The organism is Halomonas sp. AOP25-F1-15 (assembly GCF_052378675.1).
GTDB classification, from domain to species: domain Bacteria; phylum Pseudomonadota; class Gammaproteobacteria; order Pseudomonadales; family Halomonadaceae; genus Vreelandella; species Vreelandella casei.
Genome location: NZ_JBQSXV010000002.1, coordinates 168,712 through 284,054 on the forward strand (window position 1 = coordinate 168,712; position 115,343 = coordinate 284,054).

General features: G+C 53.9%; 100 protein-coding genes and 7 tRNA genes (2 of these 107 only partly in view). 65 read left to right on the top strand and 42 right to left on the bottom strand.

Going from position 1 to position 115,343, the window contains the following annotated elements:
- The 3 genes from mnmA to ACT3TF_RS04160 all read right to left on the bottom strand — a co-directional run.
- Window positions 1-991: the 5' portion of a tRNA 2-thiouridine(34) synthase MnmA gene (mnmA, locus tag ACT3TF_RS04150; RefSeq protein ID WP_441685606.1), read on the bottom strand. 182 nt of this gene lie to the left of the window's left edge; only the first 991 of its 1,173 coding nucleotides appear in the window; it begins with the start codon at window positions 989-991; its stop codon lies off the left edge, out of view.
- Between the two features lie 104 nt (window positions 992-1,095).
- On the bottom strand, window positions 1,096-1,536 hold the full coding sequence (locus tag ACT3TF_RS04155) for an NUDIX hydrolase (RefSeq protein ID WP_096281386.1): 441 nt from the start codon (window positions 1,534-1,536) through the stop codon (window positions 1,096-1,098).
- Window positions 1,533-2,144 (bottom strand): pseudouridine synthase, encoded by a 612-nt coding sequence (locus ACT3TF_RS04160; RefSeq protein ID WP_444671635.1) that lies wholly within the window; start codon window positions 2,142-2,144, stop codon window positions 1,533-1,535. Before ACT3TF_RS04160 ends, ACT3TF_RS04155 begins: the two co-directional genes overlap by 4 nt.
- Window positions 2,145-2,316: 172 nt before the next feature.
- Here ACT3TF_RS04160 and ACT3TF_RS04165 point away from each other — a divergent pair, with 172 nt between their 5' ends.
- The 3 genes from ACT3TF_RS04165 to clpA all read left to right on the top strand — a co-directional run bounded on the left by ACT3TF_RS04165 (window position 2,317) and on the right by clpA (window position 7,532).
- Complete coding sequence (locus tag ACT3TF_RS04165; RefSeq protein WP_444671636.1) at window positions 2,317-4,551, top strand: NADP-dependent isocitrate dehydrogenase; 2,235 nt, start codon at window positions 2,317-2,319, stop codon at window positions 4,549-4,551.
- A 259-nt stretch (window positions 4,552-4,810) separates the two neighbouring features.
- Complete coding sequence (gene clpS / locus ACT3TF_RS04170) at window positions 4,811-5,119, top strand: ATP-dependent Clp protease adapter ClpS (protein WP_096281381.1); 309 nt, start codon at window positions 4,811-4,813, stop codon at window positions 5,117-5,119.
- A 139-nt stretch (window positions 5,120-5,258) separates the two neighbouring features.
- Window positions 5,259-7,532 carry an ATP-dependent Clp protease ATP-binding subunit ClpA gene (clpA, locus tag ACT3TF_RS04175; RefSeq protein WP_444671637.1) on the top strand — a complete coding sequence of 758 codons (2,274 nt, stop codon included), beginning with the start codon at window positions 5,259-5,261 and terminating at the stop codon, window positions 7,530-7,532.
- Window positions 7,533-7,682: 150 nt separating this feature from the next.
- On the opposite strand, the gene infA is transcribed toward clpA, so the two are convergent.
- The 3 genes from infA to aat all read right to left on the bottom strand — a co-directional run bounded on the left by infA (window position 7,683) and on the right by aat (window position 9,594).
- Window positions 7,683-7,901 (bottom strand): translation initiation factor IF-1, encoded by a 219-nt coding sequence (gene infA / locus ACT3TF_RS04180; protein ID WP_007111068.1) that lies wholly within the window; start codon window positions 7,899-7,901, stop codon window positions 7,683-7,685.
- 161 nt (window positions 7,902-8,062) lie between these two features.
- On the bottom strand, window positions 8,063-8,797 hold the full coding sequence (locus ACT3TF_RS04185) for an arginyltransferase (RefSeq protein ID WP_441686182.1): 735 nt from the start codon (window positions 8,795-8,797) through the stop codon (window positions 8,063-8,065).
- Between the two features lie 47 nt (window positions 8,798-8,844).
- The gene (aat, locus tag ACT3TF_RS04190) at window positions 8,845-9,594 is read right to left on the bottom strand and encodes a leucyl/phenylalanyl-tRNA--protein transferase (protein WP_096281375.1); all 750 of its coding nucleotides are present in this window, start codon (window positions 9,592-9,594) and stop codon (window positions 8,845-8,847) included.
- A gap of 179 nt (window positions 9,595-9,773) precedes the next feature.
- Here aat and ACT3TF_RS04195 point away from each other — a divergent pair, with 179 nt between their 5' ends.
- The gene (locus tag ACT3TF_RS04195; RefSeq protein ID WP_444671638.1) at window positions 9,774-13,022 is read left to right on the top strand and encodes a DNA translocase FtsK 4TM domain-containing protein; all 3,249 of its coding nucleotides are present in this window, start codon (window positions 9,774-9,776) and stop codon (window positions 13,020-13,022) included.
- Between the two features lie 162 nt (window positions 13,023-13,184).
- Entirely contained in the window at window positions 13,185-13,835 is a 651-nt protein-coding gene (gene lolA, locus ACT3TF_RS04200; protein ID WP_096281371.1) for an outer membrane lipoprotein chaperone LolA, read from the top strand.
- Between the two features lie 65 nt (window positions 13,836-13,900).
- Here the strand turns inward: lolA and ACT3TF_RS04205 are convergent, their stop codons facing one another.
- Window positions 13,901-15,235 carry a replication-associated recombination protein A gene (locus ACT3TF_RS04205; protein ID WP_096281369.1) on the bottom strand — a complete coding sequence of 445 codons (1,335 nt, stop codon included), beginning with the start codon at window positions 15,233-15,235 and terminating at the stop codon, window positions 13,901-13,903.
- Between the two features lie 340 nt (window positions 15,236-15,575).
- On the opposite strand from ACT3TF_RS04205, the gene ACT3TF_RS04210 reads away from it, so the two are divergent.
- The 5 genes from ACT3TF_RS04210 to ACT3TF_RS04230 all read left to right on the top strand — a co-directional run bounded on the left by ACT3TF_RS04210 (window position 15,576) and on the right by ACT3TF_RS04230 (window position 24,453).
- Window positions 15,576-16,121, top strand: coding sequence for a hemerythrin domain-containing protein (locus tag ACT3TF_RS04210; protein ID WP_096281367.1), 546 nt, complete (start codon window positions 15,576-15,578; stop codon window positions 16,119-16,121).
- A 185-nt stretch (window positions 16,122-16,306) separates the two neighbouring features.
- The gene (murI, locus tag ACT3TF_RS04215) at window positions 16,307-17,113 is read left to right on the top strand and encodes a glutamate racemase (protein ID WP_444671639.1); all 807 of its coding nucleotides are present in this window, start codon (window positions 16,307-16,309) and stop codon (window positions 17,111-17,113) included.
- Window positions 17,114-17,180: 67 nt separating this feature from the next.
- Window positions 17,181-18,299 (top strand): tRNA (uridine(54)-C5)-methyltransferase TrmA, encoded by a 1,119-nt coding sequence (gene trmA, locus ACT3TF_RS04220; protein ID WP_444671640.1) that lies wholly within the window; start codon window positions 17,181-17,183, stop codon window positions 18,297-18,299.
- Window positions 18,300-18,461: 162 nt separating this feature from the next.
- Entirely contained in the window at window positions 18,462-23,297 is a 4,836-nt protein-coding gene (locus tag ACT3TF_RS04225) for an NAD-glutamate dehydrogenase (RefSeq protein WP_444671641.1), read from the top strand.
- 124 nt (window positions 23,298-23,421) lie between these two features.
- Entirely contained in the window at window positions 23,422-24,453 is a 1,032-nt protein-coding gene (locus ACT3TF_RS04230; protein WP_444671642.1) for a quinone-dependent dihydroorotate dehydrogenase, read from the top strand.
- 53 nt (window positions 24,454-24,506) lie between these two features.
- On the opposite strand, the gene rmf is transcribed toward ACT3TF_RS04230, so the two are convergent.
- Window positions 24,507-24,716, bottom strand: a complete 210-nt coding sequence (rmf, locus tag ACT3TF_RS04235; protein WP_096281358.1) for a ribosome modulation factor — start codon at window positions 24,714-24,716, stop codon at window positions 24,507-24,509.
- Between the two features lie 370 nt (window positions 24,717-25,086).
- Between rmf and rlmKL the strand changes: the two genes are divergently transcribed.
- Both rlmKL and ACT3TF_RS04245 read left to right on the top strand, forming a co-directional pair.
- Window positions 25,087-27,372: a bifunctional 23S rRNA (guanine(2069)-N(7))-methyltransferase RlmK/23S rRNA (guanine(2445)-N(2))-methyltransferase RlmL gene (gene rlmKL, locus ACT3TF_RS04240; protein WP_444671643.1), complete on the top strand. Its 2,286-nt coding sequence runs from the start codon at window positions 25,087-25,089 to the stop codon at window positions 27,370-27,372.
- A gap of 23 nt (window positions 27,373-27,395) precedes the next feature.
- On the top strand, window positions 27,396-27,731 hold the full coding sequence (locus tag ACT3TF_RS04245) for a glutaredoxin family protein (protein WP_096281356.1): 336 nt from the start codon (window positions 27,396-27,398) through the stop codon (window positions 27,729-27,731).
- Between the two features lie 12 nt (window positions 27,732-27,743).
- On the opposite strand, the gene ACT3TF_RS04250 is transcribed toward ACT3TF_RS04245, so the two are convergent.
- Window positions 27,744-28,025, bottom strand: coding sequence for a hypothetical protein (locus tag ACT3TF_RS04250; protein WP_096281354.1), 282 nt, complete (start codon window positions 28,023-28,025; stop codon window positions 27,744-27,746).
- Window positions 28,026-28,109: 84 nt separating this feature from the next.
- Between ACT3TF_RS04250 and pdxB the strand changes: the two genes are divergently transcribed.
- Entirely contained in the window at window positions 28,110-29,258 is a 1,149-nt protein-coding gene (gene pdxB, locus ACT3TF_RS04255) for a 4-phosphoerythronate dehydrogenase PdxB (RefSeq protein ID WP_444671644.1), read from the top strand.
- A 109-nt stretch (window positions 29,259-29,367) separates the two neighbouring features.
- Here pdxB and htpX read toward each other — a convergent pair whose 3' ends face one another.
- The 4 genes from htpX to msrB all read right to left on the bottom strand — a co-directional run bounded on the left by htpX (window position 29,368) and on the right by msrB (window position 33,250).
- Window positions 29,368-30,273 (bottom strand): protease HtpX, encoded by a 906-nt coding sequence (gene htpX / locus ACT3TF_RS04260; protein WP_096281350.1) that lies wholly within the window; start codon window positions 30,271-30,273, stop codon window positions 29,368-29,370.
- A 175-nt stretch (window positions 30,274-30,448) separates the two neighbouring features.
- Window positions 30,449-31,696 carry a pyridoxal phosphate-dependent aminotransferase gene (locus ACT3TF_RS04265; RefSeq protein WP_096281348.1) on the bottom strand — a complete coding sequence of 416 codons (1,248 nt, stop codon included), beginning with the start codon at window positions 31,694-31,696 and terminating at the stop codon, window positions 30,449-30,451.
- A gap of 116 nt (window positions 31,697-31,812) precedes the next feature.
- The gene (gene ylqF, locus ACT3TF_RS04270) at window positions 31,813-32,769 is read right to left on the bottom strand and encodes a ribosome biogenesis GTPase YlqF (protein WP_096281346.1); all 957 of its coding nucleotides are present in this window, start codon (window positions 32,767-32,769) and stop codon (window positions 31,813-31,815) included.
- An 82-nt stretch (window positions 32,770-32,851) separates the two neighbouring features.
- Window positions 32,852-33,250, bottom strand: a complete 399-nt coding sequence (gene msrB, locus ACT3TF_RS04275) for a peptide-methionine (R)-S-oxide reductase MsrB (protein ID WP_096281344.1) — start codon at window positions 33,248-33,250, stop codon at window positions 32,852-32,854.
- Between the two features lie 271 nt (window positions 33,251-33,521).
- On the opposite strand from msrB, the gene ACT3TF_RS04280 reads away from it, so the two are divergent.
- From ACT3TF_RS04280 to ACT3TF_RS04335, 12 genes are all read left to right on the top strand, one after another.
- A tRNA-Glu gene (locus ACT3TF_RS04280) sits at window positions 33,522-33,597 on the top strand.
- A 25-nt stretch (window positions 33,598-33,622) separates the two neighbouring features.
- Window positions 33,623-33,697, top strand: a tRNA-Gly gene (locus tag ACT3TF_RS04285).
- Between the two features lie 21 nt (window positions 33,698-33,718).
- A tRNA-Glu gene (locus ACT3TF_RS04290) sits at window positions 33,719-33,794 on the top strand.
- A gap of 25 nt (window positions 33,795-33,819) precedes the next feature.
- Window positions 33,820-33,894, top strand: a tRNA-Gly gene (locus ACT3TF_RS04295).
- Window positions 33,895-33,915: 21 nt separating this feature from the next.
- A tRNA-Glu gene (locus ACT3TF_RS04300) sits at window positions 33,916-33,991 on the top strand.
- Window positions 33,992-34,020: 29 nt separating this feature from the next.
- Window positions 34,021-34,095: transfer RNA gene (locus tag ACT3TF_RS04305), tRNA-Gly, on the top strand.
- Between the two features lie 165 nt (window positions 34,096-34,260).
- Window positions 34,261-35,259, top strand: coding sequence for an ABC transporter ATP-binding protein (locus ACT3TF_RS04310; protein ID WP_096281342.1), 999 nt, complete (start codon window positions 34,261-34,263; stop codon window positions 35,257-35,259).
- On the top strand, window positions 35,256-36,029 hold the full coding sequence (locus ACT3TF_RS04315; RefSeq protein ID WP_096281340.1) for an ABC transporter permease: 774 nt from the start codon (window positions 35,256-35,258) through the stop codon (window positions 36,027-36,029). Before ACT3TF_RS04310 ends, ACT3TF_RS04315 begins: the two co-directional genes overlap by 4 nt.
- Window positions 36,030-36,063: 34 nt before the next feature.
- On the top strand, window positions 36,064-36,897 hold the full coding sequence (gene queF, locus ACT3TF_RS04320; protein WP_096281338.1) for an NADPH-dependent 7-cyano-7-deazaguanine reductase QueF: 834 nt from the start codon (window positions 36,064-36,066) through the stop codon (window positions 36,895-36,897).
- A 66-nt stretch (window positions 36,898-36,963) separates the two neighbouring features.
- Window positions 36,964-37,524: a nitroreductase family protein gene (locus tag ACT3TF_RS04325; RefSeq protein WP_096281336.1), complete on the top strand. Its 561-nt coding sequence runs from the start codon at window positions 36,964-36,966 to the stop codon at window positions 37,522-37,524.
- Between the two features lie 12 nt (window positions 37,525-37,536).
- Window positions 37,537-38,046 carry a YiiD C-terminal domain-containing protein gene (locus ACT3TF_RS04330; RefSeq protein WP_096281334.1) on the top strand — a complete coding sequence of 170 codons (510 nt, stop codon included), beginning with the start codon at window positions 37,537-37,539 and terminating at the stop codon, window positions 38,044-38,046.
- Between the two features lie 108 nt (window positions 38,047-38,154).
- Window positions 38,155-38,242 (top strand) — tRNA-Ser (locus tag ACT3TF_RS04335).
- 311 nt (window positions 38,243-38,553) lie between these two features.
- Here the strand turns inward: ACT3TF_RS04335 and ACT3TF_RS04340 are convergent.
- Together ACT3TF_RS04340 and ACT3TF_RS04345 are read right to left on the bottom strand one after the other, a co-directional pair.
- Window positions 38,554-38,709, bottom strand: coding sequence for a metallothionein (locus ACT3TF_RS04340; protein ID WP_096281332.1), 156 nt, complete (start codon window positions 38,707-38,709; stop codon window positions 38,554-38,556).
- 84 nt (window positions 38,710-38,793) lie between these two features.
- Window positions 38,794-39,567, bottom strand: a complete 774-nt coding sequence (locus ACT3TF_RS04345; RefSeq protein WP_096281330.1) for a CLCA_X family protein — start codon at window positions 39,565-39,567, stop codon at window positions 38,794-38,796.
- Window positions 39,568-39,744: 177 nt separating this feature from the next.
- Here ACT3TF_RS04345 and ACT3TF_RS04350 point away from each other — a divergent pair, with 177 nt between their 5' ends.
- A complete protein-coding gene (locus ACT3TF_RS04350) occupies window positions 39,745-40,437 on the top strand; it encodes a type 1 glutamine amidotransferase domain-containing protein (RefSeq protein ID WP_096281328.1) in 693 nt (230 codons plus the stop codon).
- A 222-nt stretch (window positions 40,438-40,659) separates the two neighbouring features.
- On the opposite strand, the gene ACT3TF_RS04355 is transcribed toward ACT3TF_RS04350, so the two are convergent.
- From ACT3TF_RS04355 to ACT3TF_RS04365, 3 genes are all read right to left on the bottom strand, one after another.
- Window positions 40,660-41,415, bottom strand: a complete 756-nt coding sequence (locus ACT3TF_RS04355; RefSeq protein ID WP_412767931.1) for a MipA/OmpV family protein — start codon at window positions 41,413-41,415, stop codon at window positions 40,660-40,662.
- Between the two features lie 330 nt (window positions 41,416-41,745).
- Window positions 41,746-43,203, bottom strand: coding sequence for an SLC13 family permease (locus tag ACT3TF_RS04360; protein WP_192536154.1), 1,458 nt, complete (start codon window positions 43,201-43,203; stop codon window positions 41,746-41,748).
- A 240-nt stretch (window positions 43,204-43,443) separates the two neighbouring features.
- Window positions 43,444-44,718 (bottom strand): M20/M25/M40 family metallo-hydrolase, encoded by a 1,275-nt coding sequence (locus ACT3TF_RS04365; RefSeq protein WP_444671645.1) that lies wholly within the window; start codon window positions 44,716-44,718, stop codon window positions 43,444-43,446.
- Between the two features lie 270 nt (window positions 44,719-44,988).
- Here ACT3TF_RS04365 and ACT3TF_RS04370 point away from each other — a divergent pair, with 270 nt between their 5' ends.
- Both ACT3TF_RS04370 and ACT3TF_RS04375 read left to right on the top strand, forming a co-directional pair.
- Window positions 44,989-46,212: a YbfB/YjiJ family MFS transporter gene (locus ACT3TF_RS04370; RefSeq protein ID WP_096281320.1), complete on the top strand. Its 1,224-nt coding sequence runs from the start codon at window positions 44,989-44,991 to the stop codon at window positions 46,210-46,212.
- Window positions 46,213-46,326: 114 nt separating this feature from the next.
- Complete coding sequence (locus tag ACT3TF_RS04375) at window positions 46,327-47,790, top strand: sodium-dependent transporter (protein ID WP_096281318.1); 1,464 nt, start codon at window positions 46,327-46,329, stop codon at window positions 47,788-47,790.
- Between the two features lie 4 nt (window positions 47,791-47,794).
- On the opposite strand, the gene ACT3TF_RS04380 is transcribed toward ACT3TF_RS04375, so the two are convergent.
- Genes ACT3TF_RS04380 through ACT3TF_RS04390 form a run of 3 tightly spaced genes read right to left on the bottom strand, consistent with a single transcriptional unit; the run spans window position 47,795 to window position 50,706 of the window.
- Window positions 47,795-48,904: an LBF_2804 family protein gene (locus ACT3TF_RS04380; protein ID WP_444671646.1), complete on the bottom strand. Its 1,110-nt coding sequence runs from the start codon at window positions 48,902-48,904 to the stop codon at window positions 47,795-47,797.
- Window positions 48,905-48,946: 42 nt separating this feature from the next.
- Window positions 48,947-50,248, bottom strand: coding sequence for a Y-family DNA polymerase (locus ACT3TF_RS04385; protein ID WP_096281313.1), 1,302 nt, complete (start codon window positions 50,246-50,248; stop codon window positions 48,947-48,949).
- A 14-nt stretch (window positions 50,249-50,262) separates the two neighbouring features.
- Window positions 50,263-50,706, bottom strand: a complete 444-nt coding sequence (locus tag ACT3TF_RS04390) for a LexA family protein (RefSeq protein WP_096281311.1) — start codon at window positions 50,704-50,706, stop codon at window positions 50,263-50,265.
- A 269-nt stretch (window positions 50,707-50,975) separates the two neighbouring features.
- Here ACT3TF_RS04390 and glyA point away from each other — a divergent pair, with 269 nt between their 5' ends.
- The gene (gene glyA, locus ACT3TF_RS04395; RefSeq protein ID WP_444671647.1) at window positions 50,976-52,241 is read left to right on the top strand and encodes a serine hydroxymethyltransferase; all 1,266 of its coding nucleotides are present in this window, start codon (window positions 50,976-50,978) and stop codon (window positions 52,239-52,241) included.
- Between the two features lie 62 nt (window positions 52,242-52,303).
- Here glyA and ACT3TF_RS04400 read toward each other — a convergent pair whose 3' ends face one another.
- Window positions 52,304-53,116, bottom strand: a complete 813-nt coding sequence (locus ACT3TF_RS04400; protein WP_441685093.1) for a glycosyltransferase family 32 protein — start codon at window positions 53,114-53,116, stop codon at window positions 52,304-52,306.
- Between the two features lie 500 nt (window positions 53,117-53,616).
- On the opposite strand from ACT3TF_RS04400, the gene ACT3TF_RS04405 reads away from it, so the two are divergent.
- Entirely contained in the window at window positions 53,617-54,531 is a 915-nt protein-coding gene (locus ACT3TF_RS04405; protein ID WP_441685091.1) for an HAD-IIB family hydrolase, read from the top strand.
- 21 nt (window positions 54,532-54,552) lie between these two features.
- Window positions 54,553-55,773, top strand: coding sequence for a glycosyl transferase (locus ACT3TF_RS04410; protein ID WP_444671648.1), 1,221 nt, complete (start codon window positions 54,553-54,555; stop codon window positions 55,771-55,773).
- Between the two features lie 38 nt (window positions 55,774-55,811).
- Here the strand turns inward: ACT3TF_RS04410 and dsbG are convergent, their stop codons facing one another.
- Both dsbG and ACT3TF_RS04420 read right to left on the bottom strand, forming a co-directional pair.
- Complete coding sequence (gene dsbG, locus ACT3TF_RS04415; RefSeq protein WP_193062687.1) at window positions 55,812-56,561, bottom strand: thiol:disulfide interchange protein DsbG; 750 nt, start codon at window positions 56,559-56,561, stop codon at window positions 55,812-55,814.
- 47 nt (window positions 56,562-56,608) lie between these two features.
- Entirely contained in the window at window positions 56,609-58,375 is a 1,767-nt protein-coding gene (locus ACT3TF_RS04420; protein ID WP_441685088.1) for a sugar phosphorylase, read from the bottom strand.
- Window positions 58,376-58,508: 133 nt separating this feature from the next.
- Here ACT3TF_RS04420 and nrdR point away from each other — a divergent pair, with 133 nt between their 5' ends.
- The 10 genes from nrdR (at window position 58,509) to ACT3TF_RS04470 (ending at window position 69,163) form a co-directional block, all read left to right on the top strand.
- A complete protein-coding gene (gene nrdR / locus ACT3TF_RS04425; protein ID WP_193062251.1) occupies window positions 58,509-59,012 on the top strand; it encodes a transcriptional regulator NrdR in 504 nt (167 codons plus the stop codon).
- Window positions 59,009-60,175 carry a bifunctional diaminohydroxyphosphoribosylaminopyrimidine deaminase/5-amino-6-(5-phosphoribosylamino)uracil reductase RibD gene (ribD, locus tag ACT3TF_RS04430; protein WP_444624684.1) on the top strand — a complete coding sequence of 389 codons (1,167 nt, stop codon included), beginning with the start codon at window positions 59,009-59,011 and terminating at the stop codon, window positions 60,173-60,175. The genes nrdR and ribD overlap by 4 nt, the downstream gene beginning before the upstream one ends.
- Before the next feature lie 57 nt (window positions 60,176-60,232).
- Window positions 60,233-61,399, top strand: coding sequence for a bifunctional 3,4-dihydroxy-2-butanone-4-phosphate synthase/GTP cyclohydrolase II (ribBA, locus tag ACT3TF_RS04435; protein WP_193062255.1), 1,167 nt, complete (start codon window positions 60,233-60,235; stop codon window positions 61,397-61,399).
- Between the two features lie 4 nt (window positions 61,400-61,403).
- A complete protein-coding gene (ribH, locus tag ACT3TF_RS04440; RefSeq protein ID WP_096281292.1) occupies window positions 61,404-61,892 on the top strand; it encodes a 6,7-dimethyl-8-ribityllumazine synthase in 489 nt (162 codons plus the stop codon).
- Window positions 61,889-62,383 (top strand): transcription antitermination factor NusB, encoded by a 495-nt coding sequence (gene nusB / locus ACT3TF_RS04445; protein ID WP_193062257.1) that lies wholly within the window; start codon window positions 61,889-61,891, stop codon window positions 62,381-62,383. Before ribH ends, nusB begins: the two co-directional genes overlap by 4 nt.
- Before the next feature lie 36 nt (window positions 62,384-62,419).
- Entirely contained in the window at window positions 62,420-63,406 is a 987-nt protein-coding gene (thiL, locus tag ACT3TF_RS04450) for a thiamine-phosphate kinase (protein WP_444671649.1), read from the top strand.
- Window positions 63,403-63,876, top strand: a complete 474-nt coding sequence (locus ACT3TF_RS04455) for a phosphatidylglycerophosphatase A family protein (RefSeq protein ID WP_096281286.1) — start codon at window positions 63,403-63,405, stop codon at window positions 63,874-63,876. Before thiL ends, ACT3TF_RS04455 begins: the two co-directional genes overlap by 4 nt.
- 145 nt (window positions 63,877-64,021) lie before the next feature.
- On the top strand, window positions 64,022-65,275 hold the full coding sequence (locus ACT3TF_RS04460; protein WP_193062261.1) for a DUF945 family protein: 1,254 nt from the start codon (window positions 64,022-64,024) through the stop codon (window positions 65,273-65,275).
- Window positions 65,276-65,415: 140 nt separating this feature from the next.
- Window positions 65,416-67,926: an endopeptidase La gene (gene lon / locus ACT3TF_RS04465; RefSeq protein ID WP_444671650.1), complete on the top strand. Its 2,511-nt coding sequence runs from the start codon at window positions 65,416-65,418 to the stop codon at window positions 67,924-67,926.
- Between the two features lie 178 nt (window positions 67,927-68,104).
- Window positions 68,105-69,163 (top strand): oxidoreductase, encoded by a 1,059-nt coding sequence (locus ACT3TF_RS04470; protein WP_444671651.1) that lies wholly within the window; start codon window positions 68,105-68,107, stop codon window positions 69,161-69,163.
- Between the two features lie 64 nt (window positions 69,164-69,227).
- Here ACT3TF_RS04470 and nudE read toward each other — a convergent pair whose 3' ends face one another.
- Entirely contained in the window at window positions 69,228-69,854 is a 627-nt protein-coding gene (gene nudE / locus ACT3TF_RS04475) for an ADP compounds hydrolase NudE (RefSeq protein ID WP_444671769.1), read from the bottom strand.
- Window positions 69,855-69,946: 92 nt separating this feature from the next.
- Between nudE and yrfG the strand changes: the two genes are divergently transcribed.
- From yrfG to ACT3TF_RS04515, 8 genes are all read left to right on the top strand, one after another.
- Window positions 69,947-70,615: a GMP/IMP nucleotidase gene (gene yrfG, locus ACT3TF_RS04480; protein WP_193062267.1), complete on the top strand. Its 669-nt coding sequence runs from the start codon at window positions 69,947-69,949 to the stop codon at window positions 70,613-70,615.
- A 17-nt stretch (window positions 70,616-70,632) separates the two neighbouring features.
- Window positions 70,633-71,022 (top strand): RNA-binding S4 domain-containing protein, encoded by a 390-nt coding sequence (locus ACT3TF_RS04485; RefSeq protein WP_193062269.1) that lies wholly within the window; start codon window positions 70,633-70,635, stop codon window positions 71,020-71,022.
- Window positions 71,023-71,086: 64 nt separating this feature from the next.
- Entirely contained in the window at window positions 71,087-71,962 is an 876-nt protein-coding gene (gene hslO / locus ACT3TF_RS04490; RefSeq protein ID WP_193062271.1) for an Hsp33 family molecular chaperone HslO, read from the top strand.
- 361 nt (window positions 71,963-72,323) lie between these two features.
- A complete protein-coding gene (locus tag ACT3TF_RS04495; RefSeq protein WP_444671652.1) occupies window positions 72,324-73,880 on the top strand; it encodes a phosphoenolpyruvate carboxykinase in 1,557 nt (518 codons plus the stop codon).
- A 232-nt stretch (window positions 73,881-74,112) separates the two neighbouring features.
- Window positions 74,113-76,458 (top strand): Tex family protein, encoded by a 2,346-nt coding sequence (locus ACT3TF_RS04500; protein WP_444671653.1) that lies wholly within the window; start codon window positions 74,113-74,115, stop codon window positions 76,456-76,458.
- A 184-nt stretch (window positions 76,459-76,642) separates the two neighbouring features.
- On the top strand, window positions 76,643-78,283 hold the full coding sequence (gshA, locus tag ACT3TF_RS04505) for a glutamate--cysteine ligase (protein WP_192536151.1): 1,641 nt from the start codon (window positions 76,643-76,645) through the stop codon (window positions 78,281-78,283).
- Entirely contained in the window at window positions 78,280-78,783 is a 504-nt protein-coding gene (locus ACT3TF_RS04510; protein ID WP_192536150.1) for a disulfide bond formation protein B, read from the top strand. The genes gshA and ACT3TF_RS04510 overlap by 4 nt, the downstream gene beginning before the upstream one ends.
- Window positions 78,784-78,806: 23 nt before the next feature.
- Window positions 78,807-79,661 carry an alpha/beta hydrolase gene (locus tag ACT3TF_RS04515; RefSeq protein ID WP_444671654.1) on the top strand — a complete coding sequence of 285 codons (855 nt, stop codon included), beginning with the start codon at window positions 78,807-78,809 and terminating at the stop codon, window positions 79,659-79,661.
- Window positions 79,662-79,701: 40 nt separating this feature from the next.
- On the opposite strand, the gene ACT3TF_RS04520 is transcribed toward ACT3TF_RS04515, so the two are convergent.
- The 13 genes from ACT3TF_RS04520 to ACT3TF_RS04580 all read right to left on the bottom strand — a co-directional run bounded on the left by ACT3TF_RS04520 (window position 79,702) and on the right by ACT3TF_RS04580 (window position 92,528).
- A complete protein-coding gene (locus ACT3TF_RS04520) occupies window positions 79,702-80,115 on the bottom strand; it encodes a RidA family protein (protein ID WP_193062281.1) in 414 nt (137 codons plus the stop codon).
- An 11-nt stretch (window positions 80,116-80,126) separates the two neighbouring features.
- A complete protein-coding gene (locus tag ACT3TF_RS04525) occupies window positions 80,127-80,534 on the bottom strand; it encodes an acyl-CoA thioesterase (protein WP_192536148.1) in 408 nt (135 codons plus the stop codon).
- A 67-nt stretch (window positions 80,535-80,601) separates the two neighbouring features.
- Window positions 80,602-81,282 carry an ABC transporter ATP-binding protein gene (locus ACT3TF_RS04530; RefSeq protein ID WP_192536147.1) on the bottom strand — a complete coding sequence of 227 codons (681 nt, stop codon included), beginning with the start codon at window positions 81,280-81,282 and terminating at the stop codon, window positions 80,602-80,604.
- Window positions 81,275-82,027, bottom strand: coding sequence for an ABC transporter ATP-binding protein (locus tag ACT3TF_RS04535; protein WP_444671655.1), 753 nt, complete (start codon window positions 82,025-82,027; stop codon window positions 81,275-81,277). The genes ACT3TF_RS04530 and ACT3TF_RS04535 overlap by 8 nt, the downstream gene beginning before the upstream one ends.
- Window positions 82,020-83,120, bottom strand: a complete 1,101-nt coding sequence (locus ACT3TF_RS04540) for a branched-chain amino acid ABC transporter permease (RefSeq protein WP_225734476.1) — start codon at window positions 83,118-83,120, stop codon at window positions 82,020-82,022. Before ACT3TF_RS04540 ends, ACT3TF_RS04535 begins: the two co-directional genes overlap by 8 nt.
- The gene (locus tag ACT3TF_RS04545) at window positions 83,113-84,033 is read right to left on the bottom strand and encodes a branched-chain amino acid ABC transporter permease (RefSeq protein WP_096281254.1); all 921 of its coding nucleotides are present in this window, start codon (window positions 84,031-84,033) and stop codon (window positions 83,113-83,115) included. The genes ACT3TF_RS04540 and ACT3TF_RS04545 overlap by 8 nt, the downstream gene beginning before the upstream one ends.
- Before the next feature lie 63 nt (window positions 84,034-84,096).
- Window positions 84,097-85,239 (bottom strand): ABC transporter substrate-binding protein, encoded by a 1,143-nt coding sequence (locus tag ACT3TF_RS04550; protein ID WP_096281252.1) that lies wholly within the window; start codon window positions 85,237-85,239, stop codon window positions 84,097-84,099.
- A 16-nt stretch (window positions 85,240-85,255) separates the two neighbouring features.
- The gene (locus ACT3TF_RS04555) at window positions 85,256-86,923 is read right to left on the bottom strand and encodes a benzoate-CoA ligase family protein (RefSeq protein WP_444671656.1); all 1,668 of its coding nucleotides are present in this window, start codon (window positions 86,921-86,923) and stop codon (window positions 85,256-85,258) included.
- A 191-nt stretch (window positions 86,924-87,114) separates the two neighbouring features.
- Window positions 87,115-88,248, bottom strand: a complete 1,134-nt coding sequence (locus ACT3TF_RS04560) for an acyl-CoA dehydrogenase family protein (protein ID WP_444671657.1) — start codon at window positions 88,246-88,248, stop codon at window positions 87,115-87,117.
- A complete protein-coding gene (locus ACT3TF_RS04565) occupies window positions 88,248-89,060 on the bottom strand; it encodes an enoyl-CoA hydratase family protein (protein WP_192536143.1) in 813 nt (270 codons plus the stop codon). The genes ACT3TF_RS04560 and ACT3TF_RS04565 overlap by 1 nt, the downstream gene beginning before the upstream one ends.
- The gene (locus ACT3TF_RS04570; RefSeq protein WP_193062295.1) at window positions 89,057-89,509 is read right to left on the bottom strand and encodes a MarR family winged helix-turn-helix transcriptional regulator; all 453 of its coding nucleotides are present in this window, start codon (window positions 89,507-89,509) and stop codon (window positions 89,057-89,059) included. The genes ACT3TF_RS04565 and ACT3TF_RS04570 overlap by 4 nt, the downstream gene beginning before the upstream one ends.
- Entirely contained in the window at window positions 89,506-90,246 is a 741-nt protein-coding gene (locus ACT3TF_RS04575; protein ID WP_444671658.1) for an SDR family NAD(P)-dependent oxidoreductase, read from the bottom strand. Before ACT3TF_RS04575 ends, ACT3TF_RS04570 begins: the two co-directional genes overlap by 4 nt.
- Window positions 90,243-92,528, bottom strand: a complete 2,286-nt coding sequence (locus ACT3TF_RS04580; protein ID WP_444671659.1) for a bifunctional salicylyl-CoA 5-hydroxylase/oxidoreductase — start codon at window positions 92,526-92,528, stop codon at window positions 90,243-90,245. Before ACT3TF_RS04580 ends, ACT3TF_RS04575 begins: the two co-directional genes overlap by 4 nt.
- A 411-nt stretch (window positions 92,529-92,939) precedes the next feature.
- Between ACT3TF_RS04580 and rsd the strand changes: the two genes are divergently transcribed.
- The gene (gene rsd, locus ACT3TF_RS04585) at window positions 92,940-93,428 is read left to right on the top strand and encodes a sigma D regulator (protein ID WP_193062299.1); all 489 of its coding nucleotides are present in this window, start codon (window positions 92,940-92,942) and stop codon (window positions 93,426-93,428) included.
- 86 nt (window positions 93,429-93,514) lie between these two features.
- On the opposite strand, the gene ACT3TF_RS04590 is transcribed toward rsd, so the two are convergent.
- Together ACT3TF_RS04590 and ACT3TF_RS04595 are read right to left on the bottom strand one after the other, a co-directional pair.
- Window positions 93,515-96,607 carry an efflux RND transporter permease subunit gene (locus ACT3TF_RS04590; protein ID WP_444671660.1) on the bottom strand — a complete coding sequence of 1,031 codons (3,093 nt, stop codon included), beginning with the start codon at window positions 96,605-96,607 and terminating at the stop codon, window positions 93,515-93,517.
- Window positions 96,591-97,712, bottom strand: coding sequence for an efflux RND transporter periplasmic adaptor subunit (locus tag ACT3TF_RS04595; RefSeq protein WP_444671661.1), 1,122 nt, complete (start codon window positions 97,710-97,712; stop codon window positions 96,591-96,593). Before ACT3TF_RS04595 ends, ACT3TF_RS04590 begins: the two co-directional genes overlap by 17 nt.
- A 278-nt stretch (window positions 97,713-97,990) precedes the next feature.
- On the opposite strand from ACT3TF_RS04595, the gene ACT3TF_RS04600 reads away from it, so the two are divergent.
- Complete coding sequence (locus ACT3TF_RS04600) at window positions 97,991-98,965, top strand: malate dehydrogenase (protein WP_226938522.1); 975 nt, start codon at window positions 97,991-97,993, stop codon at window positions 98,963-98,965.
- Between the two features lie 132 nt (window positions 98,966-99,097).
- Here the strand turns inward: ACT3TF_RS04600 and ACT3TF_RS04605 are convergent, their stop codons facing one another.
- The gene (locus tag ACT3TF_RS04605) at window positions 99,098-99,754 is read right to left on the bottom strand and encodes an HAD family hydrolase (protein WP_444671662.1); all 657 of its coding nucleotides are present in this window, start codon (window positions 99,752-99,754) and stop codon (window positions 99,098-99,100) included.
- 192 nt (window positions 99,755-99,946) lie between these two features.
- Here ACT3TF_RS04605 and rppH point away from each other — a divergent pair, with 192 nt between their 5' ends.
- Together rppH and ptsP are read left to right on the top strand one after the other, a co-directional pair.
- The gene (gene rppH / locus ACT3TF_RS04610; protein WP_096281226.1) at window positions 99,947-100,462 is read left to right on the top strand and encodes an RNA pyrophosphohydrolase; all 516 of its coding nucleotides are present in this window, start codon (window positions 99,947-99,949) and stop codon (window positions 100,460-100,462) included.
- A 63-nt stretch (window positions 100,463-100,525) separates the two neighbouring features.
- Complete coding sequence (ptsP, locus tag ACT3TF_RS04615) at window positions 100,526-102,787, top strand: phosphoenolpyruvate--protein phosphotransferase (protein WP_193062305.1); 2,262 nt, start codon at window positions 100,526-100,528, stop codon at window positions 102,785-102,787.
- An 11-nt stretch (window positions 102,788-102,798) separates the two neighbouring features.
- Here ptsP and ACT3TF_RS04620 read toward each other — a convergent pair whose 3' ends face one another.
- Window positions 102,799-103,605 (bottom strand): NRDE family protein, encoded by an 807-nt coding sequence (locus ACT3TF_RS04620; RefSeq protein WP_444671663.1) that lies wholly within the window; start codon window positions 103,603-103,605, stop codon window positions 102,799-102,801.
- Between the two features lie 126 nt (window positions 103,606-103,731).
- Here ACT3TF_RS04620 and ACT3TF_RS04625 point away from each other — a divergent pair, with 126 nt between their 5' ends.
- The 12 genes from ACT3TF_RS04625 to ACT3TF_RS04680 form a co-directional block, all read left to right on the top strand.
- Complete coding sequence (locus ACT3TF_RS04625; protein ID WP_444671664.1) at window positions 103,732-104,937, top strand: response regulator; 1,206 nt, start codon at window positions 103,732-103,734, stop codon at window positions 104,935-104,937.
- 98 nt (window positions 104,938-105,035) lie between these two features.
- Window positions 105,036-105,839, top strand: a complete 804-nt coding sequence (lgt, locus tag ACT3TF_RS04630; RefSeq protein WP_444671665.1) for a prolipoprotein diacylglyceryl transferase — start codon at window positions 105,036-105,038, stop codon at window positions 105,837-105,839.
- A 103-nt stretch (window positions 105,840-105,942) separates the two neighbouring features.
- Window positions 105,943-106,761 carry a thymidylate synthase gene (locus ACT3TF_RS04635; RefSeq protein ID WP_444671666.1) on the top strand — a complete coding sequence of 273 codons (819 nt, stop codon included), beginning with the start codon at window positions 105,943-105,945 and terminating at the stop codon, window positions 106,759-106,761.
- A complete protein-coding gene (locus tag ACT3TF_RS04640; protein WP_444671667.1) occupies window positions 106,758-107,288 on the top strand; it encodes a dihydrofolate reductase in 531 nt (176 codons plus the stop codon). Before ACT3TF_RS04635 ends, ACT3TF_RS04640 begins: the two co-directional genes overlap by 4 nt.
- Window positions 107,289-107,308: 20 nt before the next feature.
- Window positions 107,309-108,172, top strand: a complete 864-nt coding sequence (locus ACT3TF_RS04645) for a ProQ/FINO family protein (protein ID WP_444671668.1) — start codon at window positions 107,309-107,311, stop codon at window positions 108,170-108,172.
- A 264-nt stretch (window positions 108,173-108,436) separates the two neighbouring features.
- Complete coding sequence (locus tag ACT3TF_RS04650; RefSeq protein ID WP_444671669.1) at window positions 108,437-109,549, top strand: porin; 1,113 nt, start codon at window positions 108,437-108,439, stop codon at window positions 109,547-109,549.
- A 226-nt stretch (window positions 109,550-109,775) separates the two neighbouring features.
- Window positions 109,776-110,795, top strand: coding sequence for a porin (locus tag ACT3TF_RS04655; RefSeq protein ID WP_192536127.1), 1,020 nt, complete (start codon window positions 109,776-109,778; stop codon window positions 110,793-110,795).
- A gap of 268 nt (window positions 110,796-111,063) precedes the next feature.
- The gene (locus ACT3TF_RS04660; protein WP_444671670.1) at window positions 111,064-112,380 is read left to right on the top strand and encodes an oligosaccharide flippase family protein; all 1,317 of its coding nucleotides are present in this window, start codon (window positions 111,064-111,066) and stop codon (window positions 112,378-112,380) included.
- 33 nt (window positions 112,381-112,413) lie between these two features.
- The gene (locus ACT3TF_RS04665; protein ID WP_193062324.1) at window positions 112,414-113,091 is read left to right on the top strand and encodes a WecB/TagA/CpsF family glycosyltransferase; all 678 of its coding nucleotides are present in this window, start codon (window positions 112,414-112,416) and stop codon (window positions 113,089-113,091) included.
- Window positions 113,092-113,094: 3 nt separating this feature from the next.
- Window positions 113,095-113,736, top strand: coding sequence for a glycosyltransferase family 32 protein (locus ACT3TF_RS04670; protein WP_193062326.1), 642 nt, complete (start codon window positions 113,095-113,097; stop codon window positions 113,734-113,736).
- Window positions 113,737-113,817: 81 nt separating this feature from the next.
- Complete coding sequence (locus ACT3TF_RS04675; RefSeq protein WP_193062328.1) at window positions 113,818-115,113, top strand: O-antigen ligase family protein; 1,296 nt, start codon at window positions 113,818-113,820, stop codon at window positions 115,111-115,113.
- On the top strand, window positions 115,110-115,343 hold the start of the coding sequence (locus ACT3TF_RS04680; protein ID WP_444671671.1) for an undecaprenyl-phosphate glucose phosphotransferase. It continues 1,167 nt past the right edge of the window; only the first 234 of its 1,401 coding nucleotides appear in the window; its start codon is at window positions 115,110-115,112; its stop codon lies off the right edge, out of view. The genes ACT3TF_RS04675 and ACT3TF_RS04680 overlap by 4 nt, the downstream gene beginning before the upstream one ends.

The following is a 115,343-nucleotide window of genomic DNA, read 5'->3' on the forward strand; positions in this document are numbered from 1 at the left end:
GATAGCGCGTTTTGGCGGTAAAACGGCCTTGTTGAACCGGCGGCTCGCCCGCCACCCAGTCCATGGCCTCGGTAGCTAGAGAATCAGATGAGAGCAAAGAATGATGCTTGCCCTGCACCGCGATCAGTACGTTGCGCTCCAAATCTTTAGCCGCCACGTACCAGGGTTCTTCCGAGTAGTTGGCAAGCCCGCCAATACCTAGCCCCTGGCGCTGACCAAGGGTGTAGTACATCAGCCCCATGTGCTCGCCAATCACATCACCTTCCGGCGTTTCTATGCGACCGGGCTGCGCGGGAAGATACTGCTGCAGAAAATCGCGAAAGCGACGCTCGCCGATAAAGCAGATGCCGGTGGAGTCTTTTTTCTTGGCGGTAATCAGGCCGTGCTGTTCAGCGATAGCGCGCACTGCGGGCTTTTCAAGTTCCCCAACGGGAAACAGCGTGCGCGCAATGGCGGCTTCTGGCACCGCATGTAGAAAGTAGCTTTGATCTTTGTTGCCATCCAGGCCTTTTAGCAAGCGAGGACGGCCGTTGCGCTGCGCTTCGCGCACATAGTGGCCGGTGGCGATTTTGTCGGCCCCCAGCATTTCGGCGTACTCAAGAAACACCTTAAACTTGATTTCTCGGTTGCACAGAATGTCAGGATTGGGCGTGCGGCCTGCTTTGTACTCGGCTAAAAAGTGCTCAAATACGTTATCCCAGTACTCGGCCGCAAAATTCGCGGTATGCAGCTTAATACCCAGCTTTTCGCACACCGCCTCAGCGTCAGCAAGATCCTCTTTAGCCGTGCAGTAATCGGTGCCGTCGTCCTCATCCCAGTTTTTCATAAACAAGCCTTCCACCTCATAGCCTTGCTGCATGAGGAGAACGGCCGAAACAGAAGAGTCGACGCCGCCGGACATGCCAACAATGACTTTGCCGCGAGTGGCTGGCTCAGACTCGGGCAGCGCCGACGCTGTGGAATCAGTGGATGACCCGGTTTTAAATGACATAGGTATCCTTCAGGAGCGGTGGTGTGCAACAAAAATAGGCGTAGGTAAATAATGAGCTGCAATTGGGCGGCGATTATACACGATGGGGAAGGGCTTTGAGTGCTTCACTCACGAATCACTGCCAGCGGATAACAGCACCCGCTTAAAGCGTCCTCAATACGCTGCAGCACTAGCGGGCTACGCAGCCGTTGCTGCTGGTCTAGCGCACGTATTTGCTCAAGCGTCAGCCAGTGAGCGGCGATAATGTCAGGGTCTAGGGCGAGGTCGAGCTTATCAAGTGGCTCGGCCGTAAAGCCGTGGCTGTGAAACGTTTGCCCGCCATCGGCATGAAAAACGTAGAGCCCCAGGTAGCCGGTGAGCGATACCTGCCAGGCCGTCTCTTCCTGCACTTCTCGCAAAATAGCCGCGATGGGGCCTTCGCCGGCTTCGATATGCCCAGCAGGCTGATTAAAAACGCTGGCGGGGCCGCCACGCTGTTCTTCCACCATCAAGAAATGCTCGCCGCGCTGAATCACGCAGGCCGCTGTACTGTGAATTGCACTCACGTTGGTTTTCGACGCTTTGCAGCGGGCTGTACGCGTTTTCGCTGAGGCGAATTGGCTGGGCGGGGCGCGTGTAGCGTTTCTTTACGCCACTCGCCGGGGGCAAGGTCGCCTAGCCGCCAGGGGCCAATCGCCGAGCGAATTAGGCGCAGCGTCGGAAAGCCGACGTGAGCGGTCATGCGCCGCACTTGGCGGTTACGGCCTTCGCTAATGATGAGTTCCAGCCAACTGGTCGACGGATGGCGTTTGGGGTCAATGGCCGGCTGGCGAGGCGCGGTCGTTGGGGGCTCAATACGGCGTGCCTTGGCAGGCTGAGTAGGGCCATCTTTAAGCGTGATGCCCTGACGTAGCGCTTTAAGAGCAGCATCGTCTATTTGCCCCTCAACCTGAGCCCAGTAAGTTTTAGGCTGTTTGTGGCGCGGGTGCGAGATGCGGTGGATAAGTTCGCCATCGCTGCTGAGTAGTAGCAATCCTTCGGAGTCGTAATCCAGCCGCCCAGCCGGGTAAATGTCTTTCACATCAATATATTGTGCCAATGTTTGGCGTCCTTCGCGGTCGCTAAACTGGCTCAATACTTGAAAAGGCTTGTGCAATAAATAGAGGTTGCTCATGACATCTCTTTATCCATTTCTTGATTCGCTGCCCTGGCGTCTTGGTGTATCACTCATGCGTAAAAAGTGCAGCGCTGGTATACTCCGGCTACTTGCTGGGGCGCCCATCATTAAGCGCGCGCTCCGCTCAAGATTTCTTGCAATCGTAGTGACAAGAGAGGTTAACGCAAAAATGACCAAAACGCCGAAGATCATCTACACGCTCACCGACGAAGCCCCAGCGCTTGCGACTCACTCCCTGCTGCCGATTATCGACGCTTTTACCGATTCTGCGGGCATCAAAGTAGAGACGCGCGATATCTCCCTGGCCGCGCGGATTATCTCTCAGTTTCCTGATTACCTGAGTGACGAGCAGCAGATCGACGATCATCTGGCGGAACTTGGCGAGCTGACCAAGACCCCTGAAGCTAACATTATTAAACTGCCTAACATCAGCGCGTCTTTGCCGCAGTTGAAGGCCGTTATCAAAGAGCTACAGCAGCAGGGCTATAAGCTTCCTGATTACCCGGAAGCGCCGCAGAGTGATGAAGACAAAGATATTCAAACGCGTTACGACAAAACCAAAGGTAGCGCCGTTAACCCCGTGCTGCGTGAAGGTAACTCTGATCGCCGTGCGCCGCTGTCAGTTAAAAACTATGCCCGTAAATACCCGCACCGCATGGGTGAGTGGAGCAGCGACTCTAAGTCCCACGTTTCTCACATGCGTGATGGCGACTTTTATGGCAGCGAAAAATCAGCGCTAATTGAGCAAGCCAGCGATCTTAAGATCGAGCTAGTGGCAAAAGATGGCACCACGACGGTGCTCAAGCAGAAAACAGCCGTGCTTGCCGGTGAAGTTGTTGACGGTGCCGTCATGAGCCGCAACGCGCTGCGTCGCTTTGTGGCCGAAGAAGTCGCGGACGCAAAAGCGAAAGATGTGCTGTTCTCGCTACACCTTAAAGCGACCATGATGAAGGTCTCTGATCCCATCATGTTCGGCATGGTGGTAACTGAGTTCTATCAGGACGTGCTGAGCAAGCACGCGGACGTTCTCAAACAGGCCGGTTTTGATCCCAATAACGGTATCGGCGACCTGTATTCAGCAATTAAAACGCTGCCTGGAGAGCGTCAGACGCAAATTCAGGATGAGATCCAGGCGCTTTATGCCGAGCGTCCACGCTTGGCCATGGTGAACTCGCATAAAGGTATCACCAACCTGCACGTGCCTAGCGATGTGATTATCGATGCGTCGATGCCTGCGATGATTCGCGACTCCGGTAAAATGTGGGGCGCCGATGACCAGCTTCACGACGTGAAAGCGGTGATTCCTGATCGCTGCTATGCCGGTATCTATCAGAGCGTGATTGAAGACTGCAAGCAGCATGGCGCGTTTGACCCGACCACTATGGGTAGCGTGCCTAACGTAGGTCTGATGGCGCAAAAAGCCGAAGAGTACGGTTCTCACGATAAAACGTTCCAAATCGCCGTAGACGGCACGGTGCGTGTCACCGATTCCAGCGGCAACGTAGTGCTTGAGCACAGCGTTGAGCAGGGCGATATCTGGCGTATGTGCCAAACCAAAGATGCGCCTGTGCGCGATTGGGTCAAACTGGCCGTTAACCGCGCCCGCGAAAGCGGCACGCCCGCTATTTTCTGGCTGGATGCCCAGCGTGCCCACGATGCTCAGTTGATCAAGAAAGTAGAAAGCTACTTGAAAGATCATGATACCGATGGCCTGGACATTCGTATCATGACGCCGGAAGAGGCGATGAGTTTCTCTCTGGCGCGCATCCGTAAAGGCGAAGACACTATCTCCGTCACCGGTAACGTATTGCGTGACTACCTGACCGACCTGTTCCCGATTATGGAGCTGGGCACCAGCGCGAAGATGCTCTCGATCGTACCGCTAATGAACGGCGGCGGCTTGTTTGAGACAGGCGCGGGTGGTTCTGCACCTAAGCATGTGCAGCAGCTTCTCGAAGAAAACCATTTGCGCTGGGATTCACTGGGCGAGTTCTTGGCCTTGGCCGCGTCTTTGGAACATCTGGGCAGCACCTTCGATAACGCTCGTGCAACCGTATTGGCGAAAGCGCTTGATCAAGCTAACGGTCAATTCCTGGACAGCAATAAATCGCCTTCACGTAAGGTGGGTGAGCTCGACAACCGTGGCAGTCACTTCTACCTGGCGCTTTACTGGGCACAGGCGCTGGCTGAGCAGAATGACGACGCTGAGCTAAAAGAGCTGTTTGGCCGTTTGGCAGAAGCACTGACGTCTAAAGAAACTGCTATTTTGGATGAGCTGAACAGTGTTCAGGGCCAGCCTGCCGATATCCGTGGCTACTACCACCCTGACCACGCATTGACTGAGCAAGTGATGCGCCCCAGCAAAACGCTAAATGAAGCGTTAGCCATGGTCGCTAAGGGCTAATTTTACGCTTTAATTTAGCCTGTGAACCCCCGTCCGCTTGGCGGACGGGGGTTTTTGCATTGCACCCTCTGTTACACCCTGTGATATTTTAATTTTTCATGAACCCTTGCTGGTCGGCAGCGTCTGAGAAGTATTATTAATATTCCTCAGGTTCTTCCATCGGTCAGCGTCGAGACAACTCATTGTGCTGCTTATGTCCAACTTAGAAAGCCCATGCTTGGCCTCTTTCTCCGTGAAAGCGGGCGCATCGCGGCCAAATATGCCTGATGAAGACGGTGATATAGCGGTTCAGTCAGCGGAACCCGCGCTGGCGCAGCCGCCGCTTTATAAAGTGGTGCTTCATAACGACGACTACACACCGATGGAGTTCGTTATTGAAGTGCTGCAAGATTTTTTCAACATGGATAGCGAGAAGGCCGTTCAAGTCATGCTCGCGGTACATACCCAAGGAAAGGGCACCTGTGGCGTGTTTACTCGTGATATAGCTGAAACCAAAAGCTATCAGGTAAACGAGTACGCCCGGGAGTGTGAGCACCCGTTGATAAGTGATATTGAGGCCGCCAGTTAAAAAGCGTGAGAAAAAATTGGCGGTGAGGCTTGCAACCGTGCCATTTGTACCCGATGTTGAGAGTACTGGTCGATTACACTGATCCGACGCAAGCCCTAGGTGGCGACATACCCTAGGAAGTAGCGAAAAGGGGACTGCCATGCTGAGCAAAGAACTTGAAATGACCCTGAACACGGCCTTTACCGTGGCGCGCTCTAAACGCCATGAGTTTATGACCGTTGAGCACCTGCTGCTCGCGTTGCTGGATAATGCCTCCGCGGTTGACGTACTGAAGGCTTGCGGAGCTAATCTCGACAAGCTGCGCTCCGATCTGCAGGATTTTATCAACTCGACCACGCCGCTTATTCCTGAAGGGCAGGGTGATCGCGAAACCCAGCCTACGCTCGGTTTCCAACGTGTTTTACAGCGCTCCGTTTTTCATGTTCAGTCATCTGGTAAAAGCGAAGTGACTGGCGCTAATGTGCTGGTAGCGATCTTCTCTGAGCAAGAAAGTCAGGCGGTATACTTCCTTAAGCAGCAAAGCGTTGCTCGTGTCGATGCGGTGAATTACATCGCGCACGGAATTTCAAAAGTTGCTGGCCACGGCCCTTCGCCTTCTCCTTCTTCGGAAAACGATGATGTGGAAGAGGGCGGTAGCGAAGGTGCGTCACACCCACTCCATGGCTATGCCACCAACCTTAACGAACAGGCGCGGCTAGGCAAAATTGACCCGCTGATTGGTCGTGACCATGAGCTTGAGCGCGTCGTGCAGATTTTGGCGCGCCGGCGTAAGAATAACCCGCTGCTGGTAGGCGAGGCGGGCGTGGGGAAAACGGCGATCGCAGAAGGCTTGGCGAAGCGTATCGTTGAAGAAGACGTGCCCGATGTTATTGCCGATGCGGTTGTTTACTCATTGGACATGGGCGCTCTGCTCGCGGGCACCAAATACCGCGGCGATTTTGAGAAACGTCTCAAAAGTCTGCTGAGCGAGCTTCGCAAGCAACCCAACGCCGTGCTGTTCATTGATGAGATTCACACGGTTATCGGTGCTGGCGCTGCCTCCGGTGGTGTGATGGATGCATCGAACCTGCTCAAGCCGCTGCTTTCTTCCGGCGAGCTGCGCTGCATTGGCTCGACGACGTTCCAAGAGTTCCGCGGCATCTTTGAGAAAGATCGTGCTCTGGCGCGGCGCTTCCAAAAAGTGGATGTAATGGCGCCATCGGTAGATGACACTATCAAAATCCTTAAAGGGCTACGGTCGCGCTTTGAAGAACACCATGAATTGAAGTACACCGACGCGGCGCTGGAAAGTGCGGCGCGCCTGGCAGACCGCTATATCAACGATCGCTACCTGCCTGATAAAGCGATTGATGTTATTGATGAGGCGGGTGCTCATCAGCGGCTGCTGCCGCCAGAAGTGCGTGCTAAAACGATCGACGTTGAGCAAGTGGAAGCCGTGGTTGCTTCAATTGCGCGCATTCCGCCGAAGAGTGTTTCAAGCTCAGACCGCAAGCAGCTTGAAAAGCTGGATCGTGATTTGAAAATGTTGGTTTTCGGCCAGGATGAGGCGATTGATAGCCTTTCTGCGGCCATTAAGCTCTCGCGAGCCGGTTTAAAATCACCTGACAAGCCCGTGGGTAGCTTCCTGTTTGCAGGGCCGACAGGCGTTGGTAAAACCGAAGTGGCCAAACAGCTTGCACATATTATGGGCATTGAGCTGGTGCGCTTTGATATGTCCGAGTACATGGAGCGCCATACCGTATCGCGGTTGATTGGTGCGCCTCCTGGTTATGTGGGCTATGACCAAGGCGGTTTGTTAACCGAAGCCGTGACCAAGCAGCCGCACTGCGTACTGCTGTTAGATGAGATTGAGAAAGCGCACCCGGAAGTCTTTAATCTGTTGCTGCAGGTTATGGATCATGGCCGCTTGACCGATAACAACGGACGCCAGGCTGACTTCCGCCACGTTATTCTGATCATGACGTCTAACGCAGGGGCCGAGCAGGCCTCACGTCGTTCGATTGGTTTCCAGCATCAGGATCACTCGACCGATGCCATGGAAGTTATTCGGCGCACGTTCTCTCCCGAGTTCCGCAATCGTTTAGATGGCATTATCCAGTTCCATGCGCTGCCCGTTTCCGTGGTGCGTAACGTGGTCGATAAGTTCTTGATCGAACTGCAGGCACAGTTGGATGAGAAGCGCGTGCAGATGGATGTGGACGACACGGCGAGGGATTGGTTGGCGGATAAAGGCTACGATCCTGATATGGGCGCACGCCCGATGGCGCGTCTCATTCAAGAGAAGCTGAAGAAACCATTAGCCGAGATGATTCTGTTTGGCGAGTTGGCAGAGAGCGGCGGAATTGTTCACGTCAGCTTGGAAGAGGGCGAATTGCATATTTCCACCGAGATTGAAATGGCTGATGCGCCCTGAAAAGGGCGCTAAGTCCGCCTAGCCAATCATCAATGTGTATGCGTAAAAGCACAGCGCCCTGTCACTGACGGGGCGTTGTCGTTTACAGTGAACGGCGCAGGAATCGTTACCGCCGAACGCGGTCAGCTATCAAACGCTAGCGACAGCGACTTAGCGCGAACGGTAAACGATACGGCCTTTGGAGAGATCGTAAGGCGTTAGCTCTACTTTTACTTTATCGCCGGTCAAAATGCGGATGTAGTTTTTGCGCATTTTTCCAGAGATGTGAGCAGTAACAACGTGACCGTTTTCCAGCTCAACACGAAACATGGTGTTCGGAAGGGTATCGACGATAACGCCTTCCATTTCAATATGATCTTCGCGTGCCATATAGGCATTTCCCCACTTATGAGTTAGTAATGTACAGGTTCTTCATGTACGAATTAATCAGGTAACAATACATCAGCACTTGAGTGCTTCTGTGTGAGCACTCAAGAATCAGCGCTATATTGTGCCGCAAGCCCGCCGCCAAGGCAAAAAAGCTGACGTGTTTAACGAATTAACTGTCGCCAATGGCGCCCGTCGAGCATTTCTAGCGGTGCAAAAGCCTGCTTGTAGCGCATCTTACGGCACTCTTCGATCCAATACCCTAAATACAGGTGCGGCAGCGCTTTTTCTCGGCTGAGTTCAATTAGCTGAAGAATAGCGAATGTTCCCAGCGAGCGCTTGTCTAGCGTATCGCTAACGGCAAAGAAGGTATAAATCGCTGAGAGGCCGTGCTCTAACTGATCAAATGCCGCCACGCCGACCAGCTCTTTGCCCAGATACATCTCCATAAGATGGGCGTAGGGCTCCTCAAGCGTTAAAAAGGTGCGGTACTGCTCACGACTGGGCGGATACATATCGCCGTCAGCGTGGCGCTGACGAATGTAGTCAGCGTAAAGCGTGTAATGTTGAGCCGAATAGCGGGCCGGTGCCACGCGCACGCTAATGTCGGCATTGCGATGCCAGATCTTGCGCTGAGTGCGATTGGCGGCAAACTGCTCAATGGGAATGCGCACCGAGCGACATGCGTTACATCCTTCGCAGTGGGGGCGGTAGAGGTGGCGCCCGCTGCGCCGAAAACCTAGCAGCGCCAGCGAGTCATATACACCCGGTACCGGTGACTCCTGCGGGTCGAGAAATAGCGTGGTCGCTTCTTTGCCCGGTAGGTAGCTACAGGCATGAGGCACGGTAAGGAAGAAGCGCAAATCCCGCACCGGGCGGGGCGGAGTGTTACTGCTCACGGTTTGCCTCCTTTTCGAAAATAAATCGTTGAAACAGTATGAGTTCGTCAATATGCGTTATTCTCGGCGCCAAGTGCGTGAAGCCAAGGTGACGATGGAACTATCGGTGCTTCAGCGGAGGATGATGCTTGCGTAAACGCGTCATCGGGCAGCCAGTTTTTAAGATAGTTGATGAATGACGCGCGAGCGACTGTAATAGCTCCCAGGCTTGCCAAGTGGGGTGTGTGCATTTGGCAATCGATTAGGCGTCCGCCGTGGTCGCGCATCGCTTTAGCCAAATGTGCCAGAGCCACTTTTGAGGCATCGGGGGCGCGGGAAAACATCGACTCGCCAAAAAAGACGGGGCCCATAGCAATGCCGTATAGGCCACCGACGAGTTTTTCGTCTTGATGGACTTCAATGCTATGTGCAATGCCTTGAAAATGAAGCAAGTTATAGGCGTCGCGCATTTCGTCCGTGATCCAAGTGCCGGCCTCTTCATCGCGTGGGGCCGCGCAGGCTTGAATAACTTGCTCAAAGTGTTGATCCACGGTGACATGAAAGCCACCATGGCGTAATCGTTTAGTAAGACTTCGGCGCTGCTTAAATTGCTCCGGTAGGAGTATCATGCGCGGGTCTGGGCTCCACCATAGAATAGGATCGTCGTCGCTGAACCACGGAAAAATGCCGCGTCGATAGGCTTCTATGAGCCAAGCAGGGGAGAGTTCACCCCCGGCCGCCAGCAGGCCGTTGGGGGAGTCCAACGCTGTATCAGTAGATGGAAATGTAGGAAGTGGCGAGGAAAGCCAGGGTAGCATTACTTGCTCCTGTTACAACGCGCTTGAGCGGCGTATTTGTACTGGGCGCTTAGTTTGACTGATCGCTTAGTTTTTACTGGTCGCATAGCTAGCGCCTCTGTGACGGGGGAAGGATGCTCGGTATGATGCAAACTCGCAAGTGGATTAAAGACGCCATTGAGGTGTAAAGGGAGAGTCGCTTGAAAGTGAATAAAGCAGCAAGCAAGCGAACGCAGCGTAACGCGCGTCAAACGCCATCGTCAGCTTCTTCTGCGCGTGTTAATGCCGCGAAAGATAAAGCTCGACGTTTTGGGCTGCGCCTACAGGGCTCAGTGCGCGAATGCGTGGTGGTAGTACTGCTTGCGCTATGTGTTTTCTTATTATTAGCACTGTTTAGTTATCAGCCGTCTGACCCTGGCTGGTCGTATCAGGGGCCAGAAACGGATATTCGTAACTGGATGGGACAAGTCGGTGCGTGGTTAGCCGATGTGCTCTACTCGCTGCTGGGCGCTAGTGCGCTGTGGTGGCCGGGTATGTTTGGTTTTGCCGCCTGGTGGTTGATTCGCTCACGTCAGGTACGCTTTGAACTCGACCCGGTGGCTATTGCGGTGCATGCGGGCGGCTTGGTCCTGCTGATGTTTGGCACCACCATGCTGGGAGCGCTGCATTTTTATCATCCTAATAGCATGTTGCCCTACGCCTCAGGCGGTATTTTAGGTGAAGGCTTTGTGGCTTCACTGAAACCGCTGGTGGGCAGTGGTGGCGTTGGTTTAATTGCCGCAGCGCTGATTTTAAGCGGTTTTCCGCTGTTTAGTGGCATGTCATGGCTGCAGGTTGCCGATGAGCTTGGTAAGCGAATCTGCCGCTTGGGCGGCTGGTTCTCGGCCCGTCGACAGGCGCGGCGTATGCGCGCAGCTCAGCGCGCGGCGGCTAAACCGGCCCCCGCGCCCAAGCCTCAAGCGCGTACAGAGACACCACCGCCTGCCGAGGTAGAAGCAGTGGCTACCAAGCCCGCGGTAAAAGCACCTGCTGGCCGTGAGCGGCGCGAGCCGGGCTTCTCGACCGCCTTCTCGGCGTATGAGCCAACGGCTGATGAGACACCTGGTGCCAGCCCCACCATCGGGAATACCACCGATACCTCGATTCCTTGGGAAGCAGCTTCTTTATCGAGCAATAAACATGTGCCTGTTCAATCAAGTGCTCCAGCGCCTGCAGAACCCATGGCTGACGCCACGACGCCGAGTGCGCCGCGCGAAAATGCTTTCGCACCTGTGAAACCTCGTGCTGCAGAACCTACGTTCCAGATATCTGATAGTGATGAGCCTTCAGCCGCTGAACCTGTGGTCGATGAGCCAGCAGTAGAAGAGCCAGAGATAGATAAACCAGCAGTAGACGAGCCTTCGAACACAGCCGCCGCCTTCCCGCTGCGGGCGTCGCGTCAAGACGCGTCATCGATGCCTGCGACGACCAGCTACTTTGTGAATGATGAAGCGCCCGCCGAAAAGCAGCCAATCGAGACTCCGCGTGTTGAGCCGAGCCGCGCTTCGGTGGAACCGCCTGTCAGCGAGCCTGAACAGCGTGTGTCAGTATCAGAACCCACGCCCGCCCCTGAGCGTGCTGCTGCCATCGTGCCCGAGCGGACGCCTGCTTTTGAGCGTGTTGCTGAGGTCGTGCCTGAGCCTGTTTGGGACGATGAAGATATGGATGATGAGCTGGAAGAGGCGCCAATGCCGCTCACACCGCCCGCTGCCTCTATGCAGCCTGCATCATCTACGTCAGCAGTGCCGCCGGTACAGTCTGTACAACCCCAGCCCCCCACTATGCGTCGGGAGCCCACCTTTGCTCCTGAAGAAAGTGCGCCGGAGACGGATGAAGGCCCCACGCTATGGACTGTGGAGCATTTGCAAAGCCAGCGTCCGGCGTTTGAAACCATGGACGAGCCAGAGGGCGATGTGCCCAGTTTCCAGCTGCTCACGCCGGCAGAGCCTCACCAGCCCAACTATACCGAAGAGCAATTAACCGATATGGCGGAGCTGCTTGAAGTACGGCTGCGTGAGTATGGGGTTAAGGCTGAAGTCGTTGATACGTGGCCGGGGCCGGTCATCACACGCTTTGAAATTAAGCCTGCGGCCGGCGTGAAAGTGTCGAAAATCAGTAACCTTGCCAAAGATTTGGCGCGCTCGCTGATGGTGAAAAGCGTACGCGTTGTCGAGGTTATACCGGGGCGCCCGACGGTGGGTATTGAAATACCCAACCCCAATCGCGCCATGATTCGGCTGCGAGAAGTTATTGACTCAGACCGTTACCAGCAAGAGACCTCGCCGCTGACAATGGCATTAGGCCAAGATATTGGCGGCAGCCCGGTGGTCGCTAACCTTGGCAAGATGCCGCACTTACTGGTTGCCGGTACCACAGGCTCGGGTAAGTCAGTGGGTGTCAATGCCATGCTGATCTCGATGCTGCTGAAAGCTAAACCCAGCGAGCTAAAGCTGATCATGGTTGACCCCAAAATGCTCGAACTGTCGGTATATGACGGCATTCCTCATTTGCTGGCGCCGGTCGTTACGGACATGAAAGAAGCTGCCAACAGCCTGCGCTGGTGTGTCGCTGAAATGGAACGCCGCTATAAGCTTATGGCGGCCATGGGCGTGCGTAATATCGCCGGCTTTAACGGTCGTTTAGATGAAGCTGAACGTGCCGGAGCCCAGGTTGCAGACCCGCTGTGGGAACCGCAGCCGTGGGAGATTCATCAGCCGCATCCTGTGTTAGAGAAACTGCCCTACATCGTCGTGGTGATCGACGAATTTGCCGATATGTTTATGATCGTCGGTAAAAAGGTCGAAGAGCTGATTGCACGGCTTGCGCAAAAAGCGCGTGCCGCCGGTATCCATTTGATTTTGGCGACTCAGCGCCCCTCGGTTGACGTGGTCACCGGCCTGATTAAAGCCAACATTCCCTCACGGATGGCTTTTCAGGTTTCATCAAGAATTGATTCGCGCACCATTCTTGACCAGGGCGGTGCTGAAAGCCTGCTGGGTCACGGCGATATGCTTTATTTACCCGCCGGGTCAGGGCCGCCTAATCGCATTCATGGTGCCTTCGTTGATGATGATGAAGTGCACCGTGTCGTGGATGACTGGAAGCGCCGTGGCGCGCCTCAATATATCGAGGAAATTCTCTCGGGCGGCGTCACGGCGGATGCGTTAACTGGCCTTGAAGCCGATGGCGTAGACGGTGACGATGCGGAGCAGGATGCGCTTTATGATGAGGCCGTGCAGTTTGTTACCGAAACGCGCAAGGCATCTATTTCTGCCGTTCAGCGTCGCTTTAAAATTGGCTATAACCGGGCTGCTCGTTTGGTTGATGCGATGGAAAGCGCAGGTGTGGTAACGGCGATGGGGTCTAACGGTGCACGCGATGTTCTCGCACCGCCGCCGGTAGGTCACTAATCGTTTGGTGTTATTCATCATTATGCAATAAGCGTGAAAATTGCGTCGCTGGTGAAACCCGGCGGCGTTTTTCACGTCTTAATCACACACGGGCAATTAAGTCAGCCTTACGAACTATTATTTGGCAACGAAGATCCGGCAACGGTTGCCTAGGGAGATCATATGCGCGATACCCAAACACGACGACATTCATCGCTGGCATTTGCGGCTAGCGCCTTGGGTTTAACGTTCGCTGCGCCAGTATTGGCGGACGATGCAGCAGAGCGCCTGACCGAGCGCCTAGAGCCGCTAGAAAGCTATCAAGCCTCTTTTGAACAGCAGATTTTAGATGGTAGCGGTGACCGCCTGCAGAGCGCGCGCGGTGAGATGTGGCTTTCTCGTCCAGGTTTGCTGCGTTGGGAAGTGGATGCGCCATACTCTCAGATCGTTGTTTCAGACGGTGATGATGTGTATTTGTATGATCCTGACCTTGAGCAGGTGACGATTCAGGCGATGGATGATCGCGTCACGCACACACCTGCTTTACTGTTATCGGGCAGCGTCAGCGACCTAACTGAAAGCTATGAAGTATTTTACGAGCAGGACGACGGCGACGATGTGTTTACCCTCGTGCCGATTTCTGCCGATACGCTGTTTGAAGAACTAAGCATGGTGTTCGATGCCGATACGTTAACCGAGCTGTGGATGATGGATAGCACCGGGCAGCGCACCTCGATTACCTTTAGCGATATCACCAATAATGGCAATATCGATCGGAGCCAGTTCGACTTTGATATTCCTGAAGGCACCGACGTCATTCGTGAGGAGCTATAAGTTAGTAGCAGACCAGTTAGCAGTAGATGAGTTAGCAGTAGAATAGATCCCACCGACAAGGCGCCCTAGGGCGCCTTGTCGGCTTCTTGGTCAAGGCTTTCACGCCATGCCATTATCTCGCCAAAACGTTTCTCCTGACCCAGTAAGCTAGGTTTAAAGAAGGTTGCTTTAGGCAGCTCTGCGGGCCAGCAGCTGTGCGCGGTGCCCGCCGGGTAGCCGTCGGGCTCATTGTGCGCGTAACGGTATCCTTCACCATGGCCCAGCTGCTCCATCAGCTTGGTCGGGGCGTTGCGCAAATACGTGGGTACCTCAACCTGCGGCTGTTGGCGCACATACTGCTTGGCCTCATTCCAGGCGCGGTCGATGCGGTTACTTTTAGGGGCGACTGCCAGGTGAATCGCCGCATGGGCAATCGCCCGCTGGCCCTCATAATCACCCAGGCGCAGGTAAGCATCCCAGGCGGCAATCACGAGCGGCAGGGCGCGTGGGTCGGCATTGCCGACATCCTCGGACGCAATGGCAGTCAGCCGGCGTACCACGTCGAGCGGGTCGCCGCCGCCCTGCATGAAGCGCGCCATATACAGCAGTGCGGCATCGGGGCGTGAAGAGCGGATCGATTTATGAATCGCTGACAGCAGATCATAATAGGCGTCGCCCTGCTTATCGAACGCGCTTGCCTGATGGCCAATGACATCGGCGAGTACGTCTTTGTGCAGTACCTCTGCCCCCGCTTCTAGACGGGTGAAATCGCAGGCCGTTTCTAATAGTCCCAATGCTCTGCGTGCATCACCGGCGCTTGCGTGTGCGAGGGCGATGAGAACATCGTCATTGACCTGAATAGTGCGCTTGCCAAGGCCGCGCTCAGCGTCGTTAAGCGCCTGGTGCATCACCGTGATCAGCTCTTCTTGAGTCAGTGATTTGAGCACATAAACCCGCGCGCGCGAGAGCAGCGCAGAATTGACTTCAAACGATGGGTTTTCGGTAGTTGCACCAATCAGTGTCAACAGGCCCGACTCGACGTGAGGCAGCAGGGCGTCTTGTTGGCTCTTGTTGAGACGATGAATCTCATCTAAAAAAAGAATCACCGTCGAAGACATTTGCTGGGCGCGATCAACGACCGCACGAATCTCTTTGACTCCCGCCATTACCGCGCTGAGATGCTCAAGATGGGCTTGGGAGGCTCTGGCCAACAGTTCAGCAAGCGTCGTTTTGCCAACGCCTGGCGGGCCCCAGAGAATCATCGAGCGCACTATGCCTGACTCCGCCATGCGGCGTAAGGGTTTGCCTGGCCCTACCAGCGCTGGCTGGCCAACGTAATCATCCAAATGACGTGGACGCATACGAAAGGCCAGCGGAGCATCCTCGGCAGGCGCGGCGTGGGCGCTATTAAACAGATCCATGTCAATGTCCGTTGTTTATGTAGGCAGAGAATCGAGGCGTTGAACAACAAAGTGCCAGCGAATGTCGATGGTAAACCACGGCTTAGCAGGCTACCTTTGGCATATTCTACTCGCAATATACACTTGCTAGGATAGCGCCTGAAGGGCATTGTGGTTGATAGTCGTTATTGATAATAATTGGTGATAGCCCTCGCAAGTTGTTATGTGTCCGCATTAGGGGCTATGTGTTTTAGTAGCTTTACGTTTAATAATGGCGCGCTGGTGAAGGCGCGCTCATGATCGCATGTCGTCACCCCGCAAGGTGCGATGGCAGGCATGACTCAATAAAGGAGACAGTTCGATGTTAAACCAACTGCGTCTAGATCATGCCAACATGGCGAGATTGCTCCACGTGCTGCAGCTCAAGCAAAAAACGCTAGCACTGGGTGAGCGCCCCAACTTCAAGTTAATGCGCGAAGTCGTTGATTATATTTTATCTTACATGGATGGCTTTGCCGCCCCGCTTGAGCGCGTCTGCGTTGAACGGCTTCAGACGCAAGCCCCTGAGCATCTTGCGCTTACCGAACAAATGGCGATTGATTATCGAGAGTTAAAGCCACGTTTACAGCGTCTATCCAACGATATCGATATGATTCTGATGGACAATGTGCTCCCCATGGATCGCTTTGCCGAGGATCTAAAGGACTATTTAGAAGCGCATCGTGCCTACCTGCGCCATGAGCGCGAGGGGTTATTCCCGTTGATTGACGAACACTTCAGCCCAGAAGATATGGAAGAGCTGCGACAAGCATTGCCCGAAGGCGCTGAGCAGGAGCTTGAGCGGTTGCAGGAAGCCTATCCTGAACTTTACGCAGAGTTGCGCGGTGCCGACGTGCCCGAAGTATAGCCCAGCGATTACTCTTTTCTTCTTAACGCCAGCCGATAATCTCACTCGCGGGGCATGCTAAACTAGCGGCCCCGTTTTTATGCTGCGCAAGACTCAGCGATAACTTTTCTCGGCGCTGAAAAAAAATCAGCGTCAGCAGAGCTATCCAAAGAGCGCCATGAGTAAAACGTCATGCAGAGAGAGTCATGCAAGCCCCTGTATTAATTTTTGATTCCGGCGTCGGCGGCCTGTCAGTGGCGCAGTCGCTACGCCAACACTATCCTGATGTCGCTATGTGCTATGCCTGTGACAATGCGTGGCTACCCTATGGCTTGCGCGATGACGTTGCGCTGGCTGAGCGCATTGTGGCGGTGTGCCAGGCCGCCGTTGGTGCCTGCCAGCCCAGCGTGCTGGTGGTCGCTTGCAATACTGCAAGCACCTTAGCGTTGGAGACTTTGCGGGAACAGCTGACCATCCCCGTGGTGGGAACGGTGCCCGCCATTAAGCCTGCCGCCGCGATGAGTCAGACACGCCATATTGGGCTGCTAGCCACTAAAGCAACGGTGGGGCGCCCCTACACCCAGCGCTTGATTGATAGTTTTGCCAGCGATTGTGTTATTACGCGGGTTGCTGCCGATGCGCTGGTGATCGAGGCAGAGGCGTACTTGGCCGGTGGGGCGCCCAGCGTTGCCCGTATGCAGGCGGCGCTGGCCCCGCTGTGGCAGGCCGTGTTGCCTACGCCTTCAACGCAGCCGGCGCTAGACACCGTGGTGCTGGGGTGCACCCATTTTCCGCTACTGAAGCCGTGGCTGACGCAGCTTGCCCCGATGCCGCTGTATTGGATTGACTCCGGCGATGCTATTGCTCGGCGGGTCGCGCAAGTCGTTGATCCGCTCACGAGCAGGCATCACGATGGTCGCTGCTTTACCACCGCGCCCGCCACTAACCTGACCGTGGGTTTTGCGCGCTATGGGTTTAAAGCGCCCCAGCTGCTAAAAGGCATGGCTGCTTAAGACTAATGCCGAACGACGCTAACCCCCATCACTGTTATCGAACTGATTAAATCCATGAGGAGCAGCCTTGGCTATCCCCGTTGTAGAACCTGAACGTTATGCTGAGCAGCTAGCCGCTAAACGTGATTATCTGGAAACTACGTTTGCCGCTTTTCAGCCGCCAGCGTTAGAGGTCTTTGAGTCACCGCCTGGCTACTATCGCCAGCGCTGTGAGTTTCGTATCTGGCATGAAGGTGACGATCTTTTTTACGCCATGTTTGAGGTGGATGCTGCAAATCCAAAAAATAAGCGTGTCGTTCGGCTTGACCAATATGCCGTTGCCAGTACGCGCATCAACCAGCTCATGCCACAGCTGCGTGAAGCATGCCTTCAATCAGATGAGCTGCGTCGTCGCCTTTTTCAGGTCGAGTTTTTAACCACCTTGTCGGGCGAGGCGCTGGTAACGCTGGTTTACCATCGGCCGCTAGGGGACGAGTGGGAGCAAGAGGCGCGCGCCTTAGAAGCAGCGCTGGGCATCATGATTATTGGCCGCTCACGTAAGCAGCGTATTGTCTTAACGCGCGACCATGTCTGGGAGCGTCTGGAGGTAGATGGCCGCACGTTGCACTATCAGCAGGTCGAAAATAGCTTCACCCAACCCAATGCACATATTTGCCAGAAAATGCTCAGCTGGGCGCGAGAAGTGACAGGCAAACAGCAGGAAGGCGCCCAGAACGATTTAGTGGAGCTTTACTGCGGTAACGGCAATTTCACTATTGCCTTAGCGGATAACTTTCGGCGGGTGCTGGCCACCGAAATTTCCCGCACGTCGGTGGCTAGTGCCAACGTCAATTTAGATGCCAACGGCGTGACCAACGCCCATATTGCGCGGATGTCAGCGGAGGAGTTTTCACTAGCGCTTAAAGGCGAGAAAGCCGGACGGCGCGTGGCGGAAATGGCCCTGGAGGACTACGATTTTTCCACCGTTCTGGTCGACCCACCGCGTGCAGGCTTAGATGAGCAAAGCTGTGAACAGCTCAGTGAATATGCTCAGATCGTCTATATTTCATGTAACCCCGCTACGTTGGCGGAAAACTTGACCATACTGACCAAAACCCATCGGATTGAGCGCTTTGCGCTGTTTGATCAATTCCCTTTTACAGATCACTGTGAATGCGGGGTATTGCTGCAGCGGCGCGATGGCTAGGTTGTACCCATGCCTAATGCATAAGTGGCATGTGCCATGATTAACCTGTCAGGTGATTAGTGAGGTGGCCACAGGTAGCGTAAGCTAGACGATATGTTGGCCTAAAGGCCTATTGTCCTTCGTTTTTTGGCCGAAAAAAGGCCTAAGCAGTCGAGGTGATGGATGCACTACGTTGCGATTGAAGAGAGCCGGCAAGATCTTTTGAAACAGCTGCAGGAACGACTAAGTGCGCGGTTAGAGCCTGCCCGTGCGGCAACTGTGGATGCCTTCGCTCGACACTTTTATGCCACCGTGCCGGTGGAAGACCTAGTGGATCGTCGCCTAGACGACCTGTATGGCGCCACGCTATCGATCTGGCAGTTCTTGCAGCACCACGACCCGCAAAGCCCCAAGGTGCGAGTGTTTAATCCCGACTTTGAAGAGCACGGCTGGCAGTCAACACATACCTTTGTGGCCGTTCTGCATGAGGATATGCCGTTCCTGGTTGACTCGGTGCGTATCGAGCTCAACCGTCGTGGTTTGACGGTGCATGCTATTCAAAACGCCGTGCTGGCAGTGGCGCGTGATGAGCGCCATCAGCTGCAGTCGCTGACGTCGCCACGCGATGAGAACGCGCCTGAAGCGCGTGAATCGCTGATCGTGATTGAGGTCGATCGCCACACCGACATGGCGCTGCTGGAAAAAATTGAACGTAATTTGCACGAAGTGCTACGCGATGTACGTACCGCCGTGGGCGATTACGACGCTATGTGCTCGCAAATTACCGAGTCGATTCAAGAGCTAGAAAAAAACTGTCCGCCGCAAATTGATCCCGATGACCACGAAGAGGCGATCGCCTTTTTAGAGTGGCTGCTCAAGGATAACTTTACCTTCCTGGGCTACGATGAATATCGCTTGGAAGACGGCGAGCTAGGTGATCAATTACAGCGCGATAACGAGAGCGTGCTGGGCGTTTTCCGCCTAGATCAGCCGCGCTACTGTGAGCGTATTCGCACCGAAGAGGGTGTGGATGAGCACAATGGCTACGTGCTGGTGCCCCAGCTGCTTTCTTTCGCGAAAAGCGCGCACCATTCGCGGATACATCGTCCTACTTATCCCGATTACATCACCGTTGACCGCTATGACGATGACGGTAACGTTATTGGCGAGCGGCGTTTCTTCGGTTTATTCACCTCGACGGTTTATAACGAATCACCGCGAAATATTCCGCTGCTGCGCCGTCGGTTGAAAGCAGTGATGGATATCGCCGGCTTCAATCCCCAGGGGCATAACGGTAAGCAGCTGCTGCAGGTATTGGAAGTCTATCCCCGTGATGACCTGTTCCAGATTGACACCGAGTCGCTTGCCAGCACCTCGCTTGGCATTCTGAACATTCGTGAGCGCCGTCAGGTACGGCTGTTTATCCGCGCCGATATCAGTGGCAAGTTCTACTCCTGCCTGGTTTTTGTGCCCCGAGATGTGTTCACGACGGACCTGCGTCAGCGAATTCAAACCGTGCTGTGCGATGAGTTAGACGCCCACTTTGGCGATTTCAACACCTATCTCTCCGAGTCGGTACTGGCGCGTATTCAGCTGATTCTACGCTTTAACGGCGATGCGCCGAGCGACTACGATCTTAAGCGTCTTGAAAGCAAAGTGGCGCGGCTGGCGCGCAGCTGGCGGGATGAGCTGCAAAGCGCGATGATTGAAGGGTTTGGTGAAGAGCACGCGAACCATCTGATGGATCAGTTCCGCGAGGCGTTTTCAGCCAGCTATCGCGAAGACTTCTCGGCCCGTACGGCCGTGTTTGATGTTCAGCATCTGTTAACGCTGGACAACGGCGATGACCTATCGCTGTCGCTTTATCGCCCTCTGGAAGAGCAGGGCGGCGGTGTGAACCTGAAGTTGTTCCACCGCGAATCGCAAATTCCGCTCTCAGACGTACTGCCGATGATGGAAAATCTCGGCCTGCGGGTAATCGGTGAGCGCCCCTACGACATTAACGCCCCCGACCAGCGCTACTGGATTCACGATTTCGAACTTGAACACAGCGGTACGGATGTCAATCTAAGCGATATGCGCGATGTGTTTAGTGAAGCCTTCAAGCGCATATGGGCCGGCGAAGCTGATAACGATGCCTTCAACCGCCTGATTATTGGCGCGGGGCTCGACTGGCGTGAAGTAGCGATGCTGCGAGGCTACGCGCGCTATCTCAAGCAAATCCGTTTTGGTATGTCTCAGGATTACATTGCCGCTACGTTGGCGAATTATCCGGCTATCACCAAAGAGTTGGTGGCGTTATTTGGCCTACGCTTTGATCCTGAGCAGCAGAGCCATGCAACCGATGAGTCCATTGCGCGTTTGAACGAGCACTTGGAGAGCGTTGCTAGCCTTAACGATGACCAACTGTTACGCCGCTTTATGGAGCTGATTCTCGCCACGCTGCGGACTAACTATTATCAGCTGACCGAAGATGGCCGCTTTAAAGACTATATCGCCTATAAGCTTGAGCCCTCTAAAGTTACCGGCATGCCTAAGCCGCGGCCGATGTTTGAGATTTTTGTCTGCTCGCCCCGGGTTGAGGGCGTGCATCTGCGCGGCGGTAAAGTGGCGCGCGGCGGTCTGCGCTGGTCTGATCGTTTTGAAGACTACCGCACCGAAGTATTAGGGCTAGTGAAAGCGCAGCAGGTGAAGAATGCGGTGATCGTACCGGTAGGCGCCAAGGGCGGCTTCGTTTGCAAGCGCATGCCCGAGAATGCCAGCCGTGAAGTGGTGCAAAAAGAAGGTATTGCCTGCTATCAGATCTTTATCCGCGCGCTGTTGGACATCACTGATAACTTAGTTGGCAGCGACGTTGTGCCGCCTTTAAATGTTGTCCGCCATGATGAAGACGATGCGTACTTGGTCGTCGCTGCAGATAAAGGCACCGCGACGTTCTCTGATATCGCTAACGCCATTTCTATTGAGTACGGCCATTGGCTGGGCGATGCGTTTGCATCGGGCGGCGAAAATGGTTACGACCATAAGAAAATGGCGATTACCGCACGCGGTGCTTGGGAATCCGTGAAGCGGCACTTCAAAAACCTGGATTTGGATACCCAGCGCGAGCTGTTCAGCGTGGTCGGGATCGGCGACATGGCCGGTGATGTGTTCGGCAACGGCATGCTGCTTTCCGACAAAATTCAGCTGGTGGGTGCGTTTAACCATCTGCATATCTTTGTTGATCCCAATCCGGATGCCGACGCCGCTTTTGCTGAGCGCAAACGGTTGTTTACATTGCCGCGATCCAGTTGGGAAGACTACAGCCAGGAGCTGATATCTGCCGGTGGCGGTATCTTTAGCCGCAGCGCTAAGTCGATCAGCATCACGCCTGAAATGCAGCAGGTATTTGGCATTGAAGAGGAGCGCCTGTCGCCTAATGAACTGATTCGCGCCATGCTCAAATCCCAGGTGGATTTGATCTGGAACGGCGGTATCGGCACCTATGTGAAAAGCTCCGACGAAACCGATGCCGATGTGGGTGACAAAGCCAACGACACCCTAAGGATCAACGGCGTTGAGCTGAACTGCCGTGTGGTCGGTGAAGGCGGTAACCTCGGGTTGACCCAGCGCGGGCGTATGGAAGCCGCCGCCAAAGGAATCCGTGTTTACACTGACTTCATTGATAACGCAGGCGGTGTGAACTGTTCCGACCACGAGGTCAATATCAAAATCTTGATTGATGAAGTGGTCAAGCGTGGCGATATGACTGAAAAACAGCGCAATCAGCTGTTAGCGGAAATGACAGGCGAAGTGGCGGACCTAGTCATCCTGGATAACTACCGCCAAAGTCAGGCGCTAGACCTATCGGCGATTCTTTCCAATCAATCACTGGGGCCCTATCGCCGCTTTATCAGCGAGCTGGAGGCCGCAGGGCAGATTGACCGCGAGCTTGAGTTCCTACCCACCGATGAAGCGTTAAAAGAGCGCGCCAGCAATGCGCAAGGTATGCGCTTACCGGAACTCTCGGTGCTGATTTCTTATGCCAAGAGCACGCTGAAGGGCGATTTGATCACGTCCGATGTGCCTGACGACAGCTATATTCATCGCCATCTTGAGCGGCTGTTCCCAGCGGTGCTGGTTGAGCGCTTTAAAGACGAAATGTATGAGCACCGTCTTAAGCGTGAAATCGTGGCGACCCAAGTTGCCAACGACTTGGTGGATCACATGGGCATCGTGTTTGTGCGCCGCCTTATTGATTCAACCGGGGCGGGCCGTGCCGATGTTGCGCGCGCCTACGTGGTAGCGCGCGATAGCTTCAACTTGGCCGGGCTGTGGGCGCAAATTGAGGCCTTGGATAATCAGGTGCCTAACCGCATCCAGTATTCAATGATGCTCGATTTAATGCGTTTAATCCGCCGCGCTACGCGCTGGTTCGTGCGCCAGCACTTGGGGCTTTCCACTCAAGATACTATTGAGTATTTCGCTCCGCGCCTGGCGCAGTTGCAAGAAGGCATCGGCGAGCTGCTGAGTGGTGAAGAGCTCAGCGGCTGGAGTGCGCGCCGTGACGAGCTTTTAGACGCTGGTGTGCCTGAAGCCTTGGCTTCTACCGTTGCGGCGTCATCGAGCTTGTACGCCGGGCTAGGCATTATCCAAGCCGCTCGGATAACCAATGAAAAACCCCAGCGAGTGGCCGAGGTGCTTTACGAGGTCGGTAGCCGGTTAGAACTACCTTGGATGATTCAGCAGGTGAACCAACTGGAAGTGCGCGATGCCTGGCAGGCGCAGGCACGGGAAACCTTCCGTGATGACATAGAGCGTCAACAGCTTGCGCTTACCACCAGCGTGCTGAAGCTGGATGCGGGTAGTCGCGATATCGAAGAGCGAGTGGCACAGTGGTTGGATCAGCACGCTGATCTGCATCGTCGCTGGTGTCGTCTTATCGAAGAAGTGCGCAGCGGGAATGAAGGTGGCTTTGCGCTCTTTGCCGTGGCGGTGCGCGAACTGGTGGATTTGGCCGAGAGCGATAACGAAGCCTAAAATCGTAGCTTTTATTTTTGGTAATGTGTTCTTGGTAGGTTAAAGCGCGCCCTGGTTCTCCACCAGGGCGCGCTTTATTGCGTTATACTGGCGCCCGTTTTCGATTCGCTTCAAGAGACTCGCCATGTACGCGCTTGCCCGCTCGCTGTTCTTTCGCATCGATCCAGAAACCTCCCACGGGATGGCGCTAAGTGCGCTCGAGTCACTGCATCGTATCGGTGGCGTAGCACGATTGTTTGGTCAGCCGGTCAATGATCCTATCGAGTTGATGGGGCTAAGGTTTGCTAATCGGGTTGGCTTGGCCGCCGGGCTGGACAAAAACGCAGACCATCTTGATGCACTGGGGTCGCTGGGGTTTGGATTTGTCGAGGTCGGGACGGTCACTCCACAGCCACAGCCAGGCAACCCCAAGCCACGGCTATTTCGCTTGGCGCAGCATGACGCGATCATCAACCGCTTTGGTTTTAATAACAAAGGGGTTGAGCATCTGATTCAGCAGGTTAAAAAACGCCGCTATGGCGGCATTGTGGGCATAAATATTGGTAAAAACCTAACCACCGCGGTAGAGCACGCACTGGACGATTACCTGTTGTGCCTAGATGCCGTGCATTCTTGTGCGGATTACATTGCCGTTAATGTCTCCTCGCCGAATACGCCTGGCCTGCGCAGCCTACAGTTTGGTGAACAGCTAGATGCACTGTTGGGGCCCATTCGCGCACGCGCCACAGCGTTAAATACGCAAGCGGGTCGCCACGTACCTCTGCTGATCAAAATAGCTCCGGACATGAGCGAAGAAGAAGTCGCGCTAATGGCGGGAAGCATTGAGCGCAATGCGTTGGATGGCGTCATCGCTACCAACACCACTGTTTCCCGCGAGGTAGTGCAGGGCGACCCTCAGGCCGAGGAGGCCGGCGGGCTGTCAGGACGGCCGGTCTTTGAGGCGTCTAATCGTGTGATTCGACAGCTGCGTGAGCACTTGCCAACGCTGCCCATTATAGGCGTCGGGGGGATCGACAGTGCTGCCGCCGCTGAGGCAAAAATGGCCGCTGGTGCGGATTTAGTGCAGCTTTATTCAGGCTTGATTTATCAAGGCCCCAGGCTCGTGGGCGAGTGTGCCAAGGCATTGAAGACGTCAGGCACTAAAAAAGCCCACTGAGTAGGGTGGGCTTATTAAAAACATTTCGTTTAAACGTTAGAAAATATAAAACGCTAGGTCATGACCAGAGGGTTTTTGTGGATGCCGGAAACGCCGGTCATCCCGTCCCACTGGTCGCCGCGACCTTCACGCCAACCGCTCATCCAGTATTCGCGTAAATTGATATCTTGACTGGGACAATCATCGCGAGAGCGACCCGATACACCTGCTTTATAGCCGTGGACATATGCCCGCTGGAAGCGATCACGCTTTTGTCGTTTCATTGGCTAACCTCTTTTCACGAAAGCCTTTAAGAAGAAATAGGATGTTATCGAAGCTATCCATAAAATATGCCCGACAGCATCTGCTATTCCGAGAGCTTGCTTCAAGAGCGAGCTGCCGCATCAACTCAACTGTCTAGCCCTCACGAGCTGAACGGGTCGAGCGGCGAACTCTTATCCATCATAGGCCTCTTTCAAACTACCTTCTTAAGAGATCCTGACAGGTAACGCATGCGTTTTTCAGTAGCTACTCTCTTATTGTTAGACCATGATGGGGTCATCTGTCGACTATAAATTGTCACAAAACGTAAACTCATTTGCTATATATAGGAATATCGCGCCTTTCCGCGCAGCTATTATCATGACCAATATCATGACTGAGCCGAGTCAAAACGCCCCCTTAAGTCTGCTAGCCACCTGCCCGAAAGGCATTGAAGGCCTGCTGCACGATGAACTCATGACGCTAGGCGCCACGCCGGGTAAAACAACGGTGGCAGGTGTTTATTTTACTGCCAGCCAAGCGATTGCCTATCGCGTATGCCTATGGTCGAGATTAGCCAACCGCGTCATTTTAACGCTGGTGCGCGAGCCGATGATCGATACCGCCGAACAGGTGCGCGATGTGGTTGCACGCATTGCCTGGACAAACCACTTGGCGCCTGGAAACACGCTGGCGGTGGATTTTCATGGCCGCAGTGAACATATACGGCATACCCGCTTTGGCGCACAAACGGTTAAAGACGGCGTGGTCGATGCGCTACAGCTGGCAGGGCAGGAGCGCCCTAACGTCGATATCAAAACGCCGCATCTGCGTATTTATGCTCACCTGCACCGGATGAACTTGACTATTGGCCTCGATCTTTCAGGTGAAAGTTTGCACCGCCGTGGCTATCGACGCGACGTTGGGCATGCACCGCTGAAAGAAAATTTAGCCGCCGCATTGTTGGTGCGTGCAGGGTGGCCTGAGCGCCTTAAAGCCGGTGAGCCGCTGATTGACCCACTATGTGGCGCGGGAACGCTGCTTATCGAAGCCGCTATGATGGCCGCCGATCAAGCGCCTAACCTCAATCGCGAGCGGTTTGGTTTTCACGGCTGGGCGGGTCACGATGATTCCGTATGGCGTGAGCAAAAGCGTGAAGCCGAAGCGCGTGCATCGATTGGCCGTAAACGTTGCAAAGCCCAGCTGATAGGTTTTGATCAGAGCCCAGCGGCCCTAACGGCTGCGAAAGCCAACGCTATGCGGGCCGGTATCCCCGCGTTAATGACGCTGCATGGGCAGGGTCTTGCCCAGCTTACCAGGCCCGATACGCTGACCGCGCAAAGCGGCCTGTTGATTACTAATCCGCCTTATGGCGAGCGTCTGGGTGAGCTGCCCGAGCTTGTGCGCCTATACGCGCAGCTGGGCGAGAAAGCCAAAGCACTGTTCCCTGGCTGGACGCTGGCAGTCTTTACCGGCAACCCTGATTTGGGCCATCGGCTAGGAATGCGGGCGCACAAACAGTACGCGCTTAAAAACGGTGCCCTGGATGCCAAGCTGCTGCTGATGGATGTGGGTGGGGCGGCGCATGGCACTGATGCCGAGAGCGCGGCTCCCGCGGGTAATGGCGAGGTAGTGTCAGCGGCTAGCGCAGAGCGTCGTGAGGCCACGAGTGAAGCCTCGGCTGGCTTTGATACGCAAGCGGTTCCAAACGATTCACCTGCGCCAAAAGCTCAAGACAATGCGCAGATGTTTGCCAACCGCCTAATCAAAAATCAAAAGCGCCTGAAGAAGTGGCTGAAACAGAGCGGCGAAACGAGCTACCGCGTATACGACGCCGATATGCCCGAGTATGCCCTTGCGGTGGATCGTTACGGTGATCGAGTGCATGTGCAGGAATATGCAGCGCCCAGCTCAATCAATCCTTCTCAGGCGCAAAAGCGCTTGTACGACGCCTTGGAAGTAATGCCAGAGGCGCTGAACGTTGACGCCAGTAAGATCTATATTAAACGCCGCGAGCGGCAGGCTGGCAGCGCCCAGTATCAAAAGCGTGGCGCGAGCGGGGAGCGTTTTGAAGTGCAGGAAGGTAGCGCGCGGCTATGGGTGAACCTGCGTGACTATCTCGACACCGGGTTATTTCTGGATCATCGTCCGGTGCGTCGCATGCTAGGTGAGATGGCCAGCGGTAAGCGCTTCTTAAACTTGTTCTGTTATACCGCTACGGCAACGGTGCAAGCGGCATTAGGCGGTGCTAGTGACAGCGTCAGTGTGGATATGTCTAACACCTATCTTGAATGGGCTAAAGACAACTTCGCGCTGAATAAGCTTGATACGCGCCTACACCGGGTCGTACGCGATGACTGTTTCCGCTGGTTAGAAACCGCGAGTACCGAGTTTGATCTGATCTTCATGGATCCGCCGACGTTTTCTAACTCGAAGAAGATGCGCGACACGCTAGATGTGCAGCGTGACCATCCTCGTCTTGTGGATCTCGCTATGGCGCGATTAGCACCCGGCGGCACGCTAGTGTTTTCTAATAATCAGCGGCGATTTAAGTTGGATGAAACCCTCAGCGAACGTTACGCGGTAGAAGACATCACCGGGCGTAGCTTTGACCCCGACTTTCAACGGCGTACTAATTTGCACCATGTGTTTCTACTCCGTCATCCAGCGGCTCACTAAGCCTGCCAGAGGAGAGCATTGGAATGATCCGGCTATCGCTTTATACAACCCAGGGCTGCCATCTATGCACTCAGCTAGAGACATTGGTAGCCACGCTGGCGAATCAAAGAGTGTGGCTGCATCATATTGAGATTATTGATGATGCTGAGCTGGTTGAGCGCTACGGTACGCGCATACCGGTGCTGGTGGATAGCCAAGGGGAGGAGCTGGAGCGTGGCTTCGAATTAGCGCGCTTGAGCGCTTGGCTACGCGAACACGGCTGGTTGAATGAAACGGCGCTGGCGGCGCTTGCAACGCCTCCAGATGCCGCGGCACCTACCGGTGTTCATGAGCGTAGCGGGCGGCGCTTTTTAGGCTAGCGAATGAGCTGCTTAAATCAAATCCAGTAGTGAGAGCTGACGCATGGCCTCCTGGCCTTCAGGCGTATGGTCGGCCACTTCCAGTATCTTACGAAAACCCCGTGAGGACTGAATCGTGGCCTCGTCCTCAAGCCACATCTGGGCTTGGTCCAAGGTGTCGGCTAGCTGATGTTTCAGGCCACCAAACTGAGTGCCGATTTGGCCCCAGGCGCGACTGAAAATCCAATCACCAAACATATCCTGGTGAATATGAACCAACACATAGTCATGGTTGGTTTCCCAGCGTACGATCACAACACTCTCCTTAAATGCCCTTTAAACACGCCTGCACATCAAACTTTCGCGGGCGTATTGTAAAGCCCGGATACCCAAACGCCTATGAAACTTATAATCGACGCCAATATCCCCGCTGCTGATGCCTGCTTTGGCTCGTTTGGTGCCATCAACCGCGTGCCCGGCCGTGAAATAACGGCCGCTCACCTGCACGATGCCGATGCGCTGATTGTGCGCTCTATTACGCAGGTTAACGGTAAGTTGCTTACTGACAGCCCCGTGCGCTTTATTGGCACCTGCACGATCGGCACCGATCATATCGATCATGCTGCGCTAGCGCAGCGCAATATCACTTTTGCTAGCGCTCCGGGCTGCAATGCTGAGGCGGTGGTCGATTACGTGTTGAGCAGTTTATTGACGCTAGCCGAGCGCGATGGCTGGCTGCTTAGCGAACGCAGTGTCGGCATTGTGGGGGTGGGGAATGTGGGCCGGCGGCTGGAAGCACGGTTAACGGCCATGGGCATGGCTACGCTTGCCTGTGACCCGCCCAGAGCAGAGGTTGAGGGTGCGCAAGGGTTTCACTCGCTAGATGCTGTTATCAAGCACTGTGACGTGATTTGCCTGCATACGCCGCTGACTCGTGACGGCCCGCATGCCAGCTATCACCTGCTCAATGCTCAGCGTGTCGATGAAATCGCGCCGGGTAGCGTGTTGCTTAATGCCGGGCGGGGTGACTGTGTGGATGGCTTGGCACTGCGTAGTCGTTTAGCCAGTCAGGGTGATATCCGCGCGGTGCTAGATGTATGGGAAGACGAGCCGGCAATCGACGCTGGCTTGCGTGATTTGGTCTCACTAGCGACACCGCATATTGCCGGGCATAGCCTGGATGGCAAACTGCGGGGTACCTGGATGATTCAGCAGGCGCTAGCTCGTCACTGCGAAAAGCCTAGTGGACCCTCGTTTGTCGATATCTGCCCGCCGCCTGCGCTTGCATCGCTGCATATACAGCATCCGCTGGCGCCAGAAGACGCCCTGCGTCTATGCATGCGAGCCGTTTATGACGTGCGCCGCGATCACGATACGTTTCAGCGCCAAGCGCTGCTCCAGGGAGGGGCAAAAGGTTTTGATGATTGTCGTGCTAACTACCCATTGCGGCGTGAGTTCGCCACGCTCAATGTGCAGCTGTCAGGGGATGCGGTGGCGCTAGAGGGCATGCTGCGCGGGGCGGGATTCGGTGTAACGCTGACGGTGTAGCGGAGGATGGAAGCAGCGGTAGTTGAAACAACAAAAGCTGAAACAACAAAAGTTGAAACAATGAGGCCCGCATCTGCGGGCCTGAAGTGTGTAGGACTAGTGCCCATACTTACTGACGATAGGCGGCTTCTTTCAGTGCGCGAATGCGTTCATCTAACGGCGGGTGGCTGGCAAACATCTTCTCAAGTAATGAGCGTGTTTGGCCTTTGGTGATCGCCATGGCGCGCAGCGTATCGGGCATTTGGTCGGGCATTTCGGTTTCGGTCTTCAAGCGCGCGAGGGCGCTGACCATTGCATTAGTGCCTGCCAAGCGCGCACCGGCTTCATCGGCGCGATATTCACGATAACGCGAGAACCAGGCAACGATGGCGGAGGCCAAAATACCAAACACGATCTCTGCCACAATCACTACGGCAAAGTAGCCCATAAAGCCTAAACCGCCTTCACCACCGCTGCGGCTTTTCAGGAAGTTATCGACTAAGTGCGCTACCACGCGGGCAAAAAACATGACGAAGGTATTCACTACCCCTTGGATCAGCGCCAGCGTGACCATGTCGCCGTTGGCCACGTGGCCAATTTCGTGGGCCAAAACCGCGCGGACTTCTTCAGGGCGCATGCGATTCATTAAGCCCGCCGATACCGCGACGAGCGCATCGTTTTTATTCCAGCCAGTTGCAAAGGCGTTGGACTGTTGGGCCGGGAATATGCCCACTTCGGGCGTTTTGATGCCGGCCTCGCGGGAAAGCTCCGCGACGGTGTCCAGCAACCACTGTTCGGTGGCATTGGAGGGCGTTTCAATAATCACCGTGCCCGTGCTGCGCTTAGCCATCCATTTGGAAATGAATAGCGAGATGATGGAGCCTGCCATGCCGAATATGAAGCAGAAAATTAGCAGGCTGGTAAAGTTGATGCCTTGACCACGTAAATAGCCTTCAACGCCTAGTAGGCGCAAGGTAATGCTGGCGACCAGCAACACCGCTATGTTGGTGCCTAGAAACAGCAGAATTCGCATCATTATGCAGGTCCTCCCTTAGCGTTTATGGAAACGGTTTATACACACAGCCAATAAAATGAGTCGTGATCTAGAGACTTAACTACGTGCTCTTCATGGCAATTTCAAGTCAAAGCAACGTCAGCGTATGCCGGTGCCCGATGACGGTGCTATGCCATCGCTAGCGACTCGCCCGGCTTCACTGCCGATAGCGGGATAAGAAGTTGGCAAAACGATCCAAAGCATCGCCTAGCTGGTCTGCCCAAGGCAGCGTCACAATGCGGACATGGTCAGGCTCGGGCCAGTTAAAGGCTGTGCCTTGCACCAGCAATATTTTTTCCTGCAGCAGCAGATCCAGTACCAACTGCTGGTCATCTTTGATATTGAATACCTTAGGATCGAGCCGCGGAAACGCGTAGAGCGCACCTTTTGGCATCACGCAGGAGACGCCGGGGATGGCATTTAGCTTCTCAATAGTAATGTCACGCTGCGCCAGCAGCCGCCCGCCAGGCAGGATTAAATCATTAATTGATTGATAGCCCCCTAACGCGGTTTGAATCGCATGTTGTGCTGGCACGTTGGCACATAGCCGCATGGAGGCCAGCATATTGAGCCCCTGGATATAATCTTTGGCGTTTAATTTAGCCAGGGTGCCGGAGAGAATCATCCATCCCGATCGAAAGCCTGCACAGCGGTAGCTTTTAGATAGCCCATTCATGGTAATGACCAGCTGATCATCGTCGGCCAGCGCACCGGTGGCGGTATGCTCTACGCCGTCATACAGAATTTTGTCGTAGATCTCGTCGGAGAACACCACCAGGTTGTGCTGTTTAGCAATCGCCAACACGTCTTTAACCACCTCCGGCGGATATACCGCGCCGGTAGGGTTGTTGGGGTTAATCAGAACAATGGCGCGGGTTTGGCTGGTGATCTTGGCGCGAATGTCTGCCATGTCGGGCGTCCAGTCGGCCTGTTCATCGCATAGGTAATGCACTGCGTGGCCGCCTGAAAGGTGTGCGGCGGCTGTCCAAAGCGGGTAGTCAGGCGCGGGAATCAATACTTCATCGCCGTCATTAAGCAGCGCCTGCATCGCCATCACAATCAGCTCAGAGACGCCGTTGCCGATGAATATGTCCTCAATGCCCACTCCGGGAATCTGATTGCGCTGGCACTCCTGCATAATCGCTTTGCGTGCGGAGTAAAGTCCTTTGGAGTCGCAGTAGCCCTGTGCCGTAGGCAAGTTGCTCATCACATCCTGAAGAATCTCTTCCGGTGCTTCAAAGCCAAAAGGCGCAGGGTTTCCGATGTTCAGCTTAAGTATTCGATGGCCTTCTTCCTCCAGGCGTTTGGCGTGGTCGAGTACCGGGCCGCGAATGTCATAGCAGACATTATGCAGCTTATGAGATTTTTTCAGCGGTTGTGTTTCATGCGACTGCGGAGTAGTCATGAGATGTCTGTCCAAAAGTGGCTAGAGGCCCAAAAGTGTCCAAAAGCATGTGTATCTAAAAACATGAGTTTAAAACAGTGCCCGCAAGCTGCCGTTAGCTATGGGGCTATTGGCCATTATGCGTCGGAAAGCACTTGATTGTCTTCGTCGTTTTGCACCGGTGGCGGTGGAATATCCGCAGGTGTCTCCAGCGTCATTCGCCCTAACTTACCGTCGCGCAGTTCGTGGAGCAGAACTTCCGCGCCACGGTGCAGATCGACTGCGCCACCGGCACGCAGCCCGCCGCGCCGGGCGGCGATGTCTTTTAAAATGGCATGACCATCGAAGCCTGCAATAGCAAGGAAATCGGGTTTTTTCGGGCCGTCGGCATCAATGTCGTGGGGAATGTCTGGCGCGGCGTAAGGCGGCAGCTCTTTGAGCTTATAGCGCGCAGTCAGCGCCTCAGGATAGCGTTTGGCAAGCTCTGCACTAGCGACAATTCCTACATCGATGTACTCAATGGCCGTATCGCGGATAGCGCCGGTGGCCGCGAGGCGATAGGCGCTGGCCTGATCTTCTATTTTGGGCCACAGCACTCCCGGCGTGTCGGTAAGCGCTACACGCCCATCAATGCGCACCTTTTGCTGGCGCTTAGTCACGGCAGGTTCGTTGCCCGTTTTAGCAATTTTACGCCCGGCCAGGCCGTTAATCAGCGTGGATTTGCCCACGTTGGGAATGCCCATCACCATCACGCGAACATCTCGGTCGGCGCGTACCGCACCGGCCAACTCATGGCAAAGTTTGGGGATTTGCTTTAGCTCACGGGTGTTGGTGGTGGTGACCGCGAAGGCGCGCATGTTCTCTTGGGCATCGAAAAAAGCGACCCATTCGGCGGTCTTCTCTGGGTCGGCAAGGTCGGCGCGGGAAAGAATTTTTAGCACCGGCTTATGGCGCGTCAGCTCGGCCAGCATTGGGTTGGCGCTGGAGTAGGGCAGACGTGCATCAAGTACTTCAATGACGACGTCGATTTCAGGCAGCACCTCTTTGATCTGGCGGCGGGCCTTGTTCATATGTCCGGGGAACCAGCCGAGCATGAGTCTCTCCTACAAGCACAAAAAAGCGGGCTGCCATTCTAGCAGATGGCGCCCGCCTTGCTGGGTTTCCTTTTAGCCGCGATTACTCGTCGGGGTGAAATTCCAGCGACACTGAGTTAATGCAGTAGCGTAAACCGGTCGTTTCTGGCGGTCCGTCTGGAAAAACGTGGCCTAGGTGGGCATCGCAGTGTGAACAAACGACCTCCGTGCGCTGCATGCCATGGGTGCCATCTTGATGCTCTTCCACACAGCGGGTACCTAACGGCCGATCAAAGCTAGGCCAACCGCACCCGGCATCAAATTTATGCTCGTTCTCAAACAGCGGTGCATTGCAGCACACACAGTGATAAATGCCCTGGGCATCCACCACCTGATAATCGCCGCTGAACGGGCGTTCTGTGCCTTTTTCACGCGCTACGCGGTACTGTTCTGGCGTCAGCTGTTTTTGCCACTCTTCGGGCTTTTTTTCAATTTTAGCCATGCTGTTTACTCTCCCTTATGTAGTGCTTGGACTAAAAACCGTCAAAGCTTTCTAACCTAGTGACAGCGCTTAGTCACCTTGAGTTTCAGCATGGGCGATTATGCCGCGCTCTGCCAGCGGCAGGCTGAATATCAATGTGACAGGCTTGCGGCGCCGTCAAGTGCACTATCCCCCAGTAAGTGCGTTATACACGGGTGCTGCTACGGTAGAATGCTTGACAGCTAAGTAAGGTCTGAGTAATATACGCGCCACCTCAACGAGGTAATGAAACGTCCCATTCGTCTAGTGGTCTAGGACACCGCCCTTTCACGGCGGTAACAGGGGTTCGAACCCCCTATGGGACGCCATTTACGTCGTAAGGTTTATCGGAATGCGGGAATAGCTCAGTGGTAGAGCATCGCCTTGCCAAGGCGAGGGTCGGGAGTTCGAATCTCCTTTCCCGCTCCAAGCATTTGTAGTGCTTACAGTGTCCCATTCGTCTAGTGGTCTAGGACACCGCCCTTTCACGGCGGTAACAGGGGTTCGAACCCCCTATGGGACGCCATCTCCGATAGCAAGAATTCTATTAAGCGGGAATAGCTCAGTGGTAGAGCATCGCCTTGCCAAGGCGAGGGTCGGGAGTTCGAATCTCCTTTCCCGCTCCAAGTTTTTGAAGTGCATACAGTGTCCCATTCGTCTAGTGGCCTAGGACACCGCCCTTTCACGGCGGTAACAGGGGTTCGAACCCCCTATGGGACGCCATCTTGCGCTTATGTGCAGTTTTTTGCGTTGCGGGAATAGCTCAGTGGTAGAGCATCGCCTTGCCAAGGCGAGGGTCGGGAGTTCGAATCTCCTTTCCCGCTCCAAGCGCATTTAGTGTTATTTTCCCCTATTTCTATGATGCATCAGCTATCTGCTGAGCGTCATTTTTTGTGTGTCTGGCGCTTGGTGAGTGGTCTCTCGCCTTGAAAAATTAGTTTGCGCCCTAATCATTTACTTTATCTTCTTATATTTGCTGACAGGACATTTTCATGGCCGAACCGGCATTGTCGATCCGTGGCCTTACCAAAGTGTACGCCAACGGCTTTCAAGCGCTTAAAGGTATTGATCTCGACGTCCAGCAGGGCGATTTTTTTGCGCTTTTGGGTCCCAATGGGGCCGGAAAATCCACTACTCTTGGTGTGGTTTGCTCACTGGTGCAAAAAACGGCGGGCAGCGTTTCTATCTTTGGCATCGATATTGATAAAGATTTTGCCAAAGCCAAGTATCAGCTAGGCGTTGTGCCCCAAGAGTTCAACTTTAATCAGTTTGAGAAGGTGCTCGATATCGTACTGGCTCAGGCAGGCTATTACGGTATGAGCACTCGCGAGGCATTGCCACGTGCCCAGCAGCTTCTTACTGACCTGGGCCTTTGGGAGAAGCGCGACGGCAACGCACGTATGCTCTCAGGTGGGATGAAGCGACGGCTAATGATTGCCCGGGCGTTAATGCACCGCCCTCGACTGCTGATCCTGGATGAGCCCACTGCCGGTGTCGATATTGAGCTTCGGCGCAGTATGTGGGAATACATGCGGCGCATTAACCAAGATGAAGGCACGACGATCATCCTGACAACGCACTACCTGGAAGAAGCTGAGAGCCTGTGTCGCAATGTCGCTATTATTAATGATGGCGACATTGTGCGTAATACCAGCGTGCGTCAGCTGCTGGCTGAGCTTGATACAGAGACCTTCCTCATTGATTTAGCTGAGCCGGTCGCAGAGACACCGCATGTTGAGGGCTTTGAGCTTCATCAGCTAGAGCCCACCCAGCTTTCACTGTTGGTGCATCGCGGCCAGCGTTTGAATGATGTGTTCAATGCGCTAAGTGAGCAGGGTGTGCAGGTGGTGTCTATGCGTAACCGGGCCAATCGCTTAGAGGAGATGTTCGTGTCGATGGTAAAAGGCAGTAACCAGGGGGCGATAGATCAGCGTGCTGACGCTTCTAGCGGTGAGAGTTCTGATGCCGAAAACAGGGAGTCTCGCTCATGAATGCAGGCCAAACATTGATTGCTCTATGGACCTTAGTGCTGAAAGAAATTAAGCGCTTTACGCGCATTTGGCCGCAAACGCTGCTGCCGCCCTCTATCACGATGGCGATGTATTTCATTATTTTTGGCAATCTAATCGGCTCGCGAATTGGCGACATGGATGGCTTCAGCTACATGGACTTTATTGTTCCAGGGTTGATCATGATGTCCGTGATTACCAACAGCTATTCCAACGTGGCATCGAGCTTCTTTTCGAACAAATTTCAGCGTTCAATTGAAGAGATGATGGTATCGCCGATGCCTAACTGGGTAATTTTATCCGGCTTTATTTTAGGCGGCATGGCCCGAGGCCTGGGTGTGGGGATCATTGTGACCATGGTTTCGCTGTTCTTTACCCGCTTAACCATGGAGCATCCCTTGCTTACGATATTAGTGGTGGTGCTTACGTCTGCGCTGTTTTCCATTGGCGGTTTTATCAACGCCTTGCTGGCCAACAAGTTTGACGACATTTCCATTGTACCGACCTTCATACTGACACCGCTGACTTACTTGGGCGGTGTCTTTTATTCTATTTCGATGCTGCCAGACTTCTGGCAGGGCGTTTCCATGCTCAATCCTATCTTGTACATGGTTAACGTGTTTCGTTATGGATTCTTAGGCGTCTCGGATATTCCCGTTGGCTGGGCGCTCGCTGCGATCTTTGCCTTTATTGTCGTGCTATTCAGCGTTGCGTTGGTAATGTTGGAGCGCGGTAAAGGCATTCGTAGTTAATTGCATAACGGCATTAAGCAGAGGGTGACAGATAATGGCACATCGACCAGATACCTTGGAGCACGCGCCGCTAGGGCGCGATTCCGCTTACCCCGAAAAGTATGACGCGGCGCTGCTTTATCCTATTGTTCGTGCGGCCAACCGAGTGCCGTTAGGGATCGAAGAGGGGGCTTTACCCTTTGTCGGTGAAGACGAATGGCACGCGTTTGAAGTGTCCTGGCTGAATTCACGCGGTAAGCCCGTGGTAGCCGTGGCACGTTTTCGCCTGCCCGCCAGCTCGCCCAATTTGATTGAATCGAAGTCGTGGAAGCTCTACCTCAATAGCTTTAATCAAACCCGCTTCTATAGTCGTGAAGACGTAATGCAAACGCTTGCCAATGACCTCGCTATCGCAGCGGGTGCCGAGGTGAGCGTTGAGTTATTTGATGTGGATGCCCCTGAGCTTACCGTGCAGTGCTTGCCGGGCGAATGTTTGGACGACTTAGATATCGCAGTAAGCGATTACACGCCTAGCAGCGCTCATTTAATGGTAAGCGATGAGGTCGTCGAAGAGACGCTGTATTCCCACTTGCTCAAATCTAACTGCCCCGTTACCGGCCAGCCGGACTGGGGCAGCGTGTTGATTCGCTATAAAGGGCCAAAGATTGATCGCGAAGGGCTGTTACGCTATCTGATCGGGTTTCGACAGCATCAGGATTTTCACGAGCATTGCGTTGAACATATCTTCACCGACCTAATGGCTTATGCACAGCCCAGCCAGCTACTAGTACTTGCCCGCTACGTGCGTCGTGGCGGGTTGGATATTAGTCCTTGGCGCGCAACGCCTGGGCTGATGCCGCCGACACCGCTGAGGCTGGCAAGGCAGTAAACGGCAGTGTTATAAATGACGATGCTACCGTAGTCACATACGATTGAACCTGGACTGGAGTCATTAATGGACGCACTCACGCTTCTTCACGAACGCAGCTCAATGGGCAAGCTGGCTGAGCCGGCGCCCAGTGCCGAACAGCTCAGTGTTATTTATCAGGCAGCACTGCGCGCACCCGACCATAAAGAGCTGCGCCCTTGGCGCTTCATTGAATTCAGTGGGGAAGGGCGCGAGCGCCTAGGCGAGCTATTTGCTGAAGCAGAGTTCCAGGAAGACCCGCATGCCGATGACGATACGCTGAACTCAGCGCGTAAAAAGCCGCTGCGCGCGCCGATGGTGATCGCCGTTATCGCAAAGGTTACGCCAGAGCTCGATAAAGTGCCCAAAATGGAGCAGGTGATTTCCGCAGGCTGCGCCGCCCACGGTATCTTGCTGGCCGCCCACGCACAGGGCTTAGGCGCTATGTGGCGCAGTGGAAAGTACGCGTTCGATTCGGTGGTACGTAAAGGCCTGAGCCTGAGTGAAAACGACGAGGTTGTCGCATTCATCTATGTAGGTGCGCTAGGCGGTCGCCATAAGCCAGTGGCGGAGCATAGCGTTGCTGATTTTGTTGAGCGCTGGGAGTAGGCAGGCGACCCTATGAAACTATCTCGTAAACCGGGCATGCCGCATCCACGCTTGCCGCTGCCCAAAGGTCAGCAGGAAGATCTTGCTGTCTTTCAGCAGTGGCTAGGCGAGGCGATTCCTATGGTGGGCGCGCTAGGCATTAGCGAAATGGTGCGCGAGGGTGATGCGCTCACCTGGCAGTTAGCGCTAGAGCCTAACCTTAACGATAAAGGCACGGGCTTTGGCGGTGCGCTGACGGCGCAAACCACTCTGCAAGGTTGGTGCTGGGTCACGCTATGGCTGCGTGAGCAAGGCTTGGCACGCGATGTGGTGGTTGCAGAGGCTAGTCAGCGCTTTCTTGCCCCGGTCGCGGATAACTACCGCTTAATATGCACACCGCTTGAGCCTGCGGGACTCGCTCAGCTTGCCAATATGCTCGCCGAACGTGATAAAGGACGTATTGCACTGACTCATCAGCTCTACTGTGGAGAAACACTCTGCCTGGAAGCCAGCGGCAGCTACGCCGTGTTGCCGCAACGCTAGCCGATACGCGCGAGAAGCCTGAAAAGGCTTGCTATTTCGCAGCTTAGACCATAGTATGTGCGCCGTTCTGTTGCGAAAGGTTCATCCTTTGAACAGAGCACAAAATGTGGAGAGGTGTCCGAGTGGTCGAAGGAGCACGCCTGGAAAGTGTGTAAGTCGTAAGGCTTCGAGGGTTCGAATCCCTCCCTCTCCGCCACAGAATTTAAAAAGCCCGCTGATTTTTCAGCGGGCTTTTTTTATGGCTCGTTATTAGAACGGTAGGCGGCCGCTGAAACCAACGCCTAGCACGGCAACGAGAACAACAACGATAACGACGATAGTGGTAGTAGACATTTTCTCTTCCTCTGAGTAGTGAGCGTTGCTACAGCTTAGTCACAATTGCGCCATTTCGCACGTTGGCGAAAGGGGCTGAGCAGCTTTTCCATATTGACAGCCTGAGCCGCAAAAACGCCCGGCAGTGGGACTGTCGGGCGCGGTTACAGTAGCAGAAAATGCGAAGTAGAAGGACTATTTCCCACACTTACAGTTGTGACCACAGTCTTGGGAGCCGTCTGCGTGGCCGGTGGCGCAGGACTCGCAGCAGTATAATTTTCCCTCTTTCTCAACGGGTTTGCTATCGACAGAACACGTACATTTCGGGCATGCGCACACTTGTTCAGACATAATGATTCTCCTCGGTGGACGTTATAAGCGTAGACCATTCCATCGATATATCACCACGCATTATGCTAACTCTCAGGGCGTACTTTAAGTGCTAAGTGCGTTGCCGAGCCTGCCAAAATATTCGCCGAATGCGGCATTAATGCGAACCCGTTGTTCACCCTGGGGATAAAGCCCTTTGTCTGCTTCCGGCGAGGCTTTTGTGCCTTTGACTAAGAAGTGATTGGTGATGGCTGCGTCCTGTATAAAAGCCTCAAAAGCACGCGCACAGAGTTCCTCGGGCTTACTGTAATAGAGCTGGCCAAGTTGTTTGTCTATGCGCACCGAGTGTTTAAACAATGTGCTTGGCTGGTCGCCTTCTGGTTGCAAAAGTACGGCCTTGAAGCAACGCATTAGCCGCTGATTAAGTGAGTGAGGGACTGGCGTGGCTTCGGCTAACCAGGCAGTAGAGGCGAACATGTGGGCGGGCGCGCCTTGAAAACATTTCTGGGCAATGTAGTGGTCGAAGGCATGAAACCATTCGTGAGCAATGCTGCCGGGGCCAGCATTTTTAGCGAGTGCAAAGCTGCGCTGACTGGGGTCGTAATGCGCAGCAACCCCGGGCCGGCCGCCACAGCCATACTGTAAGGCTATGGAGCCGCGCAGCGAAATCAGTGTTTCTGGGCCCTGTAGAATCAACATAAGATCGCACAAGGCATCGTGAAAAAGCCCGGAGGCACGGTCGCGCTCCGCGCTTGTGACCCAGCGGCCAATCTCAATGGAGCGGAAATCGAACTGGCGCCGGATTAAGGCAAAACTGCTGGCGCATTCAGGGCGGTGGGCTGGCCCATTGCGATAAAAATCTCTCGCTTCAATGCTCACGGCGTGCTCGCTGCTAGAAAAAGATAATCACCGCCCTATGTTATCGCATTGGAGCATGGAAGCGCTAAGTGGCTATACGCTTGTCGCTATTGATAAGGCTTGTAACTCAGGTATGTGCCCCCAGTAATTGAGGTAGCAAGCAACGCTGTTTGTCTATTCACTGTCAGGAGAGCATGTATGAGCAAACGTATTTTGGTGGTGCTGACATCTCACGATCAGTTAGGCGATACCGGCAAGAAAACCGGCTTCTGGCTAGAAGAATTTGCTGCCCCTTATTATGTGTTTAAAGACGCGGGTGCTGAGGTAACCTTGGCTTCGCCTAAAGGTGGACAGCCGCCGCTGGACCCCACCAGTGATGCAGACGATAGCCAAACCGATGACACGCGCCGCTTCAAGCAGGATGAAAAGGCCCAGGCTGAGCTTGCCGCTACCCATCGTTTAAGCGATATGAATGCCGGTGACTTTGATGCGGTTTTCTATCCAGGCGGCCACGGCCCGCTATGGGATCTCGTCGATGATCCTACTTCTATTCGTATGATCGAAACCTTTATTGCCCAAGGCAAGCCGGTGGCATCGGTGTGCCATGCGCCGATTGTGCTTGTGAATGCGAAAAACAGCGCAGGCGAGCCGCTGGTTAAAGGCCGTCAGGTAACGGGCTTTACGAACGGCGAAGAAGAGGCCGTTGGCTTAACCAATGTCGTGCCGCACCTCGTCGAAGACGCCCTGCAAAAATGCGGAGGCATTTACAGCAAGGCGGATGATTTCACCCCCTACGTGCGTGAAGATGGCCAACTGATCACGGGCCAAAACCCACCGTCTTCTGCGCTCACGGCTGAGTCACTGATGGCGTGGCTGGAGCTGGAGCGTTAATCAGCACAATACGTATATAAAGCGGAAACAGCGGCGGGCATTGCCCGCCGCTTTTTTAACTACCGGTTGGCTGTTCGGGAAAAGGGATGAACTCTCGCTCATCGCCAACCGGCAAGCGAAAGCGGCCATGCTCGAAGCCGCCTTGTACCCAGGCCTCCTTGGCAGCGTCTAATCGCTCGCGAGATGACGCGACGAAGTTTCACGGAATATAGCGAGGGCCTGTTAAAAATTATAATTGAGGGATACGCCGGTCACCGTTTGCCAATCGCTGCCTAGCTCATCCACGATGGGGCTGTCCGATGCGTTGCCCGTTAGGTAGCTTGTCCCCACAAAGCCTGTTGCTGACCATTCTGGCGTTAGCGCGTAAGTCAGGCTGCTGCTTACGCCTAGCCGCCAGTATCCGCCGTCAGGATTGTATTGAGCAATTCCGCTACGCAGGCTGTCGCGTGCTGAAACGCCGAACATTGATTCTGTCCACTTTTCGTTTGAGTAATGAGCGCTTGGCGATAAAGAGAAAAATAAGCGCTCACTAAGCGGTGTACGCCAAGCCGCTGCTACTTCAAACTCTGCGCCATCCACATCGCCGGTTACCGGTGTGCTAGCCGCCACGCTGTAGAGCCACTCTCTTTGCTCGTAGCCAACGCGTAGCCCTAGCGTTGCACCGCCATCTACTTCTTCGAAGGCGCTTATGTCACCTTTATTGTCACGCCCAAAGGTGTAGCCAACAAAGGGCGATACGGTCCAGCCGCCATCACGAATAGCGTGCCATTCAATGCCAGAGCGCGGATTGATGGTGAAGGTCTCGCCATAGGTGAGATTGATCGATGGCCATAGTTTTGTGTCGTAGTCGTCGCTGCCTAAGTAATCAGGCGCGTAGAGCACGCCAGCGCCAATGCTTCCTTCCCAACTATCTGCCCAGGTAAGCGGGGAAATAGCCAAACCAATCACGGCGGCAGACCACCAAGTATACTGAGTCACGGGTATCATCCTTGTGGGTAGCGAAACGTGCATGATTGTATGTTTTTGTTTGGAAAGTTGGCAAGTTGCTTGTTTCAATTTTAAATCGTTCAAACGTCATTTATTTGCGACTGCATATCACAGGTTAGATAAATCCATGGATATAAGGCGCATTGTGCCCTTCAAGCACAGGGAAGTGGTAACAGGGAAGGCAAAGCTAGGAATGCTTTAAGTACTCAGGGAAGCACGAACAGGACGTTTGTGAAGAAGCATCATGGAAGGTTTAATAAAGCCCCAGCCAAGGAATGGCCGGGGCTTCTTTTTGCGTGCAATCTTAAACCACTTTATTTGCTAAGACGGCATAGGAAGTAGTAATGGCATAATAAAGTAAACAAATAGCGTGATGATAATGGCGCTAACAATATTCATCGCAAAGCCTGCTTTTGCCATCTCCTTAATTGAGATGCGCCCGCTGGAGAAAACGGCAGCATTAGGTGGCGTGGAAATAGGCATCATGAAAGCGCAGGTAGTTGCCAGAGCAACGGCCACCATTAGGCCCAGTGGATTACCTGTCGTAATCGCGGCAGCCATTCCCGCCGTAATAGGCAGTGCCATATTGGCCGTTGCGGTGTTAGAGATAATCTCGGTTAAGAACAGCATCAGCAGCACCATAAAGAGAATTAGCACAAAGTAATTAACGCCGTCTAAGAGCTGCAGCTGCTGGCTGATCCAGCCCGTTAAGTCGCTCGCACTGAAGGCGGCGGCGAGCGTCATGCCGCCGCCCCAAAGTATAAACAGCCCCCACGGCAGGCGTGCCATATCATCCCACACTAACAGGCTACGTTTTTCGCTGTGAGCTGGGATAATAAATAGTGCCACCGCCGCAATAACCGCAATTAATGTATCGTTTAGCGGTAGATCAAAGAAAGGCGCTAACCAACCCCTTAACGCCCATGCGAGTGCGGTAGTGACAAACACTATCAGTACGCGCTTTTCTTCAGGCCCCATGGGGCCAAGTGCTTTCAACTCTTCGGCAACGAAGTTAACTTCTAAGCGAGTGTTGGGCACCTTGGCATAAATATGGGTGAGATAGACGTACAAGATGACGAGCATGATCAGAGTCAGAGGCAGTGCAAACATCATCCAATCTAAAAAGCTAATTTCAACCCCGTCAAAAAATTGCGGAATCATAGCCACCACTATGGCATTGGGCACCGAGCCAATAATCGTAGCCAAGCCACCAATGGAAGCTGAGTAAGCAACAGTGAGTAGCAGCACGCGTGCAAACGCATCGCGCTGCTTACCATCGAACTGGTCACGCTCATCCAGCTCTCCGAGCAGGGCAATGGCTATGGGTAGCATCATCAGCGCCGTGGCGGCATTTGAAATCCACATGGAAAGAAAGGCTGAGGCGATCATTACGCCAAGCACAATGCTGCGTAGGCTATTGCCGATACGGCTAACAATATTCAGTGCAATACGGCGATGTAAGTTCCAACGCTCAATGGCAATGGCCAGTATAAAACCGCCCATATACATATAAATAACCGGGTTTGCGTAGCCGACCACGGTGTCATCTAGTGTCATTACGCCGCTTAGCGGCAAAATAATCATGGGTAAAAACGAGGTGACTGGAATGGGTACGGGTTCAGTTACCCACCACACGGCCATCCAGGCGGTTAGGCCAAGTACCAGGCGCGGTGCAGGGTCGAGCAGTGTGGCGGGCATGAGAATCTGTACCAGTATGCACAGCAGCGGCCCGGCCAGCAGGGGCGTCCAATGGCGCCATCCTTGCGATGAAACTCCCATTTATTAACTCCATTGATAAGCAATAACGTGTAAGTACTGGCTAATTAACGGGAGGGATCCTACCACTTTGGTTTATTGAACGTTGGTTGTAGGAGTGCAACTTTAGTAGTGGTAGAGGGTGCGAGGGAAAGGTTTCGTATTAATAAGGGGGGAGGCGAGTTGAATCAAACATGGCCCGCTAGAAGCTATCTAGCGGGCCATTTTCAAGGGATGTAAAAAAGCACTTAGCGTGGGCGCTGTTTACGCAGGCTTAATCTCTTCGCTTTCATCATCTTCACTGGCAGGCTTATCACTACCCTGATGAGTTAGCGGGCTTGCTTGATCCAAACGCGGGTGGTTATCCAGGAATTCACGCTGTAAATCCGGCAAGGCATCAAGGGCTTGCAGTGTGTGCGTCAGCGCATGAATAGCGGCCAGTACGTCTTGCGTATGACCGGTTTCCGAGATGGTATGCATGTTGCGTATCGGGAAACCAATGGAGGTAGCAGCGCTATCGATAGAGGCCAATACTCCCGCCATGCCATCGGTTCCAGTATCCACACCGACAATGTCACGCTGCAGCGGAATATCATGCTCTTTCGCGGCGCTGGCAATAATACGGTTCAGCTGTTCGCTGGCAATCGAGCCAACGGCCATGGTAAAGCCTTTACCCATTTCTAGCGGCTGCATGCGTTTGTCACCGATACCCGGCGCGCCTACATAGTCGTGGTTAACGTCTACGCCAATTAGTGCATCAGGCTTCATTTCACCGGCCATTACGCGGCTGCCAAAGCGGCCAATTTCTTCATAGCTGGCAATCGCAAACAGTACGCGTACATTTTTCGTGCCGCCGGCTTCGGCGATCAGGCGTGCTACTTCTGCGGCCACAAAACAACCCAGGCCGTTATCTAAGTAGGCGCCATAAAAGGTGTCGGGGCTAAAGCCGGGGCGAATAGGGCGATCAAAAATAATCGAATCGCCTGGGCGCACGCCCAAATTCAAGACCTGCTGCTTCTTATTCTGGCCATGAATCTGCAGATCCAGATAGATCTGTTCTTTCTTAATGCCCTTACTGCCATCGCGCTGTGCAGGGTCGGAGAAATGAATGGCCCCGAGCGCTTCTACCGTACCGCCCTCGATGCTGCGATAGCTGCCGGGTTTTTCCGGGTCTTCGCTAAATAGCTTTACCTCATGGCCGACTAATACGGTCGGCAGGAATGAATCGGTATTGATCCAGATTTTGCCGTCTTCACCAATTGAGCGTACTTGCATGCGAATTTTATCTGCATGGCCGATAATCATGACCTTAAACATGTCGTCACGATCAGGATGGGTGTCCAGAACAACGCCCGCATTGCCCTTGAACTGATGCAGATGCCAGCCTTTAGGCGCAAAACTTTCAAAATGGGGCTTGAGTACGCCGTACGTCATTGCGGCTTCCAGGCCCACTGGGCTTGGCGCGGCAAGAATATCGCGCATTAATTTAAACTGCGCCTCGGGCATCGGTTGCGTCCAGGGTTTTGCCGTATCGCTCATCGTTTTTCGCTCACTCATTAAGGTGGGTGTTTATCGCCTCTAGTCTGCCAGATTCCGGCCCGGCGTGTAGAAAAAGCCGAGGTGAAAGGCAGAGGAGACGCCGCCAGTTCGTGCTCAGCCCGTTAGGCGTCATGACGCGCTGCCTAAAACGCCTTAGTATGTCTATAAGTACATATCTATAAGTGCATGTCTGGTGTGAGTATATGCATTCATAACGACATTCATGCTCATTAACACAACAATAAGCGACGTTGTTTCAGGAGCCGTTCGATGACCGTAGCAACGCTAAGTTCCCGGCGCTTTAAAGTGCTGCTGGCAGGCGTTTGTAGCCAGATATTGTGCATGGGAATAGCGCGCTTTGCCTATACGCCTTTATTGCCGGTGATGCAGCAGCAGAGTTGGATGGGGGATGCTGATGGTGGCTGGCTAGCGGCGATCAACTACGCAGGCTATATGCTCGGGGCCGTGCTGGCAGCGTCCGTGCGTAGTATTTATACCAAGGATACGTTGTACCGAACTGGGCTGGTGCTGGCCGTGCTGACCACCGCGGGTATGGCCTTGACCGACCACTTTTGGCTCTGGGCAGGATTACGCTTTCTATCAGGTCTTTCCACCAGTAGCTCGATGCTATTAGCCTCGGGTCTGATTCTGCATTGGTTGATTCAGCATCGTCAGCGCGGCGAGTTAGGCATTCATTTTGCCGGAGCGGGACTGGGGATTGTAGTGGCCGCCTTAGCGGTGGAATACATGCTGTCACTGTCACTTGGCTGGCGGGCCCAGTGGTGGGGCTTTGGTTTGCTAGGCGCAATACTGTTAGTACCCGCATGGCGTTGGCTACCGCGCCCGGTGAAATCGCTACCTGGTGCAAGCGAAGCAAGTGCGACTCCTGTTATGCCCCCTTCGCGCACGTTTATGCGTTTAATGTTGCCTGCCTATTTCTGTGCAGGGTATGGCTATGTCATCAGCGCCACGTTCATTGTCACGATTGTGGAGCGCGAGCCGCTTCTGGTGGGGGCGGGCAACTGGGCGTTTGCCCTGGTGGGCTTGGCGGCAGCCCCGGCGGTGATGCTTTGGGATTTGATCGCCCGGCGGATTGGCTATTTGGGTGCTTTGATTGTTGCGATGCTGATACAAGCCGTCGGCATCGTGCTGCCCGCTATAACATCAAGCTTAGCCGGCGTACTCCTGAGCGCCGTGCTTTATGGCGGTACCTTCCTAGGCTGTGTCAGCCTTGTGTTGACCATGGCCGGCAGGCTGTATCCATCAAGCCCTGCACGCTTAATGGGCCAGATGACGCTGGCTTATGGCGCGGCACAAATTTGTGCGCCGGCGTTAACTGGCATGCTGGCAGAGGCTTCAGGGCATTATAGCGTTGGACTTTGGTTGGCCGGTGGTTTTGTGATAATTGGCGCGGTGCTGCTGGCCTGGTTGCGCCAAGTGGATCAAACCGCTCAGCGTTTGGATGCCGCGGCCAAAGCCTCCGTGTATGCCTGATGAATGAAATCGATCGCTTGAAGAGGATTGAGAGACCGGTGTTTGCAGTAGATCTGCGTTAAGTCCGGCAGGCTGCTAGAATAGGCGCCTTTTTATGACAGGGTAAATGCGCTAATGACCTCTTCTGGGCAACCTCGCACTCAGTGGCTAGGCCGCTGGGGGTTTATGTTGGCAGCAACCGGCTCGGCGGTTGGGCTAGGCAATATCTGGAAATTCCCTTATATCACCGGGGAATTTGGTGGCGGTGCGTTCGTCTTGGTTTATCTAGCGTGCATCTTTGCCGTTGGTGTGCCGGTAATGATGGCGGAGATTGCCTTTGGGCGCCGCGGGCGCGGCAGCCCCGTGGACGCTATTCGTCGCGTCGTCAATGAGTCTGGCCGCTCCTCTGCGTGGTCATTGATTGGCTGGATGGCGATGCTGTGCGGCTTTATGGTGTTATCGTTTTACGTGGTCGTGGCCGGTTGGTCATTTGCCTATTTGTGGAAGATGCTAACTGGCGGGCTTGCAGCCAGCAGCGTTGATGAGATGGCGGCGGTGTTCGGCGCTAATAATGCGAACCCGCTCAACCTTGGTTTCTGGAGCACCTTTGTCACGCTGATCACGATGCTCATTGTGGGCAAAGGCGTGCAGCGAGGCATTGAAAAAAGCGTCAGTTGGATGATGCCAGGGCTGGTTATCATGCTGGTCGTGCTGATTGGCTTTGGTATGTTTTCCGGTGGCTTTGGCGCGGCGGTGAGCTTTCTATTCTCATTCAATGCCGGCAGCCTCTCTAGTGAGGGCATGTTGGCAGCGCTCGGCCACGCCTTTTTCACACTCTCACTTGCCTCTGGCGCGATTCTGACCTACGGCAGCTACCTGCCTAAAGACGCTTCAATTGGCCGTACCACGGTGAGCGTTGCCGTCGCCGATACGGTTGTTGCCTTGATGGCGGGTCTGGCGATTTTCCCCGTCATTTTTGCCAATGGTATGAATCCTGGTGAAGGCCCAGGGTTGATCTTTATGAGCCTGCCGCTGGCCTTCCAAGCGATGCCTCTGGGCACGCTATTTGGCATCTTATTCTTCTTAATGCTCTCTATGGCGGCGTTGACCTCCGCTATTTCCATGGTTGAAGCCACGGTCTCTTGGCTATGCGATAACAAAGGGTTGTCGCGCCCGGCCGCTGCTTGGCTAACGGGTATCGTGCTGTGGCTGATCAGTACCCTGGCAATGCTGTCGTTTAATCTAGGCGCTGACTGGACGCTGGCGGGAAAAACCTTTTTCGACTGGCTGGACTACCTGACGTCACGCTGGATGATGCCGCTGGGTGGATTGGGCATCGTGGTGCTGGCGGGCTATGTATTAAAAAGCGAGACTTTCCGTGATGAGCTGGGGCTGGCGCCGCTACCCTATGCGCTGTGGCTGACCATGGTGCGCTATGTGAGCCCGCTCGGTATCGTGGTGACTTTCATCGACGCCTTGGGCGTTTATCAGGTTTCGTTTGCCGCGCACTGGCCGTGGCTCCTGGCACTCTTGGTTGCTATGGCGATGCTCGGTGAGATCCTCAGCCCACGGCTACGTCACGCCCTCAAGTCCGTTTAAGCCGTTACGGCACCTCGCCTGATAACAAGCGCTGCTGCTGGGTCTTCACATCCTTCTCTAGCAGCGGCGTTTGACACGTCGCAAAGACTTCTTTTAAAAATCGCTTCCTCGCACCACGGTAGGTGCCGCTGAGCAGTACCGTCTGGGTAAGTGCGCTGAGCAGCGTATGCCGTGACGGGCCCGTTAGCTGCGCGTAGTCGTGGAGCGTCGCTGGCCAATCAACGTCAATAGCCTGCGGTTTGTCGGGCAGGCTGTCTAGCAGACGGGCCAGAAGCAGTACTAAATTCGGATGCGGGTGCTGGTTGCGCATAATGACCTCACCCACCCCTTGTGCCACTAAGCTGCGAATCGGAGCGTCGCTGTCAGCTAGCGTTGCCATTAACTGCTTCACTAGCGCTGGTCCGCGGGCCTGTAAATAGGCTTCTTGAATAATGCGTGCAGCAATCCAGGCGTTCCAAACAGCATACAGGGGCTCTGTTAACACGGGCAGAAAACCGCGCAACGTCAGGCGGCCTAATAAGCGGCGTAGTAGTAAACGAAGCAGGAAGCTGCTTAAGCTGACTTTTAAGCGATAAAGTAGGGCTTTAGCGGTTATTCTCCAGCCACCCAGGTAGGCATGTGGGTCAACGCCATAGATAAGACTGCCCGGGGTTGGGTACTCCAAGGCGGCGCGTGAAACGCCGTGCACCGTCAGTTGGATATCCGGCTCTAGTGGCTCGGTTTGGCCATAGTGCAAGCCTGCCAGGCGCGTAATGCTCGCGACGCCGCGTAGCGCGTTCCAGTACAAAAAGCCAATCTCTAGCGCGGTAATGCTGCCTGCCACGACCATATAGCTGGCCCAGTAGGGAAGCTGCTCGCGAAGACTCAGCGCATTCCAATTGTCGGTGGCAAATTCCCGCATCCACCATTCTGCTCCACCAATCAGCGTGCCAGATATCATTCCGGCAACCGCCGCCCAAGTGATAATCCAGCGTCGTGCGCGTTCCAGCGCCTGCGGATTGGGGGCTGCCAGTGCCGGATGGCGGCGAAAGTAGCCTTGTATATAGCGGTTTGCCCACCGTTGCGCTAGGCCAGGTGCTGGAGCGTACTCTTGATCGGGACGAGAGAGAGGCATTAAGGCAACGTTATTCGGGCAAAGGATGCCCTAGGGTAGCGGTTACGTCCGTGAAGTACACGCATCGATAGCGCCAGGATGAGTGCCTGCCAGCATTAACTCATCCCAGCGCGTAGTGAAGCGCGGGGAGCGATGGGCGCAGCGCAGTTGCCAGGCGGCCGGCGCATTGGTCATGCCAAAACTAATCGTTCCTCGCCCCATTTGCTGATTGATCTGGTCCACCGCTGCCATCAGTAATGGGTGATGATGGTGGGGTGTTGGCCCTAGTAATGACAGCTGGTGTCGCTCGGCATCGACTAAGTCGAGGAGCATTACACCGGCCTTCATAAAGTGGTGGTGAGGGCGGTACATTTGCTCCAGCCCTTGGCGAACCGTATCAAGGATAACGCGGGTATCGTCGCTGGGTGACGGCAGCGCGATTAGCGCTTGCGGGAAGCATTGTGGCTGATCACGACGGTGGCGGTTGGTATTAAGAAATACCATCACGGCGCGGGCTAAACTACGCTGCTCGCGCAGTTTTTCAGCGCTACGTTGGGCGTGTCGGCGTAGAGCATTATGCACCTGCGTAAAGTCGCCTGTCGGTTGGCCAAACGAGCGCGATGTCATAATGCGCTGGCGTGGTAGATCCAATGCGTTCATTGTTAAACATGGCGTTCCGCGTAGCTCAAGCGCCGTGCGCGCGAGCACTACTGAGAAACGCTTACGCAGCTGTTTTTCATCGCTTTCTCTTAATTCCCAGGCGGTCCTCACGCCGCCAATGGCTAAGCGCTCGGCCAGCCGATGCCCAACGCCCCACACGCTGCTTACCGGCGTGCGTTTGAGCAGGGCCTCGGTGGTGTGATCCTGCCCACCGAGTAGGCAAACGCCTTGGTAGTAAGGGTCTTGCTTAGCAACGTGGTTAGCCAGCTTGGCGAGTGTGTGAGTGGGGGCTAGCCCAACGCACACCGGCAGGCCTAAATGACGCCGAATGCGCTGGCGTAGCTTCCGCCCTAGAGCCTCACACTGCTCTGCGGTGAAATCTTCTAAATAGACGAACATTTCATCGATTGAGTAGGGGGCAACGTCCGGGCAGGCATTGCGCAGTAGCTGGGTCAGTCGTGCCGACATATCACCGTACAGTTCGTAGTTAGACGACAGTAGGTGGATGTCGCCACGCTGACGCAGCTCTTCAAGTTTAAACGCCGGCGTCCCCATGGGAATATCCAGCGCTTTAAGCTCGGCCGAGCGGGCGATAATGCACCCATCGTTATTCGACATAACACCGACAGGCCGGCCTTCAAGCTTAGGTTGAAAGATACGCTCGCAGCTGACATAGAAATTATTGCCATCGACTAAGCCAATCATCTTAAGCCCTCATTTCATCGCAAATATTCATGCACGACGGCGCGCACCACGCCCCATAGCTGGCAGTCGGTGCCTTCAAGCGGCAGGGGCGGGTAATGCGGATGGGCAGAGCAAAGGTGCGGTGTGCCTTGATAGAGCGCGTAGCGTTTAATCAATACTTCGCCGTCAAACATCGCCACCAATATATGTCCTAAGCGAGGTTTTACGCCGCGGTCGACAATCAGTAAATCGCTGTCAAAAATACCCCAGCCCTCCATGCTGTCGCCCGCGGCAGTGATATAAAACGTCTCGGTAGGGTTTTTTATCAATCGTGTATTGAGATCTAGCGTGCGTGGTTCGTAATCCTGCGCAGGCGAAGGAAAACCGCTAAAGCCCGCTCGTCCCGTCAACGTTAGATAAGGCTGCGGCTGAGATATTAACGGCAAGGCGGGGGTAAGTGGAGTGTGCTGACCTAGCATTGTCGACACCCTGGCTGATATGGCGCATGTATGAATATACAGTATTCGGTCTTGGCGACGAAAATGCAAGTCAGCAGGGGTGGGGTGGATAGCAACCTAAAGATTCGCGAGCTAAAACGGTGTCTCACAAATACTGCTACCAAGCCTTAAAGATGAATGCTGTTCATTAACAACCTGATGCGGATGCGATGAAAGTCGTGTCAGGCTGCGTTATGATAGCGCCCTCGCTTCTTCCATGATGACTCTTTCTCGTTACGAGGTGCCTGCCGATGTTCAGCCGCGATATGACAATTGCCGGATTTGATGATGTGCTTTTTGATGCCATGCAGAAAGAAGTAGCACGCCAAGAAGCTCACATCGAACTGATTGCTTCTGAAAACTACGCCAGCCCCCGCGTACTGGAAGCGCAAGGCAGCCAGCTAACCAATAAATACGCCGAAGGCTATCCCGGTAAGCGCTACTACGGTGGCTGTGAATTCGTCGATATTGCTGAAAATCTGGCCATTGATTACGCCAAAGAGCTGTTTGGCGCAACCTATGTCAACGTTCAGCCGCATTCTGGCTCCCAGGCCAATAGCGCCGTCTTTTTAGCGCTTGTTAAGCCTGGCGATACTATTTTAGGCATGAGCTTGGATGCAGGTGGCCACCTGACCCATGGCGCCAAGCCAAGCTTTTCGGGCAGGCACTTCAATGCCATTCAGTACGGTTTGAATGAGCAAGGCTTGATCGACTATGACCAAGTGGCCGAGCTTGCTCGCGAGCACAAGCCGAAAATGATCATCGCCGGTTTTTCCGCGTATTCTCAGATCGTTGATTGGGCCAAGTTCCGCGAGATCGCCGATGAAGTGGGCGCTTACCTATTGGTGGATATGGCCCACGTGGCAGGTCTTGTCGCGGCGGGTGTCTATCCAAGCCCTTTGCCTCATGCCCACGTCGTGACGTCTACCACCCATAAAACGCTACGTGGCCCGCGCAGCGGTGTGATTCTCTCGGCGGAAAACGACGCTGATATTGAGAAAAAGCTGCAGTCAGCGGTATTCCCGGGTGGCCAGGGCGGTCCTTTGATGCACGTGATTGCGGCAAAAGCGATCTGCTTCAAAGAAGCCATGGAGCCTGCGTTCAAAACGTATCAACAGCAGGTGGTCAAAAATGCTCAGGCAATGGCCAGTGTATTCATTGACCGCGGCTACGATATCGTTTCTGGCGGCACCGAAGACCACTTATTTCTGCTGTCGCTGATCAAGCAAGGTGTTACCGGTAAAGACGCGGACGCCGCTTTGGGCCGCGCCCACATTACCGTTAATAAAAATGCCGTACCTAACGACCCACAAAGCCCGTTTGTAACCTCAGGTTTGCGTATTGGTACGCCTGCGGTGACCACACGCGGTTTCGATGAGCAAGAGTGCAGCACGTTGGCCGGTTGGATCTGCGACATTCTGGATGTATTAGCCAACGGCGAAGACACCAGCGCTATTGAAGCGCAGGTGTTGGATAAAGTAGCTGGGGTTTGCGCGCGACTGCCTGTTTATAAGTAAACGTCACGTTAGAGCGTATGTGAAAAAAGGCCCTGTTAATTCAGGGCCTTTTGCTTAGATACTTATGGTTCTTCTTGGCGAACAATACTCACTTTTTGTTGCTCTTTGGTCCACTTTCCCGCTGCTTTATCGATGTACTGAAAGTACTCGTTAGTAAAGCTGCCTTGATTGCAGGCATGGCGGTAAGAAACCGTGGGCACCTCTTGTATGTTTAGCAATTGATTGAACACGCCTGGCCCGGTTAGCTCAAATACGTTAGTGAGCTGATTGTCTTTAATATTGTTATTAACCTGATTGATTAATTTTTCGAGATTCGGGTTTTGAGGCTTGCTGGCAATAAAGTAATTACTGAAATCCCCGCGCCGCGTGACGACGTACAACTCCTCCGTATTCCTGGCTAACGTATCGCTTAACGGCCAAATAGCATGGGCATCGATATCTAAATAAACGCCGCCATATTCTTGTAGCACCAGCAGCCGCCAGAAATCAGCCTGTGCAGCACCTATCTGTAATTTCAAATAGTTTTGAGTGATTTCACTGTCATAGTGATCCGCAATAAATAGGTGCCTTGCTTCCGTCACCATAAAACGATATTCAAAACGTGGGGCCATCAGGCGATTAAATAAATAGTTTAGATAGACAGGCAGCGTCACTTTGTCCGTGAAGTTGGTCTGCCAAATAATCCGCGGGATTGCCACTTTCTTGGCGGAGGGCTGAAGCAACGGTGGCGCATAGGCTGGCAGGGTAAAGCGCTTGTTAGGAAAGGCGGCGTGGAAAGGATAGCAAAGCACTTTGGTGATATTGGCGGTCAGTTTGATGACGCGGCTAGCAATAACAATAATATGTTGCTTAACAGTCTGTCGTTGACGACCCATAGGAAACCTTTACATATTTGACGATTGGGATAGATGGCTTTACCAGCCCCCTTTGCCCTCTAACACGCTGCGAGCGTGCTATTTAGATCAAAGGCCTGAAATCACCAATTACGCTGGCCGTTGGCTAGCGCCTGGTGGGAAAGGGCTCACTCTGCGGTCATTTCTTCGATGAGTATGCTAGCGCGCATTTTGCTTTAATGCATCACTTTAGAAAGGTTTAGCCTACACGCAGCGGACAGGGTATTAGCACCACTGTGCATCAGCCACACAGCCGTTGGAAGACAGTAGCGTGCGCCGATTGTTTTATGCGCCTTTTGGGTGCGCTATCAACGCTGCTTTTTGGTGCTGCCATTGGCTTGAGCGCAATGCCACTACACAAGTGATATGTAACTCACTGCGAAACCAGCATTTATCGTTTTTGGCGCATTATTTGCCTTATAAGCTTGGTAATCCAGACACGACGTCTTAACTGTGCGTTAAGACTGAAACGAGGTAGTGCCATGCTTGAAGCCAATCGTCTCTCAGCGCCAATCTTTTCCATAGATCCTGCTTTGCAGCCTCGCTTAGTCGTCACCGACTTAGATGGCTCGCTATTAGACCACCATAGCTATGACTCCAGTCCCGCTGCGCCGTGGCTTGCCCGATTAAAACAGATGGGAGTGCCGGTAATCCCCGTCACCAGTAAAACCCGTGCCGAGCTAATCCCTTTACGCGAAGCGCTGGGTCTTACCGCAACGCCTTTTATTGCTGAAAATGGCGCGGTCATTGGCCTGCCGCCTGGCTGGTGTCATGCACGTTTAGATCGCCCGGGCAGTGGGCGCGACGGTGTGGTGATCAAGCATCCGGGGGTCGATATTGGCTTTATTCGTGCTCGTCTCAAGGTGTGGCGAGAACGGCTAAAATGCCGCTTTACGCGTATGAGTGAGATGAGCGTCTTAGAGGTAGTGAAACTCACCGGGCTTGACGAAGCGCGTGCCCGGGATGCACGTCAGCGAGAAGGCAGCGAGCCACTGTTATGGCAAGACAATGCGGCTGCCTTGGATACCTTCCGCGCTGCCTTGGAAGGCGATGGATTGGCGTTGACTCAAGGCGGACGTTTTTGGCATGTCATGGGACGCACTGCCGATAAAGGTAGCGCGGTGGAGTGGTTAATTAGGCGGTTTACCACCTTAAGAGGGCGTACGCCGCTTTCACTTGGCCTGGGGGACGGGCCCAACGATGTCACGATGCTGGAAGCCGTCGATCAAGCTGTGGTTATTCGTGGCTGTCATGATTTGATCGTTGAGCCCAATAGCCTGTCGTTATATCGCACGCAAGCAGCAGGGCCGGCTGGCTGGGCTGAGGGGGTGGCCCATTTTTGGGGGCGAGACGAACGCCGTTTAGTCGCGGCAACAACATGTGATGCCGTTATTTAACCTACTCAGGAAGGCAAACATATGAGCGACTTTCATCAAAACGGCATTATTACTGATTTTCACAACCTCACTCGACGCCCAGTAGAGGCGTTAGAGCAGGAGCTATGCCAATTTTCACGTCGACGCCCAATGGGATTAATCCTGCCTTCGTTATTTTCGGAATTGGAAGGAACCGCATTGTCGGCGATTGTTGATGAGTTAGTGAAAGTGCCTTATCTCAATGAGATTGTAATCGGCCTGGATCGGGCTGATCGTGAGCAGTTTTTACATGCCAAGGAGTTTTTCTCTCGCCTGCCTCAACATACGCGTATTTTGTGGAATGATGGCCCACGATTACGTGCCTTGGATGCGGAGCTAGAAGAGCATGGGTTGGGTGCGTTAGAACCAGGCAAAGGGCGCAATGTGTGGTACTGCGCAGGCTATGTATTGGCGTCTGGGCGGTCATCGGTGGTCGGGCTACACGATTGCGATATTTTGACCTACGAGCGGAGTTTGCTGGCGCGTTTAATGTATCCGGTCGCTCATCCGAATTTTAACTATCGTTTTTGTAAAGGCTACTATCCGCGTATTGCAGAGGGGAAATTGAATGGCCGCGTCTCACGGCTATTAGTGACGCCGCTGTTGCGGGCGTTAAAAATCGTCTGTGGGCCGCTGCCTTACCTGGACTATTTGGATAGCTTTCGCTACCCGCTCTCGGGTGAGTTCGCTATGCGTAGTGACGTGTTGGAAGGCATTCGTATACCTGCAGACTGGGGACTGGAAATCGGCGTTTTGTCTGAGTTACAGCGCAACTACTCCCTGCGTCAACTATGCCAAGTGGATATTGCTGATGCCTATGATCACAAGCATCAGCCGATCAGCGAAGATGATCCTGATGGCGGTTTAAATCGCATGAGCCTGGATATTTCAAAAGCGCTTTATCGCAAATTGGCGACCCAGGGCATTACCTTTAGCAGTGAAGACTTTCGTACCCTCAAAGCAACCTATTACCGGTTCGCATTAGATTTAATTGAGGCCTACGATCACGATGCGACGATGAATGGCTTAAGCCTAGATCGGCATACTGAAGAGCAGGCCGTTGAGCTGTTCGCCAGCAATCTACTCGAAGCGGGCAATCTGTTTATGGATAACCCGCGTGAGCGACCTTTTATTCCTAGCTGGAACCGTGTTCAGGCGGCTGTGCCTAGCCTGCTGGCGCGCATGCACGAAGCGGTAGAGCTGGATAATCAGGGGGAAGTATAGTCTCTGGCCAAGTGCCACGCTCATCATGAACGTGGTACTTAAGGCGTTTCGCTGCCCATCATGTCGACCAGCTGTTCATCGTTAGGCAGGCCTTGAATGCGGTCAATGCGAACGGTGCCGTTTTCCGTTTCACGCTGGAAGGCACTGGTTGGCGTTGCGTATAATCCTAGCTCTTCAAACAGCTGATTATTGGCATATACCTGTTCTTCGATATCCCGTGGCTGGGCGCTTGCTTCAACGCTTTGCTGACCACTTTCATGTGCCTTCAGCGTGGCAGCGGGATCGTCGGCACCTAAAATAGCGGCGGCTTTACCCGGGCTGTCAGGGGCTAAAATGCCCACCATGATATGGCGCAACTGCACATCGCCGGCTTCTACCCAGGGGCGAGCGTTTTGCCAGAACTGGCGGCAGTAGGGGCAGTTGGCATCGGTGAAAACGTAAATCACGCGGGGGGCGTTAGTGTCACCGTCTTGAATCCAGTGGCTCTGTGCTAATAACTGCCAAGTTTGTGCTTCTAGCGGTGCGCGTACATGTTCATCCAGCTGCGCATCAGTGAGGTCATTGCCTTCACTATCCATTAGCGTGCCGACAATGACGTGTTCCCCGTCAGGGGTTAAGTAGGCAGCCATTTCCTGGCCCTGCCTCGTCACGCCATAGCCGCGTAAATCGCCCGGCGAATCAAACTGCCCGTGGATCTCGAAGCCTTGGTCAGCGAGAGACTGTATCGGTGCAGGAAGGTCGTCGGCATAGCCAATAGCTGTGCTTCCAAGCCCTGCAAGTAATAACATGCCACTGATGATGGGTTGGTAATGTAAGCGCACGTTTGGTTATATCCTTAGTTGTAGGCTACTAGCCAGCGTACCGCATAAGGAGAAAGAGCGCCCTCAACATTCCAGGGATTATCGAGATCAAGTGCTTGCCAAGTATGCCTACCTAGCGCCTGTATGATGGCATCACCGCCATTTTCTAGCGCAAACGGCGTATCGGTCACGTTATACAGCGCTAGCAGGCGCCGCCCATCCGCAAGCGGGCCACGTTCCACGGCGAGCAGCTCAGGCGCGGATGCCAAGGTTCGCTGTGCGGCAGTAGGGTGAAAGCAGGGCTCTTGGCGGCGCTGACCCAGCAGCCGACTTAAGGCGTGAAAAACATCGTGGGTGGGCGTGGAGGGGCTGTCTAGCAGTAGATCAAGTTCGCTACGCTGCCAGCGGCGACGGTTAATCGAGCGCAAGCGGCCGCTGCGTTCCACGCCTTCTACATCGTTGAGCGTGCCCGTTAGTGTGTGGATATACAGCGCAGGAATCCCTTGTAAGCTCAGCATAATCGCTTGGCTGCATATAAACCGGGCTATCTGCCAAGGGTCAGGGCCACGGCGGGTGCCGCGCATGGCTTCGAACCAGGTAATATTAATCTCATAGGGCGTATCGCTGCCATCAGGATTGCTGCGCATGCTGACAAAGCCACCAAAACGATGCATGAGTTCCAACAGTGCATCACGTTCATGATCAGGCAGTAGCCCTTCCAGCGGACGTACGCCAATGCCGTCGTGGCTAGCGGTAAAGTTCAGGTAAGTGCAGTGATCGGGGAGGATGGGTAGGCTCGTTAGCCATGTTTGCAGCGTATGGGTCTCGCCCCGAGTTAAGGTGTGTAGCAATAACGGCGGTAACGCAAACTGGTAAACCATATGCGCCTCATCGGGCTCGCCTTCGGGGAGTCGTTCCAGCCCGAAATAGCTGATGTTCTCCTGATGAGGAACGTTGGTTTCGGTAACGAGTAGCGTGCCGGGGGCGACGTGATCCACTATGGCCCGTAGTAGGCGCACCACGGTATGCGTTTCTGGCAAATGAATACACGCGGTACCCAGCCGCTTCCATAAGAAGGCCACCGCATCCAAGCGCACAATCCGCGTGCCTTGCTCCAGGTAGAACAGCAAAATACCCACGAATTCTAACAGCACGTCCGGGTTTTCAAAATTCAGATCAAGCTGGTCTTCGGAAAATGTTGCCCACAGATAGCGCGTGCCGCGACGGGTTGATATTGGCACTAGCAGAGGGCTGCTACGGGGGCGCACTACCTGAGACACATCGGTACTGGGATCAACGTCAATAAAGTAGTCGCGGCCGGGCAGGCTACCGCTAAGATAATCTACGCACCACAGCGATTCTCGCGAGACGTGATTGAGCACTAAATCGGCCATCAAATCATAATGGCTGGCGAGCTCGCGAATATGTGACCAGTCGCCCAGGTCAGTATTGACTTCCCGGTAGTGGATGACGGAGAAGCCGTCGTCACTGCTCCACGGGAAAAAAGGCAGTACGTGCACTCCGCTGATACGCTCGCCTAACCGCGCCTGGAGAAAGTCGCTGAGCACGGCCAACGGTGGCAGGTCTTCCTCAATAATAGAGTCGCCATAGCTGATCACCCACTGATCTTTCTCGCTCCAAGATGGTGCATTCTTAGGTTTAATGTCGATGCCCGTAAACGAAAATGGGGCAAGTGACAGGAAGTGGGTAATATGCTGGTTTAAACGACGCTGGACCTCGCAAGCTCTAGGGCCGTAAAGATGGCTGAGGTAGTCGTGGACGGTCTGCTCAAAGGGGGGCATGACGGACTCCTGATAAACAATCTGCTACAAACGCTGCAGCTTGTGTGCCAAATCGCTACAATGCGAGGTAGATACCGCGTTTAAACGCTAACTCGTGGGCCCGCTGACACGAGCTGACAATAGGTTGACCGCCATGCATTGCCCTTTTTGTGGTGCAAACGATACTCGAGTGACCGATTCGCGGTTAGTAGCCGATGGCGACCAAGTACGCCGTCGGCGCCAGTGTGCGAGTTGCCAAGAGCGATTTACCACCTACGAAACGGCTGAACTCGTTATGCCGCGGGTAGTGAAATCCGACGGTTCGCGAGAAAGCTTTAATGAGGCCAAACTGCGGGCCGGTATACTGCGTGCGCTAGAGAAGCGTCCGGTCAGCGCAGAAGCCATTGAAGCGGCGGTGGAGCGCATTCGTCAAACCCTGCGCGCGCGGGGTGATCGCGAAGTCAACGCCCGCGATATCGGTGAGTCAGTCATGCTGGCGCTGAAAACGCTGGATCATGTGGCCTATATCCGTTTCGCCTCGGTATACCGTAAGTTTCAAGATTTGGACGAGTTTCGCGCGGAGATTGATCGGTTGTCTCAAGAGCCATCTCAAGAGCCATCCTCTAAGCCCAGCGACGGCAGCGAGCCGTTGAAATGAGTGCCGTTTTTAGTCAAGCCGATCACCGCTATATGGCGCGGGCGCTACAGCTGGCAAATAAAGGGCTTTACACGACCGATCCTAATCCGCGGGTTGGCTGTGTGATCGTTAAAGATGAACAGGTCGTTGGCGAAGGTTTTCATCTGCGTGCCGGAGAACCCCACGCGGAAATCCATGCCTTAAACGCCGCAGGTAAACGTGCCCAAGGCGCGACGGCATATGTGACGTTGGAGCCCTGTTCGCACACCGGTCGCACAGGACCCTGCGCCCAGGCGCTCGTGGTGGCCAACGTGGCCCGCGTCGTTGTTGCGATGGTCGATCCCAATCCTCAGGTCAGTGGCCAAGGTCTACAGCGATTAGAAGCGGCAGGCATTGACGTCGCGGTGGGTTTGCTAGAGAGCGAAGCGCGCGCGTTGAATCCTGGTTTTATTGCCCGAATGACAGCTCAGCGGCCCTTTGTGCGCTTGAAGATGGCGATGAGTTTAGATGGCCGTACGGCGATGGGGTCAGGGGAGTCGCAGTGGATTACCGGGCCAGAGGCGCGCTGCCAAGTGCAGCGACTGCGCGCGCGGTCTAGCGCGATATTGAGTGGCGTTGAGTCGATGATTATGGACGACCCGCGACTTACGCTTCGCGCTGAACAGCTCCAGCTCGATAATGCTGACGACGTGGTTCGTCGGCAGCCTCTACGGGTTATTTTAGACACTCGACTGCGCTTGCCATTAGCCGCAGCCTGTTTGAACGAACCCGGGCGCACCCTGGTGATCACCACGCCAGAGCACTTGGCTGAAAAGCGCGAACGGCTAACTCAGGCGGGCGCTGAGGTTCACGTATTGCCAGCCGGTAGCGACGGCCGTATCGACCTCGCTTTAATGCTGCAGTGGCTAGCTGAAAATGAACAGATTAATGAACTGCTGGTAGAAACTGGCGCGACGCTCGCGGGGGCCATGCTTGATGCTGAGCTGGTCGACGAGCTGCAGCTGTTTGTGGCGCCGACCCTGTTAGGAGGTGAAGCGCGGCCACTGTTTGCGCTGCCCGGGCTTTCCCGTATGGCCGATCAGCGGCGTTTAACCATTCATGATATGCGGGCGGTGGGGCGCGACTGGCGCATTATCGCTTCCCCTCAGCCGACTAGCGCCAGTGACGATACCAAGGTACCCTGACGCGCGAAATCGCAGCAAACGCGAGCACCTTTCGCGACAACATTTTTTGGAGATTCCATGGCGCACTCCTCCTCTAGGGGGCTATCCCCTATCGCTGAGCTGGTGGACGATATCCGCCAAGGCAAAATGGTGATTCTCATGGACGATGAGGATCGCGAAAACGAAGGTGATATCATTATGGCCGCCGAAAAGGTGCAGGCCGAGCATATCAACTTCATGGCCCGTTTTGCCTGCGGTCTTATCTGTATGCCAATGACACGAGCCCGCTGCGAGCAACTTAATTTGCCGCTAATGGTGCGCGATAACGGCTCTGGTTTTGGCACCAAGTTTACGCTTTCGATTGAAGCGACTGAAGGCGTCACTACCGGCATTTCCGCTGCCGATCGTGCGCGTACCGTACAGGCCGCCGTGGCCACGCATGCCAAACCGTCCGATATTGTTCAGCCGGGGCATATTTTTCCGCTGATGGCCGAACCGGGAGGCGTGCTGCGTCGTGCAGGGCACACAGAAGCCGCCTGTGACTTAGCGGCGCTGGCGGGATTTGACCCCAGCGGCGTCATCTGTGAAATCATGAATGATGACGGCAGTATGGCGCGCCGCCCAGAGCTTGAAGCGTTTGCTGAGAAACACGATATTAAAATCGGTACGATTGCAGACTTGATCCATTATCGTATCGTCAATGAGCAGACCGTCGATCATATTGAAGCGTCTTCTGTGACGACTTCTCACGGTGATCTTGAGTTGCATGTATTCCGTGATCGCATTCAGGGCGCTCATCATTTGGCGCTAGTGAATGGCCAGCCTAGCGCCGAGGAGGTCACCACGGTTCGCGTGCATCTGACCGATACGCTACGCGATGTGATGGGATTGATGAAAGGTGAGCAGTGCCGCTGGGATGCGCACGGCGCACTGGAAGAGATTGCCGGCTCAGCACCCGGCGTATTTGTGTTGATCGATGACGGAAGGCCGCATCAGGATTTGAAGGATCAGTTGGATATTTTTCTTGATCGCGTTCGCCAGCCGCGTACCAGCGACTCCGACGGCGCCGGCAATTACTTAACTATCGGCACTGGCTCGCAAATACTGCGCTATTTAGGCGTGGGTAAAATGCGATTACTTAGTTCACCGTGGAAGTTTTCCGCGCTTTCCGGCTTTGATCTCGAAGTCGTTGAGCGTCTTGGCCCTAATGACACGGCGTATGAGCCAACTTCTCAGCAGGAATAAATTGATGCACTCCCTCTCTCAAGTTGAAGGTACTTTTGTTGATGTCGATGGCCGTTACGTCATCGTGGTCGGCCGTTTTAACCACCATATCGTCGATAGCTTGGTAGAAGGTGCTATCGATAGCTTGACGCGTCATGGCGTCGACGCTGAGCATATTCACATTGTTCACGTGCCGGGCGCTTGGGAACTGCCGCTGGCGGTTAAGCGCGTGCTGACAGTGATGAAGCCTGATGCGGTGATTGCGCTAGGGGCGGTGATTCGCGGTGGAACGCCTCACTTCGAATACGTAGCAGGCGGTTGCAACACCGCGATTAACCACCTTCAGCTTGAATTTGATACCCCGATTGCCAACGGCGTGCTAACCGTTGAAAGCATCGAGCAAGCGATTGAACGCGCGGGTACGAAAGCGGGCAATAAAGGTACTGAGGCGGCGATGGCGGCAATGGAAATGGTCTCTTTGCTACGGGCGCTTTCGCCAGGAGATTCTAAATGAGCGAGCGCAAACCGTCTGCCGCTCAGCAGAGTCGTCATGCCGCGCGTGAGTTAACCGTGCAAGGGCTTTATCAGTGGCACATGACGGGTAAGTCCATCACCACCATTGAAGCCGAGTTTCGAAGCCAGGTTGCCGATGATGACTTGGAAGATCACGAAAACTGGGTGAAAGTGATGGAAATCGCCGACAAGGCTCTGTTCCATGATCTGCTTCACAACACGGTGCGTTTTAAAGCAGAGCTGGACCGTGATATTTCGCCGCTGTTAGATCGCCGCCTGGAAGATCTGGATGCGGTGGAACTTGCGATTTTAAGGCTGGGGGCTTACGAGTTATCCCGACGTATGGAAGTGCCTTATCGTGTCGTGATTAATGAAGGCGTTGAGCTGGCTAAGTCATTTGGCGCCACCGATGGCCATAAATACGTGAACGGCATTCTGGACAAGCTGGCAATTCGCTTGCGCAGTGCCGAAGTCAGCGCTCGTCGTCTCTGAACGTGAGCGGTATGACAATGCGTTTAAGGGGCCTTTGTGCTTGCCGAATTTGATTTGATTCAACGCTATTTCATGCCGTCGCAGGAGGCTTCGGTGTCTGATGGCGTCGCACTAGGATGTGGCGACGATGCCACGCTACTGGTGCCGCAAGCAGGCCAGCGGTTGGCCGTTAGCGTTGATACCTCGGTCGTGGACGTACACTTTCCCCGCGAAGCGCCGGCATTTGCGGTGGGCCATCGTGCATTGGCCGTAGCGCTTAGCGACCTGGCGGCCATGGGCGCAACGTCGCGCTGGTGCTTAATGGCATTGAGCTTTGATCAGCGTTCGTTTGCTGACGACGACGCGACCCAGACATGGCTAGCCGACTATGCGCGCGGCTTTCACGCGCTTAGCGAGCAACATGCCACTACGTTGGTCGGAGGCGATGTCACGTCAGGCGCCCTGGCTATTGGCGTTACCGTGATGGGCGAAGTGCCAGTAGGTCAGGCGCTCACTCGTGGCGGTGCTCAGGCGGGCGATTTAATTGCGGTGACCGGTGCGCTAGGCGGCGGAGCAGGCGGCCTGGCACTCTGGAAACAGGGTGAGCGTGATCTAATGCATCCGCTGTTAAAGCGTTACTTATTGCCCGAACCGCGCTTGAGCGCAGGCATTGCGCTGCGTGGTTTGGCTTCCGCGGCTCTGGATGTTTCCGACGGGCTGCTGGCCGATTTAGCGCACTTGCGCGCGGCCTCTCACGTCGGGGCAGTGATCGATATACATGCCTTACCGCTAGCGGAAGGCCTGAAAAACGCACTAGGCCGGAAGGCCGCGCTGCAGTCGGCGCTCTGCGGTGGTGACGACTATGAGCTGCTAGTGACATTAAGTAGTGACAATATTGCTAAAGCGCAGCAGCGCTTGGCGCCATTGGGGTTGACGCTCACCGTCATAGGCCGCTGTCAGGAAGCGCTAGGTATTAGTGCGACTGATCAGACAGATATCAGTGGCTATGCTGGTTGGCAGCATTTTAGTGGGGAAGCGCCATGAATCGTGCACCGAAAAGTGTCTGGCGTCGCCCAACGCATTTTTTTGCCTTTGGCTTAGGCAGCGGCACAGTGCCTTGGGCACCCGGTACGTTTGGCACCCTAGCCGCGATTCCTTTTTATTGGATGATGGCGGATTTACCCCTAGGGTGGTATTTAGGTATCTGCTTTGTCGCTTTTATTGTGGGCGTTTGGCTATGCGATAAAACATCGCATGATTTAGGCGTGCATGACCATTCAGGCATTGTGTGGGATGAATTTGTCGGCTATTGGTTGACCATGGCAGCGGTGCCTTTTTCGTGGGAGGCTGCGCTATGGGGATTTGTGGTGTTCCGCATCTTTGATGTGTTCAAGCCTTGGCCAATTCGCTGGGCAGACCGCCGCGTCGCCGGTGGTTTTGGCATTATGATCGATGATGTTATGGCGGGGGTTTACGCCTGGAGTACGATGCACCTTTGGTTCTGGCTGCACTAAGCAAGATGCTTAGTCAGCGGTTAGTAAAGGTGGGCAAGGCGTCGTCAGAAGTACAAACTCTGTAGATCGGTTTTTCGGGTGCATTGGCTTCAGCTATTGGCTTCAGCTACGTTTGCGTCGAGTGCGTTGGTTTCAAGGAGAGAGTATGCGCAAGGAACGTCTTATTGTCCCCACGCTGGCGGTGATCGCCGTGGTATGGGTGGCAGCGCAGCTTCTCTCAAGCATCCTTTTTGAACGCAGCCTGCACCAAGCCTTGGAGGATCTAGAGGCTCGTGGCGAGTGGCGTGTTAGCCGCACAGAGAGCCGCCAAGGCTGGCTAAGCTCCCATGGTAGGCTCATTCTCTCACCGCTTTTAGGCCGCCCTTGGCGGCTTGAGCTTAACTACAATGCCCGCCACGGCATTTTAAGTACTGACGTTGAAGGTTCCCTTTTACCCCGCTTAGATACCGTGCTGCAGCAAGCCGTGGGTGAAGTGACCGCGCCTTCTGTACCACGCTGGCAAGGCCGTTATCATACCTTGAGCGGCCACAGCGAGCTGCGCCTTGCACTGGCCCCCTTCGTCATTCAGCAAAATGGCCGCGAATTATCCGTTCGCGGCGCCCGGCTGCGCTTAGAAGGCGTGTTTGGCGACTGGCGCTTGCGTGCGATGTTAGATCAGCTCACGTTGACCGATGGCATGTCTCAGCTGGCGGTTGGCCCCACCGTCCTTGAAAGTCGTTATACCTACACCGATGGCGCCTACCACTTTTCGCAGCGCGATCATTTAAATATTGAAACGCTGCAATTGAGCTACCCCGCGTTTGTTATGCAGCTTTCGCCCTTAGATTTGCGTAGCCATATGGTATTGGATGAAGGCGAGCTGCGTATTAAGGGTGAGCTAGAGGTGGGTGATGTACTGGTGCCTTCAGAGGCGCCTGATACGCCGCTAATGAATGGCCGAATCGAGATGGAGCTTTCTCGCTTGAACGCTGACGCGGTGCGCCATGGCATTCGTCGGTTACGCCAGGAAGCCGCTTGGGGAGACTCAAGCCTGCCGATGGCAGAGGGTTTGTTAGCCCGCCTTGAACCAGATTTGCGCAACATGCTCAGCGACTCACCGCGTCTGGATGTCATGACCGTCGCCATAGACAGCCCCTTATTGGGCATTCGCTTAGACGCGGACGGCGCGCTCTTTTTCGATGCCCGCAAGTTAGATGAGCTAAGTGTCGTCGATTTGGACAAAGACAAAGAGCGGGCTAATTGGTTTGAACGCATTGATGGCGATTTCACCTGGCACGAAGCCCCCACCGTAGCCGCGCTATGGCTAGGCCTGCCGCTAGGCACCCGTGAACTGCAGTTTGATGTTATACGTGGCGTATGGCGGGTTAACGGTCGCCCAATGCCTGAACTTTGGCCGTAATCATTGATGAGTGCTTAGCTTAACGCATGATTTAAACACTCGGTTGTAGGCGTGAAGGGTTGAAGTTTCGGCTATGTGCCCGCATTCCATTGGCAACGTTAGGCGGTTCTCACCGCCGATATCGGTTCATTGGAGGACGCATGAGCGACCAAGATTACGACCGCGATGATGAGCACCTTAACTGGCAAGTAGACGACGAGTCTTTTTCAGCCACTGATAAAAATTCTCATCAGGGCCATGACGAACGCTCTCAGAAAGCGAATGAAGAGCAGGGCAGTCAAGACTACCGCTCAGACGGTGAACGGGTAAATTCTCTAGTGCCTGCCAGTGAAATGCTGCCAGAGCGCATCTACCTCCTTCCTATCCATAATCGTCCTTTTTTCCCGGCCCAGGTTCAGCCTTTAGTGGTTAATCGTGAACGCTGGGAAGAGACTATGCGCCGTGTAGGCAATACGCCTCATCACATGATTGGCGTTGCGTTTGTCGGTGAACAGGGCGTTAGCTCCATTGACCACAAGAGTTTTCCCGAGATCGGGACTGCCGTCAAAGTCCATAAGCTAAAGAGTGAAGATGAGCAGATTCAGTTTATTGCTCAGGGTCTGCAGCGCTTTAAAATTACTCGCTGGCTCTCCAAAGAGCCGCCGTATTTGGTTGAAGTCACTTATCCAAAAGAGCCGGTTGACGCGGAGAATGAAGAAACCCGCGCCTACGCCATGGCGATTATCAACGGGATTAAAGAGCTGCTGCCCATAAACCCACTGTATGGCGAAGAGCTTAAGCATTACCTCAACCGCTTTAGCCCCCATCAGCCAGGCCCGTTGACCGATTTTGCAGCGGCGATTACCTCTGCCAAAGGCCCCGAACTGCAGGATGTGCTGGCAACACTTTCGGTAGAAGAGCGGATGCAGAAAGTGCTGCCGCTGCTGCGGAAAGAGATCGACGTGGCTCTGCTACAGGGTGAGATCAGCGAGCAGGTAAACGCGCAGATGCAGGATCGTCAGCGCGAGTTTTTCCTGCGTGAACAGCTTAAAGTGATCCAGCGCGAGCTGGGTATTTCCAAAGATGATCGTGAAAACGATGTGGATACTTTCAGGGCGCGCTTGGATGCGCTAGTGGTGCCTGAACGCGTTCAAACCCGAATTGATGATGAGCTTACCAAGCTCAGCGTCCTGGAAACCGGGTCGCCAGAGTATGGCACCACGCGTAACTATCTCGACTGGCTAACCTCACTGCCTTGGGGCGTGACCAGCCAAGATCAGTTGGATCTTCCGCATGCCCGTCAAGTGCTGAATCGGGATCACGACGGCCTCAGCGACGTTAAAGAACGCATTATCGAATTCCTGGCCGAAGGTACTTTCAAGGGCGATGTTGGCGGTTCGATTGTACTGCTAGTCGGCCCGCCAGGGGTGGGTAAAACATCGATCGGGCGATCGATCGCTGAGACGTTAGGCCGTCAGTTTTACCGGTTTTCGGTCGGCGGGATGCGCGATGAGGCGGAAATCAAAGGCCATCGGCGTACCTATGTAGGCGCTATGCCCGGCAAGCTCGTGCAGGCCTTTAAAGAGGTAGAGGTCGAAAACCCCGTCATCATGCTGGACGAAATTGACAAGCTGGGGCAGTCCTTCCAGGGGGATCCCGCTTCGGCGCTGCTGGAAGTGCTTGATCCCGAGCAGAACGTCGATTTCCTCGACCACTATCTTGATGTCCGGATGGACCTTTCTAAAGTGTTGTTTATTTGCACGGCTAACACCTTGGATTCGATCCCTGGGCCATTACTTGACCGCATGGAGCAAATTCGCCTTTCTGGCTATATCGCGGAAGAAAAACTGGCGATTGCCAAGAATCATCTGTGGCCGAAATTGCTTAAACGCGACAATTTACCTAAAAAGCGCATTAATTTAACCGATGCGGCTTTAAAACAGGTTATTGAAGGCTACGCTCGTGAAGCCGGGGTAAGGCAGCTGGAAAAACAGCTCCACCGTATTGTGCGTAAATCAGCCGTGAAACTACTGGAAGACGATATTGAAACGGTCAAGGTTTCGGTTAAGAACTTAGAAGAGTTTCTGGGTGCGCCGATCTTCCGTAAGGAAAAAGTGTTAACCGGTGAAGGCGTTGTAACCGGGCTTGCGTGGACGTCCATGGGCGGCGCAACGCTGCCGATTGAGGCAGGCAAAGTGCATTCATTGGATCGCGGTTTCAAACTCACCGGAAAGCTGGGAGAGGTGATGCAGGAGTCGGCTAATATCGCCTACAGCTATACGCTTGGTCACCTGCAAGAATACGGTGCCGATGCCGATTTCTTTGACTCAGCGTTTGTGCACCTTCACGTGCCGGAAGGGGCGACGCCAAAAGATGGCCCTTCGGCGGGTGTCACGATGACGACGGCGCTAATGTCTCTTGCCAAGCACCACGCCATTGATAGGCCGCTGGCAATGACCGGTGAGCTGACGTTAACCGGTCAGGTGCTGCCGGTAGGAGGTATTCGCGAGAAAGTGATTGCCGCCCGGCGTAGCGATATATTCGAGCTAATTCTTCCCGATGCTAATCGGCGTGATTACGAAGAATTGCCGGACTATCTGAAAGAGGGCATGACGGTGCACTTCGCCAAGCGCTATCGCGACGTCGCTGATGTCGTATTTGGCCGTGACTAAGATTAAGCTAAGTTTAAACTACGCTTAGAGATTAAAGCGATGCCAATAACCCGGCCCGCTTCTTGCGAGACTGCTGTACTCGTATTGATAGAAAAGTACTGGTAGAGCAGTATTGATAGAACAGTATTGATAGAACAAACCGGGTAATAAATCGCAATAATACATGTGAAGGAATGCAATGAAGGCGACCATTAACGTTGGACTGGTTGGCTTCGGTTTCGCTAGCCAAACCTTCCACGCACCGCTGATCCAGGCCGCAGAAGGCCTGGATTTGGTGGCTGTATCATCCAGTGACGCTGCCAAGGTGCGGGGAGCATTACCTAACGTCGAGGTGGAGAGTCAGGCACTAGCGCTATGTCAGCGTAGCGATATTGACCTCATCGTTATCCCTACACCCAACGATACGCACTTTTCTCTGGCTAAAGCGGCGCTCTCTGCGGGTAAGCACGTGGTGGTCGATAAACCGTTCACTGTCACGGTGTCAGAGGGCAAGCTGCTCAAAAAACTAGCCGATGATAAGGCGCGGCTACTCTCGGTATTTCACAATCGCCGCTGGGACAGCGATTTTCTAACCGTAAAAGCGTTGCTAGAAGTGGGCACGTTAGGACGCGTTGTCAGCGTCGAATCACGCTTTGATCGCTTTCGCCCGCAAGTGATTGATCGCTGGCGTGAGAAGGCCGCGCCTGGAGGCGGTATTTGGTACGACCTGGGGCCGCATCTGCTAGACCAGGCCTGCGAGCTGTTTGGCATGCCGCACGCCATTTTGCTGGAAGTAAGCGCTCGGCGTGATGGTGCAAAGGCTGATGATGACTTTCTTGCCGTGCTGGATTATGAAAGCTTTCGCGTTACCCTGGCGGCGAGCACGCTAGCGGCCGATCCTACGCCACGCTTTCGAATTCACGGTACAGATGGCAGCTATGTAAAGTATGGTTTAGATCCGCAGGAAGAGCGTTTGAAAGCCGGTGAGGTGCCCGGAGCACACTGGGGGAATGATACTCAGCACGGTACGCTAACGTTACGCGAAGGCAAGGGTGAAAGCACGCCGCTAGTACAACGCGAACATGCCACCTTGCCCGGTGATTATCTTGCCTATTATCAAGGCATTGCTGCCGCTATTCGCGAGCAGGCGCCGCTGCCGGTTAGCGTAGATGACGCACTGCGCTCAATGACGTTGTTAGAAGCAGGGCTAGATAGCCACCGTCAACGGCGCTGGATTTCTTTGAAGCATCATTTCTGAAGCATCGCGTCTGAAGTCAAAGCAGCGTTGGGTAAACGCCAACGCTGCTCTCATTCATTTGTGATTAGAGTAAATCAGTGGCGTTGTGACGCTTTTGTTCCCGCATTCTATCCCTGGCGATATAAAGAGCGGCAATGGTGCGCCCTTCATGGAAGTCATCGCGCATTAAGAGCGCAGGCAGCTCTTCTAAGGCATGCGTTTCCACAATCAGCGGTTCGGGTTCATCTCCCGGCAGCCGCTTGGGATAAAGGTCGGTGGCGAGCAGCACCTGCATGCGATGACGCATGTAGTTGGGGGCCAACGAAAGCTCGACCAGCGGTTCAATGCAGTGCGCACCAAAGCCACACTCTTCCATCAGCTCACGGTTGGCCGCGGTGACGATGTCTTCACCGGGGTCGACCAGCCCTTTCGGTAGCGTAAGTACGTAATCTTCAAATCCCGCTGCGTATTCTCGAATTAGCAATACGTGATCAGGGTCTGGCATTGCCACAATCATCACTGCCCCGCGATCAGCGCCGGTTAAACGCTCGAACTGACGCTCTTCGCCGTTAGAAAAACGCAGTGCTAATGACTCCACTTGAAATAAGCGACTTTGCGCCACACATTCGCGCGATAAAATTTGCGGTTTGCGCAGGTAATCAGTACTGCTGCGGGTGTCGGGATCATGAGGGGCTGTGGGGGAGTTGGGCATAAAGGAGTCGGACATAAAAGCGTGCCTCCATGGCTGGTAAAAGGCGGTTAAGCTACAATAGCACGCTTACTCCTTACGCGACCGGAGCGACAATGATTGATTGGCGCGAGATAGACACCGTCCTTCTCGATATGGACGGTACGCTGCTAGATTTACATTTCGATAGCCATTTTTGGCTTGAGCATTTGCCGCGGCGCTACCGTGAATTGCACCAGCTAGATGAAGCCTCTCAAGAGGCGCTAAAGGCTCGCATTATTGGTGAGCAGGGCACTCTGAACTGGTACAGCCTAGCGTACTGGAGCCGCGAGCTAGGGGTCGATATTGTTGCCTTGAAGCGCGAAGTGCAGCACTTAATCGGCCTACGCAGCGGCGCGCTGGATTTTCTTAAATGGTTAAAACAGGCGCATCCTCGCGTTATCCTGGCCACTAATGCCGATCGTGCGAGCCTTGCCTTGAAACTGCCGCTGACTGGTTTGGAAAGCTACCTTGATGCAATCGTTTCTTCTGAAGACGTGGGCGCTGCCAAAGAAGAGCAGGCGTTTTGGTTCGCGCTACAGGAAATCGAAGCCTTTGACCCTGCCCGTACGCTATTTATCGATGACAACGCCAGCGTGTTAGAAAGTGCCCGTGAGTTTGGCATCAAGCATTTATTGGGCATTAAACAGCCGGATAGTCAGCGGCCTGAAAAAGAGCTGCAGGAATTTATTGCTCTGGATCGATTTGCCCAGTTGCTGCCCGAACAGCTGCCGATGTCGTCGTAACGACAAGGAGAGCATGCATGAGTGAAAGCGTACGCTTAGATAAATGGCTGTGGGCTGCGCGTTTTTTTAAAACCCGTGCGCTTGCCAAAAAAGCGATTGAAGGTGGCAAAGTGCATTACGATGGCGCCCGGGTTAAGACCAGTAAAAACGTCGAAGTGGGGGCCAATATTCGCGTGCCGCAAGGATGGGAAGTTCTTGAGGTAGAGGTGATATCGCTTTCAAACCAGCGCCGCGGTGCGCCTGAAGCACGCATGCTCTATGCCGAGACCGACGACAGCATCCAGCGCCGTGCGCGGGAAGCCGAGGCTCGGCGACTCACCAATGAAGCGATGCAGCATCCGCTCAAGCGTCCCGATAAAAAGCAGCGCCGCGATATCCAGCGCTTCCAGCGTCATCAGGGAGAGTAATGCCCACGCTTTGAGTCACCACCGTTAAACATCAGCTGCACTTTAAACAGTAGGTAGTTAAATCATGTCCGATCAAATTCAACGCTTTATATTCGATCAAACCAATGTACGCGGTGAAATCGTCACCCTGTCTGCCGCCTATCACGAAGTGTTGGATCGCCACGCTTATCCGACCGCTGTTAATGAGCTGCTGGGTGAGCTGCTGGCGGCGGTGGCGCTGCTTACTGATACGGTTAAACTGGATGGCACGCTGAGTATTGAAGTGCGCGGGCGAGGCGTGCTGGCATTATTAATGGCTGAGTCCAACCCCGGCGGTGAGCTGCGCGCGATTGCTCGTATCGCAGAAGATGCCGCGCTGCCGAGTGAGCATGCAAGCTTTCGCGAACTGGTGGGCGAAGGCCAAATTGTGATCACTCTCGACCCTCGTGAAGGCAATCGTTATCAAGGTATTGTGGCGCTAGACCAAGACACGCTGAGCGGCTGCCTGGAGGCCTATTTCAGCCAGTCCGAGCAGTTGCCGACTCGCCTATGGCTGGCAGCGAATGAGGAGCGCGCTGGTGGTTTACTGTTGCAGCGCCTGCCGGAAGCATCGCAAAACCAAGATGTCGATGCCTGGAGTCGTAGCGTGCAGCTGGCCGATACTATCAAAACAGAAGAGCTGCTGGGGCTTGAGCAGCGTGAAGTGCTGTACCGTCTTTATCATGAAGAAACGGTGCGCGTCTTCGATCCGAAAGATTTACGCTTTGGCTGCACGTGCTCTCGCGAGCGAATGACGTCCGCGCTGTACTCATTAGGCCAAGACGAGCTGCGCGATATTCTTCAAGAACAGGGCGCAATCGACACGCAATGCCACTTTTGTCACACGAAATATCACTACACGGCAGCGGATATTGAAACTTTGTTGGATGACCCTGAGGCGCCATCACCGACAATTCACTGATTGTGTAGTCAAATGCAGCCATCAGCGGGTCTGCCCGTCGTCGCGGGAGGGTCAATGGATTCAATGAATACGACGCTTTTGGCAAACGGTCGTTTTATTAATTACTGCGTTGCAACACAAAATGTAGTGTCTATGTAGTAGTTTAACTACACGATATTTGATCTTCGCCCCCGTTTCCCGGGGGCTTTCTTTTTGCCATAATGCGCCCGACTTCAGCGCACCCAGCCGGTTTAGCCATGGTTGGGATGAACTTTAAGGCGATGGTAATGAAGATGCTTGCACGTTAGACACGTCACGTCTTTGTAAGCAGCTCCTTTCGCCCGGTAAACGAGACATAACGGCCTTAAGGCCAGGAATCGACATGACCACGACTCAAGCTGCTCCCCAAGCCCACGTCAACCTCAGCAGCGCCGAACTGATCGAGCGCGCAGTGGCAAGTGGCGAAGGCCGCCTGTCGGCCAACGGTGCTCTGGTAGTAAATACGGGCCTGCGTACCGGTCGTTCTCCGAAAGATCGTTTTATCGTCGATGAGCCCTCTACGCGCAGTCAAATCGATTGGGGCGGTGTCAACCTGCCTTTCAATGCCGACAAATTCAACGCCTTGTGGAACCGGGTTGATGAGTATCTGACTAGCCAAGAACATTTCGTGACTGAACTGCACGTCGGCAGTGATTCCGCCCACTACCTGCCGGTTCGCGTTACCACCCAAACCGCTTGGCAAAATCTGTTTGGCCGCACCATGTTTGTACGTCCTCAGGCCTATAATCAAGCCGCTAAAGACGAATGGGCAATCCTTAATGCCGCAGGCTTTGAGTGTGATCCTTCGCGCGACGGCACTAACTCTGATGGTTGTGTGATCATCAACTTCGCTGAGAAGAAAGTGCTAATCGCCGGTATGCGTTACGCCGGTGAAATGAAAAAAGCCATGTTCTCCGTGCAAAACTTTCTGCTCCCGGCTGCCGACGTGCTGCCCATGCACTGCTCGGCTAACGTCGGTGAAGATGGCGAAACGTGCCTGTTCTTCGGTCTTTCTGGCACCGGTAAAACCACGCTTTCCGCTGACCAAGCGCGCTTTTTGATTGGCGATGACGAGCATGCTTGGGGCGACGGCATCGTCTTCAATATGGAAGGCGGCTGCTACGCCAAGTGCATCGATCTTTCTGAAAAGAACGAGCCGGTTATCTGGAACGCCATTAAATTCGGCACCGTGCTTGAGAACGTTGTGTTGGATGACCGCCGTGAGCCCGATTACGCTGACGACAGCCTGACTCAGAACTCACGTGCCGCCTACCCGCTAGAGCACGTCGAGAAGCGCGTACCGGAAAATCTCGCGGGCGAGCCGAACGCGATTGTGTTTCTGACTTGCGATATGTCTGGCGTGCTGCCGCCGGTGTCCGTGCTGTCTAAGGAAGCGGCGGCTTATCACTTTCTGTCAGGCTACACTGCCAAAGTGGGCTCAACCGAAATGGGCTCGTCTGAAGGTTTGGCCGCGACGTTCTCTACCTGCTTCGGCGCGCCGTTCTTCCCGCGGCCTGCGCGTGAATACGCTGACCTTTTGATCAAGCGTGTCGACAAAAAAGACGCTCAGGTGTACTTGGTCAATACTGGCTGGACCGGCGGCGCTTACGGTGAAGGCGGTTCACGCTTCTCCATCCCGACGACTCGCGCCATCATCAGTGCGATTCAGTCAGGTGTGCTGCGCGACATCGAAACCAAGCATATTGATGGTCTTAATTTGCAGGTGCCTGTTTCCGTACCGGGCGTTGACTCTAGCCTGCTTGATCCGCGTGAAACCTGGCAAGACCGTGAGGCATACGATCGTCACCTGAAAGAACTGGCGACGAAGTTTGTTAATAACTTCAAGAAATTCGCAGGCGTCAGCGACGCAATCGTCAAAGCGGGCCCGCAGGTGAGCTGAAAATAGGCTTGCCCGTAAGTGTCATAAAAATGGGACAGTGCTTCGGCACTGTCCCATTTTTTATGGGTAGCTGCGGATTGCTGTGATGTCGTCTGATCATGGCTTTTGTTTATGGCCGGTGATGAAACGCCGAAAATGGGGCCGTTCCGGTTACGCTGCAAGTCATGCCAGCCGTGGTAGGTTTGTGGTACCTTGGCAACATATCAAATGCTGCATGAGTTAGTTGTAATTTATGGATGTCAATCAGCGTATTATTTCGCGCTTAGCCACTGAGTTAAGCGTACGTCCCGAACAAGTCTCTGCCACGGTGGAACTGCTGGATGGCGGCGCTACCGTGCCGTTTATTGCCCGTTATCGTAAAGAAGTCACCGGCGCCCTAGACGATATTCAGCTACGTCAGTTAGATGAGCGCCTGCGCTACCTGCGCGAACTTGAAGAACGCCGTGCCGCAGTGCTAGCCGCCATTGATGAGCAGGGCAAGCTCGACGGCCCGCTAAAGGCAAGCATTGATGCCGCTGAGACCAAGCAGCGGCTGGAAGATCTATACCTGCCCTTTAAGAAAAAGCGCCGTACCAAAGCACAAATTGCCCGCGAAGCAGGGCTTGAGCCATTGGCGGATGCACTGCTGGCTGATCCTACGCTAAGCCCTGAAAGCGAAGCCGCTCACTATTTGCGCTCGGCGGAAGGCGATATTCCCGCCATCGAAGATGCCAAGGCTGCGCTAGATGGCGCCAAGCAGATTTTGATGGAGCGCTTTGCCGAAGATCCCGAGCTGATAGGCCAATTACGCGAACGGCTGTGGCAAGAAGGCGAACTCAGTGCCCGTGTGCTTGAGGGCAAGCAGCAGGAGGGCGCTAAGTTCTCCGACTACTTTGAGCACGACGAGAAGCTGGCCAAAGCGCCTTCGCACCGCGCGTTGGCAATGTTCCGCGCGCGCAACGAAGGTATCTTAAGCCTGTCGATTCGTTTGCCTGGTGAAGACGATGCCCCGGTTCATCCTGCCCAGGTGACGATTGCCAAGCAGTTCGGCATTAGTGATCAAGGCCGTGCGGCGGATAAGTGGCTCGCTGAAGTTGTCCGCTGGACTTGGCGCGTAAAGCTTTATACCGCACTGGAAACAGAGCTGCTGGGCCGCCTACGCGAAGCCGCTGAATTAACGGCTATCGAGGTGTTTGCAGCCAACCTGAAAGACCTGCTGCTAGCGGCACCGGCGGGCCAGAAAATTACCCTCGCGATTGATCCAGGCCAGCGGACGGGCTGTAAAATTGCGGTAATTGATGCCACCGGCCAATTTATTGACCAAGCGACTATTTACCCTCATGCGCCGCAGAATCGTTGGGATGAGTCGTTAGGCGTGCTAACCAAGCTGATTAAACAGCACGGCGTTGAGCTGATTGCTGTTGGTAACGGCACCGCTAGTCGTGAAACCGACAAGCTGGCAGGCGAGCTGGTCAAGGCGCTGGCGCCCGCGCACCGGTTAAGCAAGGTGATGGTCTCAGAAGCCGGCGCCTCGGTGTATTCTGCCTCTGAATACGCCTCTCGTGAGCTGCCTGATTTAGACGTCACTATCCGTGGCGCGGTGTCCATTGGCCGTCGCCTGCAGGACCCGCTCGCCGAGCTGGTTAAAATCGAGCCCAAGTCGATCGGGGTGGGGCAATATCAGCACGATGTTTCTCAGGTACAGCTGTCGCGTAGCCTGGAAGTCGTGATCGAGGACTGCGTTAATGCGGTCGGTGTCGATCTCAATACCGCCTCCAGCGCGCTCCTGTCACGGGTTGCTGGGCTGAGTGCGGCGCTGGCTGAAAATATTGTTGCCCAACGCAATGCAAAGGGCGCTTTTAAAAGTCGTAAAGAGCTATTAGAGGTGAGCCGCTTAGGCGCGAAAACCTTTGAGCAGTGCGCCGGCTTTCTGCGTATTCATAATGCGAATAATCCGTTGGATGCTAGTGCCGTTCACCCTGAGGCCTATTCTTTGGTGGAGCGTATCGCCAAGCAGGGTGGTCGTGAGGTGAAAGGCTTGATTGGCGATAGCGCGGCCCTAAAAGCGTTCAAACCTGCCGACTTTGCCGATGAGCGTTTTGGTGTGCCTACGGTCAGCGATATTCTTAAAGAGCTAGATAAACCTGGCCGTGACCCGCGCCCTGAGTTTAAAGCTGCAGAGTTTCGTGAAGGGGTTGAAACACTGAAAGATCTCAAGCTCGCCATGGTGCTGGAAGGTACCGTTACCAACGTCACGCACTTTGGTGCGTTTGTTGATATTGGCGTCCATCAGGATGGCCTGGTGCACATCTCGGCGTTATCCGACCGGTTTATCGACGACCCGCGCAGCGTTGTAAAGGCAGGGGATATCGTGACGGTTAAAGTAATGAGCGTTGATATTGCGCGTAAGCGAGTAGGGCTTTCCATGCGTTTGGATGATCAGCCTGAGGCTGAAAACGATGTTAAGAACGGCGCTGACCAGCAGAACGCTCAGCGAAAGCCTGCGCGGGGGCAGCGTAGTGCTTCGAAGCCCTCTGAGCAGGCGGCACCCATGGGTGCGCTTGGCGCCGCTTTGTTAAAAGCGCGTGGCGGAAAATAGTCATAGGCAGCGGTAACGTATCGCGCGCCTTGAAAAAGCGATGTCTTGATAAGCGATGCCTTGAAAAAAAACATGGTTGCCGCCATATCCTGCCTTTTACTGCGCGAAGCAGAGATGCTGACGATGCCATCTGATTTCACCAAGGCCCGCCGTCGGCGGGCTTTACTGACAAGGAGTGTTCACCTTGACTGAACCACTCACTGTGCCATCCGCGCTGACTGCGCAAGTTGAACGCCTGCTTCCCAGTGCGCGCCTTGGCCGGTTGGGCCGCTTGCGTCGTGGGCTTGAAAAAGAAGGGTTGCGAGTTGACGCCAATGGCCATATTGCGCAAACCCCGCACCCGCACGCGCTGGGCTCTAAGTTAACCCACCCGCATATCACCACCGACTACTCTGAGTCGCTGCTTGAGTACATTACGCCGGTTTACTCACAGCCGGGTGAGGCGCTGTGCTTTTTATCTGACCTGCATACGTTTACCTATCATCATTTAGAAAATGAGTGGATTTGGCCTGGCAGCATGCCGTCTAGGCTGTCTGGCAACGACAGTGTGCCGATTGCCGACTACGGCAGTTCCAATGTTGGCACCATGAAGCATGTTTACCGCAAAGGGTTAGACATGCGCTATGGGCGCATCATGCAGGCGATTGCGGGCGTTCATTACAATGTTTCGTTGCCGGATGATATGTGGCACGCGCTGCGTGAAATGGAAAAAGCCACCAATATCCCCTTCAACGATTATCGCTCCACCCGCTATTTCGGCATGATTCGTCATTTCCGCCGTCATAGCTGGTTATTGCTGTATTTATTTGGTGCGTCACCGGCCATCGATAAAAGCTTTCTGCCTGCAGGCAATGTGCCTGATAAGCTGCAGTCGCTCAGTGACGACACTTATTTTGCGCCTTACGCGACGACCCTGCGTATGTCGGATCTTGGGTACCAAAATAAAGTGCAGTCGCAGCTTAAAATCTGTTTTAACTCGCTGTCGAATTACGTTAATACGCTGCGTCACGCGATCTCATCGCCATGGCCCGACTATGAAGCAATGGGTGTTAACGTAGATGGCGAGTGGCGCCAGTTAAACGCTAACATTCTGCAAATTGAGAACGAATATTACAGCGATATTCGTCCCAAACGTGTCGCTAAGCACAACGAAACGCCAAGTCAGGCGCTGGAAGCCCGCGGCGTGGAATACATCGAAGTGCGCTGCTTAGATCTCAATCCCTTCGATCCGCTTGGCGTGAATGAAGTCCAAATGCGCTTTGTGGACACGTTTTTGATGTGGTGCCTGCTCAGCGACAGCCCATGGATTTCCGACGAGGAATGTGACCGCTTAGACGACAATCGTCGTTGGGTCGTCGAGCGCGGTCGTGATCCCGAGCTTAAGCTGTTTAATAATGGTAAACCCACTTCGGTGAGCGAGTGGGGCGAACAGATCTTTGCGGAAATGGGCGAAGTGGCCCGCCTGCTTGACGGAGTAGAAGAAGGTGCACCGCACGCAGAGGCATTAGCGAGCCTTGCACCTAGGTTGAGTGATCCCTCACTTACGCCTTCTGCTCAGGTGCTCGAACGGCTGAAGGAAAACGGCGGCTCGTTAAGTGATTTGATGCTGAGTTTGGCCCAAGAGCAGGCGGAGCAGCTGAAGGCGGCGCCGATGCAGCGCTGTCGTGAAGCGTTATTAGCCCAGCTAATTGAAACGTCGCACCAGCAGCAGCACGATATTGAAGCCGCTGACCAAGAGTCGTTCTCTGAGTTCTTACAGGTTTACTTTACTAAAGCACGCGAATCCCGCGCTTTATCGGCGCTACCTTCTGAGGCTCGTCAATGATCCTGCACTCTTTTCGCTCAATAGCCCTGGCCGGTTTAGCTTTCTGTGTATTGATGATGGCGGTCGCTCTTGGCCTTGAGCATATCGGCGGCTATGAACCCTGCCCACTGTGTATTTTTCAGCGCGTAGCGGTGATTGCGGCTGGTATTGTGTTCGCCATTGCAGCCATACATAACCCTGCAGGCCGCGTCGGCAAAGTCATTTACGGGCTGTTATCGCTGGCGGCCGTTGGAGCCGGTGTCTTTGTTGCCGGGCGCCACGTGTGGTTGCAATCACTGCCGGCTGACGAGGTTCCTTCATGCGGGCCTGGGCTTGAATACATGATGGATATCCTGCCCATGCGGGACGTCGTGTCCATGGTGTTAAACAGCTCGGGTGAGTGTGCCAATATCGATTTCTCGTTGCTAGGCCTCTCACTGCCTGCCTGGACGTTGATCGGTTTTGCCATCTTGGCGATCGCCGTGCTGCGTATGCTAGTGCTAGCCGTGCGTCAACGTTAAGGCTATGTGACAAGGAGTACGGCGTGCTTTACAAACACTTTGCCTGCCAAGAAGAGATCGATCGTGCCTACGACCCGATGCTGGGTCGTGACCCGATGGTGTTGGTAAATGATTGGCGGCAGCGCAGCGAGGCATCGCGGGAAAACCATCGCGTCACCTTGGATCTTGCTTATGGCCCTTCGCTTGCTGAACGTATGGATATCTTCCATGCCGATGGGCTTAAAGCGCCCGTGCATGTGTTCTTTCACGGCGGCTACTGGCGCTCACTTAGTCATCGTGAATTTAGCTTTATCGTCGATGACCTCGTTAAATCCGGTATCACGGTGGCGGTGGTTAACTATGCGCTGTGCCCTCAGGTACGCTTTAGCGAGCTGGTGCGGCAGACTCAGGCGGCGGTGGCTTACGTGTCTCGTCATGCCGCCGAGCTGGGCATTGATGCAGATCAGCTGAGTATTTCAGGGCATTCCGCGGGCGGGCACCTGTGTGCGATGCTGATGTCGACCGACTGGCAGGGCACGTTTGGCTTGCCGAACGAACTCATTCGTGGCGCGCTGTGCGTGAGCGGTTTATACGATCTACGGCCATTTCCGTGGTCGTGGCTGCAGCCTAAGCTTCAGCTGACGGGCCGTGATGTACACGAACTCAGCCCGTTAGGGCTAGCGTGTCGGGTGCCTGCGCCTATGCATCTCGTGGCAGGTGAGCTGGAGCTGGATGGATTTCAAGACCAAATGAGCGCCTATAGCGAGCATGTGAGCCAGCAAGGTCAGCACGTTACCCAGCAGCTAATCCCCAACGTGGATCACTTCTCGATACTAGAACACTATCTTAACGATGGGTGCTTTGTGGGATGGATTAAAGCGTTTCACGGCTTAAGCTAGCGCCCCGCTAGGGGCGCTGTTTATGGCTGTGAGGCGAAAATTAGGCGGAAGGTATTACCGCCGTCGCTTCTATCTCGACTTTAGCCTGGTCTTCGACAAGCCCCGCCACCTGCACCATCGTCATCGCTGGAAAATGCTTGCCGAGCACTTCGCGGTAGGCGGCGCCTACGTCTTTAAGGCGGGCTAAATACTCCTTCTTGTCCGTCACGTACCAGGTTAAACGTACCAGGTGCTCTGGGCCTGCTCCCGCCTCTTGTAGTACGGCCACAATGTTTTGCAGCGCTTGGTTAACCTGCACAGCAAAGTCGTCGCTTTCAAAGACATGCTCGGCATTCCAGCCAATCTGCCCGCCGACAAAAACAGTCTGGCCGGAGGCAAGCACGCCATTGGCATAGCCTACGGCTGCCTTCCAGTGAGAAGGATGAAGAAGCTGATGAAAGGTGGCGTCACTCATTAGGGCTATCCTTATAGGTTATCAACGGTAATGTGCTGGCGTATCGCGTCGGTCCATGGCATAGACTTACCGCTCGTTAAATCCATAAATACTAGAGTAGAACAACTTGTTAGGCGTTTTTGTTCGCCGCAGTAAGCAACGATTTTAAGGTCCAGACTACTGCGTCCAACGGCCTGAACGGTTAATTCAAAGTTAAGCAGTTCGCCGAGCCGGCTAGGCGCGTGAAACTGTGTGTCGATAGCGGCGGTGGGCACTCCGGTGCCGCTTTCAATATGCAATTGATTAAAATCGTGCTGCACAACTTCCTCAAACCAATCTTCGACGACCGAGTTGATCAGCTCAAAATAGCGAGGATAAAAAACGATTCCCGCCGGATCACAGTGCTGAAAGCGGACTTTTCGCTGGCTTGTAAACGTCATGGCGCTTTCCCCTGTTGTTATTCTCAATGACATGTCCAGATTCTCAACGACGTGTCTGGAATCTCAACTACACGCCCAGATAGCGGTCGCGCACCGCGCTGTCCAATGCCGCCGGCTTGCCATCCCAGACAGTGCTGCCTTTTTCAAGAATGGTGCAGCGGTCAGCGATGGGTAGAATCTCACTTAATGATTTATCCACGAGCAGCGTTGCCTGGCCTTGTTCTTTGAGCAGACGAATCGCCCGCCATATTTCCTGACGAATTACCGGAGCCAGGCCTTCTGTGGCTTCATCCAACACCAGCAGGCGCGGGTTAGTCATCAGCGCGCGCCCAATCGCCAGCATTTGCTGTTCACCGCCAGAAAGCGTTTTGGCCATTTGTGTCCGGCGCTCTTCCAAGCGCGGAAATAATGTTTCCACCCGCTCTAATGTCCACTCGCCCGGGCGGGCGGTGACCAGCAGGTTTTCGCGTACAGAAAGATTGGGAAAGCAGCGGCGCCCCTCTGGCACTAAGCCCAAACCCGCTTTGGCGATTCGATAGGCGGGCAGGCGGCGTAGATTCTGAGATTCAAACTCTATCGTGCCGCGGCTGGCTGGCGTGAGGCCGAATATAGAGCGAATGGTGGTGGTTTTTCCCATTCCATTGCGCCCCATCAATGCGACCATCTCACCCGCATTGACTTCGAGATTAACGCCAAACAGCGCCTGGGAAGGGCCATAAAAGGTTTCAATATCCGCAATCTTAAGCATCTGAATCTCCCAGGTACGCTTCACGGACGCGTGGGTCCTGTTTAATCGCCTCGCTGTCGCCATGGGCAATGACGCTTCCGGAGACCAGCACTGAAATGCGATCAGCAAGGCGAAACACTGCTTCCATATCGTGTTCAATCAGCAGAATCGGGACTTCAAGTTTCAGCGCTTCAAGCAGCTCAGTGAGCTTGGCAGAGCCCTCTGGGCCTAAACCTGCCATGGGTTCGTCCAACAGCAGGGCGCGCGGCTTCAGTGCCAGAGCGCAGGCCACTTCTACTTGGCGGCGCTCGCCGTGAGAAAGCTCAAATACCGGCGTCCAGGCACGGTGGCTTAACTGCATGCGCTCCAGCGCCTCATAAGCGGGTTCAAGCAGGCGCTGGTCGCTGGCAACCGGGCGCCAGAAACGAAAGCTGTGACTTTGTAGCGCTTGAACGCCCATCATCACGTTACGCATTACCGATAGCGGCTCAGCCAGTGAAGACACCTGAAAGCTACGTCCTAGCCCTAGACGAGCGCGCTGGGCAATGCTCATGCCGGTAATCTCGGTATAGGCTAAATAAACGTGTCCTTCATCCGGGCGTATATTGCCGGCAATTTGCCCAATCAGCGTTGATTTTCCCGCGCCGTTAGGGCCAATCAGCGCATGAATTTCCCCACGCTTAAGCTCCAGCGAGACATCGTTCGTCGCCTGCAGAGCGCCAAAGCGTTTATGCAGATTTTGCAGTGAAAGGACGCTATCACTCATTGCGCTCTCTCCCTGCCAGCCAGCCCATGATCCCGTGCTTGGCAAATAGCACGACGCCCAGTAGCACTAGCCCTAGAAAGAGCTGCCAGTACTGCGTGATACCGCCCAGGAAGGTTTCCATCATTACAAACAAAATCGCCCCGGCTAGGGGGCCGTAAAGACGCCCTACGCCGCCTAAAATCACAATTACCATCAGCTCTCCCGAGAAATGCCAGCTCAGCACTGACGGGCTAACAAAACCATTAAGATCTGCATAGAGTGCGCCCGCCAGCCCGGTAATGGCGGCAGAAATTACAAACGCCACCAGGCGAATCGGGTAGGGGCTGACGCCTGCAGTAGCTAGGCGCACGTCGTTTAAGCGCGCCATGGTGAGCGCCGCGCCAAAGCGCGACTTCATCAGCCGCGAGGTAATCGCCATTGCCATGACCAGGCCACCAAAGCAGATCAGAAAATAGCTCAACGCATTGGTGGTATCGACCAGTGGCAGGCTATTGCGTATGTAGATGGGCAGGCCGTCTTCACCACCGTAGGTGGGCCAGGAGTTAGCAAAGTAATAAATCATCTGAGCAAAGGCGAGGGTGATCATAATGAAGTACACCCCGGTCGTACGCAGCGATATAGCGCCGATTGCCAGTGCCAGCAGCGCGCATAGCAGGGCAGCGGCTAGCCACACTACTAGTAAGCTGTCGCTGCCCGGAATGCTCATAGGCCAGGTCATAAACGGCGTGAAATCAAACGCATGATAAGCGCTGATGCCTGCCACGTAGCCCCCCAGGCCGAAATACGCCGCATGGCCAAAGCTGACCATGCCGCCATAGCCAATGGCCAGATTAAGCCCGACCGCCGCCATGGCAATAATGGTGATGCGCGAGGCTAAATTAACGTAGTAGAGGTGGCCAAAAAAATACGCCGCCACGGGCAATAACAGCAGCAGCCCAAGCAACGCAATTTGCACCAGCCCTTTGCGGCCAAAGTGGCTGTCTGCCTGATTAGCTGGCGCAGCGCCTGAGCCGCCTGAGGAGTGCTTAGGAATAAAAGCGCGATCGCTATTAGAGGTAGACGATACGTCTGACGTAGGAATGTTATTAGTCATGGGCGGCAAACAGTCCTTTTGGCTTGAAGGCGAGTATCACGGCCATGAGGATATAAATCAGCATTGCCGCCAGCGCCGCGCCAACTCCGCTTGCCTCAGAAGGAGGCATGAACGCACGGAAGAAAATCGGCAAATAGACGCGCCCAAGCGTATCCACAAGCCCGACTAGCAGCGCACCGAGTAGCGCGCCTTTTATCGAGCCAATACCGCCAATCACGATGACCACAAAGGCCAGAATAAGCACCGGCTCACCCATGCCCACCTGCACCGACTGCAGCGCGCCCACCAGGGCGCCGGCTAACCCCGCTAGCGCGGCGCCTAAGGCAAACACGACGGTATACAGCTTTGAAATATTCACGCCGAGTGCGCCAATCATTTCGCGGTCGCTTTCACCAGCCCGAATGCGCATGCCTAAGCGTGTTTTAGAGATCAGAAAGTAAAGTGCGATTGAAATAACAATGCCGACGCCAATCAGCATTAGCCGATAAAGCGGGTAGCGGGTGTCGCCCGGCAGGGTGACGAATCCGGTTAGCCAAGATGGCGGGCTTAGTCGCATGGGCGACGAGCCGAAAATCCAACGTGTCCCTTCCGAAAAAATCAAAATAAGCGCAAACGTTGCCAATACCTGGTCGAGGTGAGGGCGATGATAAAGCCTGCGTATGACCAACAGTTCAACCAGCGCACCGACCAAGGCTGCTGCCGTCATGCCCGCTGCCAGCCCCATCAGAAAAGAGCCCGTTGACGCCGTCACCGCCGCAGTGGCGTAGGCGCCCACCATGTAAAAAGAACCGTGGGCGAGATTGATCAGCCCCATCACCCCGAATACCAGAGTGAGGCCGCTGGCCATCAGAAACAGCATCGTGCCAAGCTGTACGCCGTTGAGTATTTGCTCGATTAGCAGTGTCACGGACACGTTAGTTAACCTTTGCGAAGGAAGAGAGTAAAGGCTGGGTGATAGCACCCAGCCGCGGCGATATTACATCTGGCACTCTTCAAAGTAGACGTCTTGAATATCTTCAATGGCGATACCCAGCAAGCGATTGGTGGGCTGGCCATCGTCACCTTCTACGACTTCGCGAACGTAAATGTCTTGGATCGGGTGTTGGTTAGGGCCAAAGCGGAAATCTCCGCGCACGCTGTCAAAGTCTGCTGCGCGCAGCGCTTCGCGGAAGGCGTCTTTATCATCAGGATGAGCGACCTCAAGCGCGCTAAGGATTAAATTAGCCGTGTCATACCCTTGAGCGGCATAGAGCGTTGGCGTGCGGTCATAGGCTTCTCGGAAGCCTTCGACAAAGCGCTCATTGGCGTCATTCTCTAAGTCGTAAGCCCACAGTGACGTGTTGCGTGCACCAATCGCCGCACTGCCTACCGCTTTGATTAGGATTTCATCAAACGAGAACGCCGCGCCAAAGATCGGCATGTCGACCCCAGAGCCTTCCCATTGCTTCATGAACGAAATGCCCATTCCGCCGGGTAAGAAGAAGAACAGGCTATCGGCATCGCTGGCACGAATTTGGGCAATTTCAGCGGCGTAGTCGGTTTGGCCCATCTGGGTGTAAAGCTCGTCAACAACCTCGCCTTCATAAAGGTGTTTAAAGCCCGCTAAGGCATCGGTGCCTGCCGGGTAGTTGGGCGCCATGATGATTGGCCGCTCATAGCCTTGTTCACGCATGTAAGCGCCCATCGCGCCGTGCAGATTGTCGTTCTGATACGCGACGTTAAAGTAGTTTTCGTGGCACATGCGCCCCGCTAAATCGGAGGGCCCGGCGTTGGGGGAAAGGTAGAAAGTGCCTTGGCGCACGACGGCGGGAACCACGGCCATTGCCAAATTAGACCAGATAATACCAGTCAGAATGTCGACTTCATCACGCTGCATAAACTCATTGGCTAAGCTGCGCGCCAGGTCAGGGCGATTAGCATCGTCTTGAATTAAGACCTCAACATCGTCACGGCCCGACTGTTCAAGCGCCAGCATAAAGCCATCGCGAACATCCACACCTAAGTGCGAGCCGCCCCCTGACAGGGTCGTGATCATGCCAATTTTGACGTCATCAGCGTGCGCTGTCGCCAAGCTTGAAGAGAGCAGTAAACCAAGGCCCAAGCGAGTTATCTGTTTCATAGCAATTCCCTCATTATTAAATCGTTTTGTTGCTTGTGTTAGAGCAAGGAGAGTCAGCGCTGGGGTAGTGTTCTTGGCTCAAGCGAAAACGCTGAACCTTTCCCGTTGTTGTTTTTGGCAGAGCATCAATGAAACGTATGGAACGAGGATACTTATACGGTGCAATGGTCTGCTTTACGAAGTCTTGTAGCATTTGCTGACAAGCTTCATCTTGCTGAAATCCATCGTTTAAAACCACAAAAGCTTCGACAATTTGGCCGCGGGCCTGGTTAGGCGCCCCGATCACCGCACATTCTTTCACCGCGGGATGGGCAAGCAATGCCGCTTCGACCTCTGGGCCGGCAATGTTATAGCCTGCTGAGATAATCATGTCGTCGTTGCGAGCGGCGAAATGGAAGTAGCCGTCTTCATCCTGATAAAACGCATCGCCGGTGATATTCCAACCATCAGTGACATACCTGCGCTGGCGCTGGTCGGCTAAGTAGCGGCAGCCGGTCGGGCCGCGTACCGCCAGTTTGCCGATCGTGCCGCGGGGTACATCGTGCATTGCATCATCCACGATGCGTGCCTCGTAGCCAGTTACCGGTTTGCCCGTGCAGTTAGGGCGGTGGTCGTCCAGCCGATTAGAGATGAAGATATGCAGCATTTCCGTCGCCCCGATACCGTCAAGAATCGGTGTGCCCGTTTGCTTTATCCAGTCATGATAAATCGGTGCAGGCAGCGTTTCGCCCGCCGAAATAGCCACCCGCAGGCTGCTTAGGTCCGCTTGAGTAGTGGGTGCCGAGAGCATTGCCCGGTAAGCCGTTGGCGCTGTAAATACCACCGTGGCCCGATACTCGCGGATAATATCCATCATATTAGGCGGCGAGGCGTGTTCAAGTAACACGGCCGTAGCGCCAAAGCGGAGTGGGAATATTGCCAGCCCACCCAGGCCGAAAGTGAAGGCCAGCGGAGGAGAGCCGACGAAGACATCCTCTGGCGTGACCTGCAGGACTTCTTTGGCGTAACCGTCAGCAACCGCCAGCAGGTCGCGATGAAAATGCATGGTGGCTTTTGGTGGGCCGGTGGTGCCGGAAGTAAAGCCTAGCAGCGCGACGTCGTCGGCTGCGGTATCTACCGCGTCAAACGTGGCGGGTTTGCCTAGTGCTAAACGGTCAAGTTCCGCATCATGATTGGCGGTGCCATCAAAGCCCACGATGCGTTTCAGAACCGGGCACTGTTGCTGGCATTCCAGCAGTTCGTCGAGCAGGCGTGTATCGCATAAGGCCAGGCTAATATCTGCCTTATCAATCACCTGGCTCAGCTCTTTCGTGCGCAGCATGGGCATAGTGTTAACCACTACGGCACCGGCCTTGGTGGCGGCTAGCCAGCAGGCGACCATGGCCGGGTTATTCGCTGAGCGAATCAGCACTCGCTGGCCGGGCATGATGCCTAAGTCTTCTACCAATACGTGCGCCAGCCGGTTGGTCCATTCGGTGAGCTCGCGATAGGTGCGGCGACGGCCGTTGCCCGCTAAGGCAATGTGTTCACCAAAGCCTTGGGATAGCAGCCGGTCGCAGAGTTCCACGCCGGCATTGAGCCGTTGAGGATAATCGCAGCCTGCGAGCAAAAACGCGGGTTGGCAATCAATGGGTGGCAGGTTATCCCGCGCAAAAGTATCAGCATGGGCTGACTGGATGTACATGACCAACCTCCGTATTCGGTGTCGTTGTTTATTCCTGCCCACGTCCTGGCTCTGTCTTAAATACGTCTTAAATACGTCTTAAGTGCGCCTTAAGTGCGCCTTGGGCAGGGATACGGTGTCTGGCGTAATGTTTTATTGTTTTGGATAAAACTTACTCAAGCGGTGTGGCTTCTGGCTGTTTATTTGTCTGCTTATTCCTCGGCGAGCATGCTGCGGGCGATCACTATTTTTTGTACGTCGGACGCGCCTTCATAAATACGCAGCGCGCGGATTTCCCGGTAGAGGCTTTCGATGATATGGCCTTTACGTACGCCGTCACCGCCATGCAGCTGAACGGCCTGATCAATAACGAGCTGTGCTTGATCGGTGGCAAAAAGCTTGGCCATCGCCGCTTCACGGGTAACACGTTCAGCGCCTTGGTCTTTGGTCCAGGCGGCGCGATACACCAATAGGGCGGCGGCATCGACGTTCAGTGCCATATCGGCTAAGTGGCCCTGCACCATCTGCAGATCAGAAAGCGTAGCGCCGAACAGCTCGCGAGAGCGGCTGCGAGACAACGACTCATCGAGCGCTCGGCGTGCGAAACCGAGTGCCGCGGCACCTACCGTTGAGCGGAAGACATCCAGTACCGACATGGCAATGCGAAAACCTTGCCCAGCTTGGCCGATCAGCGCGCTGGCCGGCAGCAGCATATCGTTAAAGCCCAGCCGCGCTAACGGATGAGGCGCTACAGACTCCAGGCGCTCACGAATTTCCAGCCCTGGGGTATCGGCGGGCACTAGAAAGGCGGAAAGCCCTTTGGCGCCTGGGCCTTCACCGGTGCGAGCGAATACCGTGTAAATATCAGCAATGCCGCCGTTGGAAATCCAGGTTTTTTCGCCATTGATACGGTAGCTGTCGCCGTCGCGCTCAGCCGTGGTGTCCAGCTGGGCCACGTCTGAGCCAGAGCGAGGCTCGCTGAGAGCAAACGCCGAAAGCGCTTCGCCGCGGCGGGTTTTATCCAGCCACTTTTTCTGTTCATCGCTGCCGTATTGATTGATTGCGCCGGTGCCCAGCCCCTGCATGGCAAAGGCAAAGTCGGCCAATCCATCGTGGCGAGCCAGCGTTTCGCGAATCAGGCACAGGCTGCGCACGTCGATATGCTCGCCCGAGGTACCTTGTAAGAAGCCCGCCGCGCCCAGGTCGTGCACAAGCTGCACGCAGGTCGCATCCACATCGCTATGGTCGCGGGGCAGCTGTGCTTGGCACCACGCTTCAAGCTGCTCAGAAAGCTCGCGGTGCTTAGCCTCAAAGAAGGGCCATGCTAGGAAGCTCTTGTCGCTCATCAGTCCCCCTTGAACTCAGGTTTTTGTTTGGCTACAAAGGCGTGGTAGGCGCGTTCAAAGTCATTGGTTTGCATGCAGATAGCCTGCGCCTGCGCTTCTGATTCAATGGCCTGCTCTAGGCTCATCGACCACTCCTGGTTAAGCTGTGTTTTGGTAATGCTGTGGCCGAAGGTAGGCCCTTGAGCCAGGCGGGTGGCGTAAGCAAGGGCGTCGTCAATGAGCGACTCAGGGGCCACTACGCGGTTATAAAAGCCCCACTGCAGGCCTTCCTCGGCGCTCATGCTGCGCCCGCTGTAGAGCAAATCCGCCGCTCGGCCTTGGCCGATAATGCGCGGTAGTATCGCGCAGGCGCCCATGTCGCAACCCGCCAGCCCCACGCGAGTAAACAGAAATGCGGTGCTGGCGCGGGGGGTGGCAAAGCGGATATCCGAGGCCATGGCGATAATCGCCCCGGCACCGACGCAAATGCCGTCGACGGCGGCGATAATCGGTTTGCCGCAGTTCAGCATCGCTTTGACCAAGTCGCCGGTCATACGGGTGAATTCGAGCAGCCCTTTCATGTCGCGGCCTACCAGGGGGCCGATAATTTCATGCACATCGCCGCCCGAGCAGAAGTTATCGCCGTTAGCGGTAAACACCACCGCGTGCACATCCGAAGCGTAGGCAAGGTCGCGAAAGGTATCGCGAAGCTCAGCGTAGCTTTCGAAGGTCAGCGGGTTTTTACGCTCCGGGCGATTCAGCCGAATAACCGCGACGTCACCTTTCATTTCCCAGATAAAATGCTCGGGGACTAATTCCTTCATGCTTTTCATTTTATTGTTCTCGTATCGGTAGGTAAGCGGTGAAGCAGCTCGCCTATATGATGGGCATCCGCTTCGGTGACTTCTTCAAACAGTGCATTCACCCAGCGCTCATGGGCAGCGGCCATGCCGTTAAAGCTTTCCTGGCCTGTCTCGGTAAGGCACACGCGGGTGGCACGACGGTCGCCTTCAATCGCAATGCGCTGCACGAAGCCATCTTCCACCAAACGATCAATAATGCCGGTGACGTTGCCGTTGGAAACCCGCAGGCGGCGAGATAGCTCATTCATTTTCAGGCCTTCTGCATTGGCAGATAAAGCGGCCATGACGTCAAAGCGCGGCAGCGTAGAGTCATATTCCGTGCGCAGGCGTTCACGCAGCGCGGACTCTACCTGGCGGGTAACGCGCAGCATGCGCAGCCACAAGCGCAGGCGCTCTTTGGTTAAACGTTCGTCCGTCATACTTCACCGCCCGAAATAGAGATTGCCTGCCCGGTTATCGCGCTGCTGTTGGGGCCACATAGCCAAAGGGCCGTAGCACTGACTTCCGCCGGTGTGACCAATCGCCCGGTCGGGTTAGTCGATTCAAAGTGCGAGGTTGCCTGCTCGGCTGACTGGCCTGTTTTAGCCACAATGGTGTCAACGCTGGCAGCCAATAACGGCGTGTCGGTAAAGCCGGGGCACAGTGCATTTACGGTAATGTTGCGCGTGGCGGTTTCGATAGCCAAGGCACGTACCAGGCCGACCACGCCATGCTTTGCCGCGCAGTAAGCGCCTACATAGGCATAGCCTTTAAGGCCTGCAGTTGACGCGACGGCAATCAGGCGGCCGCCGTCGTTCAACTGCTTCAGGCTTTCGCGTAGCGTCAGAAAAACGCCGCTAAGATTAACGTTGAGCATGCGCTGCCACTGTTCAAACGATGTTTTTGCGAAGGATGCGCTTTCTGCCGCACCCGCGTTTGCAACCACAATGTCGACCCTGCCAAGCTGTGCAAAAAAAGCCACCATGGCTGCTTCGTCGGTGACATCAACGACTGCTAAATGAATACCACGATGCTGGTCAGCGACAGCTTTTAGAGCCGCTTCGCGACGCCCGATAATCGTCACCTCAGCCCCTGCGCTCGCAAAAGCCAGCGCCATGTCGGCGCCGATACCGCTACCGCCGCCGGTAATTACCGCTCGCTTGCCGGTCAGGCTCATACCCAGCCCTCGCCACGTTCTGCCAAACGCTGTAGCTGATCGGCACCTGCTCGGTAGGGCGCGGGCCACTCAACGTCGCTGTCGCCTAGCCCTGCCGCTACGTGAAGAAGCCAGTAAGGGTCAGCAAGATGAGGGCGGGCGATACAGACTAGATCGGCGCGACCGGCCATCAGAATCGAGTTCACGTGGTCGGCTTGGTAAATATTGCCCACGGCCATAGTGGCAATCGGTGTCTCGTTGCGTATGCGGTCAGAAAACGGCGTTTGGAACATGCGCCCATACACCGGCTTAGCCTGTGGCGACGTTTGCCCGGCTGAAACATCGATGATATCGACCTGGGCATCGCGCAGACGCTTGGCAATCTCAACGGCATCATCGGGAGTAATGCCTTCTTCGCCGCACCAGTCGTTGGCGGAAATACGCACCGACAGCGGCTTATGGGCCGGCCAAACGCTGCGCACGGCGTTAATTACTTCCAGCGGGTAGCGGAGTCGGTTATCAAGGCTACCGCCGTACTCATCGGCGCGGTGGTTGGTCAGCGGGGTAATAAATGAAGAGAGCAAATAGCCGTGTGCCGCATGAATCTCAATCATGTCAAAGCCCGCACGATCAGCCATCTGCGCGGCGCTGACAAACGCATCGCGCACGCGGTCCATATCGTCGCGGTCCATCGCTTTGGGCACTTGGTTACGCGCGGCCCACGGCACAGCAGAGGCTGAAAGCAGCGGCCAGTTGCCGTCGGCAAGCGGGGCATCCATCTCTTCCCAGCCCAGCTGAGTGGAGCCCTTAGCCCCGGAGTGGCCCAGCTGCGCGCACAGTTTGGCCTTGGTTTCTGCGTGTACAAAATCACACAGCCTGCGCCACGCCGCCTCGTGTTCGGGGGCGTACAGCCCCGGGCAACCTGGGGTAATCCGGCCGGTGGGGCTAACACAGGTCATTTCGGTATACACCAAGCCTGCGCCGCCTTTAGCGCGCTCAGCGTAATGGCTAAAATGCCAATCGGTAGGGCAGCCATCAATGGCCTTATACTGCGCCATGGGTGAGACCACGACGCGATTGGTCAGCGTCATGTCACGCAGCTGGTAAGGCGCGAACATCGGCGCACGAGCGCTGCCAGGGTTGCCTGCTTGGGTTTGAAACCAGCGCTCAGCGCTTTCTAGCCATTGCGGGTCGCGCACGCGCAGATTTTCATGGCTAATGCGCTGGGAGCGCGTCAATAGCGAATAGTTGAACTGCACCGGGTCGAGGTCCAAGTAGCGCTCTACTTCTTCAAACCATTCGGTAGAGTTGCGGGCGGCTGACTGTAAGCGCAGTACCTCGAAACGACGATCTTCTTCATAGCGGGCAACCGCCGTGGCGATGCTGCTCTCACTGTGCAGACAGTTAGCCAGGGCAATGGCGCTTTCTAGCGCGAGCTTGGAGCCCGAACCAATCGAGAAATGCGCCGTTGCGGCGGCATCGCCCATGAGCACGACGTTTTCATAGCGCCACTGTTCACACAGCACGCGCGGGAAGTTGATCCACGCCGAACCGCGCACATGGTGGGCATTGGTCATCAGCGGGTGCCCACCTAAGTGCTTGGCAAAAATGCGTTCGCAGACGTCAATAGATGCCTGCTGGCTCAGCTCGCCGAAGCCAAACGCCTGCCAGGTGGCTTCACTGCATTCGACGATAAAGGTCGCTGTGTCGTTATCAAACTGATAGGCGTGCGCCCAGACCCAGCCATGTTCGGTCTTTTCGAAGATAAAGGTGAAGGCATCGTTAAAGGTTTGGTGCGTTCCTAGCCAGACAAACTTGCACGCCCGGACATCGATGTCCGGTTTGAAATGTTCCGCGTAGGTTTGGCGAGTACGAGAGTTAAGGCCATCGGCGGCCAGTACCAAATCGTACTCGTGCCGATAACGGTCGATGCTGGCTTGCGTGGCATCGGTTTCAAAGCGCATCTCAACGCCCAGTTCACGAGCGCGTGCCTGTAATAGAATCAATAGCTGACGCCGGCCAATGCCACAAAAGCCGTGGCCGGTGGAAACGGTTTTAACGCCTTTATGGACGACCGCCACATCATCCCAATAAGCGAAATGTTCGCGAATACGCGCTGCACTCACTGGGTCATTGGCTGCAAGGTTATCTAAGGTTTCGTCTGATAAAACCACGCCCCAGCCGAACGTATCGTCTGCACGGTTGCGCTCGATGACTACGATGTCATGGGAAGGGTCCTGCAGTTTCATGCTGATGGCAAAATAAAGGCCGGCTGGCCCTCCACCGAGGCAGGCGATTCTCATTTTTGTTCTCCACAGGGAAACACACTCTTTTCTGAAGATAGAAAAAGAAGCAATAAAATTCAAGCATAAAATGTTTAGGTTTAAAATATATTTTCAAAAGGCCTGCTACTACGTGCTTTGCTCGCAAAAGACACCGGAAGGTGAGAGCATAAAAAAGTTAAAACCACGCCACGGCCTGCTGCTTGGGGGCGCTTGCCATCGGCCATAGAAGAAAGTGTTATGGTGGTTGGGTTTTTAGTGCTATGGAAACCGTACTGGCTGGTATTGACAGGGGTGGAGAGAGAAGTGAATCTAAGCCTATTCAATGCTAATCGCGGTTAAACGAGCCGTTAAGTAAATACTCACGTATAGGATTATGCAGAGCGTCACGCGTAATTATAAAGAGTTATGCACCGTTAAGGAGAGAGCTCCATGCTCGAAGATTGCAAAAATGCCCTGGAGCGCTGGGGGGGCGTGCACACCTTGATCGACCGCTGGCTAGATCAGCGTCGCCAGCTGTTAATAAGCTTCATTGAGTTAAAAGAGGCGTGTGATGCTGAGCTAGAAGCGGTGAGCAAAGCGCCTATCGATACCTTCAGTGAGCAGTTGATGGACTACATCAGCGCCGGTCATTTTGAAATTTACCCTCAGCTTTCGGAAGAAGCGCAAGCCTTTGGCGATGAGGCTGCGTTAGTCATCGCGGCTAAATTACTGGAGCGCTTAGAGATGTCGACCGAAATGGTGCTGGAGTTTGATGCTGACTTTGGCTCTACGCTCAGCTGCGAGCAGAATATTGCCCGTTTGCCCGCCTGGATTGACCGTTTGGCCCGAGGCCTGACGGAGCGCTTCGCGCTCGAAGACCAGTTGATTGCGCGCCTGCATGCCGCTAACAGCCCGCAGAACGCCAAAGCACCTGCTTAATTTCACTTATATAAGCTAACGCAGACAATCTAATAGGCGCCGCCATGCGGCGCTTTTGTCGTCGTGGCGTTTTGTTGCTCCCTTGCTTATCGTTCGCTGCTGGCTACTCGTGATTCACGACGCAATTTGCCGCCAATCACCAGCATACAAGGGGTGAGCAGTAGCGTGAGCGCGGTGGCGAAGGTGAGGCCACCCGCAATCGCGCTGGACATCTGTGTCCACCACTGAGCAGAAGGCGCATTAAAGCCGAGCGCAGGGGTAAATAGGTCGACGTTGATACCCAGTACCATTGGCATCAGCCCCAGCACCGTGGTGATCGCCGTTAGCAGTACCGGGCGTAAGCGCAAGCAGCCTGCTTCCAGGGCCGCCTCGCTCGGCGCCATGCCTTCGCCACGCAGCTCGTTATAGGTGTCAATCAAGACAATATTGTTGTTGACGACGATGCCTGCCAGGGCAATGACGCCCATGCCCACCATCACAATGCCAAACGCCTGACCGGTTATGAGCAGGCCCATCAGTACACCGGCGGTTGAGAAAACGATCGCTGACAGTACCAGACCCGCCTGATAGAAACTGTTGAACTGGGTCACCAAAATAATCGCCATCAGGCCGATAGCGATTAAGAATGCGCTGACCAGAAACTGCATCGACTCCTGCTGATCTTCCTGCTCGCCAGCAACGTTCACCATTAGCCCATCGGGTAGGCTGTCGCGGCTGGCGTCGAGCAGGGCGCGCAGGCGTTCGTCGGCGAGGTAGCCCGGGGCTAGGTCAGCGTCAACCGTAATGGCGCGGCGGCCATCAATACGGCTAAGCGTGCCCACTTTAGGCGCGGGCTCTAGCGTCACGAAATGCGAGATCGGCACCTGTCCACGCTGAGTGTTGATGGTCAGGCGCTCTAGCTGGTCTAACGAGCGCCAGTGTTGAGGTAGGCGCACGCGAATATCGACCTCATCGCTGACTTCCGGCGGCCGGTAGCTCGCTACCTGAAGGCCAGTGGTGAGCAGTTGCACCGCGCTACCAATCGTGGTGATGTCGGTGCCCATGCGCGCGGCGGCCTCGCGGTCCACGTTCACCTGCCATTCGACCCCCGGCAAGCTGCGATTGTCCTGAATATCGACAAAGCCACCCAGCTCGCGCATTAGCTGGGTGAGCTGGCCAACCCCTGCGTCGGCGACATCGGGGTTGGTGGCACTTACTTCTAGCACAATCGGCTTACCGCCGCCGGGGCCCGATTCTTGTTCCTGAAATTCAAGCGTAATGCCAGGAATGTCGCGGGCGCGATCGGCCATGTCGGCTAAAATAGCCCGGGCAGGGCGGCGCTCATGCCAGTCTATAAACTGGAATTGGAGCATGCCAATTACATCATTGCCTATCTGCTCGTTGGGTAGCGCAAAGGAGCGCGCATAGAGCGCTCTCACTTCGCTCAGGCCGGAGAGCTTAGCTTCCACTCGCTGGACAATGGCATCGGTCTCTTCTGCGGAGAAATCACCACGAGCGCGAACAAGCACCTGGGCACTATCTGGCTCAACGTTAGGGAAAAAATCGATGCCGTGATTAAAGCGTGCATAGCCGGTATACAGCAGCACCATTAGCAACACGGTGACGAGCAACACCCACGCCGGATGTTTGAGTAAGCGGGCAAGCACATGCCGATAGCCGCGGCCTAATGAGGTGGCGGCGGGCTCAAGGCTAGCATCTGTTTGGTTCGTCGCGGTGCGGGTAAACAGTCGGCCCAGCGTTGGTAAAAATATCAGCGCCATGGCCAGCGACGCCAGTAGGCACAGAATCACCGTAGCGGGCAGGTACTTCATAAATTGACCCACCACGCCGGGCCAGAACAGTAAGGGGATAAAGACGGCGAGCGTGGTAGCGGTAGAGGCGATTACCGGCCAGCTCATGCGTGACGCGGCGTTTAGCCACGCTTGGTGAGGCGTTTGGCCATCCCGTAAGTAGCGGTCAGCTAGCTCGCTCACCACGATCGCACCGTCCACCAGCATGCCGGCCACTAAAATCAGCGCGAACAGCACCACAATGTTGAGCGTAAAGCCAAACGCCCACACCAGCAGTATGCCGGTTAAAAAAGCGCCTGGTATCGTCAGGCCGACTAGCAGCGCCATGCGCCATCCCATCACCGCGACCACCACAATCAGCACCAGCACCACGGCGGTCAATACGTTGTTTAATAGCTCTGAAAGCATATTGGCAACGGTGGTCGACTCATCCAAAATAGTGGTGAAGCTCAGCTGCTCGGGCAGTAAATCACCGGCTTGTGCTAAACGCTCACGTACCGCGCTAATCGTTGCGATGATGTTCGCCCCGGCGCGCTTGGAAACTTCTAGCACCACCGCTGGCTGGCCATCTATACGGGCAAAACCCTCAGGAGATTTATAGGTAGGCTGAATCCATGCTACGTCGCCAAAGGTGACGACTTTGTCATCCTCGACTTTGACCGGCATATTCATGACGTCTTCAAGGGACTCAATGATGCCAGGCACTTTGAGCGCTAAACGCCCGGCGCCGGTATCGATACTACCCGCAGCGACCAAGCGATTATTGCGAGACACCTGATTAAACAGGGCATCAAAATCGACGCCGTAGCTTTCGAGCACTAGCGGATCAACGACTATTTCCAGCAGGTCTTCACGGTCGCCGGCAATATCGACCTCTAGCACATCGGCGATGCCTTCAATTTCCTCTTGCAAGCGTCTGGCAACGGTAATGCGCTCGCGGGTATCCAGCTGCCCGGAAAGGCCAATTGTTAACACCGGGAACTCTGAAACGTTGACCTCCATGACTCGCGGCTCATCGGCTTCTGAAGGCAGCTCGCTACGGGCAATATCTACCCGGTCGCGAACGTCAGTCAGCGCGGTGTCCGGGTCAAAGCCGGGATCAAACTCCAGAGTGATGGAACCATGCCCTTCGCTGGATTGAGCGGTGAACTTGCGTAGCCCTTCAATGCCGCGAAGCTCTTGCTCCATGGGCCGAATGAGCAGCCGTTCTCCGTCTTCTGGGCTAACGCCTTCCAGCGACAGCGAGACATAAATCATCGGGATCGTAACGTCAGGGTTGGCTTCTTTAGGAATCATCTGCCAAGCGACGGTACCCGCCAAAAGCAGGCTCACCAATAACAGTAGCGTGGTGCGGGTGTGCTCTAACGCCGCATTAATCAACTGGCGCATGAACGCTATCCTGCCCGACTTGCGGTTGCGAAATGATGGGGTCTTCAGCAGGTACCGGCGTAACCGTTTCGCCGATGTCCACCATGCCAGCGCCAAGCGTAATCAGGCGCAGCGGATCCGGTAAACCCGCAACGTAAGCACGCTGTATGTCGGCGCTGACCAACTGCACAGCGGTTTGCTGCACTTGGTCGTTAGCATCTAAATGTTTAACGGCCAGTTGGCCTTCGCCGTTTAGGCTAAGTAGCGCAGGCGAGAGCGTGTGAACTTGGCGAGGCGGCAGAATAATGGTGAGCTCCGCACTGGCGCCTGCTAGTCGCTTACCGGCCGGGTTGTCCAATGTGGCCTCAATATAAAAGGTGCGTGTGGCTTCTTCGGCACGGTGACTTATAAAGGTCAGCTCGCCTTCCAGGTGGTCGCCATTCAGCAGCCGTGCGGTGACCGGCAAACCCTCGGTCAAATCGCCTACCTGCTGTTGAGATACCCAGGCTGCGCCCTTCAAACGGCGGTCATCCACTAGCTGGGCCCACTCTTCACCGGGCTGCAATAGATCACCCACCTCTACCTGCACGCGATCCAGCACACCATCAAAAGGCGCAGTGGGGCGACTATCATTGAGTTGTTTCTGTAGCTGTGCCACCGACGCGGCGCTGGCGCTGAGCGCACTCTGTAAGCGCAACAGTTCCGGCTGTGAGATTAACTCTCGCTGGCGCAGGTTGCGCGCACCGCTGTACTCCGCTTCGGCCACTGCCAGTTCGTCGCGAGCTTGCTGCAACTGCTCGGGTAGAGCATCGTTATCCAGCACTAGCAAGGTGTCACCCGCCTGGACACGACTGCCTTGAGTCACCGGCTTCTCCGCCACAAAGCCCGCTAAGTTGGCACGCAGAGTGGTTTCACGTTCGGCGGTTAGCTGGCCTTGGATGATCTGCTGCGGAATAAACGGTGTGCTTTGCTGTTCAATCACTTCAACGCGCGGGCCTGTTTGGCTGCGCGCGGGGGCATCTGGCGGCGTTGTTTGGAAACGCTGGAAATTGCCAAACGCGAGCCATATCACCAGCGCCAGCACCAGTAGGCTAGCCAGGGCATAAGAAAAGGGGATTCTTCGCATGGGGGCGTCCATGTCCTTAATAAAAAGCTTAACAAACAACGTAACAAAAAAAGCTTAGCAACAAGCAGGTAGGGCATTAAGACGATGACACCATAACGCAACTCGGTGTTTTCAGCGAGTAGCAAGCCGATGGGGAACGGTACGTTGGTTAAATAGGTCGTAGTCGCATGTCTGATTGAGTTTTTGCCCGGCTGGGCATACCATCTTGGCGTCTTGAGTTCTGTTGAGCCACTCCTCAGGCGAGAACCATCCCTAGGCGAACCAATCAAGGAGCAATGATGAAAGATCCAGTACGTATTGCGATTACCGGCGGTGCCGGCCAGATCAGCTACTCTCTTATTTTCCGCATCGCCGCTGGCGACATGCTGGGGCCGGATCAGCCTGTCATTCTCCAGCTTCTGGAAATTCCTCAGGCAATGGACGCCCTGAACGGCGTGGTTATGGAAGTTAACGACTGTGCCTTCCCGCTGGTGAAAGACATCGTCGCGACCGATGACCCGAACGTCGCGTTTAAAGATGCCGACTTCGCTCTGCTGGTTGGCGCACGTCCGCGTGGCCCGGGCATGGAGCGTAAAGACCTGCTGGAAGCTAATGCAGCGATCTTCTCTGTCCAGGGTAAAGCACTGAACGACCACGCTAGCCGTGACGTTAAAGTACTGGTGGTGGGTAACCCCGCCAACACTAACGCGCTGATTGCTTCTTGCAACGCGCCGGATCTCAAGGCCGGTCAGTTCACCGCGATGACGCGTTTGGATCACAACCGCGCTCTGGCCCAGCTGGCACAGAAAACCGGCAAGCACGTGACAGATGTTGAAAACATGATCATCTGGGGCAACCACAGTGCCACCCAATACCCCGACATTGCCCAGTGCAAGGTTGACGGTAAAGCGGCATCTGATTTGGTTGAGCGCGACTGGTACGAAAACGACTTTATCCCTACCGTGCAACAGCGCGGCGCGGCGATCATCAAAGCACGTGGCGCCTCTTCTGCCGCCTCTGCCGCTTCTTCAGCCATCGACCATATGCACGACTGGGCGCTGGGTTCTAAAGGTATCGTCAGCATGGCGATTCCGTCTGACGGCAGCTACGGCATCGAAGAAGGTATCATCTACTCCTACCCAGTGCGTTGCCAGGGTGGCAAGTATGAAATCGTTCAAGGCTTTGAGCTGGACGAATTCAGCCAAGAGAAGATGAAAGCGAGCGAGAAAGAACTGCGCGAAGAACGTGCAGCGGTTGAGCACCTGCTCGGCTAAACCCGTTAGCTGCCGCTTATATATGGGCGCAAGTTACGCGAACCCCACAGGCCATGCTTGTGGGGTTTTTTATTAGTACTTGCTACTGAGTAACGCTTGCTCATGACTACTCGTCACTACCGGCTGCTGATATTAGTCCCGCAAACTCATAATCCGCCATTGGCGTTCTTCTGCCACTTGGCGCAGGGTGTCGTCCGGGTCTACCGCGACAGGGTGATCGACTTTTTCCAGTAACGGCAGATCATTGTGCGAGTCGCTGTAAAACCAAGCGCCGTCCATTGAAATATCTTGGTGCTCCAGCCACTGATTCAAGCGAGTCACTTTGCCTTCACGAAAGCTGGGAATGCCGGAAACACGCCCTGTGTAGCGGCCCTCTTTTACTTCAGGATTCACGGCGATCAAGTTATCCACACCCAGTCGCTCGGCGATTGGCGCAGTAATAAAGCGGTTGGTGGCGGTAATGATCAACAGCGTGTCGCCTTGGGTGCGGTGACGCGCCAGCAGCTCCTCTGCTTTGGGTAAAATATGTGGCTCAATTTTGCTAGCCATAAACTGCTGATGCCAAGCAGAAAGCTGTTCGGGCAAATTATCGGCCAGCGGTTTAAGTGCCACTTCCACAAAGGCCGCCATATCCAGCTTGCCCGCATTGTAGTCGGCCATAAAGCGTTCATTGGCTTCGTGGTAAGCAATGGGGTCAACGACGCCTTGTTCGAGTAAAAACTCACCCCACGCATGATCGCTGTCGGTGGATAGCAGCGTATTATCCAAATCGAAAATGGCCAGACTCACGATGCTCACCCTTTTTAATCAGTGGTTATAAGTGCTTGGTATTGGTCTGTAAAGGGGCGAATTATCGCAGAGTCGCCCAGGCTTTCCCACCCGCGCAGCATAAGCATTCACCGCATGGCGTTATAATGTATTGATACGCTTGTCACCCTTGTGGAAAAATGGGGGTAACTGAAAATTTATAAGGTGATGTCCGTGATCGACGCTGACGGCTTTCGCCCCAATGTTGGCATTATCATTGCCAATAGCCAGGGGCAGCTGCTTTGGGCACGTCGGGTAGGACAGAATGCGTGGCAATTTCCCCAGGGGGGCATCAATGCAAGCGAGACACCACAACAAGCGCTTTTTCGTGAGCTTTTTGAGGAAATCGGTTTAACCGCCGACGATGTTGATATTGTTGCTTGCACCCGGGGCTGGCTACGCTACCGTCTGCCACGACGTATGATTCGCACACATTCGCGTCCGGTCTGTATAGGCCAGAAGCAGAAGTGGTTTTTACTTAAAATTCGTTGCCAGGAAAGCCAAATATGCATGACGGCTACCCCAACGCCCGAATTTGATGGTTGGCGCTGGGTCAGCTATTGGTATCCGCTAGGGCAAGTGGTGCCTTTTAAGCGAGAGGTCTATCGGCGTGCGCTGAGGGAGCTATCTCCCCGCGTTCAGCGCCTGGCACAGGATGAAGAATGGGGCGACTGCTGGCTGCCACACTAGGGCGGCGCGAGTCTGCCAAGAAATTCCTCAGCGAGGCAAATAACAGTGAAAGGTAAAACGTCCATGCTTGAGGTGCTGCGCCGTGTTATTCAGGAAGTGAATGGCGCGCGTACCCTTGATGCCGCGTTGTCTACGATGGTACGTCGAATCCGTAAAGCGATGCAGACCGATGTGTGCTCCTTCTACCTTTATGATAAAGCGCTGGATTCACTGGTATTGATGGAAACTATTGGCCTGCGCACTCAGGCAGTGGGGCGCGTCGTATTGCCGTTAGGTGAAGGCCTGGTTGGTTTAGTGGCCAAGCGCAGCGAGCCGCTTAATCTTGAAGATGCCCATGCTCACCCGCAGTTTCGCTATTTTGAGTCCACAGGTGAAGAGCGCTATTCAAGTTTCTTAGGCGTGCCGATCATTCACCAGCGTCATATGCTGGGCGTATTGGTCGTTCAGCAGGCTGAAAAACGTAGTTATGATGATGAAGATGAAGCCTTTCTGGTCACGATGGCCGCCCAGTTGGCCGGCGTGCTGGCGCATGCCTTGGCAACCGGTAATCTAATGCGCCCGGCGCTTGCGGGTGGCCAGGCAATGTTTAAAGGCGTTGCGGCATCGCCAGGCATGGCCATGGGTGAAGCGGTGGTCATTACTCCGCCAGCTGATCTGAATAGCGTGCCGGATCTCGTCCCTAGCGATCAGGATTACGAAGTCGCTCGCCTGAAAGAGGCCATTGGCAAAACCCGTAGCGAAATTCGCGCGGCGGCCGAGCGTTTAGCAAGCCGCATATCGGTTCAAGAATTGGCGCTATTTGATGTTTATCAGCAGATGCTTGGCGAAGCAGCGCTAGCCGATGAAGTTGAAAAGCGTATTCGTGAAGGGCAGTGGGCGCCCGGTGCTCTGGCCGATGTAGTGCGTCGTCACGTGCAGTATTTAGAGCGAGTTGACGATAACTACCTGCGTGAGCGCGCGGCAGATATTCGTGACCTAGGCCGCCGCGTGCTTGCACATCTGCAGGAAGATACGCCCTCTACGCCGGAAACCTATCCCGATAACGCCATTTTAGTGGGCGATGAAATTAGCGTTGCTATGCTGGGTGAAGTCCCTCGCGATAAGCTTAAAGGGTTGGTGTCAGTGCGTGGCTCCAGCACCTCTCATGTGGCAATTGTCGCCCGTGCGATGGGTATCCCGACCGTGCTAGGTATGGTGGATTTGCCGCTGCCGCGTCTAGGCGGAGCGCCCGTAGTGCTAGATGGCCATCGCGGCCGCTTGTTTGTACGCCCAGCGCCCGAGCTGACCGCGCGCTACGCAAGCCTGATTGCTGAAGAGAAAGCGCTTAGCGAGTTTCTGGAACATGAGCAGGATTTGCCCAGCGTAACGCCCGACGGCTATACCATGCCGCTAATGGTCAATACCGGGCTTGCGGTAGATGCCACCGCGCTGCTGAAAAGTCGCATAGGCGGCGTAGGCCTTTATCGTACCGAAGTGCCTTTTATGATTACCGAGCGCTTCCCCGGCGAAAAAGAACAGACTCGCCTTTACCGCGATCAGTTAGAAGGCTTTGCGCCGCTGCCAGTCGTTATGCGTACGCTGGATATCGGTGGCGATAAAGATTTGCCCTACTTCCCGATTGAAGAGGCTAATCCGTTTCTTGGCTGGCGCGGTATGCGCGTCACGCTGGATCACCCGGAAGTGCTGATGGTGCAGCTGCGCGCCATGCTAAAAGCATCGGTCGATCTGGATAATCTCTACGTTCTGTTTCCGATGATCACCAACGTAGAAGAAGTGGATGAGGCGTTGCGCCTGCTGGACCGCGCTATTTTGGAGCTAGGCGAGGAAGGTATCAGCGTCATCCGGCCTCAAGTGGGGGTAATGATCGAAGTGCCTGCGACCATTTATCAAATGGACGCCTTGGCCAAGCGTATCGACTTCTTCTCCGTGGGTAGCAACGACCTTACTCAGTATTTGCTGGCGGTGGACCGCAATAATCCACGAGTATCCAGCCTTTACGATGCGCTGCATCCAGCGCTGCTGGGCGCCTTGCAGGAGCTTTCCCACGATGCTCAGCGGCTCAATAAACCTATTTCGCTATGCGGTGAGTTGGCCGGGGACCCGGCCGGGGCGCTGCTGCTGATGGCGATGGGCTTTACTAGTCTTTCAATGAATGCGCCCAGCCTGCCTAAAGTGCGCGCAGCCATCCGTCGAGTGCCGATGTCGGATGCCCAGCAGTTGCTCAAAGAAGTCATGACGTTGGATACGCCTGCCTTGGTGCATGCGCATCTTGAGAGCCGTCTAGACGAATGGCAGTTGTCGCACCTGATGCCGCCGCGAGACTAGACAGGGCTTCATCACACGCTGCTGCGTAGTGCTAGGGAGGTTTTACCTTCATTGCGCCCCAGCGGCCCAAAGCGCTGCTCAGTGATGTCGATATTGCCTTGGGCATCAAGCGTGAGCCACGATGTGGCGCGTGTGCCGTAGCGCTCGCCAACAATAAACGCCGCGGAGAGTTGGCGTTCTAGTGCAAGGCCTATCCCCGTATCGGGCAGTTCTTCGTTAGTGGCTTCCTGCGGATTTTGCATCGCTTGTTGAACGGCGATGGGCCAATCTTCAGAGGAACCGTTTTCAAGTGCATTTTCAAATGCGTTTTCAAGTGCGCTTTCAAGTGCGCTGCGTACATGCAATAGCTTAGGCCACGGTGAGTTAAGGTTGGCGTTGGATAAGCCGTGCACGCCAGGGGGCACTTCATTGAGCGTAAGGTGCTCTTGGCTACGATGCAGGAGCCAAAGGCGCTGCGGTGTTGCTACGAGCAAATTAAATCCCGCATAGCGTAAAGCATCGCCTTGGCTGAGCGCTGTTAGCCACTCGTCAATATCATTACATTTCAGGGCATCCGCTACTAACTCACCTCTACTTGGTGCGCCGGGCGGTACGACGAGCTGAGGGTCGCGGACATTGGTCAGTGCGGCCACGACACCGCCTCGCTTGGCCGCCAGCCACGAGCCGCCAGCCTCTAAATCGCGCCCGCCTGCAACGTCAGCGCTTGCTTCCCAGTAGCCAAGCGGTGCGGTGGGTCGCGCGTGGAGCTCATCGCGATTGCCGATGAGACGTAACGGCATGGAGGTGCTGGGTTGCCAGGCGAACGTAATTAAGCACATAGCGTAAACTCACAGATCAGAAAGTAAAAAGCGTTCAGTCAACGGCCTGCATGACAGTAACGAAGTGTAGACGTACACTTAGGCCGGTATCATTATCACAGGCCGTATGGCCATCAGGAAGGCGAGATGACGCAACGCTATCAAAGGGAGCATTTTTGGGAAGCCATTATATGGCCGTTCCTTTGGCCACTGTTGTTTTTACAAGCAGCGCTAATATTCCTGTGCCTCGCCGTGGCGTCGATGGTGTGGTGGATGTCGCCAAGCTACGTGTCATGGAGCACTATGCTCTGGCTGGCATTGGCAATGCTGATCGGCAGTAGTTTGAATGTCGGTGCTTTCCTGATGCTGATTAAAACCCGTGCACGGCGTAAAGATAGCCGCTTTATGCAAGAGCTTGCTGAACTTGAGCGGCACAGTCAGGCGCTATTAGCCACGGCGTCACGTTCGCTGCCAGAACATCGGCGCGCGCCACTTAAGGCTGCCGACGAGTCTCAACTCCCGCTTCAGCGCTTGGCCAGCGTTAATGTGGTATTAGCCGAGATTGAACCCTGTATTGTCTGCTCACAAACCGCCAGTGCCGCCGCGCAACAGACACAGCAAGAGCATGAGCAGTCGCTATTGGACGATATTCAGCATCAGCAGCGCCAGTTGAAGCATCTAATGGCAGGACGTGAGCGGGCGCGCGAAGAATCGCGGTTAAAGTCTGGCTACTTAGCGCTGCTGCAAAATGAGACTGATAAGCTATTCGAGTATCTGAATACGACCGCTGAGCAGGATTTGACGAATGGCTGCCGACAGTGGGTGTTTGATGTGGGTGAGCGCCTTTCAGATATTCGGTCACTGCTCGCTAGTCTGGCGCTTCAAAATGCTGACAACGATAAAAGTGGCCAGCAGGGTAGTCAGCCTATGCTTGATACTGATGCGCCGCAGCGACATTTGCGCGTGCTAGTTGTCGATGATGGGCCGGTTAATTTGATGTTGGCGAGTCAAATGCTGGAGGCCCAAGGGTTGCAGGTGGAAGGCGTAAGCAGTGGGGAAGAGGCGCTTGAGCGCCAGCAAAGCACTATGTTTGATTTAGTATTTATGGATATTTTTATGCCTACGCTAGATGGGCTCGAAACGAGCCAGCTCTGGCGCGATTATGAGCGTACACATGAGTACGGTAGAAGTGTGCTGGTAGCGCTAACGGCTAATGCCGACAATGCAGGGCGCGAAGCCTGCCTAGCAGCCGGTATGGATGACCTGCTAGCCAAGCCGTACCAGCCAGAAACACTGCTCAATATGATCGTGCACTGGCTTCCTGGCACGATAAAAGTGGATGCTTCTACATGAGCTCTGGCTGCCGGTTTCACTGGGGTAGCCGTGCTGCCCTGTCTGGTATATGAACGGCCCTCAATAATTGATCCTTTTAGTCAGCTTAGAGAGTGTAAATGATTAACTACCCGACGATTGACCCAGTGGCTATCTCCTTGGGCCCACTGCAAGTCCATTGGTATGGCTTGATGTATGTAGTAGGTTTTGTAGCGGCCTGGTGGCTTGGCTGCCGGCGCGCATCACGCTTAGGTCTCAATAATGATGATATCGGCGACTTGCTTTTCTATTGTGCGATAGGTGTCGTCGCGGGTGGACGTTTGGGCTACGCGTTATTTTATGGATTGGGGCAGTGGTCAGCCGATCTTCTGTGGATTTTCCGCGTGTGGGATGGCGGGATGAGTTTTCACGGCGGGCTGCTCGGCGTATTGCTCGCGGCCTGGATATTCGCAAGACGAAAAAAAATGGCATTTCTAACGCTGACAGACTTTATCGCGCCGCTAGTGCCGATTGGTTTAGGTGCGGGGCGTATCGGTAATTTTATTAATCATGAGCTGCCTGGGCGTTTAACGTCGCTGCCCTGGGGCATGCCATTTCCAGGTATGGGGCCTGAACCGCGTCACCCCTCTGCGCTTTATGAGGCGCTACTGGAAGGAGCGGTGCTCTTCGCCATTTTGTGGTGGGTTTCTGCCAAGCCAACCGCACGCGGATTTATCTCAGGCATGTTCTTAGTCTGCTACGGCGTTTTCCGCTTTATGGTCGAGTTTGTTCGCCTGCCGGATGCCCATATTGGGTTTGTTGCTTTCGATTGGGTCACGATGGGCATGCTGTTAACGCTGCCGATGATGGCGTTAGGCCTATTAATTATCGCCTGGTCACGCTCTCAACCAGTTGATGTTCAACTACAAAGTACCAATGGATAAGTATTGGCAGGTTGAGTGCAGGCGGGGGGCGATCTACACATTGCCCCCTATGACCTCTCCGCCTAAAATGAACCGCTACATCGCCTGTTAATTTGGAAATTCTGTGACTGCTACAACGCCCGCGCTAGAGCAACCCTATTTAGACTTGATGCAGACCGTTTTAGAGCATGGCGTTGACCGCCATGACCGCACCGGCGTGGGCACTCGCTCCGTGTTTGGCCATCAGATGCGCTTTGATTTGTCGCGTGGCTTTCCGCTGCTGACGACTAAAAAGCTGCACCTGCGCTCTATTATCCATGAGCTGCTGTGGTTCTTGAAAGGTGACACTAATATCGCTTATCTAAAAGATCACGGCGTGCGGATATGGGACGACTGGGCAGATGAAAACGGTGATCTGGGCCCCGTTTACGGCTATCAATGGCGTAGCTGGCCTGACCCTAAGGGCGGTAGCGTTGACCAAATCGCTAAGGTGCTGGAACAAATCCGCACGACGCCTCAGTCGCGCAGGTTGATTGTGTCTGCCTGGAACCCTGCTCAGGTAGATGAAATGCAGCTGCCGCCGTGCCACTGTCTTTTCCAATTTTATGTGGCTAACGGAAAACTGTCGTGCCAGCTCTATCAGCGTAGCGCCGATATTTTCTTAGGTGTTCCGTTCAATATCGCCAGCTATGCGCTGCTGCTAACGATGGTGGCTCAGGTGGCTGGCCTTCAGCCTGGGGAGTTTGTTCATACGCTGGGCGACGCTCACCTGTACAGTAATCATATGGAGCAGGCACAAGAACAGCTGGCCCGCACGCCGAAGGCAGCGCCGCAGCTGGTGCTTAATCCAGAGATAAACGACTTGTTTGCGTTCCGGTTTGAAGATATCCAAATTGACGCATACGAGGCGCACCCTCACATCAAAGCGAAGGTGGCGGTATGAGCAATAACGTCGACCCATTAGTGCCGGTGGCTATGATTGTCGCTATGGCGCGAAATAGGGTCATTGGCGTAGAGGGGAAACTGCCATGGTATTTGCCTGAAGATTTAAAATTCTTCAAACGTATGACACAGGCAAAGCCGTTGGTGATGGGACGCAAAACGTTTACATCGATTGGCAAAGCGCTGCCGAATCGGCTCAATGTTGTGGTAACACGTAATGCTGAGTTTGTTCACGAAGGCGTGCGTGTTTGTCATGATCTTCCAGCAGCACTTGCACTAGCCGACCAGCATGCCACCATTGAGGCAGCAGAAGAGATTATGGTGATGGGGGGCGGCGAGATTTATCGCCAGGCGTTACCCTTTGCTCAGAGGCTCTATATAACAGAAGTGGATTGTGACGTAGAGGGTGATGCCACATTTCCGGAAATTGATGGCCGGGTGTGGCGCGAAGTGCAGCGCGTAGCGGGGCAGCCAGCGGAAGGGCAACCAAATTACGATTTCGTCGTCTACGAGCGCACTGCCGACTGATAAGGTCAAAGGAGAAGGCTATGGCCGCCAGCTTAATAACTATGCTAGATGATTTAGAACAGCGTCTTGAGAGCACCCAAGCTGAGCTACAGGCCCTGCGTGAGGAAAATCAGCGCTTAAAGCAGTTAGTAGGCAACAATGTGCTACCGCAGGGCGAGCCAAGTGCGGCAACGTCCCAGAACTCTCCTGCAGCCGAAGCAGTCGCTGCCACTGAAGCCAGTGCGATAATTGAAGAAACTGAAGAAGTTGAAAATCCCGCTGAAGCGTCATCAAATGATCCGTCTGAAGAGCGGGTAAGCAGTGCGGGCTTAGATGAAGCGCAAAAAAATGAATCATTGTCACTTCAGCCTGCTGCCGTAACACCGCAGGCACCGTCCCCACACGCGCTACTTAATGAATGGTATGAGCGCTACCCGAAAGCGTTCTTCAAAGGCCATACTAAGCCGCTGAAAGTGGGTATTCATCAAGATTTAGCTGAACGGGAAGCATGGCCGAGCAAGCTTGTACGCCGTGCCCTGGCTAACTATGTTAATCTGCCGCGCTATATCAAAGCAGTCCGAGCTGGCGCTGAACGGGTTGATTTAGATGGGCAACCTGCGGGAAATGTGGATAAACAAGCGGCATTGCATGCATCAGAAAAACGCGGTGAGCCGCATGATGTTAAATCGCAAGATGGTAAGTCGAAAGATAGTAGGGCGAAAAATGGTGCGTCGAAAGTAAGTAAGCCACAAAAACAAGCTCAAGCTAAAAAGTCCTCTCCGGCAGCTGAAGAAAGCCACCAGAATGTGGCTAAGCAGCCTGATATGGAAAAAAATGAGTCCCGCAGCTCGCTTAGCATGGAAGACAAATTGTTAGGTCTACAGCAGAAGTTCAAGGGCGGCTGAGACCGGATGAAGGTGCAGGGGTTCCATTAAAAAGTGCAAATAGTAAAGAAACACTGTTTTTTTCTATTGCGTTCATAGGAATCCCGGTATAGAGTTTGTCCTGCGAGCATTGGACTATAACAAGGCTTAGTTGAGGACATGCCGCATACCTCCGGGAAAAACCGGCGGATGGGAAAAGAGCATGGCCCGCAAAAGCCACCTGCCGGCTTATTAAGAGCCGAGCAGCAACGATCGAAACAGTATACGAGTTAAGGAACTTACATCATGAAAAAAACACTTTTAGCGACTGCTATCGTTGGTGCCTTGGGTGCCTCTGCTGCAGCACAAGCAGCAACTGTATACGACCAAGACGGTACTAAGCTGGATATCTATGGCCGTATCGCCATGGGTATCGCTGGTGGCGGCCCTGAATTCAATAGTGCTGGCAACCGTATTGATGACGGCGCTGAGTTCGTAGACGTTTTCTCTCGTCTTGGTCTGCGCATGAGCCACGAAGTTTCTCGTGACCTGACTGCTTTCGGTCGTCTTGAGTGGCGTTTCCGTGCTGATGAGTCTGGTAACCGCAACGGTAACAACTTCGATGCATTCTCGGAAACTCGTCAAGCGTACCTAGGTTTGCAAAGTGACCAGTTCGGTACTTTCCAAGCGGGTAACTTTGACAGCTTCTACAATCAGTTTGTTTCTCTGCCGTTCGATGTTTACATCGATCGTGGCCTAGAATTTGCTGGTCATCCGAAACAGTCACGTGGCGACTCTATCGGTTACTACACGCCTGACCTGAGCGGTTTCACTGCCTTCTTGCAGTTGAAACACTACAGTGAGCGCGGACTGCTTGAAGATGGGCAAGATAGGGGCAGAGAATTTGGTGAAGTTTCTAATGAAGGCAGTGTTGTAGCACCACAAGGTGGTGTTCGCTACGCACAGGGCCCTGTGACTGTTGGTCTAGGCTTTGTTGAAGATGTGAAGCGTGGCGGCGGTAACGGCGAAATGCTTTACGGCCTGATCGGTTCTTACGATTTCACTGACCAGTTCTCTGCGCGTCTTGGTTATGAAACGCGTGACAACAACAGCGGTTACGATCTTCGTGGCGCTAGCGACGAAAATGGCTATGACAAGGTTGGCCTAGGTGGTACTTTCACCACCGGTCCTTGGGCATTCACTGGTGATTTCTACAACGTTGAGCGTGACGGTGAAGAAACCAGCAAATCCTGGGCACTGGGCAGCTACTACAACGTTTCTAGCAGCTTCGACGTATTCCTAGAAGTCGCCGATGCTGATGCATCTAACCGCATCAACAGCGACACCAATCTGGGCGACGTAGTTGGCGACCTGACTGACGACGTATACTGGCTGACAGGCGCTCGTTACCACTTCTAAGCTTGGTTTAACCACCTTGCTTTAAGGGTAGCTGCCTAGCAGAACCAATAGAACCGGCCTCTTATGAGGCCGGTTTTTTTGTATATATGAAAGGCTGTAAAGTAGATGTTAGTGATATTAAAAAGCATCAATATCTTCCCTAATTTTGAGTTATGATATAACATTGTTATTCATAGGTAAGCATTTTGCGCATATGCGTATAAAAAGAAAGTAAGGGATGGTGATAATGAAAAAAGTGATGCTAGCCGCAGCTGTTAGTGGCAGTTTTTGGGGCTCTGTTGCCCACGCCACCACGCTTTATAATCAAGATGGTACTCAGCTAGATGTCTACGGCCGCATCGCCATGGGGGTCGCGGGTGGCGGTCCCGAGTTTGATAGTGCCGGTAACGCAGTGAATGATGGCGTTGAGTTTGTCGATATTTACTCACGCCTAGGCTTTAGAATGAGCCATGAAGTCACATCTGATCTAACCGCGTTTGGTCGTTTAGAGTGGCGTTTCAAGGGCAATGAAGATGATGCAAATAATGGCTTTGATGAAACTCGTCAGAGCTATATTGGCTTGGCAAGCAAACGCTATGGAACATTTCAAGCAGGCAACTTTGATAGCTTTTACGCTCAGTTTGTTTCATTGCCATTTGATGTTTACCTAGACCGTGGGCTGCTGTTCAACTCTTCGGGTATACAGTCGCGTGGCGATTCCATCGGTTATTACACCCCAGCGCTAAATGGTTTCACTACCTTTGTGCAGTTCAAGCACTACAGTGAGCGAGGATTGACGGTTGACGAGCAGAGTAGAGAGGGCGAGGTTGTCGCCACGCAAGGCGGTGTCCGCTATCAGCATGGTTCGCTGAAGGTCGGGCTGGGCGCAGTAGAAAACGTGGTACGTGGCGGCGGCAATGGCGAAATGCTCTATGGCTTGATAGGGTCCTATGACATATCTGATCAGTTATCCACACGCCTTGGGTTGGAAACGCAAGCAGATAGCGACCTCTATGGGGGAGGGTTCGACACTGCTGGCGTTGGCGCCACCTATACCGTGGGTCCTTGGGCATTTGTCGCAGATTACTACAACGTAGAGCGGGATAAAGGCGAAGAAAGCAATGCCTGGGCAGCAGGCGCGTACTATAAGGTGTCTGACGCGTTTGATGTGTTTGTAGAGCTAGCCGATAGCGATGCACCTAGTATACGGAACCAAAGCCTGCCTAATAGAACGTATTGGCTGACAGGTGCGCGGTATCTTTTCTGAGTGTAAATGAGATGTTCGTATATAATATGTAGATCAATGAGATAGCCTGTTTAATAAAAGCTCTCGCCGTTACAGCGAGAGCTTTTTTGTTGTATCCACCTTGATACAGCACGTAATAGATACGCCTACATTGCTCGAAAAATGGAATAAGTGGCGCAATGAGACGCTACGTGTTACATGCTTCTAAACAAACAGGTATGATTCAGCCCTAAAGCAATCCCCGAAATATATTATACTTAGTTTTTTAAATCCAGAAGAGAAATGTAGAATGCTTGTCAAGAAAGTCATGAAAAGCCAGCTGCTAACTACCTTTTCTGCCAGGGGGATCGCGGCTGGAGGGACTTTTTTACTCTCCTATGTCTTGGCTACATTTGTAACCGTTCAAGCGTTTGGCGCCTTTATGCTATGTCTGTCTGTGATGATCGGCGTTCAAGTGTTTACCAGCCTCGGGACAGATAGAGCTACCCTTAAGTTTATGGGCATAGCAACCTCTAATAGTAATAAAAAAGAGGTGAAATGGATTTACCAGCGCTCAATGTACGTTAATATCTTGGTAGGCTGCCTGTTTTCAGTTTTACTATGGTTTTTTGCCCCTGCAATTGCTCAAATGCTATTCTCTTCAGTTGAGAATGGCGTTGATAGTTTGAAAGTAACGGCTGTTATATCTCCGCTTTATAGCGTTATTTATTTATGTAATTTTCTTATGAAGGGTTGGGGAAGAGCAAATGTTTCATGTTTTTTTGAGATAGGTTGTATCTCAATTATATTGAGTATTCTGGTAGTGCTCGGTAGTCTATTTGATTATGAGTTTAGTGCTCTTGAGCTTGTTTTGGCGTTAGGGTATATCTTGTTTTTTTATTTACTATTGGCTGTATGGTATGTGTTGAAAATATACAAGGACTGCCGCTTCGTATCGCTAGAAAAAGTGAGCTTTTCAAGAGGCTTTTACAAAAGTCTCCCCGATTTTTTACTTGTAGGCATCATTTTTTACTATACACAGTGGGGAGCTGGAATCGTACTAGGCTTTTTTCACGATGAACGCGATGTTGCGATATTTAGCCTAGGGCTGAGGCTGGCAATGATTATTGGTTTCATTTTAACGGTCTACGATAGTATTCTTGGGCCAAGATTTGCCAGACTGCAGCATGAGAATGATCAAAAAAATCTAAGAGAGTTAGCTCAGAAAAGTGCTTTTCAAATGACGTGTGCCGCATTCATACCTGCGGCAGTATTTCTTGTGTGGCCAGAAGCCGTGCTGGGGCTATTTGGATCGGATTACAGCGGTGCAAGTAGCGTACTAAGGATCTTGGTGGTTGCTCAATTGATAAATGTTATGACCGGGTCTATCATATTACTGCTGCTAATGGCGGGTGAACAAAAATCCGCAAGGAATATTCTCATTTGGTCTGTAGTGATTGGCGGGCTAGCATCGCTGTTGCTCATTCCCATGTATAATGCTAATGGTGCTGCGCTTTCATTACTACTATGCTTGTTGATACAAAATGTGGTGGCATTGTATGTTGTCAATAAGAAATTCGGCTTTTTAGTCATCGACTGGAGAGAGGCTGTTAAGTTTAATAGTTAACATCTTTAGTTTCTAAAATACATGCGGTGAAGAATGATGGTTAAGTTAGAAAGGGAGTTTCAACAAGAGAAGGGGGTTGATTGTAGTTTTATCAATCCTTTTTCTTTGGGAGTGGTTGCTCAGGAGTTGAGTAGCGAAGAGTGCGCAAAGATAAAGTTTTACGCGGATGGAATCGCAATTGTTATTTATGCGCGTCTCTTCAAAAATAAAAAAATAACGCGCACTAGCTTTGATGATACGTCACTTGCTCCTGTTGTGTTCAATCATGCGTTGCAGCAGAACTCCACGGTAACATTAGTGGGTGGCACTGAAGATAATATCCAGAAAGCCAAAATGCTTTTAGAAATCAAGTATCCAGGTTTGCAGGTAGTGCTAGCTCGATCAGGTTATTTTAATAGCGACGATGAATATAAATTATTTCTTAAGCAATCAAATTCTACTGATATCCTAATTGTTGGTATGGGGGCTGGTAAGCAGGAACGGGTGCTTCTTGATATGAGGGAGAGTGGCTGGAAAGGTACTGGCTTTACGTGTGGCGGTTACTTAGATCAACTTGTAGAAGCGAAGGGGCTGGATTATTACCCGGAACTTGTGAATAAGCTGCACTTAAGGTGGCTTTACAGAATATTTAAGGAGCCCCGTCGGTTGTCAAAACGGTATTTTAAAGACTATCCATATTATTTAATTAAATTTGGTAACAAAATTCGGTGAGTTATGATTCCTAAAAAAATACATTTTTGTTGGTTTGGTGGGAATGAAATGACTTTCCTATACAAAGAGTGTCTGAAAAGCTGGCGAGTACATATGCCGGACTTTGAAGTGATTGAATGGAATGAGCAAAATATTGATACAAATAATACATATATTAAATACTGTATTGATAAGAAGCGATGGGCTTTCTTATCTGATTACGTACGCATGATTGTATTGCGAGACCATGGTGGTATCTATCTAGATGTCGATATGGAGGTGGTGAAGTCACTCGAGCCCCTGCTCGATAATCAATGCTTTTTGGGTTATGAAGACAAAGATAGGCTTAATACTGCTGTTGTAGGCGGTATTGCAGGGCATCATTTTTTTAATAATGCTATCGAATTGATAGAGCAGCGTCATAACGATAATAAACCCTTTCTAATAGCGCCAGAAGTAGCAAATACGTGTGTCAAGAAAAATGCAGAAGGAATTAACCAGCTGCCATGGCAGTATTTTTATCCGTATAACCCTTATGCTAAGTCGCACGATAGAAAACAGTTAATGTACTCTTATATAGAGGAGGAAACTTATCTAATTCATCATTGGGGGAAAGGGTGGGAGATGGGCTTCATCGAGAAATTAAAAAGAAGACTGTTGAAGTAATTGCTGTTGAATAACAATTGTTGATAAATAATCGTCTATTGCGCTGGAACTGTAAATCGTGGCTAACCCAGGAAGGTTGAGATGAAAGCTTTCAATGTTATCCTAATTTTTTTAGGATGTTGGTTTTTTCTAAGCGGAGGTAATTTGGATGATAGAGTGCTAAGCTCTATCCAGCTATACTCGGCCATGTTAGTAATTCTGTTGTTTTTTGCAATATGTGTTTTCTTTAGTGGCATTAGCTTTCATATTGGAATGCTGCTTTTTCCTGCTTTTTTCTTATATATTTATTTAGTAAATCTCTTCTTTGGTGGCGGGGGCGGCAGTGTCGTAAAGGTGGTGGTTTTTACTCTTGTCGTAATGATGGCTTGTTTTATAGCTAATAAGCTTACTGTAATTGAATTTGTTGAAACACTAGTTATTGCGCTGTTCTTGTTGCTTATTGCTAACATCGTTGTTTCGTCATTTTTTCCAGGGATAGGCTTGGAGCTAGGTAAGTTTAGGGGTGATTGGAAAGGTATTTTTGATCAGAAAAATGCCTTGGGTCGGCTTTCCTCTTTGTTAATTGCGTCGTCAATACTGCTCATGCTATGCAGTAAAGATAAAAGCGTTCGAATCTATACTGGATTAGTGTTGATATCGGCTGTTATGGTGGCTATTAATGCTGGTTCTCGCACAGGCTTGGCAACAGGTGTGCTTGTGGCGCTGCTGTCGATTTTATTCTATCTCGTCTATTATGTTCTCAACGATAATTTTGTTCATAAAAAAGTTTTTGTAATGCTTCTCTTTTTAGAGATGCTGTTATGCTTTTATTTGGTTGTTTCCAACATGGAGGTTGTCGATTTATATACCAATGAGGATGGTGTAAGTATTTTTGGAAATTTCTTTTCTCTAACTGGTCGCCTGACGATTTGGGATTTTGTAATAGAGCATGCCAAGGGCGTGCATTTCTGGTTTGGTTATGGGCTTGACAATTTCTGGACTTTTGAAAGATTTTCTTTGATCGGACCTATGGAAGGCATGGGCGATTTTTATCCTGAGGATAGTCATAACGGTTATATAGATGTATTGGTTCAGGGTGGGGGTATTGGTATTGCCCTATATTTGTCTATTTTCATTCTCGTAATAAAAAGTTTATTCGGCTCTAAGTTGAGCTTTGCAGAGTATGCCACTGCGTTTACGTTTATCATGCTTTTCTTGTTTTCGAACCTGACAGAGTCTTATACGACGAAATCCACTAATATTGTTAATTTCCTTTTCGTATACTCTGTTGCTTTTCTTCTTCTGCGTTCCGCGCCCTTGCATGCGAAAGGAGTAATTACGATCCAACCATTTGCCTATGCTAAAAAGTTATATATAAGCGGAGTAGCGCGAAAATGACTTTTAAGAAGAGTTACGTCAAAAAGGGGATCATTTTTTCAGAGCGATATCCTCCCCAAATAATTTTCCCTATCCTGGATATCCTTATCGTTATCCTATCAGGCTCAGTTGCTTACGTTTCAAGATTTGGCACCTTTGAGCTGCACGAGCGATATGTATTAGCACTCGCCTGCATATCGTTGATGATTGTCGTGATCAATAGCTCGACCGGTAGCTATAAAAGATGGCGT

Bases quoted from the DNA above. Each gene is read 5' to 3' on its own strand.
- ACT3TF_RS04160 (WP_444671635.1), bottom strand. From the start codon at position 2,144: ATGAGCAACCTCTATTTATTGCACAAGCCTTTTCAAGTATTGAGCCAG.
- ACT3TF_RS04165 (WP_444671636.1), top strand. From the start codon at position 2,317: ATGACCAAAACGCCGAAGATCATCTACACGCTCACCGACGAAGCCCCA.
- clpS (WP_096281381.1), top strand. From the start codon at position 4,811: ATGCCTGATGAAGACGGTGATATAGCGGTTCAGTCAGCGGAACCCGCG.
- clpA (WP_444671637.1), top strand. From the start codon at position 5,259: ATGCTGAGCAAAGAACTTGAAATGACCCTGAACACGGCCTTTACCGTG.
- infA (WP_007111068.1), bottom strand. From the start codon at position 7,901: ATGGCACGCGAAGATCATATTGAAATGGAAGGCGTTATCGTCGATACC.
- aat (WP_096281375.1), bottom strand. From the start codon at position 9,594: ATGCTACCCTGGCTTTCCTCGCCACTTCCTACATTTCCATCTACTGAT.
- lolA (WP_096281371.1), top strand. From the start codon at position 13,185: ATGCGCGATACCCAAACACGACGACATTCATCGCTGGCATTTGCGGCT.
- ACT3TF_RS04205 (WP_096281369.1), bottom strand. From the start codon at position 15,235: ATGGATCTGTTTAATAGCGCCCACGCCGCGCCTGCCGAGGATGCTCCG.
- ACT3TF_RS04210 (WP_096281367.1), top strand. From the start codon at position 15,576: ATGTTAAACCAACTGCGTCTAGATCATGCCAACATGGCGAGATTGCTC.
- murI (WP_444671639.1), top strand. From the start codon at position 16,307: ATGCAAGCCCCTGTATTAATTTTTGATTCCGGCGTCGGCGGCCTGTCA.
- ACT3TF_RS04225 (WP_444671641.1), top strand. From the start codon at position 18,462: ATGCACTACGTTGCGATTGAAGAGAGCCGGCAAGATCTTTTGAAACAG.
- ACT3TF_RS04230 (WP_444671642.1), top strand. From the start codon at position 23,422: ATGTACGCGCTTGCCCGCTCGCTGTTCTTTCGCATCGATCCAGAAACC.
- rmf (WP_096281358.1), bottom strand. From the start codon at position 24,716: ATGAAACGACAAAAGCGTGATCGCTTCCAGCGGGCATATGTCCACGGC.
- rlmKL (WP_444671643.1), top strand. From the start codon at position 25,087: ATGACTGAGCCGAGTCAAAACGCCCCCTTAAGTCTGCTAGCCACCTGC.
- ACT3TF_RS04245 (WP_096281356.1), top strand. From the start codon at position 27,396: ATGATCCGGCTATCGCTTTATACAACCCAGGGCTGCCATCTATGCACT.
- pdxB (WP_444671644.1), top strand. From the start codon at position 28,110: ATGAAACTTATAATCGACGCCAATATCCCCGCTGCTGATGCCTGCTTT.
- htpX (WP_096281350.1), bottom strand. From the start codon at position 30,273: ATGATGCGAATTCTGCTGTTTCTAGGCACCAACATAGCGGTGTTGCTG.
- ACT3TF_RS04265 (WP_096281348.1), bottom strand. From the start codon at position 31,696: ATGACTACTCCGCAGTCGCATGAAACACAACCGCTGAAAAAATCTCAT.
- ylqF (WP_096281346.1), bottom strand. From the start codon at position 32,769: ATGCTCGGCTGGTTCCCCGGACATATGAACAAGGCCCGCCGCCAGATC.
- msrB (WP_096281344.1), bottom strand. From the start codon at position 33,250: ATGGCTAAAATTGAAAAAAAGCCCGAAGAGTGGCAAAAACAGCTGACG.
- ACT3TF_RS04310 (WP_096281342.1), top strand. From the start codon at position 34,261: ATGGCCGAACCGGCATTGTCGATCCGTGGCCTTACCAAAGTGTACGCC.
- ACT3TF_RS04315 (WP_096281340.1), top strand. From the start codon at position 35,256: ATGAATGCAGGCCAAACATTGATTGCTCTATGGACCTTAGTGCTGAAA.
- queF (WP_096281338.1), top strand. From the start codon at position 36,064: ATGGCACATCGACCAGATACCTTGGAGCACGCGCCGCTAGGGCGCGAT.
- ACT3TF_RS04325 (WP_096281336.1), top strand. From the start codon at position 36,964: ATGGACGCACTCACGCTTCTTCACGAACGCAGCTCAATGGGCAAGCTG.
- ACT3TF_RS04330 (WP_096281334.1), top strand. From the start codon at position 37,537: ATGAAACTATCTCGTAAACCGGGCATGCCGCATCCACGCTTGCCGCTG.
- ACT3TF_RS04340 (WP_096281332.1), bottom strand. From the start codon at position 38,709: ATGTCTGAACAAGTGTGCGCATGCCCGAAATGTACGTGTTCTGTCGAT.
- ACT3TF_RS04350 (WP_096281328.1), top strand. From the start codon at position 39,745: ATGAGCAAACGTATTTTGGTGGTGCTGACATCTCACGATCAGTTAGGC.
- ACT3TF_RS04360 (WP_192536154.1), bottom strand. From the start codon at position 43,203: ATGGGAGTTTCATCGCAAGGATGGCGCCATTGGACGCCCCTGCTGGCC.
- ACT3TF_RS04365 (WP_444671645.1), bottom strand. From the start codon at position 44,718: ATGAGCGATACGGCAAAACCCTGGACGCAACCGATGCCCGAGGCGCAG.
- ACT3TF_RS04370 (WP_096281320.1), top strand. From the start codon at position 44,989: ATGACCGTAGCAACGCTAAGTTCCCGGCGCTTTAAAGTGCTGCTGGCA.
- ACT3TF_RS04375 (WP_096281318.1), top strand. From the start codon at position 46,327: ATGACCTCTTCTGGGCAACCTCGCACTCAGTGGCTAGGCCGCTGGGGG.
- ACT3TF_RS04380 (WP_444671646.1), bottom strand. From the start codon at position 48,904: ATGCCTCTCTCTCGTCCCGATCAAGAGTACGCTCCAGCACCTGGCCTA.
- ACT3TF_RS04385 (WP_096281313.1), bottom strand. From the start codon at position 50,248: ATGATTGGCTTAGTCGATGGCAATAATTTCTATGTCAGCTGCGAGCGT.
- ACT3TF_RS04390 (WP_096281311.1), bottom strand. From the start codon at position 50,706: ATGCTAGGTCAGCACACTCCACTTACCCCCGCCTTGCCGTTAATATCT.
- glyA (WP_444671647.1), top strand. From the start codon at position 50,976: ATGTTCAGCCGCGATATGACAATTGCCGGATTTGATGATGTGCTTTTT.
- ACT3TF_RS04400 (WP_441685093.1), bottom strand. From the start codon at position 53,116: ATGGGTCGTCAACGACAGACTGTTAAGCAACATATTATTGTTATTGCT.
- ACT3TF_RS04405 (WP_441685091.1), top strand. From the start codon at position 53,617: ATGCTTGAAGCCAATCGTCTCTCAGCGCCAATCTTTTCCATAGATCCT.
- ACT3TF_RS04410 (WP_444671648.1), top strand. From the start codon at position 54,553: ATGAGCGACTTTCATCAAAACGGCATTATTACTGATTTTCACAACCTC.
- dsbG (WP_193062687.1), bottom strand. From the start codon at position 56,561: ATGTTATTACTTGCAGGGCTTGGAAGCACAGCTATTGGCTATGCCGAC.
- ACT3TF_RS04420 (WP_441685088.1), bottom strand. From the start codon at position 58,375: ATGCCCCCCTTTGAGCAGACCGTCCACGACTACCTCAGCCATCTTTAC.
- nrdR (WP_193062251.1), top strand. From the start codon at position 58,509: ATGCATTGCCCTTTTTGTGGTGCAAACGATACTCGAGTGACCGATTCG.
- ribD (WP_444624684.1), top strand. From the start codon at position 59,009: ATGAGTGCCGTTTTTAGTCAAGCCGATCACCGCTATATGGCGCGGGCG.
- ribBA (WP_193062255.1), top strand. From the start codon at position 60,233: ATGGCGCACTCCTCCTCTAGGGGGCTATCCCCTATCGCTGAGCTGGTG.
- ribH (WP_096281292.1), top strand. From the start codon at position 61,404: ATGCACTCCCTCTCTCAAGTTGAAGGTACTTTTGTTGATGTCGATGGC.
- nusB (WP_193062257.1), top strand. From the start codon at position 61,889: ATGAGCGAGCGCAAACCGTCTGCCGCTCAGCAGAGTCGTCATGCCGCG.
- ACT3TF_RS04455 (WP_096281286.1), top strand. From the start codon at position 63,403: ATGAATCGTGCACCGAAAAGTGTCTGGCGTCGCCCAACGCATTTTTTT.
- ACT3TF_RS04460 (WP_193062261.1), top strand. From the start codon at position 64,022: ATGCGCAAGGAACGTCTTATTGTCCCCACGCTGGCGGTGATCGCCGTG.
- lon (WP_444671650.1), top strand. From the start codon at position 65,416: ATGAGCGACCAAGATTACGACCGCGATGATGAGCACCTTAACTGGCAA.
- ACT3TF_RS04470 (WP_444671651.1), top strand. From the start codon at position 68,105: ATGAAGGCGACCATTAACGTTGGACTGGTTGGCTTCGGTTTCGCTAGC.
- nudE (WP_444671769.1), bottom strand. From the start codon at position 69,854: ATGCCCAACTCCCCCACAGCCCCTCATGATCCCGACACCCGCAGCAGT.
- yrfG (WP_193062267.1), top strand. From the start codon at position 69,947: ATGATTGATTGGCGCGAGATAGACACCGTCCTTCTCGATATGGACGGT.
- ACT3TF_RS04485 (WP_193062269.1), top strand. From the start codon at position 70,633: ATGAGTGAAAGCGTACGCTTAGATAAATGGCTGTGGGCTGCGCGTTTT.
- hslO (WP_193062271.1), top strand. From the start codon at position 71,087: ATGTCCGATCAAATTCAACGCTTTATATTCGATCAAACCAATGTACGC.
- ACT3TF_RS04495 (WP_444671652.1), top strand. From the start codon at position 72,324: ATGACCACGACTCAAGCTGCTCCCCAAGCCCACGTCAACCTCAGCAGC.
- ACT3TF_RS04500 (WP_444671653.1), top strand. From the start codon at position 74,113: ATGGATGTCAATCAGCGTATTATTTCGCGCTTAGCCACTGAGTTAAGC.
- ACT3TF_RS04510 (WP_192536150.1), top strand. From the start codon at position 78,280: ATGATCCTGCACTCTTTTCGCTCAATAGCCCTGGCCGGTTTAGCTTTC.
- ACT3TF_RS04520 (WP_193062281.1), bottom strand. From the start codon at position 80,115: ATGAGTGACGCCACCTTTCATCAGCTTCTTCATCCTTCTCACTGGAAG.
- ACT3TF_RS04525 (WP_192536148.1), bottom strand. From the start codon at position 80,534: ATGACGTTTACAAGCCAGCGAAAAGTCCGCTTTCAGCACTGTGATCCG.
- ACT3TF_RS04530 (WP_192536147.1), bottom strand. From the start codon at position 81,282: ATGCTTAAGATTGCGGATATTGAAACCTTTTATGGCCCTTCCCAGGCG.
- ACT3TF_RS04535 (WP_444671655.1), bottom strand. From the start codon at position 82,027: ATGAGTGATAGCGTCCTTTCACTGCAAAATCTGCATAAACGCTTTGGC.
- ACT3TF_RS04540 (WP_225734476.1), bottom strand. From the start codon at position 83,120: ATGACTAATAACATTCCTACGTCAGACGTATCGTCTACCTCTAATAGC.
- ACT3TF_RS04550 (WP_096281252.1), bottom strand. From the start codon at position 85,239: ATGAAACAGATAACTCGCTTGGGCCTTGGTTTACTGCTCTCTTCAAGC.
- ACT3TF_RS04555 (WP_444671656.1), bottom strand. From the start codon at position 86,923: ATGTACATCCAGTCAGCCCATGCTGATACTTTTGCGCGGGATAACCTG.
- ACT3TF_RS04560 (WP_444671657.1), bottom strand. From the start codon at position 88,248: ATGAGCGACAAGAGCTTCCTAGCATGGCCCTTCTTTGAGGCTAAGCAC.
- ACT3TF_RS04565 (WP_192536143.1), bottom strand. From the start codon at position 89,060: ATGAAAAGCATGAAGGAATTAGTCCCCGAGCATTTTATCTGGGAAATG.
- ACT3TF_RS04570 (WP_193062295.1), bottom strand. From the start codon at position 89,509: ATGACGGACGAACGTTTAACCAAAGAGCGCCTGCGCTTGTGGCTGCGC.
- ACT3TF_RS04575 (WP_444671658.1), bottom strand. From the start codon at position 90,246: ATGAGCCTGACCGGCAAGCGAGCGGTAATTACCGGCGGCGGTAGCGGT.
- ACT3TF_RS04580 (WP_444671659.1), bottom strand. From the start codon at position 92,528: ATGAGAATCGCCTGCCTCGGTGGAGGGCCAGCCGGCCTTTATTTTGCC.
- rsd (WP_193062299.1), top strand. From the start codon at position 92,940: ATGCTCGAAGATTGCAAAAATGCCCTGGAGCGCTGGGGGGGCGTGCAC.
- ACT3TF_RS04590 (WP_444671660.1), bottom strand. From the start codon at position 96,607: ATGCGCCAGTTGATTAATGCGGCGTTAGAGCACACCCGCACCACGCTA.
- ACT3TF_RS04595 (WP_444671661.1), bottom strand. From the start codon at position 97,712: ATGCGAAGAATCCCCTTTTCTTATGCCCTGGCTAGCCTACTGGTGCTG.
- ACT3TF_RS04600 (WP_226938522.1), top strand. From the start codon at position 97,991: ATGAAAGATCCAGTACGTATTGCGATTACCGGCGGTGCCGGCCAGATC.
- ptsP (WP_193062305.1), top strand. From the start codon at position 100,526: ATGCTTGAGGTGCTGCGCCGTGTTATTCAGGAAGTGAATGGCGCGCGT.
- ACT3TF_RS04620 (WP_444671663.1), bottom strand. From the start codon at position 103,605: ATGTGCTTAATTACGTTCGCCTGGCAACCCAGCACCTCCATGCCGTTA.
- ACT3TF_RS04625 (WP_444671664.1), top strand. From the start codon at position 103,732: ATGACGCAACGCTATCAAAGGGAGCATTTTTGGGAAGCCATTATATGG.
- lgt (WP_444671665.1), top strand. From the start codon at position 105,036: ATGATTAACTACCCGACGATTGACCCAGTGGCTATCTCCTTGGGCCCA.
- ACT3TF_RS04640 (WP_444671667.1), top strand. From the start codon at position 106,758: ATGAGCAATAACGTCGACCCATTAGTGCCGGTGGCTATGATTGTCGCT.
- ACT3TF_RS04645 (WP_444671668.1), top strand. From the start codon at position 107,309: ATGGCCGCCAGCTTAATAACTATGCTAGATGATTTAGAACAGCGTCTT.
- ACT3TF_RS04650 (WP_444671669.1), top strand. From the start codon at position 108,437: ATGAAAAAAACACTTTTAGCGACTGCTATCGTTGGTGCCTTGGGTGCC.
- ACT3TF_RS04655 (WP_192536127.1), top strand. From the start codon at position 109,776: ATGAAAAAAGTGATGCTAGCCGCAGCTGTTAGTGGCAGTTTTTGGGGC.
- ACT3TF_RS04660 (WP_444671670.1), top strand. From the start codon at position 111,064: ATGCTTGTCAAGAAAGTCATGAAAAGCCAGCTGCTAACTACCTTTTCT.
- ACT3TF_RS04665 (WP_193062324.1), top strand. From the start codon at position 112,414: ATGATGGTTAAGTTAGAAAGGGAGTTTCAACAAGAGAAGGGGGTTGAT.
- ACT3TF_RS04670 (WP_193062326.1), top strand. From the start codon at position 113,095: ATGATTCCTAAAAAAATACATTTTTGTTGGTTTGGTGGGAATGAAATG.
- ACT3TF_RS04675 (WP_193062328.1), top strand. From the start codon at position 113,818: ATGAAAGCTTTCAATGTTATCCTAATTTTTTTAGGATGTTGGTTTTTT.